General features: G+C 73.6%; 107 protein-coding genes, 2 tRNA genes and 1 pseudogene (2 of these 110 running past the window's edge). 42 read left to right on the top strand and 68 right to left on the bottom strand.

The window, feature by feature from the left end; all coding sequences use genetic code 11:
- From atpA to DT076_RS00705, 9 genes are all read right to left on the bottom strand, one after another.
- A protein-coding gene (atpA, locus tag DT076_RS00745; protein WP_114124744.1) for a F0F1 ATP synthase subunit alpha crosses the window boundary here: on the bottom strand, window positions 1-812 show its start. The gene continues 826 nt to the left of window position 1, outside the view; the window shows 812 of its 1,638 coding nt (coding positions 1-812); its start codon is at window positions 810-812; its stop codon lies off the left edge, out of view.
- Window positions 813-880: 68 nt separating this feature from the next.
- Entirely contained in the window at window positions 881-1,684 is an 804-nt protein-coding gene (locus tag DT076_RS00740; protein WP_114124743.1) for a F0F1 ATP synthase subunit delta, read from the bottom strand.
- A complete protein-coding gene (locus tag DT076_RS00735) occupies window positions 1,681-2,220 on the bottom strand; it encodes a F0F1 ATP synthase subunit B (protein ID WP_114124742.1) in 540 nt (179 codons plus the stop codon). Before DT076_RS00735 ends, DT076_RS00740 begins: the two co-directional genes overlap by 4 nt.
- 2 nt (window positions 2,221-2,222) lie before the next feature.
- Complete coding sequence (locus DT076_RS00730; protein ID WP_114124741.1) at window positions 2,223-2,447, bottom strand: ATP synthase F0 subunit C; 225 nt, start codon at window positions 2,445-2,447, stop codon at window positions 2,223-2,225.
- 55 nt (window positions 2,448-2,502) lie between these two features.
- Window positions 2,503-3,288 (bottom strand): F0F1 ATP synthase subunit A, encoded by a 786-nt coding sequence (atpB, locus tag DT076_RS00725; protein ID WP_114125175.1) that lies wholly within the window; start codon window positions 3,286-3,288, stop codon window positions 2,503-2,505.
- Between the two features lie 73 nt (window positions 3,289-3,361).
- Complete coding sequence (locus DT076_RS00720; protein WP_114124740.1) at window positions 3,362-3,610, bottom strand: hypothetical protein; 249 nt, start codon at window positions 3,608-3,610, stop codon at window positions 3,362-3,364.
- The gene (locus DT076_RS00715) at window positions 3,607-4,128 is read right to left on the bottom strand and encodes a hypothetical protein (RefSeq protein ID WP_158548004.1); all 522 of its coding nucleotides are present in this window, start codon (window positions 4,126-4,128) and stop codon (window positions 3,607-3,609) included. Before DT076_RS00715 ends, DT076_RS00720 begins: the two co-directional genes overlap by 4 nt.
- Before the next feature lie 104 nt (window positions 4,129-4,232).
- Complete coding sequence (locus DT076_RS00710; protein WP_114124738.1) at window positions 4,233-5,366, bottom strand: MraY family glycosyltransferase; 1,134 nt, start codon at window positions 5,364-5,366, stop codon at window positions 4,233-4,235.
- Between the two features lie 12 nt (window positions 5,367-5,378).
- The gene (locus tag DT076_RS00705; protein WP_233493551.1) at window positions 5,379-6,590 is read right to left on the bottom strand and encodes an L-threonylcarbamoyladenylate synthase; all 1,212 of its coding nucleotides are present in this window, start codon (window positions 6,588-6,590) and stop codon (window positions 5,379-5,381) included.
- 48 nt (window positions 6,591-6,638) lie between these two features.
- On the opposite strand from DT076_RS00705, the gene DT076_RS00700 reads away from it, so the two are divergent.
- Genes DT076_RS00700 through DT076_RS00690 form a run of 3 tightly spaced genes read left to right on the top strand, consistent with a single transcriptional unit; the run spans window position 6,639 to window position 9,038 of the window.
- Window positions 6,639-7,313, top strand: coding sequence for a pyridoxamine 5'-phosphate oxidase family protein (locus tag DT076_RS00700; protein ID WP_114124737.1), 675 nt, complete (start codon window positions 6,639-6,641; stop codon window positions 7,311-7,313).
- A gap of 41 nt (window positions 7,314-7,354) precedes the next feature.
- Window positions 7,355-7,861 carry a hypothetical protein gene (locus DT076_RS00695; RefSeq protein WP_114124736.1) on the top strand — a complete coding sequence of 169 codons (507 nt, stop codon included), beginning with the start codon at window positions 7,355-7,357 and terminating at the stop codon, window positions 7,859-7,861.
- Window positions 7,848-9,038, top strand: coding sequence for a hypothetical protein (locus DT076_RS00690; RefSeq protein ID WP_114124735.1), 1,191 nt, complete (start codon window positions 7,848-7,850; stop codon window positions 9,036-9,038). Before DT076_RS00695 ends, DT076_RS00690 begins: the two co-directional genes overlap by 14 nt.
- Window positions 9,039-9,068: 30 nt before the next feature.
- On the opposite strand, the gene prmC is transcribed toward DT076_RS00690, so the two are convergent.
- From prmC to lysA, 8 genes are all read right to left on the bottom strand, one after another.
- On the bottom strand, window positions 9,069-9,929 hold the full coding sequence (gene prmC, locus DT076_RS00685) for a peptide chain release factor N(5)-glutamine methyltransferase (RefSeq protein WP_233493550.1): 861 nt from the start codon (window positions 9,927-9,929) through the stop codon (window positions 9,069-9,071).
- Window positions 9,926-11,002, bottom strand: coding sequence for a peptide chain release factor 1 (gene prfA / locus DT076_RS00680; RefSeq protein WP_114124734.1), 1,077 nt, complete (start codon window positions 11,000-11,002; stop codon window positions 9,926-9,928). Before prfA ends, prmC begins: the two co-directional genes overlap by 4 nt.
- A gap of 105 nt (window positions 11,003-11,107) precedes the next feature.
- Complete coding sequence (gene rpmE / locus DT076_RS00675; RefSeq protein ID WP_114125172.1) at window positions 11,108-11,320, bottom strand: 50S ribosomal protein L31; 213 nt, start codon at window positions 11,318-11,320, stop codon at window positions 11,108-11,110.
- A 112-nt stretch (window positions 11,321-11,432) separates the two neighbouring features.
- The gene (gene rho / locus DT076_RS00670) at window positions 11,433-13,355 is read right to left on the bottom strand and encodes a transcription termination factor Rho (protein WP_233493549.1); all 1,923 of its coding nucleotides are present in this window, start codon (window positions 13,353-13,355) and stop codon (window positions 11,433-11,435) included.
- Window positions 13,356-13,758: 403 nt separating this feature from the next.
- Window positions 13,759-14,703, bottom strand: a complete 945-nt coding sequence (gene thrB / locus DT076_RS00665; protein WP_114124732.1) for a homoserine kinase — start codon at window positions 14,701-14,703, stop codon at window positions 13,759-13,761.
- A complete protein-coding gene (thrC, locus tag DT076_RS00660) occupies window positions 14,700-15,770 on the bottom strand; it encodes a threonine synthase (RefSeq protein ID WP_114124731.1) in 1,071 nt (356 codons plus the stop codon). Before thrC ends, thrB begins: the two co-directional genes overlap by 4 nt.
- A complete protein-coding gene (locus tag DT076_RS00655; RefSeq protein ID WP_407642697.1) occupies window positions 15,767-17,116 on the bottom strand; it encodes a homoserine dehydrogenase in 1,350 nt (449 codons plus the stop codon). Before DT076_RS00655 ends, thrC begins: the two co-directional genes overlap by 4 nt.
- Before the next feature lie 191 nt (window positions 17,117-17,307).
- Complete coding sequence (gene lysA, locus DT076_RS00650; RefSeq protein ID WP_114124729.1) at window positions 17,308-18,708, bottom strand: diaminopimelate decarboxylase; 1,401 nt, start codon at window positions 18,706-18,708, stop codon at window positions 17,308-17,310.
- 156 nt (window positions 18,709-18,864) lie between these two features.
- Between lysA and DT076_RS00645 the strand changes: the two genes are divergently transcribed.
- From DT076_RS00645 to galK, 4 genes are all read left to right on the top strand, one after another.
- Window positions 18,865-18,936 (top strand) — tRNA-Arg (locus DT076_RS00645).
- 73 nt (window positions 18,937-19,009) lie between these two features.
- Window positions 19,010-20,281 carry a glycosyltransferase family 87 protein gene (locus tag DT076_RS00640; protein WP_114124728.1) on the top strand — a complete coding sequence of 424 codons (1,272 nt, stop codon included), beginning with the start codon at window positions 19,010-19,012 and terminating at the stop codon, window positions 20,279-20,281.
- Window positions 20,282-20,442: 161 nt separating this feature from the next.
- A complete protein-coding gene (locus tag DT076_RS00635; protein WP_114124727.1) occupies window positions 20,443-24,354 on the top strand; it encodes a multifunctional oxoglutarate decarboxylase/oxoglutarate dehydrogenase thiamine pyrophosphate-binding subunit/dihydrolipoyllysine-residue succinyltransferase subunit in 3,912 nt (1,303 codons plus the stop codon).
- A gap of 11 nt (window positions 24,355-24,365) precedes the next feature.
- Entirely contained in the window at window positions 24,366-25,529 is a 1,164-nt protein-coding gene (gene galK / locus DT076_RS00630; protein WP_233493548.1) for a galactokinase, read from the top strand.
- On the opposite strand, the gene DT076_RS00625 is transcribed toward galK, so the two are convergent.
- Entirely contained in the window at window positions 25,506-25,997 is a 492-nt protein-coding gene (locus DT076_RS00625; RefSeq protein ID WP_233493547.1) for a GNAT family N-acetyltransferase, read from the bottom strand. The two genes, galK and DT076_RS00625, sit on opposite strands and share 24 nt — an antisense overlap.
- A gap of 145 nt (window positions 25,998-26,142) precedes the next feature.
- Between DT076_RS00625 and DT076_RS00620 the strand changes: the two genes are divergently transcribed.
- The 3 genes from DT076_RS00620 to DT076_RS00610 are packed head-to-tail and all read left to right on the top strand — an operon-like array spanning window position 26,143 to window position 28,900.
- On the top strand, window positions 26,143-27,042 hold the full coding sequence (locus tag DT076_RS00620; protein ID WP_114124726.1) for an ABC transporter substrate-binding protein: 900 nt from the start codon (window positions 26,143-26,145) through the stop codon (window positions 27,040-27,042).
- A gap of 14 nt (window positions 27,043-27,056) precedes the next feature.
- Entirely contained in the window at window positions 27,057-28,043 is a 987-nt protein-coding gene (locus DT076_RS00615) for an amino acid ABC transporter permease (protein ID WP_114124725.1), read from the top strand.
- On the top strand, window positions 28,040-28,900 hold the full coding sequence (locus DT076_RS00610) for an amino acid ABC transporter ATP-binding protein (RefSeq protein WP_407642693.1): 861 nt from the start codon (window positions 28,040-28,042) through the stop codon (window positions 28,898-28,900). Before DT076_RS00615 ends, DT076_RS00610 begins: the two co-directional genes overlap by 4 nt.
- 25 nt (window positions 28,901-28,925) lie before the next feature.
- On the opposite strand, the gene DT076_RS00605 is transcribed toward DT076_RS00610, so the two are convergent.
- Window positions 28,926-29,336: a hypothetical protein gene (locus DT076_RS00605; RefSeq protein ID WP_147264020.1), complete on the bottom strand. Its 411-nt coding sequence runs from the start codon at window positions 29,334-29,336 to the stop codon at window positions 28,926-28,928.
- A gap of 202 nt (window positions 29,337-29,538) precedes the next feature.
- On the opposite strand from DT076_RS00605, the gene DT076_RS00600 reads away from it, so the two are divergent.
- Window positions 29,539-29,790, top strand: a complete 252-nt coding sequence (locus DT076_RS00600) for a WhiB family transcriptional regulator (RefSeq protein ID WP_114124722.1) — start codon at window positions 29,539-29,541, stop codon at window positions 29,788-29,790.
- Window positions 29,791-29,875: 85 nt separating this feature from the next.
- On the opposite strand, the gene DT076_RS00595 is transcribed toward DT076_RS00600, so the two are convergent.
- Entirely contained in the window at window positions 29,876-31,360 is a 1,485-nt protein-coding gene (locus DT076_RS00595) for a sensor histidine kinase (protein ID WP_114124721.1), read from the bottom strand.
- Between the two features lie 168 nt (window positions 31,361-31,528).
- Between DT076_RS00595 and DT076_RS20395 the strand changes: the two genes are divergently transcribed.
- Window positions 31,529-31,603: a 50S ribosomal protein bL37 gene (locus tag DT076_RS20395; protein WP_369797015.1), complete on the top strand. Its 75-nt coding sequence runs from the start codon at window positions 31,529-31,531 to the stop codon at window positions 31,601-31,603.
- A gap of 154 nt (window positions 31,604-31,757) precedes the next feature.
- On the opposite strand, the gene rsrA is transcribed toward DT076_RS20395, so the two are convergent.
- Together rsrA and DT076_RS00585 are read right to left on the bottom strand one after the other, a co-directional pair.
- On the bottom strand, window positions 31,758-32,069 hold the full coding sequence (gene rsrA / locus DT076_RS00590) for a mycothiol system anti-sigma-R factor (RefSeq protein ID WP_114124720.1): 312 nt from the start codon (window positions 32,067-32,069) through the stop codon (window positions 31,758-31,760).
- Window positions 32,066-32,737, bottom strand: a complete 672-nt coding sequence (locus DT076_RS00585; protein ID WP_199538858.1) for a sigma-70 family RNA polymerase sigma factor — start codon at window positions 32,735-32,737, stop codon at window positions 32,066-32,068. Before DT076_RS00585 ends, rsrA begins: the two co-directional genes overlap by 4 nt.
- Window positions 32,738-32,868: 131 nt before the next feature.
- Here DT076_RS00585 and aroQ point away from each other — a divergent pair, with 131 nt between their 5' ends.
- Entirely contained in the window at window positions 32,869-33,309 is a 441-nt protein-coding gene (aroQ, locus tag DT076_RS00580) for a type II 3-dehydroquinate dehydratase (protein WP_114124718.1), read from the top strand.
- A gap of 21 nt (window positions 33,310-33,330) precedes the next feature.
- Here the strand turns inward: aroQ and DT076_RS00575 are convergent, their stop codons facing one another.
- Window positions 33,331-33,993 (bottom strand): alpha/beta hydrolase family protein, encoded by a 663-nt coding sequence (locus DT076_RS00575; RefSeq protein ID WP_114124717.1) that lies wholly within the window; start codon window positions 33,991-33,993, stop codon window positions 33,331-33,333.
- Window positions 33,990-34,814 carry an SOS response-associated peptidase gene (locus DT076_RS00570; protein WP_114124716.1) on the bottom strand — a complete coding sequence of 275 codons (825 nt, stop codon included), beginning with the start codon at window positions 34,812-34,814 and terminating at the stop codon, window positions 33,990-33,992. The genes DT076_RS00575 and DT076_RS00570 overlap by 4 nt, the downstream gene beginning before the upstream one ends.
- A gap of 76 nt (window positions 34,815-34,890) precedes the next feature.
- Between DT076_RS00570 and DT076_RS00565 the strand changes: the two genes are divergently transcribed.
- The 3 genes from DT076_RS00565 (at window position 34,891) to rsgA (ending at window position 37,908) form a co-directional block, all read left to right on the top strand.
- Window positions 34,891-35,460, top strand: a complete 570-nt coding sequence (locus DT076_RS00565; protein WP_114124715.1) for a DoxX family membrane protein — start codon at window positions 34,891-34,893, stop codon at window positions 35,458-35,460.
- A gap of 73 nt (window positions 35,461-35,533) precedes the next feature.
- On the top strand, window positions 35,534-36,877 hold the full coding sequence (gene aroA / locus DT076_RS00560; protein ID WP_114124714.1) for a 3-phosphoshikimate 1-carboxyvinyltransferase: 1,344 nt from the start codon (window positions 35,534-35,536) through the stop codon (window positions 36,875-36,877).
- On the top strand, window positions 36,874-37,908 hold the full coding sequence (gene rsgA / locus DT076_RS00555; protein WP_114124713.1) for a ribosome small subunit-dependent GTPase A: 1,035 nt from the start codon (window positions 36,874-36,876) through the stop codon (window positions 37,906-37,908). The genes aroA and rsgA overlap by 4 nt, the downstream gene beginning before the upstream one ends.
- A gap of 28 nt (window positions 37,909-37,936) precedes the next feature.
- Here the strand turns inward: rsgA and DT076_RS00550 are convergent, their stop codons facing one another.
- Complete coding sequence (locus DT076_RS00550; protein ID WP_233493546.1) at window positions 37,937-38,860, bottom strand: class I SAM-dependent methyltransferase; 924 nt, start codon at window positions 38,858-38,860, stop codon at window positions 37,937-37,939.
- A 114-nt stretch (window positions 38,861-38,974) separates the two neighbouring features.
- On the opposite strand from DT076_RS00550, the gene DT076_RS00545 reads away from it, so the two are divergent.
- Entirely contained in the window at window positions 38,975-39,838 is an 864-nt protein-coding gene (locus DT076_RS00545; RefSeq protein WP_114124712.1) for an inositol monophosphatase family protein, read from the top strand.
- 260 nt (window positions 39,839-40,098) lie between these two features.
- Here the strand turns inward: DT076_RS00545 and DT076_RS00540 are convergent, their stop codons facing one another.
- The 4 genes from DT076_RS00540 to DT076_RS20390 all read right to left on the bottom strand — a co-directional run bounded on the left by DT076_RS00540 (window position 40,099) and on the right by DT076_RS20390 (window position 44,628).
- Window positions 40,099-41,751 carry an HNH endonuclease signature motif containing protein gene (locus DT076_RS00540; protein ID WP_114124711.1) on the bottom strand — a complete coding sequence of 551 codons (1,653 nt, stop codon included), beginning with the start codon at window positions 41,749-41,751 and terminating at the stop codon, window positions 40,099-40,101.
- 399 nt (window positions 41,752-42,150) lie between these two features.
- Entirely contained in the window at window positions 42,151-43,347 is a 1,197-nt protein-coding gene (gene serA / locus DT076_RS00535) for a phosphoglycerate dehydrogenase (RefSeq protein WP_114124710.1), read from the bottom strand.
- A gap of 479 nt (window positions 43,348-43,826) precedes the next feature.
- Window positions 43,827-44,276 carry an FAD-dependent oxidoreductase gene (locus DT076_RS19525; protein ID WP_325048340.1) on the bottom strand — a complete coding sequence of 150 codons (450 nt, stop codon included), beginning with the start codon at window positions 44,274-44,276 and terminating at the stop codon, window positions 43,827-43,829.
- Window positions 44,277-44,286: 10 nt separating this feature from the next.
- The gene (locus tag DT076_RS20390) at window positions 44,287-44,628 is read right to left on the bottom strand and encodes an FAD-dependent oxidoreductase (protein WP_407642692.1); all 342 of its coding nucleotides are present in this window, start codon (window positions 44,626-44,628) and stop codon (window positions 44,287-44,289) included.
- Here DT076_RS20390 and DT076_RS00525 point away from each other — a divergent pair.
- Entirely contained in the window at window positions 44,627-45,757 is a 1,131-nt protein-coding gene (locus tag DT076_RS00525; RefSeq protein WP_114124709.1) for an FUSC family protein, read from the top strand. The genes DT076_RS20390 and DT076_RS00525 overlap by 2 nt on opposite strands.
- A 3-nt stretch (window positions 45,758-45,760) precedes the next feature.
- Here DT076_RS00525 and DT076_RS00520 read toward each other — a convergent pair whose 3' ends face one another.
- Window positions 45,761-47,791: a SpoIID/LytB domain-containing protein gene (locus tag DT076_RS00520; RefSeq protein ID WP_114124708.1), complete on the bottom strand. Its 2,031-nt coding sequence runs from the start codon at window positions 47,789-47,791 to the stop codon at window positions 45,761-45,763.
- A gap of 190 nt (window positions 47,792-47,981) precedes the next feature.
- Between DT076_RS00520 and DT076_RS00515 the strand changes: the two genes are divergently transcribed.
- Window positions 47,982-48,389: a VOC family protein gene (locus DT076_RS00515; RefSeq protein WP_199538856.1), complete on the top strand. Its 408-nt coding sequence runs from the start codon at window positions 47,982-47,984 to the stop codon at window positions 48,387-48,389.
- 34 nt (window positions 48,390-48,423) lie between these two features.
- Here the strand turns inward: DT076_RS00515 and DT076_RS00510 are convergent, their stop codons facing one another.
- Genes DT076_RS00510 through DT076_RS00495 form a run of 4 tightly spaced genes read right to left on the bottom strand, consistent with a single transcriptional unit; the run spans window position 48,424 to window position 54,294 of the window.
- Complete coding sequence (locus tag DT076_RS00510) at window positions 48,424-51,180, bottom strand: DEAD/DEAH box helicase family protein (protein WP_114124707.1); 2,757 nt, start codon at window positions 51,178-51,180, stop codon at window positions 48,424-48,426.
- 53 nt (window positions 51,181-51,233) lie between these two features.
- A complete protein-coding gene (locus DT076_RS00505) occupies window positions 51,234-52,136 on the bottom strand; it encodes a carbohydrate ABC transporter permease (protein ID WP_114124706.1) in 903 nt (300 codons plus the stop codon).
- Between the two features lie 14 nt (window positions 52,137-52,150).
- Window positions 52,151-53,092 (bottom strand): carbohydrate ABC transporter permease, encoded by a 942-nt coding sequence (locus DT076_RS00500; protein ID WP_114124705.1) that lies wholly within the window; start codon window positions 53,090-53,092, stop codon window positions 52,151-52,153.
- Window positions 53,092-54,294: an ABC transporter substrate-binding protein gene (locus DT076_RS00495; protein ID WP_158548002.1), complete on the bottom strand. Its 1,203-nt coding sequence runs from the start codon at window positions 54,292-54,294 to the stop codon at window positions 53,092-53,094. The genes DT076_RS00500 and DT076_RS00495 overlap by 1 nt, the downstream gene beginning before the upstream one ends.
- A 280-nt stretch (window positions 54,295-54,574) precedes the next feature.
- Between DT076_RS00495 and DT076_RS00490 the strand changes: the two genes are divergently transcribed.
- Complete coding sequence (locus DT076_RS00490; protein ID WP_325048339.1) at window positions 54,575-56,593, top strand: thioredoxin domain-containing protein; 2,019 nt, start codon at window positions 54,575-54,577, stop codon at window positions 56,591-56,593.
- Between the two features lie 62 nt (window positions 56,594-56,655).
- Window positions 56,656-56,729 (top strand) — tRNA-Met (locus tag DT076_RS00485).
- A 174-nt stretch (window positions 56,730-56,903) separates the two neighbouring features.
- Here DT076_RS00485 and DT076_RS19775 read toward each other — a convergent pair.
- From DT076_RS19775 to DT076_RS00465, 5 genes are read right to left on the bottom strand one after another with little or no spacing between them, the layout of a single operon-like run.
- Window positions 56,904-57,152, bottom strand: coding sequence for a hypothetical protein (locus tag DT076_RS19775; protein WP_233493545.1), 249 nt, complete (start codon window positions 57,150-57,152; stop codon window positions 56,904-56,906).
- Entirely contained in the window at window positions 57,131-57,364 is a 234-nt protein-coding gene (locus DT076_RS19770) for a DUF899 family protein (protein WP_233493544.1), read from the bottom strand. Before DT076_RS19770 ends, DT076_RS19775 begins: the two co-directional genes overlap by 22 nt.
- Window positions 57,364-57,678, bottom strand: coding sequence for an ArsR/SmtB family transcription factor (locus tag DT076_RS00475; RefSeq protein WP_114124703.1), 315 nt, complete (start codon window positions 57,676-57,678; stop codon window positions 57,364-57,366). The genes DT076_RS19770 and DT076_RS00475 overlap by 1 nt, the downstream gene beginning before the upstream one ends.
- The gene (locus tag DT076_RS00470; RefSeq protein WP_114124702.1) at window positions 57,675-58,148 is read right to left on the bottom strand and encodes an SRPBCC domain-containing protein; all 474 of its coding nucleotides are present in this window, start codon (window positions 58,146-58,148) and stop codon (window positions 57,675-57,677) included. Before DT076_RS00470 ends, DT076_RS00475 begins: the two co-directional genes overlap by 4 nt.
- A 30-nt stretch (window positions 58,149-58,178) precedes the next feature.
- Window positions 58,179-59,399, bottom strand: a complete 1,221-nt coding sequence (locus DT076_RS00465) for an MFS transporter (RefSeq protein WP_114124701.1) — start codon at window positions 59,397-59,399, stop codon at window positions 58,179-58,181.
- A gap of 90 nt (window positions 59,400-59,489) precedes the next feature.
- On the opposite strand from DT076_RS00465, the pseudogene DT076_RS20385 reads away from it, so the two are divergent.
- Window positions 59,490-59,756 (top strand): annotated as a pseudogene (locus DT076_RS20385) (nucleotidyltransferase domain-containing protein); the annotation flags it as partial.
- 604 nt (window positions 59,757-60,360) lie between these two features.
- Here the strand turns inward: DT076_RS20385 and DT076_RS00455 are convergent.
- Window positions 60,361-60,750: a DUF2200 domain-containing protein gene (locus DT076_RS00455; protein WP_114124699.1), complete on the bottom strand. Its 390-nt coding sequence runs from the start codon at window positions 60,748-60,750 to the stop codon at window positions 60,361-60,363.
- A 46-nt stretch (window positions 60,751-60,796) separates the two neighbouring features.
- Here DT076_RS00455 and DT076_RS00450 point away from each other — a divergent pair, with 46 nt between their 5' ends.
- Together DT076_RS00450 and DT076_RS00445 are read left to right on the top strand one after the other, a co-directional pair.
- On the top strand, window positions 60,797-61,231 hold the full coding sequence (locus DT076_RS00450; RefSeq protein WP_114124698.1) for a class I SAM-dependent methyltransferase: 435 nt from the start codon (window positions 60,797-60,799) through the stop codon (window positions 61,229-61,231).
- Window positions 61,232-61,265: 34 nt separating this feature from the next.
- Window positions 61,266-61,502, top strand: coding sequence for a hypothetical protein (locus tag DT076_RS00445; protein ID WP_114124697.1), 237 nt, complete (start codon window positions 61,266-61,268; stop codon window positions 61,500-61,502).
- A 10-nt stretch (window positions 61,503-61,512) separates the two neighbouring features.
- On the opposite strand, the gene DT076_RS00440 is transcribed toward DT076_RS00445, so the two are convergent.
- The 5 genes from DT076_RS00440 to DT076_RS00420 form a co-directional block, all read right to left on the bottom strand.
- Window positions 61,513-62,685, bottom strand: a complete 1,173-nt coding sequence (locus tag DT076_RS00440) for a VWA domain-containing protein (RefSeq protein WP_114124696.1) — start codon at window positions 62,683-62,685, stop codon at window positions 61,513-61,515.
- Window positions 62,682-64,976 (bottom strand): DUF5682 family protein, encoded by a 2,295-nt coding sequence (locus DT076_RS00435; RefSeq protein ID WP_114124695.1) that lies wholly within the window; start codon window positions 64,974-64,976, stop codon window positions 62,682-62,684. Before DT076_RS00435 ends, DT076_RS00440 begins: the two co-directional genes overlap by 4 nt.
- 2 nt (window positions 64,977-64,978) lie before the next feature.
- Window positions 64,979-66,058, bottom strand: coding sequence for an ATP-binding protein (locus DT076_RS00430; protein WP_199538905.1), 1,080 nt, complete (start codon window positions 66,056-66,058; stop codon window positions 64,979-64,981).
- A gap of 86 nt (window positions 66,059-66,144) precedes the next feature.
- The gene (locus DT076_RS00425) at window positions 66,145-67,614 is read right to left on the bottom strand and encodes a DUF5691 domain-containing protein (protein ID WP_114124693.1); all 1,470 of its coding nucleotides are present in this window, start codon (window positions 67,612-67,614) and stop codon (window positions 66,145-66,147) included.
- Complete coding sequence (locus tag DT076_RS00420) at window positions 67,611-68,939, bottom strand: SWIM zinc finger family protein (RefSeq protein WP_199538855.1); 1,329 nt, start codon at window positions 68,937-68,939, stop codon at window positions 67,611-67,613. Before DT076_RS00420 ends, DT076_RS00425 begins: the two co-directional genes overlap by 4 nt.
- A 121-nt stretch (window positions 68,940-69,060) precedes the next feature.
- Between DT076_RS00420 and DT076_RS00415 the strand changes: the two genes are divergently transcribed.
- The 3 genes from DT076_RS00415 to DT076_RS00405 all read left to right on the top strand — a co-directional run bounded on the left by DT076_RS00415 (window position 69,061) and on the right by DT076_RS00405 (window position 71,839).
- Complete coding sequence (locus tag DT076_RS00415) at window positions 69,061-70,209, top strand: Gfo/Idh/MocA family protein (protein ID WP_114124691.1); 1,149 nt, start codon at window positions 69,061-69,063, stop codon at window positions 70,207-70,209.
- Window positions 70,206-70,949 carry a ThuA domain-containing protein gene (locus DT076_RS00410; RefSeq protein ID WP_199538854.1) on the top strand — a complete coding sequence of 248 codons (744 nt, stop codon included), beginning with the start codon at window positions 70,206-70,208 and terminating at the stop codon, window positions 70,947-70,949. Before DT076_RS00415 ends, DT076_RS00410 begins: the two co-directional genes overlap by 4 nt.
- Window positions 70,950-71,029: 80 nt before the next feature.
- Window positions 71,030-71,839, top strand: a complete 810-nt coding sequence (locus DT076_RS00405) for an SDR family oxidoreductase (RefSeq protein WP_114124690.1) — start codon at window positions 71,030-71,032, stop codon at window positions 71,837-71,839.
- 25 nt (window positions 71,840-71,864) lie between these two features.
- Here the strand turns inward: DT076_RS00405 and DT076_RS00400 are convergent, their stop codons facing one another.
- Window positions 71,865-73,070 (bottom strand): MFS transporter, encoded by a 1,206-nt coding sequence (locus DT076_RS00400; protein ID WP_114124689.1) that lies wholly within the window; start codon window positions 73,068-73,070, stop codon window positions 71,865-71,867.
- A 192-nt stretch (window positions 73,071-73,262) separates the two neighbouring features.
- On the opposite strand from DT076_RS00400, the gene DT076_RS00395 reads away from it, so the two are divergent.
- From DT076_RS00395 to DT076_RS00380, 4 genes are read left to right on the top strand one after another with little or no spacing between them, the layout of a single operon-like run.
- Window positions 73,263-74,483, top strand: a complete 1,221-nt coding sequence (locus tag DT076_RS00395) for an MFS transporter (RefSeq protein ID WP_114124688.1) — start codon at window positions 73,263-73,265, stop codon at window positions 74,481-74,483.
- On the top strand, window positions 74,470-75,234 hold the full coding sequence (locus DT076_RS00390; RefSeq protein WP_114124687.1) for a MerR family transcriptional regulator: 765 nt from the start codon (window positions 74,470-74,472) through the stop codon (window positions 75,232-75,234). The genes DT076_RS00395 and DT076_RS00390 overlap by 14 nt, the downstream gene beginning before the upstream one ends.
- Before the next feature lie 32 nt (window positions 75,235-75,266).
- Window positions 75,267-75,857 carry a TetR/AcrR family transcriptional regulator gene (locus DT076_RS00385; protein WP_114124686.1) on the top strand — a complete coding sequence of 197 codons (591 nt, stop codon included), beginning with the start codon at window positions 75,267-75,269 and terminating at the stop codon, window positions 75,855-75,857.
- Window positions 75,854-77,026, top strand: coding sequence for an SGNH/GDSL hydrolase family protein (locus DT076_RS00380; protein WP_114124685.1), 1,173 nt, complete (start codon window positions 75,854-75,856; stop codon window positions 77,024-77,026). Before DT076_RS00385 ends, DT076_RS00380 begins: the two co-directional genes overlap by 4 nt.
- Here DT076_RS00380 and DT076_RS00375 read toward each other — a convergent pair.
- The 5 genes from DT076_RS00375 to DT076_RS00355 form a co-directional block, all read right to left on the bottom strand.
- Window positions 77,014-77,844 carry a phosphotransferase enzyme family protein gene (locus tag DT076_RS00375; RefSeq protein WP_114124684.1) on the bottom strand — a complete coding sequence of 277 codons (831 nt, stop codon included), beginning with the start codon at window positions 77,842-77,844 and terminating at the stop codon, window positions 77,014-77,016. The genes DT076_RS00380 and DT076_RS00375 overlap by 13 nt on opposite strands.
- 58 nt (window positions 77,845-77,902) lie before the next feature.
- The gene (locus tag DT076_RS00370; protein ID WP_114124683.1) at window positions 77,903-78,916 is read right to left on the bottom strand and encodes a LacI family DNA-binding transcriptional regulator; all 1,014 of its coding nucleotides are present in this window, start codon (window positions 78,914-78,916) and stop codon (window positions 77,903-77,905) included.
- A 29-nt stretch (window positions 78,917-78,945) separates the two neighbouring features.
- The gene (locus DT076_RS00365) at window positions 78,946-80,238 is read right to left on the bottom strand and encodes an ABC transporter substrate-binding protein (RefSeq protein WP_114124682.1); all 1,293 of its coding nucleotides are present in this window, start codon (window positions 80,236-80,238) and stop codon (window positions 78,946-78,948) included.
- Window positions 80,239-80,263: 25 nt separating this feature from the next.
- Entirely contained in the window at window positions 80,264-81,787 is a 1,524-nt protein-coding gene (locus DT076_RS00360) for a sulfatase-like hydrolase/transferase (RefSeq protein ID WP_233493543.1), read from the bottom strand.
- Between the two features lie 94 nt (window positions 81,788-81,881).
- Complete coding sequence (locus tag DT076_RS00355; protein WP_114124681.1) at window positions 81,882-82,619, bottom strand: hypothetical protein; 738 nt, start codon at window positions 82,617-82,619, stop codon at window positions 81,882-81,884.
- A 185-nt stretch (window positions 82,620-82,804) separates the two neighbouring features.
- Between DT076_RS00355 and DT076_RS00350 the strand changes: the two genes are divergently transcribed.
- Complete coding sequence (locus DT076_RS00350) at window positions 82,805-83,839, top strand: aldo/keto reductase (protein ID WP_114124680.1); 1,035 nt, start codon at window positions 82,805-82,807, stop codon at window positions 83,837-83,839.
- 28 nt (window positions 83,840-83,867) lie between these two features.
- Here DT076_RS00350 and DT076_RS00345 read toward each other — a convergent pair whose 3' ends face one another.
- Both DT076_RS00345 and DT076_RS00340 read right to left on the bottom strand, forming a co-directional pair.
- The gene (locus DT076_RS00345; protein WP_114124679.1) at window positions 83,868-85,151 is read right to left on the bottom strand and encodes a cysteine desulfurase-like protein; all 1,284 of its coding nucleotides are present in this window, start codon (window positions 85,149-85,151) and stop codon (window positions 83,868-83,870) included.
- A 29-nt stretch (window positions 85,152-85,180) separates the two neighbouring features.
- Window positions 85,181-86,698, bottom strand: a complete 1,518-nt coding sequence (locus DT076_RS00340; RefSeq protein ID WP_114124678.1) for an MFS transporter — start codon at window positions 86,696-86,698, stop codon at window positions 85,181-85,183.
- Between the two features lie 181 nt (window positions 86,699-86,879).
- On the opposite strand from DT076_RS00340, the gene DT076_RS00335 reads away from it, so the two are divergent.
- The 3 genes from DT076_RS00335 (at window position 86,880) to DT076_RS00325 (ending at window position 91,043) form a co-directional block, all read left to right on the top strand.
- A complete protein-coding gene (locus DT076_RS00335; RefSeq protein WP_267896787.1) occupies window positions 86,880-88,175 on the top strand; it encodes a M16 family metallopeptidase in 1,296 nt (431 codons plus the stop codon).
- Window positions 88,172-89,524 carry a M16 family metallopeptidase gene (locus tag DT076_RS00330; RefSeq protein ID WP_114124677.1) on the top strand — a complete coding sequence of 451 codons (1,353 nt, stop codon included), beginning with the start codon at window positions 88,172-88,174 and terminating at the stop codon, window positions 89,522-89,524. The genes DT076_RS00335 and DT076_RS00330 overlap by 4 nt, the downstream gene beginning before the upstream one ends.
- Before the next feature lie 142 nt (window positions 89,525-89,666).
- Window positions 89,667-91,043 carry a sulfatase family protein gene (locus DT076_RS00325; RefSeq protein ID WP_114124676.1) on the top strand — a complete coding sequence of 459 codons (1,377 nt, stop codon included), beginning with the start codon at window positions 89,667-89,669 and terminating at the stop codon, window positions 91,041-91,043.
- Between the two features lie 27 nt (window positions 91,044-91,070).
- Here the strand turns inward: DT076_RS00325 and DT076_RS19250 are convergent, their stop codons facing one another.
- The 7 genes from DT076_RS19250 to DT076_RS00290 all read right to left on the bottom strand — a co-directional run bounded on the left by DT076_RS19250 (window position 91,071) and on the right by DT076_RS00290 (window position 99,152).
- Window positions 91,071-91,622 (bottom strand): DcrB/PsbP domain-containing protein, encoded by a 552-nt coding sequence (locus DT076_RS19250; protein ID WP_158548000.1) that lies wholly within the window; start codon window positions 91,620-91,622, stop codon window positions 91,071-91,073.
- Window positions 91,619-92,776, bottom strand: a complete 1,158-nt coding sequence (locus DT076_RS00315; protein WP_114124675.1) for an ABC transporter ATP-binding protein — start codon at window positions 92,774-92,776, stop codon at window positions 91,619-91,621. Before DT076_RS00315 ends, DT076_RS19250 begins: the two co-directional genes overlap by 4 nt.
- Window positions 92,777-92,778: 2 nt before the next feature.
- Entirely contained in the window at window positions 92,779-93,912 is a 1,134-nt protein-coding gene (locus tag DT076_RS00310) for an ABC transporter ATP-binding protein (RefSeq protein WP_114124674.1), read from the bottom strand.
- Window positions 93,913-93,940: 28 nt separating this feature from the next.
- Window positions 93,941-95,080, bottom strand: coding sequence for an ABC transporter permease (locus DT076_RS00305; protein ID WP_114124673.1), 1,140 nt, complete (start codon window positions 95,078-95,080; stop codon window positions 93,941-93,943).
- Window positions 95,081-95,088: 8 nt separating this feature from the next.
- Window positions 95,089-96,075, bottom strand: coding sequence for an ABC transporter permease (locus DT076_RS00300; RefSeq protein ID WP_114124672.1), 987 nt, complete (start codon window positions 96,073-96,075; stop codon window positions 95,089-95,091).
- 81 nt (window positions 96,076-96,156) lie between these two features.
- Window positions 96,157-98,292 carry an ABC transporter substrate-binding protein gene (locus DT076_RS00295; RefSeq protein ID WP_114124671.1) on the bottom strand — a complete coding sequence of 712 codons (2,136 nt, stop codon included), beginning with the start codon at window positions 98,290-98,292 and terminating at the stop codon, window positions 96,157-96,159.
- Between the two features lie 272 nt (window positions 98,293-98,564).
- On the bottom strand, window positions 98,565-99,152 hold the full coding sequence (locus DT076_RS00290) for a TetR/AcrR family transcriptional regulator C-terminal domain-containing protein (RefSeq protein WP_114124670.1): 588 nt from the start codon (window positions 99,150-99,152) through the stop codon (window positions 98,565-98,567).
- A gap of 109 nt (window positions 99,153-99,261) precedes the next feature.
- Between DT076_RS00290 and DT076_RS00285 the strand changes: the two genes are divergently transcribed.
- Genes DT076_RS00285 through DT076_RS00275 form a run of 3 tightly spaced genes read left to right on the top strand, consistent with a single transcriptional unit; the run spans window position 99,262 to window position 101,170 of the window.
- Window positions 99,262-99,867 carry a biotin transporter BioY gene (locus tag DT076_RS00285; protein WP_114124669.1) on the top strand — a complete coding sequence of 202 codons (606 nt, stop codon included), beginning with the start codon at window positions 99,262-99,264 and terminating at the stop codon, window positions 99,865-99,867.
- Window positions 99,864-100,550 carry an energy-coupling factor ABC transporter ATP-binding protein gene (locus DT076_RS00280; protein ID WP_114124668.1) on the top strand — a complete coding sequence of 229 codons (687 nt, stop codon included), beginning with the start codon at window positions 99,864-99,866 and terminating at the stop codon, window positions 100,548-100,550. Before DT076_RS00285 ends, DT076_RS00280 begins: the two co-directional genes overlap by 4 nt.
- Window positions 100,547-101,170 (top strand): CbiQ family ECF transporter T component, encoded by a 624-nt coding sequence (locus DT076_RS00275; RefSeq protein ID WP_114124667.1) that lies wholly within the window; start codon window positions 100,547-100,549, stop codon window positions 101,168-101,170. Before DT076_RS00280 ends, DT076_RS00275 begins: the two co-directional genes overlap by 4 nt.
- Before the next feature lie 12 nt (window positions 101,171-101,182).
- Here the strand turns inward: DT076_RS00275 and DT076_RS00270 are convergent, their stop codons facing one another.
- From DT076_RS00270 to DT076_RS00255, 4 genes are read right to left on the bottom strand one after another with little or no spacing between them, the layout of a single operon-like run.
- Window positions 101,183-104,050, bottom strand: a complete 2,868-nt coding sequence (locus DT076_RS00270) for a UPF0182 family membrane protein (RefSeq protein ID WP_114124666.1) — start codon at window positions 104,048-104,050, stop codon at window positions 101,183-101,185.
- Window positions 104,047-104,739, bottom strand: coding sequence for a PPA1309 family protein (locus tag DT076_RS00265; RefSeq protein WP_407642691.1), 693 nt, complete (start codon window positions 104,737-104,739; stop codon window positions 104,047-104,049). Before DT076_RS00265 ends, DT076_RS00270 begins: the two co-directional genes overlap by 4 nt.
- Complete coding sequence (locus DT076_RS00260; RefSeq protein WP_114124665.1) at window positions 104,736-105,776, bottom strand: YlbL family protein; 1,041 nt, start codon at window positions 105,774-105,776, stop codon at window positions 104,736-104,738. The genes DT076_RS00265 and DT076_RS00260 overlap by 4 nt, the downstream gene beginning before the upstream one ends.
- Entirely contained in the window at window positions 105,773-106,207 is a 435-nt protein-coding gene (locus DT076_RS00255) for a molybdenum cofactor biosynthesis protein MoaE (RefSeq protein ID WP_114124664.1), read from the bottom strand. The genes DT076_RS00260 and DT076_RS00255 overlap by 4 nt, the downstream gene beginning before the upstream one ends.
- Window positions 106,208-106,339: 132 nt before the next feature.
- On the opposite strand from DT076_RS00255, the gene DT076_RS00250 reads away from it, so the two are divergent.
- The gene (locus DT076_RS00250) at window positions 106,340-107,779 is read left to right on the top strand and encodes a zinc-dependent metalloprotease (protein ID WP_114124663.1); all 1,440 of its coding nucleotides are present in this window, start codon (window positions 106,340-106,342) and stop codon (window positions 107,777-107,779) included.
- A gap of 2 nt (window positions 107,780-107,781) precedes the next feature.
- Here the strand turns inward: DT076_RS00250 and DT076_RS00245 are convergent, their stop codons facing one another.
- Window positions 107,782-108,384 carry a M48 metallopeptidase family protein gene (locus DT076_RS00245; protein WP_114125163.1) on the bottom strand — a complete coding sequence of 201 codons (603 nt, stop codon included), beginning with the start codon at window positions 108,382-108,384 and terminating at the stop codon, window positions 107,782-107,784.
- A gap of 293 nt (window positions 108,385-108,677) precedes the next feature.
- On the opposite strand from DT076_RS00245, the gene DT076_RS19515 reads away from it, so the two are divergent.
- The 3 genes from DT076_RS19515 (at window position 108,678) to DT076_RS00235 (ending at window position 111,296) form a co-directional block, all read left to right on the top strand.
- Window positions 108,678-108,839 carry a DUF5679 domain-containing protein gene (locus DT076_RS19515; protein WP_198671628.1) on the top strand — a complete coding sequence of 54 codons (162 nt, stop codon included), beginning with the start codon at window positions 108,678-108,680 and terminating at the stop codon, window positions 108,837-108,839.
- Between the two features lie 78 nt (window positions 108,840-108,917).
- Window positions 108,918-109,868 (top strand): hypothetical protein, encoded by a 951-nt coding sequence (locus DT076_RS00240; protein ID WP_114124662.1) that lies wholly within the window; start codon window positions 108,918-108,920, stop codon window positions 109,866-109,868.
- A gap of 63 nt (window positions 109,869-109,931) precedes the next feature.
- A complete protein-coding gene (locus DT076_RS00235) occupies window positions 109,932-111,296 on the top strand; it encodes an ABC1 kinase family protein (protein WP_114124661.1) in 1,365 nt (454 codons plus the stop codon).
- An 82-nt stretch (window positions 111,297-111,378) separates the two neighbouring features.
- Here DT076_RS00235 and DT076_RS00230 read toward each other — a convergent pair whose 3' ends face one another.
- The 3 genes from DT076_RS00230 to DT076_RS00220 form a co-directional block, all read right to left on the bottom strand.
- The gene (locus DT076_RS00230) at window positions 111,379-111,729 is read right to left on the bottom strand and encodes a WhiB family transcriptional regulator (protein WP_114124660.1); all 351 of its coding nucleotides are present in this window, start codon (window positions 111,727-111,729) and stop codon (window positions 111,379-111,381) included.
- A 114-nt stretch (window positions 111,730-111,843) separates the two neighbouring features.
- Complete coding sequence (locus tag DT076_RS00225; RefSeq protein ID WP_114124659.1) at window positions 111,844-112,158, bottom strand: hypothetical protein; 315 nt, start codon at window positions 112,156-112,158, stop codon at window positions 111,844-111,846.
- Between the two features lie 117 nt (window positions 112,159-112,275).
- Window positions 112,276-112,677, bottom strand: partial view of an ATP-dependent DNA helicase UvrD2 gene (locus DT076_RS00220; RefSeq protein WP_233493542.1) — the 3' portion only. The gene runs 1,770 nt beyond the window's last position; the window shows 402 of its 2,172 coding nt (coding positions 1,771-2,172); its start codon lies beyond the right edge, outside the window — the gene reads right to left on this strand; its stop codon occupies window positions 112,276-112,278.

Raw genomic sequence — 112,677 nt, 5'->3', positions numbered from 1 at the left:
ATCAGCACGTGCTTGCCCGCGTACATCCAGTGCTGGCCGATGGCCGAGCCGGTGTAGGGGGCGATGTACTTGAAGCCGGCGGGGTCGGAGGCCGGGGCGTGCACGATGGTGGTGTAGTCCAGCGCGCCGGCGTCCGCCAGGGTGCGACGCACCTCGGCGATGGTCGAGCCCTTCTGGCCGATGGCGACGTAGATGCAGCGGACCTGCTTCTTCGGGTCGCCCGACTCCCAGTTCGCCTTCTGGTTGATGATCGTGTCCAGGGCGATGGCGGTCTTGCCGGTCTTGCGGTCGCCGATGATGAGCTGGCGCTGGCCGCGACCGATCGGGATCATCGCGTCGATGGCCTTCAGCCCGGTCTGCAGCGGCTCGCGGACCTCCTGGCGGTCCATCACACCGGCGGCCTGCAGCTCCAGCGCGCGACGGGCCTCGAGGTTGGTGATCTCGCCCAGGCCGTCGATGGGGTTGCCCATCGCGTCGACCACGCGGCCGAGGTAGCCGTCGCCGACCTGCACCGACAGCACCTCACCGGTGCGGCGGACGGTCGAGCCCTCCTCGATGCCCTCGGAGTCACCCAGCACCACGACGCCGATCTCGCGGACGTCGAGGTTCTGCGCGATGCCGAGCACGCCGTTCTCGAACTCGAGCAGCTCGTTGGCCATGGCCGACGGCAGACCCTCGACCCGGGCGATGCCGTCGCCGGAGGTGATGACCGTGCCGACCTCCTCGCGGGAGGACGCCTCGGGGGTGTAGTCCTGGACGAACCGGTCCAGCGCGTCCCGGATCTCCTCCGGGCGAATCGTGAGTTCCGCCATTGCTCTGCGTCCCTAGCTCTCGTGTCGTACGTCTGCTTGCAAGTATGTGCGTCTGCCTGGTCCGGGGATCAGTGCAGGCGTCGCCGGGCCTCTTCGAGCCGCGCGGCCACCGTGCCCTCGATGACCTCGTCACCCAGCTCGATGCGGATCCCACCGAGCACGGCCGGGTCGACGACGACGTGCATCGCCACCGGCCGTCCGGTCTGCCGGGTCAGCGCGGCCTGCAGGCGTGCCTGCTGGTCGGCCTCCAGCGGTCGCGCCACGCGCACCGTGGCGACCGCGCGCTGGCGCACCTGGGCGGCCAGCTCGAGGTAGCCCTCGAGGGTGTGGGCGAAGCTCCGCTCGCGGGCCCGGACGGCCCGCGTCGCCAGCGTCGTGGTGGCCGGGGCCGCCCGGTCGACGAGCAGCCCGCGGACCAGCTCCTGGCGCCGCTCCACCGGCACCGCACGGTCGGCGATCGCGTTGCGGAGCCCCTGGTCGGAGGCGACCAGCCGGCCGAAGCGGAAGAGCTCGTCCTCCACCTCGTCCAGCCCCTGGCCTCCAGCCGTCGAGGCGAGCACCGCCCGTACGGCCTGGCGCTCGAGGGCGGCCACGAAGTCGCGACCGCTCGCCCACCGGTGCTCCACCGCGGCGGTGAGGACGCTCAGCGCGCCCTCCCCCACCTTGCCCTGCAGCAGCGAGGTGGCCAGCTGCTGGCGCACCGTCGCCGGCGTGCCCGGGTCGGTCAGCGCCCGACGCAGGGCCGGCTGCTGGTCGAGCAGGTCGACCACGGCGAACAGGTCACCCGACAGGGTCGCCCCCTGCTGGGCGTCGAGCACGGCGTCCAGCGCGGACAGCCGGCTCGTCTCGGCGGCACCTGCGGACGGCGTCATACCCGCTCGCTCTCCGCCGGCGAGGACTCCAGGTCGGCGATGAAGCGCTCCACCGTGCGGCGGGCACGCTCGTCGTCGTCCAGGGACTCACCGACGATCCGTCCGGCCAGGGTGGTGGCCAGGCCACCGACCTCGGCGCGGAGCTGGGCGACCACCTGGCCGCGCTCGGCCTCGATCGCGGCGTGGGCCTGGGCGCGGATCCGCTCGGACTCGGCCTGGGCCTCCTCGCGCATCTCGGCCAGGATCTGCGCACCCTGGTTCTTGGCGTCCTCGCGGATCCGGGCGGCCTCGGAGCGGGCGTCGGCGAGCTGGGCGCGGTACTGCTCCAGCGCGGCCTCGGCCTCGCGCTGCGCGGCCTCGGCCTTCTCCATCCCGCCCTCGATCGCGGCGCGGCGCTCGTCGTACATCTGCTCGAACCGCGGCACCACCAGCCGCTGCATCACCACGAAGATGACGATCATGAGCAGGATGCCCATGACGATCTCGGAGGCGTAGTGCGGCAGCAGCGGGCCGAGGTTGATCTCGAGGAGAGGCATGATCAGAGCACGAAGGAGAAGGCGAGGGCGAGGATGGCCAGCGCCTCGACCACGGCGAAGCCGATCCAGGCGGTGCCCATCATGGCGCCACGGGCCTCGGGCTGGCGGGCGGTGCCCTGGATGACCGAGGCGAAGATCAGGCCCACGCCGATGCCCGAACCGATGACGGCGAGGCCGTAACCGATGAGGTTGAGGGAGCCCTCGATGATCGGACCAGTGGTTTCCATGGGGATTCCTTTCGGATCAACTCAGTGTGAGTGGTCTTGATGAGCAGGTGGGCGGTCAGTGGTCCTCGGCCAGCGAGGAGGCCACGTACTGGGCGGTCAGGACGGTGAAGATGTAGGCCTGCAGCGACGACACCAGCAGCTCCAGCGCGAAGATCGCGAAGCTGAAGACGAGCGAGGCGCCGCCGGCCACCTTGTTGATCACCCCGTCGGCCTGGAACAGCAGGTAGGCGCCACCGGTGACGAACACGAGGACCACCAGGTGACCGGCGAGCAGGTTGCCGAAGAGTCGCAGGCCCAGGGTCAGCGGCCGGATGACGAAGTTCGACAGGAACTCGATCGGGATGATGACGAACCACAGCGGCCAGGGCACACCGGCCGGCAGCAGGCTGTTCTTGAAGTACTTCATGCCGTGCCGGGCGACACCGGCCACGTTGTAGATGACGTAGGTGAGGATCACCAGGCCCCAGGCGTAGCCGATGTTGGAGAACGTCGGGAACATCAGCAGCGGGAAGAGCCCCATCAGGTTGTTCACCCAGATGAAGGAGAACAGGCCGACCAGGTAGGGGACGTAGCGCCGGAAGTCGTGCTGGCCGAGCACCTCGAGCGCGACCCCGTTGCGGATGAAGTTGTAGAAGTACTCGTTGAGGAACTGCAGCTTGCCGGGCACGACCTTGAGCCGGCGCGAGGCCAGCAGCCAGAGCACGATGACGATGACGGCCGCCAGCACGGCCTGGATGAACGGCTTGTTCACCCAGTCGGGTCCGCCGAAGCCGCCGACGAACTCGAAGTCCTCCAGGCTCGGAGTGTGCCAACCACCCTCCTCGCCGTGGCCGGTCTCCATCGGCACCGGGAACCTCATCGGCACTCCGGGCACGGTCAGGCCGCCCACGCGAGCTCCTCTCTGCGTCGACCGTTCACCGAACGGCTCCGTAACGCTTGACGATCATGTACACCGACAGCCCGAGGCCCAGGACGAGCCCCAGCGGCAGCAGGAACTGCGTGCCGAGGAAGTGGTCGCCGACCCAGCCGAGACCGCCGTAGGCCAGGGGCCCTGCGATGACGTAGGAGAGGGCTCGGTAGCCCTCCCGTTCACCGGCGGCGTTGTCGGCCCGGGAGCGGTCCGCACCGGTGAGGACCCTATCAGCGGAGATCCGATCGGTCATGCTGGTCGACCCCCTTCCGAGGCGTTCTCCGACACGTTGTCGTAGACCCTATCCGACGGCTCGTCGTAGATGGGAATCCGCAGCCGGCGGTAGGTCAGGACGACTCCGACGAGCCAGCCGACGACCGACAGACCACCCGTCACGGCCAGCGCCATCGCGTTGACCCGGGCCACCGACTCCGCCGGGAGGTTGGACCACCCGACGACGAGGAGACCGAGGACCGAGGCGCGCAGACCGAAGGAGAGCAGCGAGGCGCGCATCAGGACCCGCGGCGCGGCACCGGCGAAGCGGATCTGGACGGCCTGGCCGATCGTGTCGAAGACCAGCACGAGGGCGAGCCCGACGAGGGCCGACAGCAGCCCGCGGGCCCCGTCCACCACGGCCCAGACGAGCACCGCGGGCAGGGCCAGCGCGTGGCAGCCGATCACGCCACCGACCAGCAGCCGGCGTGCCCGCTCGGCGAGCACGACCGCCTGACCGGCGTCTGCGGGGGACTCCCCGCGGGCGTCGATGCTCATGGTCGTCATGGTGGTCGAGATCCTCGTCTGCGGCCAGGGTGCGGCCCGGCTCGGGGCGCTTGTGAAAACTAGCACAAGGGCCCGGGTGCGGCCGAAACGCGCGGTCAGCCCCGCCGGGCGGGGACCTGCGGGTGCTCGGTGGCGCGGTCCAGCGGGCGGCTGAGGGTGAGGACGACGGCCACCACGGCCAGCACCGCCACCCCGGCCATCACCACCCAGCTGCGGGACAGCCCGATCGCGATCACGCCGAAGGAGATCAGCGCCGACCACAGGTAGAGCAGCGCGACGGCGCCGCGGTGGGAGTGCCCGCGGCGCAGCAGCTGGTGGTGCAGGTGCTGCTTGTCGGCCACGAACCACCAGCGCCCGGCGATGGTGCGCCGGGTCCAGGCGAGCACCACGTCGAGCAGCGGTAGCGCGAGGATCGCCACCGGGAGCACGAGCGGCAGGTAGGCGGGCAGCACCCCACCGCCCTCGGTGCCGGGCTGGATCTGCGGCAGCCCGAACTGCCCGGTCAGGCTGATCGCCGAGGTGGCGAGCATCAGCCCGAGCAGCATCGAGCCGGAGTCGCCCATGAACATCTGGGCGGGGAACCAGTTGTGCGGCAGGAACCCGAGGCAGGCGCCCACCAGGGCGACCGCGATGAGGGCCGAGGTGGTGGCACGGGAGAGGTCCTGCTCGCGGGTGAGCACGTAGCAGAAGGTGAAGAAGGCCATCGCGCCGATGGCGACCACGCCGGTGGCCAGGCCGTCCAGCCCGTCGACGAAGTTCACCGCGTTGGTGCAGAGCACGATGAAGAAGACGGTGATGGCGATCGAGGTGATGTCGTCGAGTGAGATGATCCGGTTCGGCAGCGGGATCCACATCATCCGCACGCCGTTGACCACGACGATCCCCGCGGCCAGCACCTGCCCGGCGAGCTTGACCAGCGCCGACATGTCGTACAGGTCGTCCAGCACCCCGACGACGCAGATCACGACCGCCGCGAGCAGCACGTAGGCGGCGTCGTGGGTGACCAGCGGCTGGCTGCCCAGGAACGGCAGCCGGGACGCCACCAGGATCGCCGCCGCGATCCCGACCAGCATCGCCACGCCGCCGAAGTACGGGATCGGCACCACGTGCACGTCGCGGTCGCGGACCCGGGCGACCGCACCCCAGCGCAGCGCCAGCCGTCGGCACAGCCCGCTGACCAGGTAGGTGCCACCGGCGGCGACCAGCATCACCAGCAGGTACTCACGCACGGCGGGACGTCCTCAGCGGCGTTCGTCCGGCGCGGGGGCCGGCGGGTCTGCCGGCTCTCCACCGGCCAGGACCTGGTCGACGACGTCACGCCGGTCCACGTCCTCGTCGCCGGGGATCGTCTCGCCCTCCTCGGCCGCCGGGTCGAGCTGGGCGGAGGCGGGGGCAGGACCCGGGTCGTCGGCGGGCACCGGGTCGGCCCCGGTGGGCTCCGCCCGGTCGTCGGCGGGCGCATCCGCCGCGCCGGCACCGTCGGGCACGTCGGCCACGACCGTCACCCCGTGCTCGGCAGCGTCCTCGTCGACGACCACGACGGAGCCGTCGTCGGTGACGCTGCTGACGGTCTCCCCCGCGTCGTCGGGGACCAGTACGTCCTCAGGGCCGGGCGTGTCCGTCGCCGTCGCACCGTCGGCCGTCGCGGTGGTGTCCGTGGCCGGTGCGTCCTCGGCGACGTCCTCGGTCGCGGTGGTGGGGGCGCCGTCCTCGAGGACGTCCGTCGCCTCTGCCTCGTCGGTGTCCTCCCCGGCGGTCTCCTCCGCCGCGGCCTCGCGGACCGCGGCGAGCTCCGGGCTCAGCGTCAGCTGCGGGACGGTGGCCTGCAGCTCCTCCAGGCTCAGCACCCCTTCGCGCACCACGACGCCGGAGTCGTTGGTGGTGAAGTCGACGATGGTGGACGGCTGCGGGCCGGGCGTCGGACCGTCGTCGAGGTAGACGCTGACCAGGTCACCCAGCTGGTCGATCGCGTCGTGCACGTCGACCGCCGGCGGCTGACCGGTCTTGTTGGCGCTGCTCACCGCCAGCGGACCGGTGCGCCGCAGCACCACCCGGGCAGCCTCGGAGTCAGGCACCCGCAGGGCGATCGTGCCCTCGGTGTCGCCGAGGTCCATCCGCAGGCTCGGCTGGGCGGTGAGGATGAGCGTCAGCGGGCCGGGCCAGTGGGTCTCCATCAGCTGCTCGGCCTGCCGGGGCACCCGGGTGGCCAGGGCGCGGCTCACCGCCGGCTCGCTGACCAGCACCGGGGGCGGCATGTCGCGCCCCCGGCCCTTGGCGTCCAGCAACCGCTGCACCGCCTCCGGTGAGAACGGGTCGGCGCCGATCCCGTAGACGGTGTCGGTGGGGATCACCACGCACTCCCCCGCCTCGACGGCGGTCTGCGCGGCTGCGGCGCCCTGGTACAGCTCGTCGTCGCTGCACATGAAGTGCTGCCAGCCCTGCTCCTCGCTCACCCGGCCATCCTGCCAGAGGCGGCGGACCGGCATGGGAGGATGAACGCCATGAGGAGCAGCGACGACCTCGTCCCCGACGCCCCCGCCGACGGCGGGCGAACCGGCGACGTCCAGACCGTGGACTCGCTCGCCGAGCTGGAGGAGGTCGTGGGCCACCCGCTGCCGCACGTGCGGGACAAGGTCCGCCCCCGGCTGGTCGAGCTGGACCGCCGCTGGCTGGCGGTCTCCCCCTTCTGCGTGCTCGCCACCGCCGACGCCGAGGGCCGCTGCGACGCCAGCCCCAAGGGCGACCCGGCCGGCTCGTTGGTGCACGTCATCGACGAGGGCCACGTCGCGGTCGCCGAGCGTCCCGGCAACCGACGGGTGGACGGCTACCGCAACGTGCTGGTCAACCCGCACGTGGGGCTGCTGTCCTTCGTGCCCGGACGCGGCGACACCCTGCGGGTCAACGGCCGGGCCCGGCTGGTCCGCGACGCCCCCTGGTTCGACGCCATGGCGGTGCGCGGGCGGCGTCCGGTGCTCGCGGTGGAGATCACCGTCGAGGAGGTCTTCCACCACTGCGCGAAAGCCTTCCTCCGCTCGGGTCTCTGGCAACCCGACACGTGGACCCCCGACGTGCTCCCCAGCGTGGCCGAGATCAGCAAGGAGCTCTACCGCCCGCAGGACGACCTGGGCGAGCTCCAGCAGTACTACGGCCCGTCCTACGCCGAGAAGCTGTACTGACCCATCCGGGTGCCGGACCCCGGTCACCGTAGGGTGACGCCGTGACCTCCCCCGACGACGGACGACCCGCGGAGCAGCCTCCGCTGGCGACCGTGCCGGCCGACGTCGTGCTGGACCGGTTGCTGGAGCTGCTCCTGGAGGTGAGGAGCATGGACGACCTCACCGCCGAGCGGATCGCTGCGACCCTGCGGCTCCGGGTCGCCCGGCAGGACGCCGACCAGACCGTCTTCGCCGCCCGGCTCGATGCGCACCACCGCTGCGGTGTCGCACTGCACGAGCAGGCGCCGTCCGGACGCCTGCTCCTGCTGCAGGTGGTCGCCGACCGTCCCGACGGCGAGGTCGCCGGCACCGAGGTCGGACGGCTGGCGACGCCGCTGCTGGCCGCCGGCTTCAGCCAGCAGCGCAGCCACGGCTCCCACGGGGCCCGGGCCGGCTACCGGTTCGTCCGCGGCCCGCTGCAGGTCCGCGTCGAGACGAGCGGTGGGACGTCGCCGGAGCTGCCCGAGCGGATCACCGAGATCAGGGTGAGCGGCGTTGCCACCGGATGAGGCCCGACCCCGCCTGTCGGACGGGTCGCGTGCGCTGTTCGAGCGGTTCGCCGCCCGACCCGGGGCCGGCGCCGACCGTGCGGCGGCCCTGCGTCGGCACGTCGAGAGCTCTCCCGCGCTCGTGCGCCAGCTCAACCAGGCGGTCGCCGCCGACGAGCTGCGCGGCTTCACCGTGCAACCGGCCGACGTCAACGCCGGAGGCACCTACGACCCGTCCACCCGCCACATCAGCGTCCCGCTCAGCCAGCTGGAGGACCGCTACGAGTGTGTCTTCGTGATGGGTCACGAGGTCCAGCACGCGCTCAACCGGGCCGCGGTCGAGGACGCCGACACCCGCTTCCCCACCGACCTGCACCAGCAGGCGAGCAGCGGCTCGCTCGACTACACGACACCGGTCGCCACCCTCATGCAGGCCCAGCGCTGGGACGAGGCCAGCGCCAACCTCGCCGGGTGGAACGCACTGGTCAGCCACCACACCAGCGCGGCCGCCGAGGCCGGTCGGCCGCAGCCCTCGCTGGCGACCGTCGCCGCCTCCAACGGGCGGACCCGCGACGTCGTCGAGGGCGACGTGCTGACCGGCTACCACGTGCGTCCGAACCTGTCCCTCGGCCCCGACCTCACCGCGGAGCTCACCCCGGCCAACATCGAGGGCATGGCGCAGAACTACGTCGACCGGCCCGCCGCCGAGACGCGGCTGGGCCACCACGGCAACTCCGACTACGCCAACTACTACGGCGCGTACGCGGTCGGCGTCACGGTGCAGTACCACCGGGCGATGTACCCGCCGCAGCCCGGCGTGGCCGAGGTCCCGTTCGCCCTCGACCTGCAGCGGCTTGGCCTGGACCGGGCCCTGATGGAGCAGAACGGCGTCCACCTCGGCGGCTCGCGCCAGCCGATGCCCTTCCTCGACACCTCCACCACGCCGCCCCGCCGTGAGCACCTGCACCACACCTTCGAGACCCACCAGCACGTGCCGACGAGCCCGGCCTCGGACGCCGCACGCCGCGACCCGTCCCGTGCCGGACGGACCGACGACCTGCGCTCGATGTCGTTCCCCCGGTCACCGGCGCACGCCGGCGCCGTGGCGGCCACCTCCACCGGGGGCACGTCACGACCGGGTGCACGCGAGATGGTGCCGCCCGTGCGCACCCCGCGCTCCAGCGACCGCGGTCGCTGACGCCCTCCCGGCGGACGGGCGCGGACGGCCTCAGCCGCGGGTCGCGGTGACGAAACGGGGACGTCCGTTGAGGTCGCGGTGGTCGCGCACCTGCTGCCACCCGTCGGCCACGAACAGCTCCACCACGCTGTGCTCCTGCACCTCGGCGTGCTCGGCGGCGAGCAGCCCGCCCGGCCGCAGCAGGCGCCGGGCCGTCGCCGAGAGCGTGCGCATCGCGTCCAGCCCGTCCAGGCCGGAGAACAGCGCCAGCTCCGGGTCGTGGTCGCGCACCTCGGCGGCCACCGACTCCCACGCCTCCAGCGGGATGTAGGGCGGGTTGCTGACCACCAGGTCGACGGTGCCGTCGAGCTCGGGCAGCGCGTCGGCGAGGTCGCCGGCGTGCAGGGCGACGCCGGTGCCGGCCAGGTTCCGCTCGGCGTAGGCCAGCGCCTCCTCGGACAGCTCCACGGCGTGCACCCGCGCCCGTGGCAGCTCGTCGGCCAGCGCCTTGGCGATCGCGCCGGAGCCGGTGCACAGGTCGACCACCAGCGGTGCCGGCGCGCCGGCCAGCTGCTGCACCGCCCAGCCCACCACCACCTCGGTCTCCGGGCGCGGCACGAACACGCCGGGGCCGACCTCCAGCCGGACGTGGCGGAACCACGCCTCGCCGGTGAGGTGCTGCACCGGCGCCCCTCCGGCGCGTCGGCGCAGCAGCTCGCGGTAGCGCTCGTGCACCTCCGGCGTCATCGCCGGGGCCAGCACCAGCTGGCCGGGGTCGAGCCCGAGCAGGTGGCAGGCCAGCACCCGGGCCTCGGCCGCGGGGGCGGGGCAGCCGGCAGCCGCCAGCTCGACCGCGGCGGCGCGCAGCTGCTGCTGCAGCCCGGCCGGTCCTGCCAGCGGGGCCGCGCTCACCGGGCGGCCAGCCGCTCGGCGACCTCGGCGGCCTGCAGCGCGGTGATGACCGGGTCGAGCCCGCCGGCCAGCACCTGGTCGAGGTCGTGGGACTTGAACCCGATCCGGTGGTCGGCGAAGCGGTTCTCGGGGAAGTTGTAGGTGCGGATCCGCTCGGCGCGGTCGACGGTGCGCACCTGCGAGCGGCGGGCGGCCGAGGCCTCGCTGGCGGCCTGCTCGGCGGCCAGCGCGGCCAGCCGGGCCCGCAGCATCCGCATCGCCTGCTCGCGGTTCTGCAGCTGGGAGCGCTCGTTCTGGCAGGAGACGACGACACCGGTGGGCAGGTGGGTGATCCGCACCGCGGAGTCGGTGGTGTTGACGCCCTGGCCGCCCGGTCCGGAGGAGCGGAACACGTCGATGCGCAGGTCGCCGTCGGCGATCTCGACCTCGGTCTCCTCCACCTCCGGCATCACCAGCACCCCGGCGGCGGAGGTGTGGATGCGTCCCTGCGACTCCGTCACCGGGACGCGTTGCACCCGGTGCACCCCGCCCTCGAACTTGAGCCGGGCGTACGGCATCCGCTCCGGTGCCCCCGCACCGCCGGCCTTCACCGCGACGGTGAGCGTGCGGTAGCCGCCGAGGTCGGTCTCCTGGGCGTCGAGCACCTCGGTCTTCCAGCCCTGGGTCTCGGCGTAGCGGGTGTACATCCGGAGCAGGTCGCCGGCGAACAGCGCCGACTCCTCCCCGCCCTCGCCGGACTTGATCTCGATCAGCGCGTCGGAGGAGTCGTTGGGGTCGCGGGGGGCGAGCAGCAGCACCAGGCGCTCGGTGAGCCGTCCGCGTCGCTGCTCCAGCTGCTCGGCCTCGGCGGCGAAGGTGGTGTCCTCCGTGGCCAGCTCGCGCGCGGCGGCGAGGTCGGCGTCCAGCACGTCCAGCTCGGTGAGCGCGGAGACGATCGGGGTCAGCTCGGCGTAGCGCCGTCCGATCCGGCGCACCCGGGCGGCGTCAGCGTGCACGTCGGGCTGGGCCAGCTGGCGCTCCAGCTCGGCGAACTCGGCGCGCAGGCCGTCGGCCGAGGCGAACTCCTCGCTCACCGGGCTCCTCCCCTCCCTGTCCGTCCGCGGAGACGACGACGGCGCCAGGCAGGGCCCGGCGCCGTCGGTCTGGCCACGCTCAGCGCACGGGCTGAGCGGGCGAGGTCACTTCTTGTTCTTGGCGTAGCGCTTCTCGAACCGGGCGACGCGGCCGCCGGTGTCGAGGATCTTCTGCTTGCCGGTGTAGAACGGGTGGCACGCCGAGCAGACCTCGGCACGGATGGTGCCGGACTCGGACGTGCTGCGGGTGGTGAACGTGTTGCCGCAGGTGCAGCTCACCTGGGTCTCCACGTAGGTCGGGTGGATGCCAGCCTTCATCGTGATCTCCTCGTCATCGGGCACCGGGTCCAGCCTGGGGTCAGGGTGGTGAACCGGCACCAGCGGGTCATCATGCCTCAGCGTCGCGCGCCAGGCAACTATTCCTGCCCGGTCACTCCTCGCCCGGTCGCGCCGGCGTCGTCTTGGAGATGACCATCAGGAACTCGGTGTTGGTCTGCGTCTTGCGCATCCGGTTGAGCAGCATCTCCAGCGCCTGCTGCCCGTCCAGCCCGGAGAGCACGCGCCGCAGCTTCCAGATGATCTGCAGCTCCTCCCGGCTCATCAGCAGCTCCTCGCGGCGGGTGCTGGAGGCGTCCACGTCCACCGCCGGGTAGATCCGCTTGTCGGCGAACTCCCGGCGCAGCCGCAGCTCCATGTTGCCGGTGCCCTTGAACTCCTCGAAGATCACCTCGTCCATCTTCGAGCCGGTCTCGATCAGCGCGGTCGCGAGGATGGTCAGCGAGCCGCCGTCCTCGATGTTGCGCGCCGCGCCGAAGAACCGCTTGGGCGGGAACAGCGCCGCGGAGTCCACACCACCGGAGAGGATGCGCCCCGAGGCGGGGGCGGCCAGGTTGTAGGCGCGACCGAGCCGGGTGATGCCGTCGAGCAGCACCACCACGTCGTGCCCCAGCTCCACCAACCGCTTCGCCCGCTCGATCGCGAGCTCGGCGACGATGGTGTGGTCACTGGCCGGACGGTCGAAGGTCGAGGCGATCACCTCGCCGTTGACGGTGCGCTGGAAGTCGGTGACCTCCTCGGGGCGCTCGTCGACCAGCACCACCATCAGGTGGATCTCAGGGTTGTTGGCGGTGATGGCGTTGGCGATGGACTGCATCACCAGCGTCTTGCCGGCCTTCGGCGGGGACACGATCAGCCCGCGCTGGCCCTTGCCGATCGGCGCCACCAGGTCGATGATCCGGTTGGTCATGTTGGTCGCGGTGGTCTCCAGGCGGAGCCGCTCCTGCGGGTACAGGGGGGTGAGCTTGGAGAACTCCGGACGGTTGCGCGCCTGCTCGGGGTCGGCGCCGTTGACGGTGTCGAGGCGGACCAGCGGGTTGTACTTCTCCTTGCGGTCCCCCTCCTTCTGCGCCTTGATCGCCCCGGTGATGACGTCGCCCTTGCGCAGACCGTGCTTGCGCACCACCGACATCGGCACGTAGGCGTCGTTGGTGCCGGGCAGGTAGCCGGTGCGACGCACGAAGCCGTAGTTGTCGAGGACGTCGAGGATGCCGCTGACGTCGACGAGGACGTCGTCCTCGGTGATCACGGGCTCGGCCTCGAAGCGCTCGCCGCCGCCGCTGGCGCCGCGCCGGCGGTTCTGCCGGTCCCGGTTGCGGCGACGCCGGCCCCGGCGGCCGCCGCCCTCCTCGTCGTCACGCCGGTCGTCACGGGTCTGGCGGTCGTCACGGGTCTGGCGGTCGTCGCGGGTCTGGCGGTCGTCGCGGGCCTGGCGGTCGTCCCGGGTCTGACGGTCGTCGCGGGTCTGGCGCTCGTCGCGCCGGTCCTCGCGGGCCTGCGGACGGTCGTCGCGCTCCTCGCGGCCGTTGCCGCCGCTGCGCTGCTCCGAGCCGTTCTGCCGCTCCTCCGAGCCGCCGGCGACGCGACCGAAGTCGCGCTCGAGCGAGGCGCCGACCTCGGCGACCAGGTCGGGGTCGCCGCTGCTGTCACGGCGGCGTCCGCGCCGCTCCCGACGCTGGCCCGGCTCGGCGTCGCCGCCGTTGCTGGCCGCCTCGACGGTCGGCTGCGCGGCCTCTTCGCTGGGCTGGGTGCGGGCGCGCCCGGCCCGACCGCCCGATCGGCCCGAGCCGTTCTTCGACGTCTGCGGCGCCTCGGGACGGGTCGTCTCCGGCGCGGTGACGGTGCTGGGGGCCTCCTCGGCCCCGGCGCGCGGGGCCCGGGTGCGGGTGCCCGACGCGGCGGCGGAACCGCCGGTCTGCTGGGCCTTGATGGCCTCGATCAGGGCGCCCTTGCGCATGCTGCCGGTCCCCTTGAGGCCGAGGGACGACGCGAGCTGCTTGAGCTCGGGCAGCAACATGCCCTCCAGACCGTTCCCGCGACGGCGACCGCTCTGTCGCTCGCTGGACGTGCTGGGGGCAGTGTCGGTGGTGTCGGTCACTGGTGTCCTTTCGACGCGGGTCTCGCGACCCACAGGAGGGGCCGTCGAGCTCCCGGTGCCCGGGTGGGCATCGAGGGGCTCGCCGCACGGCGAGCCAGTGCTGCTGATGAGCCGTCACGTCCTGCATCCGACGCACAGGCCTCGGGGAGGCATCTGAGGTGGTGATGCCGCCGACCCTGGTCGGCGTCGCACCTGACGTGGGAGGTGCTGCTCGGTGTCGACGTGTCTCGATGAGGACCGAGGGACGTCGCCCGTCCGAACACCGACCACGGTAGCACCGAGGCGAAGCAACCACCTACTCCGACGCCGCGGCGCGCCGGGTTCACCCGACGGGATCGACCTCGAGGACGGCACCGCCGCCGACGGCCAGCGGCAGCGCGGCGAACCCCCCGGTCAGCTCACGCCCCGCAGCGCCTGCCAGCCACTGCCGCAGCGGCTCGTGGTGCTGCTCGCCGGCCAGCACGAGGACGGTGGGCCCGGCCCCGGAGACGACGGCGGCGAAGCCGGCCTCGCGCAGCGCCCGTCGCAGCCGGTCGGCCTCGGGCATCAGCCCGGCCCGGGCGTCCTGGTGCAGCCAGTCGCGGGTGGCGGGCAGCAGCAGGTCCGGGTCGCATGCCAGCGCGTGCACCAGCAACGCGGCCCGTCCGGTGTTGGCGGCGGCGTCGCGGTGAGCCACCTCCGTCGGCAGCACCCGCCGGGCGTGCTCGGTCAGCACCACCGAGCGGGGCACCAGCGCGAGCGTCCGCAGACCCTCGACGAGGCGACCGCGGCACACGCTGGCCCGTCCGCCCGGGGCATCGGACCAGGTGAGCACCAGCCCCCCGCAGATGGCGGCCGCCACGTTGTCGGCGTGGCCCTCCAGCGCGTTCGAGCGCTGCAGCAGCCAGTCCCGGTCCACCGGGACGTCCGGGTGGGCGAGCCCCCAGGCGGCCAGCAGGCCAGCCACCAGCGCGGCCGAGGACGAGCCGAGCCCGCGTCCGTGCGGGATGACGTTGCGGGCGGACAGCCGCAGCCCGGGCAGCTCGACGTCCCAGCCGGTCAGGGCGTCCAGCAGCGTGGCGACCACGAGGTGCGTGCGGTCGCGCGGGACGGAGTCGGCACCCTCACCCTCGACCACGATCTCGCAGCCGTCCTGCAGCACGGTGACCTCGACCTCGTCGACCAGGTCGAGGGCGAGGCCGAGGCTGTCGAAGCCCGGCCCGAGGTTGGCACTGCTGGCGGGCACCCGGACCGCGACGCGGCGTCCGGGCTCGACCCGGCGGGTCACCCCTCCAGCCCGAGCCGGTCGGCCACCGAGACGACGTCGGCCGGCACCGTGGTGGTCTCCAGGGTGTGCCGGGAGAGGGCGGTGTCGATGTCCTTGAGCCCGTTGCCGGTCACGGTGATGACGATCCGCTGGCCGGGGGCGACCTCACCGGCGGCGTGCAGCTTGAGCAGCCCCGCCACGCCGGAGGCCGAGGCCGGTTCGACGAAGATGCCCTCGGTGGCGGCGAGCAGGGCCTGGGCGTCGAGGATCTCCTCGTCGGTGACGGCCTCGAACCGGCCACCGGACTCGTCGCGGGCGGCGGTGGCCAGCTCGGCCGAGGCGGGGTTGCCGATCCGGATGGCGGTGGCGACGGTGTCGGGCTCGGCCACCGGGTGCCCGAGGACCAGCGGGGCGGCACCAGCGGCCTGGAAGCCCCACATCCGCGGGGTGCGGCTGCTCAGCCCCTGCTCGGCGTACTGGCGGTAGCCGCGCCAGTAGGCCGACACGTTCCCGGCGTTGCCGACCGGCAGCAGGTGCAGGTCGGGGGCGTCGCCGAGGACGTCGACCACCTCGAAGGCGGCGGTCTTCTGGCCCTCGATGCGGTCGGGGTTGACCGAGTTCACCAGCGCGACCGGGTAGTGCTCGGCGAGCTTGCGGGCGACGGTGAGGCAGTCGTCGAAGTTGCCGTCGACCTGGACGATCTCGGCGCCGTAGACGACGGCCTGGGCCAGCTTGCCCTTGGCGATCCGTCCCGCCGGCAGCAGCACCACCGGACGCATCCCGGCCCGGACGGCGTAGGCCGCGGCGGAGGCTGAGGTGTTGCCGGTGGAGGCGCAGACGACGGCCTGCGCGCCCTCGGCGGCGGCCCGGCTGACCGCGACGGTCATCCCGCGGTCCTTGAACGAGCCGGTGGGGTTGGCCCCCTCCACCTTCACCCAGACCTCGCCGGAGACCCGGTCCGACAGCCGCGGCGCGTGCACCAGCGGGGTGCTGCCCTCCCCCAGCGAGACGACCGGGTCGTCGGCGCCGATCGGCAACCACTCGCGGTAGCGCTCGATCAGCCCGGCGGTGCTCGGCACGGCGCTCATGCGCGATCCCCCTCGACCCGCATCACACTGATCACCTCGTGCACCTCCGGCAGCGAACGCAACGTCTCGACGGTGGCCGACAGGTCGGCGTCCCGGGCGTCGTGGGTGACGATCACCAGGCGGGCGCTGCCCGCGTCGCCGGTCGGCCCGGTCGCGTTCGGGCCGACCCCCTCCTGCCGGACGATCTGCAGCGACACCCCGTGCTCGGCGAAGGCGTGCGCGACGCTGGCCAGCACCCCGGTGACGTCGGCCACCGACAGGCTGACGTGGTAGCGGGTGACGACGTCGCCGATCGGGGCGACCTGGCGCTGGGCGTAGCTGGACTCCCCCGGCCCGGCCGCGCCGCGGACCCGGTTGCGCGCCACCGTGACGAGGTCGCCCATCACCGCCGAGGCGGTCGGGCTGCCGCCGGCGCCGGGGCCGTAGAACATCAGCCGACCGGCCGAGCGCGACTCCACGAAGACCGCGTTGTAGGCACCGCCGACCGAGGCCAGCGGGTGGCTGCTGGGGATCATCGCCGGGTGCACGCGGATGGAGACCCGCGGCTCGGGGTCGTCGGTGAGGGTGCAGATGGCCAGCAGCTTGATCACCGAGTCCATCGCCTCGGCGGTGGCGACGTCGGCCCGGGTGACCTCGGTGATGCCCTCACGGTGGACGTCCTCGGCACGGACCCGGCTGTGGAAGGCCAGGCTGGCCAGGATCGCGGCCTTCGCGGCGGCGTCGAAGCCCTCGACATCGGCGGTCGGGTCGGCCTCGGCGTAGCCGAGCTCCTGGGCCAGCGTCAGCGTCTCGGAGAAGCCCACACCCTCGGTGTGCATCCGGTCGAGGATGAAGTTCGTGGTGCCGTTGACGATGCCCATCACCGAGGTGATCTCGTCGCCGACCAGCGACTCGCGCAGCGGCCGGATGATCGGGATGGCGCCGGCCACCGCCGCCTCGAAGTAGAGGTCGGTGCCAGCCGCCTCGGCCGCGGCGAACAGGGTCGCCCCGTCCTCGGCCAGCAGCGCCTTGTTCGCCGTCACCACCGCAGCCCCGCGCTCCAGCGCGGTGAGGATCAACGTGCGGGCCGGCTCGATCCCGCCGATCACCTCGACCACCAGGTCGATGTCGGGACGCTGCACCAGCTCGAGCGCGTCGGTGGTCAGCAGCGCGGGATCGATCCCCGGACGTTCCCGGTTGAGCCGGCGGACCGCGATGCCGGCCAGCTCGACCCGCCGCCCGATCCGCTGCTCGAGGTCGTCGGCCGAGTGCGTCAGCAGCTTGGCCACCTCGGCCCCCACGGTGCCGCACCCGAGCAGGGCGACCCGCAGGGGCCTCTCGGGTCGGTCGTCGACAGCGGTCATCAGTGGTCCTCGTTCGTGTACTCGGGCGTGGCGCGCGGCATCACGCCAGATTGTGTCGGCTGACCCGACGTCAGCCTGAGGATCTTCACCATGTGGGCACACCCGCCCCGCCGGCTTCGTGTGTGGGCCGGCTGGTTGGTACGGGAGCGTCCCAGAGCCGGTGGGTGGAAGACGGGCCGGTGGGTGGAAGACGGTCAGCCGGCGTCGAGGGCGAGGATGTCGTCGAGGGTCTCCCGGCGCACCAGCGTGCGCAGCCGGCCGTCGCGGACCGACACCACCGGCGGGCGGGGCACGTGGTTGTAGTTGCTCGCCATGGAGCGGGAGTAGGCACCCGAGGCCGGCACGGCGACCAGGTCACCGGGAGCGATGTCGGCGGGGAGGAACTCGTCGCGGACGAGGATGTCGCCGCCCTCGCAGTGCTTGCCGACCACCCGGCCCAGCCGCGGGTCGGCGTCGGAGGCCCGGTTGGCCACCGTGGCGGAGTACTCGGCGGCGTACAGGGCGGGGCGGATGTTGTCGCTCATCCCGCCGTCCACGGCGACGTAGAGCCGCTCGACGCCCTGGTCGACCACGACCGGCTTGACCGTGCCGACCTCGTAGACCGCCATCGTCGACGGGCCGCTGATGGCCCGTCCCGGCTCGATCGACAGCGCGGGCACGGTCACGCCGAGGGCCCGACACTCGTGCTCGACGATGCGCCGCAGCGAGCCGGCCAGCTCCGCGGGCGAGGAGGGGGTGTCCAGGGTGGTGTAGGCGATGCCGAAGCCGCCGCCGAGGTCCATCTCGGGCATCTCCGCCCCGGTCGTGTCCCGGACGTCGGCGTGCAGACCCAGGATCCGGCGGGCGGCCATCTCGAAGCCCTGGGTGTCGAAGATCTGCGAGCCGATGTGGGAGTGGATGCCGAGCAGCTCCAGGGTGTCGGACTCGTGGCAGCGCAGCAGCGCGGCCATCGCCTGGCCCGAGGCGATCGAGAAGCCGAACTTCTGGTCCTCGTGGGCGGTGGCGATGTACTCGTGGGTGTGGGCCTCGATGCCGGTGGTGACGCGCACCATCACCCGGGCGGTCGTGCCGCGCTCGCGGGTGAGCCGCTCGAGCCGGTCGATCTCGTGGCCGGAGTCGACGATGATCCGCCCGATGCCGGCGTCCAGGGCGGCCTCCAGCTCGGCGGTCGACTTGTTGTTGCCGTGCAGCCCGATCACCGCGGGGTCGACGCCGGCCCGCAGCGCGACCGCGAGCTCACCCCCGGTGCAGACGTCGACCCCGAGCCCCTCCTCGGCCACCCAGCGGGCGACCGCGGTGCAGAGGAAGGACTTGCCGGCGTAGTAGACGCGCCACCCGTCGAAGGCCTCGGCGAACTCCCTGGCCCGGGCCCGCAGGTCGACCTCGTCCAGCAGGTAGACCGGGGTGCCGACCTCGGCCACGGCGTCCGCGACGGCGAGCCCGCCCACCTCGAGCCGGCCGTCCTCGGCGCGGCGGGTGGTGCGGCTCCACAGCTGCGGGACGAGGGCGTTGACCTCCTGCGGCACCCGCAGCCAGTGCGGTGCCCCGGCGGCGGCGTCGGCGTGGATCGAGCCGGCCACGTGCGTGTGCGTCATGGCGACCACTGTGGCCGACTCCCGCAAGCCCGCACCCCGGGAACCGCCCGCTGGACCCGCCGGACGTCGAGTGGGCGATCCCGACGATCGGGTGCTAATGTCGTCGCCGGCGCCCGCGGGTCCGTACGACGGATCCGATGCTGATCTCAGCGCCGGGCCCCCGTAGCTCAGGGGATAGAGCGCCGCCCTCCGGAGGCGGGTGCGAAGGTTCGAATCCTTCCGGGGGCGCAGATGCCCGTCGCGCGCTACGCGCGGCGGCCTCGCGCCGTGACAGCCGACCCGTCCACCGCCGAAGGACCCGATGACCACTGCCGAGCCGACCAGGCGCGGCGACGTCACCATCCCGACCGGCGGGGTCTGGCTGAGCTGGCTGCTCACCCGTCTGCTGGTGCTCGCGGTGTGGGGGCTGTTCGAGCGGATCGCCACCGGCGACGTCCTCTACTACCACGGCAAGCTCGCCGCGCTGGGCGAGGCGGGGGTGGCCGGGACGCTGGTCGAGTACCCCACCCCGGTGGTGGCGCTGATGGCCGTGCCCTGGCTGGCTGGTGCCGGCACCCAGGCCGGGTTCCTGGTCGCCTTCGTCGCCGCGATGCTGGCGCTGGACGCCTGGTTGACCCGCAGGCTGCACCGGTCCGGCGCGCCGGCCACCGCCCTGCTGTTCTGGCTGGCCTTCGTGCCGCTGCTCGGGCCGCTGGCGCTGCTCCGCTTCGACATGGTCCCCGCGGTGCTGGCCGGGGTCGCCCTGCTGTGGTCGACACGTCGACCGGCGACCGCGGGCGGGCTGGTGGCCGCGGGCGCCGCGATCAAGCTGTGGCCGGCGCTGCTGGTGCCCGCCCTGCTCGGCGGCGACCGGCGGTGGCGGACGCTGGCCGGTTTCGCGGGCACCGGGGTGGCGCTGGCCCTGGTCAGCCTGGTCGCCGGCGGCTGGGACCGCTTGGTCTCCCCCCTGACCTGGCAGTCCGACCGCGGCCTGCAGGTCGAGTCGGTGTGGGCGACCGTGCTGATGGTGCTGCACGGCACCTCGCCCGAGACCTACACCGTCGGCTACTCCCGCTACCAGGCCTTCGAGGTGTTCGGCCCCCAGGTCGGTGCCTGGACCACCGCGGCCAACCTGTCGATGGTGGCCGGGCTGGCGGTGATGGCGGTGCTGTTCTGGCGGGTGTGGCGCAGCGGACGGGCCGACCGGCTCGCGGCCGCGACGGTGATGGCGGCGGTGGTCGCGCTGATGATCGTCACCAACAAGACGCTGAGCCCGCAGTACGTGCTGTGGCTCGGTGGGCCGGTGGCGGTGATGCTGGCCGAGGCGTCCGGCACCGGGAGCCGGCACCGGCGTCCGGTGCTGTGGTTCGCGGGCGCGACGCTGGTGCTGACCGCGTTGACCCACCTGGTCTACCCGGTGATGTACGGCGCCCTGGTCTACGACGGCCCAGGGCCCGCCCAGGCGCTCGCGCTGGTCGTGCTGGCGCTGCGCAACGTCGGTCTGCTCGGCCTCACCGTGGCCGCCGTGGTGCTGGCCTGGCGGCTCACCGGCAGGGTCACCGAGACGGAGCCGGAGCGGTCGGTGACGGCGTGAGTCCCGCCACACCGACACGGACCAGACAGCGACTGGTATGACTGAAGTTCTGCTGATGGGTACGGATACCATCGACAGGGTGCTCCCGGGCCGGAGAGGCGCGACCTCCCGGTGCGGACGACACCGTGACGCAACTCGCTCGACATCGGAAGAAGGCGATCGTGGCCACCGCGCCCGGACCCACTGAACCATCCACGACGGACCCAGCCGACGAGTTCGGAGCCAACGACTGGCTGCTGGAGATGATGCGCGAGAAGTGGAGTGAGGACCCCACCTCGGTCGACGCCAGCTGGCAGCAGTACTTCGCCGAGCACGGGTCCGACGGTGCCGCCAGCTCCAACGGCACCGGTCAGGCCGCCGCCGGCTCCGCTCGAGGCAACCAGCAGTCCCCGGGCTCGTCCCCCGAGCGCGCCTCCGCCCGGCAGGACGCCCCCGCGCAGAAGGCGCCCGCGCAGAAGCCTCCGGCGCAGGAGGCGCCGTCCGAGAAGGCCCCGGCCCAGAAGGCCCCGGTCCAGCAGGCCGCCGCCTCCTCCACCGGCAGCACCCCGCAGGGCTCGCGCGAGGCCGCGCCCGCCGAGGGCACGCGTCGCGCCACCGTGGAGCGTCCGAACCAGGTCAAGGACACCCGTCCGGCCAAGACCGGCAGCCACGGCGCCGTCCCGGCCGACCCGCCGAACCCGCTGGTGCGCCCGGAGTCCAAGCAGCGCGAGCCGAAGCGCACCGTGCTCAAGGGCGCCCCGATGCGCACCGCCAAGAACATGGACGCCTCGCTGAGCGTCCCGACCGCCACCAGCGTCCGCTCGCTGCCGATGAAGCTGGTCATCGACCAGCGCGTGGTGATCAACAACCACCTCCGCCGGGCCCGCGGCGGCAAGGTGTCGTTCACCCACATCCTCGGCTACGCCCTGGTCAAGGCGCTGGCCGACGTGCCCGCGATGAACAACGCCTACGAGGTGGTCGACGGCAAGCCGAACCTGGTCGAGCCGGAGCAGATCAACCTTGGCCTGGCCATCGACCTGCCGGGCAAGAACGGTCAGCGCCAGCTGCTGGTGCCCAGCATCAAGGGCTGCGAGGAGCTCAACTTCGCCCAGTTCTGGGCCGCCTACGAGTCGCTGGTGCAGAAGGCCCGCGCCGGCAAGCTCGAGGTGTCGGACTTCGCCGGCACCACCATCACCCTGACCAACCCCGGCACCATCGGCACCAACCACTCGGTGCCGCGGCTGATGCAGGGCCAGGGCGCCATCATCGGCGTCGGCTCGATCGCGTACCCGCCGGAGTTCGAGGGCGCCGACCCCGAGCGGCTCAACGACCTCGGCGTGTCCAAGGTGCTCACCCTCACCTCGACCTACGACCACCGGATCATCCAGGGCGCGCAGAGCGGTGAGTTCCTGGCCCGGATGCACCAGCTGCTGCTCGGCGCCGACGGCTTCTACGACGAGATCTTCGCCTCGCTGCGGATCCCCTACAGCCCGATCCGCTGGGCCACCGACATGTCGAGCCACCACGAGGACCAGGTCTCCAAGCAGGCCAAGATCTTCGAGATGATCCAGGCCTACCGGATGTCGGGGCACCTGATGGCCGACACCGACCCGCTGGAGTACCGCCAGCGCCACCACCTCGACCTGGACGTCCAGACCCACGACCTGACGCTGTGGGACCTGGACCGCGAGTTCGCCACCGGCTCCTTCGGCGGGGCGAAGCCGATGATGAAGATGCGCGAGATCCTCGGCGTGCTGCGCGACTCCTACTGCCGCACCACCGGCATCGAGTACATGCACATCTACGACCCCGCCCAGCGGGAGTGGATCCAGCAGCGGGTGGAGCGTCCGCACGTCGACCTGCCGCGCGAGGAGCACCTGCGGATCCTCGACAAGCTCAACGAGGCCGAGATCTTCGAGACCTTCCTGCAGACGAAGTTCGTGGGGCAGAAGCGGTTCAGCCTCGAGGGCGGCGAGTCCACCATCGTGGTCCTGGACGAGCTGTGCGAGCAGGCCGCGAACAGCGGTCTGGACGAGGTCTGCATCGGCATGCCGCACCGCGGCCGGCTGAACGTGCTGGCCAACATCGTCGGCAAGTCCTACGCTCAGATCTTCCGGGAGTTCGACGGCAACATCGACCCGCGCACCGTGCAGGGCTCCGGCGACGTGAAGTACCACCTGGGTGCCGAGGGCGAGTTCCGCGCGATGAACGGGGAGACGATCAAGACCTCGGTGGCGGCCAACCCGTCGCACCTGGAGGCGGTCAACCCGGTGCTGGAGGGCATCGCCCGGGCCAAGCAGGACGTCCTCGACCGCGGCAACGAGTTCCCGGTGCTGCCGGTGCTGCTGCACGGCGACGCCGCCTTCGCCGGCCAGGGCGTCGTCTTCGAGACCATGCAGATGAGCCAGCTGCGCGGCTACCGCACCGGCGGCACCGTGCACGTGGTGGTCAACAACCAGGTCGGCTTCACCACCTCCCCCACCGCGGCCCGCTCCTCGGTCTACGCCACCGACGTGGCCAAGACGGTCGGTGCCCCGGTGTTCCACGTCAACGGGGACGACCCGGAGGCGTGCGTGCGGGTGGCCCGGCTGGCCTTCGAGTTCCGCCAGGAGTTCAACAAGGACGTGGTCATCGACGTCATCTGCTACCGCCGGCGCGGGCACAACGAGGGCGACGACCCGAGCTTCACCCAGCCGCTGATGTACCAGCTGATCGAGGCCAAGCGCTCGGTGCGCAAGCTCTACACCGAGGCGCTGATCGGTCGCGGCACCATCTCGGTGGAGGACGGCGAGGCGGTCTTCAAGCGGTTCCAGCAGCGGCTGGAGAGCGTCTTCGCCGAGGTCCGCGAGGACAGGTCGGCCGACCCCGACTACCGCCGGGTGCCGGAGTACCCGCGCAAGGCCGAGGGGTCGAAGACCACCGCGGTCACCCCCGAGGTGCTCAAGCAGGTCGCCGACGCGTACACCAACGTGCCCGACGACTTCACCGTGCACCCCAAGGTGCTGCCGCAGCTGCAGCGCCGGGCCGGCGCGATCACGGCCGGCCCGATCGACTGGGCGACCGGGGAGATCATCGCCTTCGGCTCGCTGCTGCTGGAGGGGCGTCCGGTGCGGCTCAGCGGCCAGGACAGTCGACGCGGCACCTTCAGCCAGCGGTTCGCCGCGGTGGTCGACCGGGTCTCCGGCGACTCCTGGGTGCCGCTGCGCAACATGACCGACGACCAGGGCAAGTTCTTCGTCTTCGACTCCCTGCTCAGCGAGTTCGGCGCGGTCGGCTTCGAGTACGGCTACTCGGTGGCCCGTCCGGAGGCGCTGGTGCTGTGGGAGGCCCAGTTCGGCGACTTCGTCAACGGTGCCCAGGTGATCACCGACGAGTTCATCTCCTCCGGTGAGGCCAAGTGGACCCAGAAGTCGGGTGTGGTGCTGCTGCTCCCCCACGGCTACGAGGGCCAGGGCCCCGACCACTCCTCGGCGCGACTGGAGCGCTGGCTGCAGCTGGCCGCCGAGGGCGCGATCACCGTGGCCGCGCCGTCGACCCCGGCGAGCTACTTCCACCTGCTGCGCACCCAGGCGCTGAGCAAGCACCACCGCCCGCTGGTGGTGATGACGCCCAAGTCGATGCTGCGCAACAAGCACGCCACCTCCGACCCGTCCGACTTCACCGAGGGTGGCTGGCGCGGGGTGCTGGGCGACCCCACCATCACCGACCCGTCGGCGGTCCAGCAGCTGGTGCTCTGCTCGGGCAAGGTCCGCTGGGACCTCGTCCAGCAGCGGGCGAAGGCCGGCCGCGAGGGCGAGGTCGCGATCGTCGCGGTCGAGCAGCTCTACCCGCTGCCCGCCGAGTCGATCGCCGCCGAGCTACGCCGCTACGGCCACGTCACCGACGTGCGCTGGGTGCAGGAGGAGCCGGAGAACCAGGGGGCCTGGCCGTTCATGTCCTACCACCTGGCCGACGCGGTGGCCGAGCACCTCGACGGGCGCCGGATCACCCTGACCCCGTACACCCGTAAGCCGTCGGCCGCGCCCTCGGTGGGTCTGGCCAAGGTGCACGAGACCGAGCAGCGCGCGCTGGTCCAGTCCGCGTTGCAGGCCTGAGGAGGTCCCCGGTGACGCAGACCGCTGCGGCGCGCCCGCTGACACCCGCCACCGTGTCGGAGGCCTTCACCCAGCGGGTCGGCACGGCCCCCGAGGGCGTCTGGGCCGCACCCGGACGGGTCAACCTCATCGGTGAGCACACTGACTACAACGACGGCTTCGTGATGCCGTTCGCGCTGCCGCAGCGGGCCCTGCTGGCGGCGCGGCGGCGTGACGACGAGCGCTGGCGGCTGGTCTCGGTCGACCTCGACGAGGAGCACGAGCTGGGCGTGGACGACCTCGTCCAGGGCTCGCCGGGCTGGCAGTCCTACCTGGCCGGCGTGGTGTGGGTGCTGCGGGAGGCCGGCCACCGGGTGGGTGGCGCGGACCTCGTCATCAGCTCCGACGTCCCGGTCGGGGCCGGTCTGTCCTCCTCCGCGGCGCTGGAGTGCGTGACGCTGGCGGCGCTGGCCGACCTGTACGACCTCGAGATCGAGCCGCTGGAGCGGGCCCGGCTGGCGCGGCGGGCCGAGAACGAGTACGTCGGCGCCCCGACCGGTCTGCTCGACCAGGCCGCCTCCACCCTCTGCCGGGCCGGGCACGCGCTGTTCATGGACTGCCGCAGCGGCGAGGTGGAGCAGGTGCCCTTCGACCTGGCGGCTGCCGGGCTGGAGCTGCTGGTGCTGGACACCGCGGTGGCGCACTCCCACGTCGACGGCGAGTACGGCGAGCGGCGGGCCAGCTGCGAGGCGGCGGCCCGCGTGCTCGGGGTGCCCGCGCTGCGCGACGTCACCGACCTGGACGCGGCGCTGGCCGCGCTGGAGGACGAGGTGCTGCGGCGCCGGGTGCGGCACGTGGTGACCGAGGACGACCGGGTGCTGCGGGCGGTGGAGCTGCTGCGGGCCGGCGACGTGGCCGGGCTGGCCCCGCTGCTGGACGCCTCCCACGTCTCGATGCGCGACGACTACGAGATCACCGTGCCGGCCGTCGACGACGCGGTGACCTCGGCGCGGGCGCACGGTGCGCTGGGGGCCCGGATGACCGGCGGCGGCTTCGGCGGCTGCATCATCGCCCTCGTCGAGCACGGACGCGCCGAGGAGGTCGGGGCCGCGGTGGCCGCCGACCAGACCGCGGCGGGCCACCCGCAGCCGCGCTGGTTCAGCGCCCAGCCCTCAGCCGGCGCCGGCCGGGTCTGACACCGCCCCGGCGGTGAGGTCCCTCTCCCCGAAGTAGGTGGCGACCAGGTTGCCGTTGAAGTTGGCGATGTCGCGGTAGCCCTGCGCCCGGTACATCCGTGCCACGCCCGGTTGCCGGGGTCCGGCGTCGAGCCGGGCCACCCGGTAGCCGGCGGCGCGGGCGGCGTCCTCCAGCGCGTGCAGCAGCACCGCCCCCAGCCCGCGGCCCCGCGCGGCGGGCACCACGTACATCCGCTTGATCTCGCACGCGCCGTCGGGCAGCGGCTTGAACCCGCCGCAGCACACCGCCTCCTCGTCCTCGAAGCCGACGAGGAAGCCGCCGGCGGGGGGCGCGAAGTCGGCGGCGGTGGCGGTCGGCATCCCCGGCCGGGTGATGTCGCCGTAGAGCTCGGCCATCTCGGCGAGCATCGCCGCCAGCAGCCCGGAGGCGGGTGGCTGGTCGCTGGGCACGGCACGGAAGGTGGGCACCGACCGAGGCTAGCGGGGCCGGCCCCGGTCGTCGTGTGTCGGATCGGTGTCGATCCCGTGGCGTGGCCGGGCGCGAAGGGCGCCGGCGCCCGGGTTGGTGACAGGATGTCGACGCAGCAGTGAACGAACGAGCGAGGAGCCCCCCGTGAAGACCCGACGTATCGCCCTCTCCGCCCTGAGCGTCCTGGCGCTGACCCTGGCCGGGTGCGGCTCCAACTCGCTCAGCCCCGAGACCGGCGGTGCGTCCCCCGACGGCGGGTCGAGCGCGCCGGAGACGACGGTCAACGAGGAGCTGGCGGCCGCGCTGCCGCAGAGCGTCGCCGACTCCGGCGTGATCCGGGTCGGCACCGACGCCTCCTACGCCCCCAACGAGTTCCTCGACGCCGACGGCGAGACCGTGATCGGCATGGACGTCGACCTGTTCGACCAGGTGGCGGCCAAGTTCGGCGTCCGCGCGGAGTACCAGCCCTCCGCCTTCGACACCATCATCACCGGCGTCCAGGGCGGCAAGTACGACATCGGCGTCTCCAGCTTCACCATCAACGAGGAGCGCACCTCCCAGGTGACGATGGTCAGCTACTTCGAGGCCGGCACCCAGTGGGCCACCGCGGCAGGCAACCCGGAGGGCGTGGACCCGGAGAACCCGTGCGGGCTGGTGGTGGCGGTGCAGACCGGCACCGTGCAGCAGGAGGAGGACCTGCCGGCCAAGCAGGAGGCCTGCGGCGACAACCCGATGGAGATCCTCTCCTTCGACGGCCAGGACCAGGCCACCAACGCGCTGGCCGGCGGCCGGGCCGACGCCATGCTGGCCGACTCCCCCGTGGTCGCCTACGCCGTGCAGCAGACCGGCGACCAGCTGGAGACGGTCGGGGAGGTCTACGACTCCGCCCCCTACGGCTACGTGGTGCCGAACGAGGAGCGCGAGTTCGCCGAGGCGATCGCCCAGGCGCTGACCGAGCTGCAGGCCGAGGGCGGCTACACCGCCGCGCTGGAGGCCTGGAACGTCCAGGACGGCGCCGTCGACACCGTCACCGTCCAGCCCTGACCCCGGAGGCTGGGATGAGTGAGCCGGACCGGGCGCGCCCGCCGGCCGGGGACGCCGAGGAGCGTCCCGGTCTGATCGAGGCCGTCCCGGTGCGCCATCCCTGGCGCTGGGTGGCGGTCGCGGTGATCGCGGTGCTGACCGCGATGCTGCTCAACCTGCTGCTGACCAACCCCATCTACAACTGGCCCTTCGTCTTCGAGGCGATGATCCAGGAGCCGGTGATCCGGGGGCTGCTCATCGGCACCCTCGGCGCCACCGTGCTCGGCATGGTCTTCGGCGTGCTGGGCGGGGTGCTGCTCGCGGTGATGCGGCTCTCGGAGAACCCGGTGCTGCGCGGCGTCTCCTGGGTCTACACCTGGTTCTTCCGGGCGATCCCCCGCTACGTGCTCATCGTCACCATGGGCGTGCTGGGCGCGTTGTTCCCCGAGGGGATCTCCCTCGGCGTCCCCTTCGACTGGCTGATCATCGACGCGCTCGGGCTCAGCGGCGACTGGCGCTTCGTCACCCTGGACGCCTACGCCGTCTTCGGCGGCTACTTCGGCGCGGTGCTGGCCCTGGCCTCCTCCGAGGCGGCCTACATGGCCGAGATCGCCCGCTCGGGCATCCTCAGCGTGGACCGGGGCCAGGTGGAGGCCGCGCAGGCCCTCGGCATGTCCCCCGGGCTGGCGATGCGGCGGATCATCCTGCCGCAGGCGATGCGGGTCATCATCCCGCCGACGGGCAACGAGCTGATCTCGATGCTCAAGGACACCTCGCTGCTGACCGGGCTGCCGCTGACCACCGAGCTGTTCTTCCAGATGCAGTCGATCGGCTCGCGGACCTTCCAGACCTTCCCGGTGCTGGTCGGGGCGACCCTGTACTACCTGGCCCTGAGCAGCGTGCTGATGGTCGGCCAGGCCTGGGTGGAGCGGCGGTTCGGGCGCGGGGTCAGCCCCAGCGCAACCCCGCGGCAGCGGACGGTCGTCGCGCCGGCGGCCGGGGACGGATCGGGGGCGCAGTGACGTCGCAGAGCACGCCGGCCGGACCTCCGCTGGTCCGGGCGGTCAACGCGATCAAGGAGTTCGGCAGCACCCGGGTGCTGGACGGCATCGACCTCGAGGTGCACCGCGGTGAGGTGGTCTGCCTGCTCGGGCCGTCCGGTTCGGGCAAGACCACCTTCCTGCGCCTCATCAACCAGATGGAGCGGCTCACCGGTGGGCGGATCTGGGTGGACGGCGAGCTCCTCGGCGTCGAGGAGCGCGGCGGGCGGCTGCACGTGCGCAAGGACCGCGACATCGCCCGCCAGCGGGCCCGGATCGGGATGGTGTTCCAGCGGTTCAACCTGTTCCCGCACATGACGGCGCTGGAGAACGTGGTCGAGGCCCCGGTGCACGTCAAGAGGATGAATCCGGCCGAGGCGCGACGCCAGGGCCTGCGGCTGCTCGAGCTGGTGGGGCTGGCCGAACGCGCCGACTACTACCCCAGCCAGCTCTCCGGCGGCCAGCAGCAGCGGGTGGCGATCGCCCGGGCGCTGGCGATGGAGCCGGAGCTGATGCTCTTCGACGAGCCCACCTCCGCCCTCGACCCCGAGCTGGTGGGTGAGGTGCTGACGGTGATGCGCGACCTGGCCGACAGCGGGATGACGATGATCGTGGTGACCCACGAGATGTCCTTCGCCCGCGAGGTCGCCGACCGGGTGGTGTTCATGGACGCCGGCGTGGTGGTCGAGGAGGGCGACCCGGAGCAGGTGCTGCGCTCCCCCCGTGAGCCGCGCACCAGGGCCTTCCTGGACCGGGTCCGCCGCGAGGAGCAGGTGCTGGAGCAGCGAGCGGCCCGCGAGCTGGAGGACCTCGGACCGGAGCCCTCCGACCCGTCCTGAGCCGTCGGCCCGGGGCGTCCGGTGACTAGTGCTGGCCCTCGGGGCCGTTGAGGCCTCCGCCGGCTCCGAGCGCCACGGTGCTGGTGGGCAGCAGCAGGCAGACCAGCGCCAGCAGCGACAGCCCACCCAGGACGACCGTCACCCAGGTGGTGGGCCCGCCCAGGAAGCCCCACGCCACCGGCACCTGGATCAGCTGGGTCGCGACCGCCGGCCCGCGCGACCAGCGCGCGGCGCGGCGCAGCCCGTTGGCGACGGCCAGCAGGAAGACGCCGTAGCCGGCCATCAGCACGGTGGTGCCGACCGCCACCACCCAGCGGTTCGCCCGCAGGTGCACCAGCTCGACCACGGCGAAACCGAGGGCACCCACCCCGACCACCACCAGCACCGCGGCGGCGAGGAACAACGGCAGCGGCGGACGCGTTGTGGCAGTGCTCACCGGGCTGATCCTAGTGCGCTCGGCGGATCCGCCGGGTGGTCTGCAGGACACCTGAGTGTGACCCAGCCGACGTGGGTATGCCCTTGTGCAGCACCACTTCAATTGTCACAGTTGTCACGCGAACCAGTTACACGTCTGACACATCGGCGTGCCGCCCGCGTGAACACACCAGTTCGTGAACCGTTGAGATGAAGGAGTTCGCATGGATTGGCGCCACAAGGCGGCCTGTCTGGACGAGGACCCGGAGCTGTTCTTCCCGATCGGGAACACCGGCCCCGCCCTGCTGCAGATCGAGGAGGCCAAGCAGGTCTGCCGTCGCTGCGACGTCCGCGAGGAGTGCCTGCAGTGGGCGATCGAGGCCGGTCAGGACCACGGGGTCTGGGGTGGCATGAGCGAGGACGAGCGCCGCGCCCTCAAGCGACGCGCCGCCCGGTCGAGGCTGCGCACCGCCTGAGCCCGACCCGCGTCCAAGGCGCCGGTACCCGTAGGGGTCCGGCGCTTTTCGCGTCCTCCGGGCCGCGCCGCCGGGCGGCTGCGGGTCAGGACAGCGAGCTGTGGTCGGGCACCTCGTCCATCGGCAGCCAGACCCGCGCCGTCGACCCACGACCGGCCGGGTTGGGCCCGAGGGTGAACTCCCCGCCGAGGTCGGCGACCAGGGTGGAGACGATGCTCAGCCCGAGGCTCTTGCTCTGCGCCAGCGAGAACCCTTCGGGCAGTCCCTTCCCCTCGTCGCTCACCAGCAGCTCCAGCGCGTGGTCGACCCGGCGCGGTTCCACCAGCACCTGCCCGGATGCGCTCTCCAGCCCGTGCTCGACGGCGTTCTGGCACAGCTCGGTCATCACCAGCGAGAGCCCGGTGGCCATCGCCGCCGGGATCAGCCCGAACGAGCCCCGGCGGGTCGCCTGGACCTGGCCGTGCGCGGCCGAGACGTCGCCGACGATGCGCAGCACCCGGTCGGCGACGTCGTCGAAGGCCACCTCCTCGTCGTAGCTCTGGCTCAGCGTCTCGTGCACCGAGGCGATCGCCGCCACCCGTGACATCGCCTCGTTCAGGGCGTCGCGTCCCTCGGTGGACTGGATGCGGCGGGCCTGCATCCGCAGCAGCGCGGCCACCGTCTGCAGGTTGTTCTTCACCCGGTGGTGGATCTCGCGGATGGTGGCGTCCTTGCCGATCAGCCGGCGCTCCCGCTCCCGCAGCTCGGTGACGTCGCGGCAGAGCACCAGCAGCCCGTCGGGCTCCCCGTCGGCCACCAGCGGCAGGATCCGCGCGCGCAGGTCGGAGTCGCCGGTGTGCAGGTCGAACTCGGCCACCTCGGTTCCGTACAGCGCCTCGCCCACCGACGGGTTGGCCCGCGAGTCGCGGCGGGCCAGCTCATCGGTCAGCTCGAAGAAGTCCTCGTCGACCAGGTCGCCGTCGAAGCCCATCCGGCGGTACACGCTCACCGCATTCGGGCTGGCGTAGGTGATGTCGCCCTCGGCGTTGACCCGGATCAGCCCGTCACCCACCCGCGGGCTGCTGCTGGGGTCGGCAGGGTGCCCCGGCAGCGGGAACAGCCCGTGCTCGACCATCTGGCACAGCACGTCGGCGATCTCGAGGTAGGCGTCCTCCAGCGTGCTGGTGGCCCGCAGCCCGAGCCGGTTGGTCGAGCGCTCCAGCACCGCCACGGTCCGCCCGTCGACGGTGACCGGGACGGCGGTGACGTCGACCGGGACGCCGGCCTGCAGCTTGTTCTCACTCGTCCGGGTGGTGGTGCCGGAGAGGTAGGCCTCGCTGACGAGGTTCTCCGGCTGGTAGGCGATGAGGTCGCCCACCATGTCGTCGAACAGCGCGGTGGGCCCGGTGACCGGACGCACCTGGGCCGCGGCCCACAGCATGTTGGGGTCGCGGTCGGGCACCCACAGCACGAGGTCGGAGAAGGCCAGGTCGGCGATCAGGTGCCACTCCTGGGTCAACCGGCGCAGCGCCTCGGCCTCCTCCGGGGTGAGCGCGGTGTGCTCGGCGAGGATCTCCGCCATCATCGGCATGGCGCCACCCTAGTGAGCCCGCGGGCCCGCACCGCGGTGGTGTGCGCCGTTTCACAGAGCCGCGGGCCTCTGGCAGAATGACTCCTCGTGCCCCGACACCCCGGTGTCGGCGCGCGTTCGACGTCCGGTTCCCCGCAGGGGCCGGCAGCACGTACCGAGGAGGCTCAGATGGGCAAGACAGGCCGCAAGCGCCGCGCCCGCAGGAAGAAGGGCGCGAACCACGGCAAGCGCCCCAATGCTTGACGTCATGCGCAGCACGAACGCTTGACGTCATGCGCAGCACGAACGCTTGACGTCATGCGCAGCACGAACGCCTGAGGTCGGCCAGACGACGCACGAGGGCGGCTCCCCGGTCGGGGAGCCGCCCTCGTCGTGTCTCCGGGACGTCGTCGCGCGCTCAGCGGCGCAGCGGGTCCTCGCCGGTCTCGGCGACCACCTGGAGCACCCGCAGCCGCAGGGTGTCCGGCGCCTGCTCGCCGACGCAGCAGCGCCGCACCAGCCGCTTGACCGCCTCGGCGACGTCGAACTGGTCCAGGCAGGGCTCGCAGGCGGCCAGGTGCTCGCGGATCGTGTCGCTGTCGGCGTCGGCCAGCTCGTGGTCGATGAAGACGTTGACCCGCTCCAGCACCTCCGCGCAGTGCACCTCGCCGTCCTCGCCCACCAGGGCGTGGAAGTGCTGCTCGTGCTCGACGTGCTCCTCCGCACTCATCGGTGCTCACCTCCCGGCGTGCCGGTCGCGCTCATCCCCAGCTCGCGGGCGTGCTCGGCCAGCAGCCCGCGCAGCTGCTTGCGGGCCCGGTTCAGCCGGCTCATCACCGTCCCGATCGGCGTCTGCATGATCTCGGCGATCTCCTTGTAGGCGAAGCCCTCGACGTCAGCCAGGTAGACCGCCATCCGGAAGTCCGGCGAGAGCTGCTGCAGGGCGTCCTTGACCACCGAGTCCGGCAGCCGGTCCATCGCCTCGGCCTCCGCCGAGCGCAGCCCGCTGGAGGTGTGCTCGGCGGCGCGGGCCAGCTGCCAGTCCGCCACCTCCCCGCTGTCGGAGGTCTGCGGCTGGCGCTGCCGCTTGCGGTAGCTGTTGATGTAGGTGTTGGTGAGGATGCGGTACAGCCAGGCCTTGAGGTTCGTGCCCGGGGTGTACTGGTGGAAGGAGGCCCACGCCTTGGCGTAGGTCTCCTGCACCACGTCCTCGGCGTCGGCGGCGTTGCGGGCCATCCGCAGGGCCGCCCCGTACAGCTGGTCCAGGTAGGGCAGCGCGTCGGCCTCGAACCGGGCGCGACGGTCGGTCTCGGTCTCGGTGGCGAGATCGACCTCGGCGCCGGCCCGCTCCGGCCCCTGCTCGTCCGGCGTCCCCGCCGGTGTCTGTGGGAGTGTCATCACGTACGACAGTACTGGGCTCGGCGCACTCCGCTGCGAGCCCTCGGTCGCTGTCATCACCATCACGTCGGGCAGAACGCCGTCCCGGCGCGGGGGTATTCCCCGCCGGTCGCGGCTGACACACTGACCCCGTGCGTCCGACCGTCACCGTGCTCAACGGCCCCAACCTCAACCTGCTGGGCACCCGGGAGCCCGAGATCTACGGCACCGACACCCTCGAGGACGTGCGGCGGCTGTGCGTCTCGACCAGCGATGGGCTGGGCCTGGACTGCGACTTCCACCAGTCCAACGCCGAGGGGGAGCTGGTCGACCTCGTGCAGGCCGCCCGCGGACGCTCGATCGGGCTGGTGCTCAACGCCGCCGGCTACACCCACACCTCGGTGGCGCTACGGGACGCGGTGGTGGCGAGCGAGGTGCCGATGGTGGAGGTGCACCTGTCGAACGTGCACGCCCGCGAGGACTTCCGGCACCGCTCCTACCTGTCCGACGTGGCGAGCGGGGTGATCGTCGGCTGCGGGCTGCTGGGCTACCAGTTCGCCATCCAGCGGCTGGCCGCCCTCCACCGGTCCTGAGCGCACCGCGCCTGAGCCGGTTCAGCCGGCCGCGGCCGCCAGCGCCCGGCGGGCCGCGCCCAGCAGCAGCTCTCGCCAGTCGTCCGGGCTGATCCCGGCCCGCTGCGCCGGACGCAGGTCGTGCCCGGCGTCGGGCACGTCGAGCACGGTGACGTCGGCGTCGGGCCCGGCTCCGGCGAGGGCCGTCCGCAGCTCGTCGGTGCCGCCGAAGGGGTCGCGGGCGCCCTGGAGCACCACCCGGGGCACGGCCGGGGCGAGCAGCTCCTCCAGCCGGGAGGTCGTGCGTCCGGGCAGGTGCAGCGGGAAGGCCAGGCAGAGCACCGCCCCGGCCCCCACCTCGGTGGCGGTGCGGCAGGCCACCCGGGCACCGGCGCTGCGGCCGCCGGTGACCAGCGGTGCCTCCGGCCAGCGTCGGCGCAACGCCGGCACCGCCGCCAGCCACGCCTCGTCCAGCTGCGGGGGCCGGACCGCGACCTTGCGTCCGGCGACCAGCCAGGGCTGGGCGAACCGGGCCACCGCCACCCCCTCGGCCGGCAGCCGCCGGGCCAGGGTGGTGAGGTCGCGCGACTCCAGCCCGCCACCGGCCCCGTGACCCAGCACCAGCACCGCGTCCGGACGCTCCGGCGCGTCGACCAGCCACCGGCCGGGGCCCTGCGGGGTGTCGACCGGGACGTCCTCGCTCACAGCAGCCGGTCCTGCCCCGCCCCGGTGCCGTCCGAGCCGGTGCCGTCCTCGCCGGTGCCGTCAGCTGCGTCGTCGGCCGGGGCGGGCGGCTCCTCCCCCAGCGGCGTCAGCAGCTCGGGCCCGTCGTTGCGCACGTTGCTGACCAGGCCGACCACGGCGTAGGCCTCGAGCTGGGCCGCCTCGGTCACCTCGAGCAGCTCCAGCGCCCGCTGCGGGTCGGTGCTGGACGGGTCGAGCCAGGCGTCGCGGGCGGCGGCCGGCACCACCATCGGCATCCGGTCGTGGATGTGGCCGACCGCGTCGGTCGCGGTGGTCGTGATCACCGAGCAGGAGACCACCCAGGCGTCGGGTGAGTCCGGGTCGGCGGCCGGGTCCTTCCAGAACTCGTAGATCCCGGCCATCGCCAGCCGGCCGCCGTCGGCGCGGTGGATGAAGAACGGCTGCTTGCGCGGACGTCCACCACGGCCGGGCTGCGCGGTGTCGTACCACTCGTAGTAGCCGTCGGCGGGCAGCAGGCAGCGCCGGGCGGCGAAGGCGCGGCGGAAGGCCGGCTTCTCGGCCACCGTCTCGACCCGGGCGTTGATCATCCGCGCCCCACCCCTGACGTCCTTGCTCCAGCTCGGCACCAGCCCCCAGCGCAGCGGGGTGAGCCGCCGCCGGACCTCGCCGGTCTCCTTGTCGGCCCGCTCCAGCACAGCCGGGACGGCGTCGGTCGGGGCGACGTTCCAGCTCGGTCCGCCCCACTCGCCGACCACGTCGTCCACCTCGAACTCGCGGCTCAGGTCGTCCGAGCTCGCGGTGCTCGCGTATCGCCCACACATGCCCGACACGCTAGTCCCCGCCACCGACGGTGAGCCCGGTGTGGGCCGCGTCGGAGGAAGCCGGTAGAAAGGACCCATGAGCCTGCCTCGATTCGCCGCCCGCGCCATGCTGGCCAGCCTCTTCGTGTCCCGTGGTCTCAAGGCCGCGCGCCAGCCCGACGAGCTCGTGCCGGTCGTCGAGCCCCTGACCGACCGCCTGGTCCCGCTCGTGCAGAAGAACGCGCCCAGCGGCGTCGGCTCCTACATCCCCTCCGACACCGCCACCCTGGTGCGGATCGGCGGGGTGGCCCAGGTGCTCGCCGCGCTCGCGCTGGCCACCGGTCGGGCCCGTCGCCCCGGGGCGGTGCTGCTGAGCATCTCGATGGTGCCCCAGCTGCTGGCCTCCGCCCCCTTCGGCGGCAACAAGGCCGACGACGACGGCGAGCAGAAGCGCAGCTTCCTCACCAACCTGGCCGTGCTCGGCGGGGTGCTGCTGGCCTCCCTCGACACCGAGGGCAAGCCCAGCCTCGCCTGGCGGGCCCAGGCCGGCGGCGACAAGGTCGCGGCCAAGACCCGCAAGGCGCGCAACCGGCTGGCCAAGGAGGCCAAGCAGGCCCGCAAGGACGCGCGGCGGGCCGTGAAGAAGGTCGAGAAGAAGTTCGACTGAGGACCAGCACGACGTGACGGCAGAACCCCCAGCAACGAACACCCCCGCCGGCCCGGCGCGACCCCGGCGAGCCGTGGCCGGAGGTGAGTGGTTCGCCCCCCGCGCCGAGGAACGCGTGCACGCCCGCGTCCGCGTCCCCGGGTCGAAGTCGGAGACGAACCGGGCGCTGGTGCTGGCCGCCATCGCCGACGGGCCGTCCACCATCACCGGCGGCCTGGACGCCCGCGACACCCAGCTGATGCGCGACGCGCTGCGGGCGCTGGGCACGACGATCGACGACGGCACCGACGTGTGGCGGGTCACCCCGGCGGCGGACGACCACCGGATGGGCGGCACCATCGACTGCGGTCTGGCGGGCACCGTGATGCGGTTCGTGCCGCCGCTGGCCGCCACCGTGCCCGGCACCGTGACCTTCGACGGCGACGAGGCGGCCCGCAGCCGTCCGATGCTGCCGCTGCTGGACGCGCTGACCGACATCGGCGCCGACCTCGACGACTCCGATGCGCTGCCGTTCACCCTCACCGGGCGTCCCGACCTGCCGGGCGGACCGGTCAACATCGACGCCTCCACATCCAGCCAGTACGTGTCCGCGCTGCTGCTGGCGGCCCCGCGGTTCGCGCGCGGGATCGACCTGCGTCACGTCGGCCCGACGCTGCCCTCCCTCCCCCACATCGCGATGACGGTGGCGATGCTGCGCGAGCGCGGCGTCGATGTGGACCAGCCCGAGGAGCACCGCTGGGTGGTCGCTCCCGGGCCGGTGCAGGCACGCGACGTCACCATCGAGCCCGACCTCAGCAACGCCGCCCCCTTCCTCGCGGCCGCCCTGGTCACCGAGGGTCGGGTGACCGTCCACGACTGGCCGGCCGAGACCGACCAGCCCGGGGCGATGCTGGTCGACCTGTTCAGCGCGATGGGTGCCCGCGTGGAGCTGACCGAGGACGGGCTCACGCTGACCGGGACCGGGCACGTGCGGGCGCTGGAGGCCGACCTGTCCGCCGCCAGCGAGCTCACGCCGGTGCTCGCGGCGGTCTGCGCGCTGGCTCACGGCACCAGCCACCTGACCGGGATCGGTCACATCCGTGGCCACGAGACCGACCGGCTCGCCGCGCTCGAGGCCGAGCTGCACGGGCTGGGGGCGGCGGTCAGCCAGCACGAGGACGGGCTCACCATCCACCCCCGGCTGCTGCACGGCGGGACGTGGCGCACCTACGCCGACCACCGGATGGCGCAGGCGGGGGCCGTGCTCGGGCTGGTGGTCGACGACATCACCCTGGACGACATCGGCTGCACCAGCAAGACGATGCCGCAGTTCCCCGAGCTGTGGGACGACATGCTCGCCCAGAGCGACCGGTGGCTGGCCCGCGACGTCGCCGAGCACCCCGAGGACGGCGACGAGGCAGCGCAGGACGCCCCTTGAGCCGACGGGGAGGCATCCACAGCGACGAGCACGCGGGCTTCGACCGTCCCGGCCGCCGCTCCCGTCCCCGCACCAAGGACCGGCCCGACTTCTCCGACGCCGCCCTGGCGACGGTGATCACCGTGGACCGCGGCCGCTACCGGCTGCGGCTGGACGGGGCGTCCGACGAGCCTGGCCGGGGGCTGGTCTCGGCGACGAAGGCCCGCTCGCTGAGCCGGTCCCGGGTGGTCGTCGGTGACCGGGTGCGGGTGGTGGGCGACCTCAGCGGCGAGGAGGGCACGCTGGCCCGGCTGGTGGAGGTCGAGGAGCGGCGGACGGTGCTGCGCCGGACCGCCGACGACGACGACCCCTACGAGCGTCCGGTGGTGGCCAACGCCGACCAGCTGGCCATCGTCACCGCGCTCGCCGACCCGCCTCCGCGGCCGGGGATGATCGACCGGATCCTGGTGGCCGGGTTCGACGCCGGCCTGGACGCGCTCCTGGTGCTGACCAAGGCCGACCTGGCGTCGCCGGACGAGATCGTCGCCGCCTACCGCCCGCTGGACGTCCCCGTGCTGACGACCCAGCCCGGTGCCGACCTCAGCGACCTGCGGGAGCGGCTGGCCGGGCGGACGACGGTGTTCGTCGGGCACTCCGGGGTGGGCAAGTCGACGCTGGTCAACGCGCTGATCCCGGGGCTGGACCGGGCGGTGGGGGCGGTGAACGCGACGACCGGCCGGGGCCGGCACACGTCGACGTCGGCGATCGCGCTGCAGCTGCCGGCGCTGCCCGACGGTCGCGACGGCGGCTGGGTGATCGACACCCCGGGCGTGCGCTCCTTCGGGCTCAGCCACGTCACCCCGGACGGGATCGTGTCGGCCTTCGGCGACCTGGCCGCCGAGACCGGCAGCTGCCCGCGCGGGTGCCGCCACGACAGCACGGCCGTCGACTGCGGGCTGGACCAGGCGGTGGCCGAGGGCCGGCTCTCCCCGGAGCGGCTGCAGTCCTTCCGCCGCATCCTCGACGCCCGGCTGAGCGCCGAGACGTACTGAGCCCCGGTCGATCGCGCGGCTGGGTCGGTCAGCTGGCCGACGGTGCGACGTCCGGGCGCTGGAAGTGCCAGAGGATCGTGGACGGGGTCGTCCAGGCCGCAGCGCTCGCCTCCGGGGCCAGGTCGAGCAGCGACCACGGCCACAGCGACCACGGTCCGAGGTCGTCGGCGTCGGCCGCCCGGCGGGCGGGCCGCTCGGACGCGGCACCGTCGTCGACCGCCCCGACCTCCTCGCAGCGGCGGACCTGCAGCCCGGCCGCCAGCGCCGCCCGCAGGTAGGCGCCGACCGGGTGGCGGTAGGTGGGCACCAGCCCCGGTCCGCCGTCGGCGCCGAGGGAGGTCACCACCGAGCCGCGCAGCACCAGCTCGGCGTGGACGTCGGAGATCACCAGGTGGCCGCCCGGCCGGAGCACCCGGGCGAGCTCGGAGAGCGGCCCCTCGAGCCCGGGCAGGTGGGACAGCGCGAGCGCGCACACCGCGACGTCGACCGAGGCGTCGGGCAGCGGGAGTCGCTCCAGGTGGCCCTGCACGAACCGGGCGGACGGCACGCGGGTGCGGGCGCGGGCCAGCATCTCGGGTGAGGCGTCGACGCCGACCACCCGGTGCCCGGCGGCGTCCAGGCGCTCGGTCAGCCGACCGGTGCCGCTGGCCGCGTCCAACGCGGTGCCGGCGGGCAGGCTCTGCAGCACCTCGTCGACGAAGGGCTCGTCGAGGTCGAACAGGCCGTTGGGCTCGTCGTAGCTCGGGGCCCACTGCCGGTACCCGTCGGCGGCGCTGCCCCGGGCGACCCGCACCCCGGGGTGCCCGGCGAGCACCGGGTCGTCGAGCAGCCGGCGCACCTCGGCGAGCCGCTCGCGGGTGAAGCCCTCGTCGAGGTCACCCGCCCATCCGCGCAGCAGCGCGAGCCCCTCCATCCCGAGCAGGTAGGCCAACGGGTGCTGGTAGATGGTCACGCCCGTCGAGCGTAGGCACGGATCGACCGGGCGGCCACCGGATTGCCCCGGCGGGCCGGAGCGGGATGCCGTGCGGTGACGCCCGTGCCCGTGGGACCCCGATAGCCTCTCCCCATGGCCCCGTCCCCTGCGCAGAACCTCACCGACGACCTGCGGCTCGCGCACCTGATGGCCGACAACGCCGACTCCATCACCACCAGCCGGTTCCGGGCCCGCGACCTCACCGTCAGCAGCAAGCCCGACATGACCGAGGTGACCGACGCCGACCTCGCCGTCGAGGAGGCCGTCCGGCGCACCCTGTCCAAGGCACGACCGCGGGACGCGGTGCACGGCGAGGAGGGTGAGGACACCGGGTGGGGCCCGCGCCGGTGGGTGGTCGACCCCATCGACGGCACCCGCAACTTCGTCCGCGGGGTGCCGGTCTGGGCCACCCTGATCGCGCTGATGATCGACGACGAGGTGGTGGCGGGCGTGGTCAGCGCCCCGATGCTCAACCGGCGCTGGTGGGCCCACCGTGGCGGCGGCGCGTTCGCCGGGAAGTCGCTGATGTCGGCCAGCCCGATCCGGGTCTCCCAGGTGGCGACGGTGGCGGATGCTTCGCTGTCGTACAGCTCGATCGGCGGCTGGGTGACCTCGGGCCACGGCCAGCCCTTCGTCGACCTGATGCGCGACTGCTGGCGGACCCGGGCCTACGGCGACTTCTGGAGCTACATGCTGCTCGCCGAGGGTGCGGTCGACATCGCCTGCGAGCCCGAGCTGGCCCTGCACGACATGGCCGCGCTGGCGGTGGTCGTCGAGGAGGCCGGGGGCCGGTTCGGCAACGTGGCCGGTGAGCGCGGGCCGGTGGGTCCGGGCGCGCTGGCGACCAACGGCGTCCTGCACGACGAGGTGGTGCGCCGGCTCAACACCCCGGTGGAAGCCGGCGACGACGACCTGGAGCCGTCGGTGGAGATCCCGCGGGTGACCCCGGAGGTCTGAGTTCGCTGACGGAGGCGTCACGCCCGGCCTGTTCGCGCCATCGCACGGGCGGGCTGAGGATGACGTCGTGCCCGCGCTGCTCGGGTTCGACAGCACCGAGCTGGCTTCCGCGGCGTCCTGGGAACGCGGCTGGGTGCACGCCTGTCGGCCGCTGATGCCGCCGGGGCTCGACGCCCCGGGCGCGGGCATGCCGCAGTCCCTCGCTGACCGGGTCAGCCGCGGGTGCGGCAGGGCGAGGCTGGGCTCCGACCGGGCGCAGGTCAGAACGGTGGCGGGTCGTGCTCCCCGGAGGCGCGCTCCCCTGGCGCCGTAGCAACGGCCCCTCGGAGCGGGGGTGCACCGCTCCTGCCGTTCGGCGTCGGCGCCGCGGGAGGCGGGGCGCCTCCGCGGGGTCGTGCGGTCTGGCCGGTCGCCGTCCGCGGTGACGGCTCAGCGGACGGCGGTGGTGACTGCTCGGAGCGTCTGGTGCCGTCGCGCCGGCCCGTCGGTGGGCCGGTGAGCGCGGTGGTGCCGTCGCGGTCACGGAGGAAGCGGTGGCCGTGGGGGCTCGTCCACAGGTGGACGCCGGGCGCGAGCCGCCGGTAGCGCCAGCGGTGGTGGGTCTTGTCGTTGTGGTGGCGCGGGCACAGCGGCACGAGGTTGTCCGCGGAGGTGGGGCCACCCTGCTCGTAGGGGATCTGGTGGTCGAGCTGCACCGTGGGCTTGCGCGGCACCTCGTCGGCCGGCGTGGCCAGGGCACGCCCGCGCCTGCCGGCACGGAGCGTGCGCGGGTGTGCGGGTCGGTGGCAGAAGGGGAACAGGCAGGTGCGGTCGCGCAGCGTGACCCGCTCGCGGAGCCAGTCGGGGATCGCGTAGCCCTCGACCGAGGGGTTCTCGTTCAGGTCGATGACCGGCTTCACCTCGACCTGGGCGTCGGGCCGACCGCACCAGTCGCGGATCTGGCCGGCGGTGACCGGGGTGCGGGTGTTGCCCACCCACCCGACCTGCGCCCGGTCCGGCGCACCGGTGGGCGTCCGGCCGAGCGCATCGGCAGACAGGTGCAGGTACAGCAGCACCCGAGACCGCCCTGCCGCCGGCGACCCGCCGGGCCCGCGCTGGTCGGCCGTCGTGGAACCAACGGCCGGGCCGGTCGTGGCGTCGTCCTCGGCAGTCGGACCGAGGTCGAGGGCGGGCTGGCGCCGGGCGAGCTCGCCGACGGCCATCGAACGGCGGACGTCCAGCGGCTGCTCGCACCCGGCCTGCGCCAGGGCGACGGCACCGTCGCTGATCGCGGCGTCGAGGTCGAGCGCGTCCACCAGGTCGAGGGTGCCTTCGACGTAGGACAGGCCGCCGCCGTCGCCGTCGTCGGGGTGGCGCACGGTGAAGTGGCGGCGGTCGGCGGCCTCGAGACGGCGTCGCTCGGCCTCCTCCGGCATGAACTCCAGCACCGCCGCGTCGACCAGCCGGTCGAGCTGACGCGGCCCGACCCGTCCGGCGACGGCCGCGACCTGACGGTCGACGAAGGCGACCGCCTCGAGCGTGAGGGTGCTGGTGGACTGGGCGATCCCGCGTGCCCGCCAGGCCGGCACGCGCCCAGCCTGCACGAGCGCCCACACCGCGGGCAGGCGGTGGCGCAGCTCCAGGGCGTCGCCGATCAGCCGCTGACCGGACTCGGACGGCAGCCCGACCGCGGCGGCGAACTCCGAGATGCAGGCGCGGTCCACCTGCGGGGTGCCCTCCCCCGCCAGCGGGACACCGCACTCGCGGCCCTGCCAGGTGGAGACGGCCGCCTCGTCGGCGTCCACCGCCGGGTGCAGGTCGGCCCACGAGGCGGCGTGCCGGAGCAGCCCGGCGCTCGCGCTCAGCTCCTGCTCGTGCAGCTCGCGCGCGCCGGCGAGCACCGTCGTCGCGTCGATCCCCCGTGCTGCTTCCATGACCCCGACGCTACGGAAGACCTCTGACAGTTTCGAACGCGTGATCGATCTGGGATCCGTCGTCGCGGGAACGGCTCGGGCCGTGTGACGTCGACCCGTCGCGCTGCAACGGGCTCAGGGGTCGGGGCCGTTCGAGCCTCGCTCCCGCTCACTTCCGGGTGGCGGCCGGGGTCCGCGCGCATCGGCTCGTGGCGCGGCAGCCGCGCCCCGGAGATGAGGGGCTCGGTCACGCCGCGGGGACCACCTCAGGACGGCGGCAGTCGGTTGCTCGCCCTTCGACAGGCTCAGAGCGCTTGAAGCCGGGTGCGGCGCAACCGCTCAGCTCGGCCGGCGGGAATGAGCCGGCCGGCGTCCGCGCTCGCCCTTCGACGAGTTCGGAGCGTGGGGCGGCGGCGCGGGTCAGCAGCCGATGGTGGTGAGGCGGACCGTCTCGGGAAGGGCGAGGAGCTCCTCGATCATCGGGGCCGGCAGGGGGCTGGCGACGTCGGTGACGACGTAGCCGAGCTCACCGCGGGTGGAGAGCACCTGGCGGTCGATGTTGACCTGGTGGCTGCCGAGGACGGTGTTGAGCCGGGCCAGCACGCCGGGGACGTTGCGGTGCAGGTGCAGGATCCGCGCGTGCGGCACCTGGTCGTCGATCTGCACCGAGGGCAGGTTGACGCTCATCACGGTGGCGCCGGTGGCGGCGTAGTCGCGCAGCTTGCCGGCGACGAACCGGCCGATGTCGATCTGCGCCTCCTCGGTCGAGCCACCCACGTGCGGGGTGAGGATGACGTTGGGGATCCCCTGGAGGCTGGAGACGAAGGGGTCGCCGGCCGACTTCGGCTCCTCGGGGAAGACGTCCACGGCGGCACCGGCGAGGTGCCCGCTGAGCAGCCGCTCCCGCAGCGCCTCGTGGTCGACGACGATCCCCCGGCACAGGTTGAGGAACAGGCTGCGCGGACGCATCTGGTCGAACTGCTCCGCGCCGAACAGCCCCGCGTTGCCGGGACGCCCGTCCACGTGCAGCGAGACCGTCTCCACCTTGGACAGCAGCTCCTCGAGGCTGTCGCAGCGCCGGGCGTTGCCCAGCGCGAGCTTGTCGACGACGTCGTAGAAGTACACCTGCATGCCCAGCGCCTCGGCCACCACCGACAGCTGGCTGCCGATGTTGCCGTAGCCGACGATGCCCAGCGTGCGGCCCCGCACCTCGTGCGAGCCCTTCGCCGACTTGTCCCACACGCCGGCGTGCAGCGAGGCGTTCTTGTCGGTGAGGTGGCGGGCCATCGCGATGATCTCGGCGATCGCCAGCTCGACCACGCTGCGGGTGTTGGAGAACGGCGCGTTGAACACCGGGGTGCCGGCGCGGCTGGCGGCGTCGAGGTCGATCTGGTTGGTGCCGATGCAGAACGCGCCGACGGCGGTCAGCCGTGTCTCGGCGAACACCCGCGCGGTCAGCTGGGTCTTGGACCGGATGCCCAGCAGGTCGACGCCCTGCAGCGCCTCGATCAGCTCGTCCTCGTCCATCGCCCCGGAGGCGGTGCTCACCTTGATGGAGCGTTCCTCCAGCAACCGGGTCGCCTCGGGGTGGATGTTCTCCAGGAGCAGCGCGCGCACGGCCGCCAGTCTAGGAAGCACCCCGCACACCTGCGGTCGCCGTCCAGCGACTGGCCGTCGGAGCCGGGTCAGCTCAGCGGGTCCAGCGTCCGACGGGCCAGCCCGAACGACAGCGTCATCCCGATCCCGGAGGTCGCCGACCACCCGGACGCCCGGCGCGGTCTCGCGGTCCAGCAGCGGCTCCACCGGTGAGTAGGCGTAGACCCCCTGCCACCGCTCGATGACGTCGAACCGCGTTCCCAGCAGCCGGCCGGCCGCCCCCACCAGCAGCACCGAGGTCGCCTCGGACAGGAAGGGCCGCACCGTCGGGGCGTAGGCGTGGGAGTCGCCGAGCACGAAGCTGCCGTCGGCGAGCTGGGTGGTCAGGACGTTCGCCCCGACCGCGAGCAGCTCCGGTGTCGCCGCCTCCACCTCTGCGCGCAGCGCCGCGCTGGAGGGCTGGGCGGTGAAGGCGTCGTAGCGCAGCATCGAGGTGGCGCTCAGCACCGCCGGGCCGATGGTGGGCTGCCCGCCCGACCAGAGCCCGCGGGCCATCTCGAGGCTGCACCGGGTGATCTGGTGCTCCTCGGCCAGCGTCGGCAGCAGCTGGTCGACGTCGTGGCCCACGCAGACCAGGACCTGCCGCTCGCCCGCACCGGCCGGCGGGTGGTCTGCACCACCCCGGGCTCCACCGCGGTCACCGCGGTCCGCCAGCGCACCTCACCGCCCGGCTGGTCCTGCACCCAGGACGCTAGCGCGGCGACCGTGACCCGGGGGTCCACCCGCAGGTCGGCGGCGAGGAAGGCCCCACCGACCAGGTCGTCTGCGCCGCAGCCGTCCAGCCGGCGGCGGGTCTCGGTCGCCGACAGCACGGTCACCGAGCCGTCGTCGCGGGAGGCCGCCAGCTCCTCGAGCACGGCGAGCTCGGCCGGCGTGCGGGCCACCGCCACCGCCCCCACCTCACCGGCCCAGAACCCGGCCGCCGCGGCCGCCTCCAGCCAGCCCCCGCGGGAGCGCAGCCCCAGCTCGCGCAGCTCGCCGCTCTGGGCGGTGAGGCAGATGTGGCCGAAGTTCCGAGGCCCCGACGGCCTCGGCGTCCCGGTCGAGCACCGTCACCGACATCCCCCGCCGCAGGGCTGTCATCGCGTGCGCCATCCCGACCACGCCGGCGCCCACCACCACCAGGTCGCGCAGCTCCTCCGTCACGCACGCATCCTGGCGGCGACCTCCGCGGGGCGGCAAGCCCGACTCCCGTGCGCCGCGGCCGCCGACTCCGACCGGGCGGCGGCACAATGACGCCATGAGCCGTCACCCCGCCCTCCGGGTCGTCCTGCGGGCCTACGACGCGAGCGAGCGCACCGCCCGGCGCGGCACCGCCAACCTCGCCCGGCGGGCCCGGCGGCTGCGTTACCGCTCGTTCCTCATCGGCCAGTGTGCTATTACCGCGGGGCTGGCCTACCTGGTCGCGAACCGGCTGCTCGGCCACCCGCTGCCGATCTTCGCCCCGGTGGCGGCGATCGTCTGCCTCGGGTTCTCCTTCGGCCAGCGGTTCAGCCGGGCCATCGAGATGGCGGTCGGGGTGGCGCTGGGGGTGGCGGTCGGCGACCTGTTCGTCATCGTCTTCGGCACCGGACCGCTGCAGATCACCGTGGTGGCGGCGCTGGCGATGGCGGTGGCCACCCTGGTGGGCGCCCGCAACCTGATGATCACCCAGGCCGGTGTGCAGTCCTCCATCGTCGTGGTGCTGGCGGCCGGCACCGGGCCCAGCGTGGACCGCTGGCTGGACGCCGTGGTCGGCTGCGCGCTCGCCCTGGTCGTCACCACGGTGGCGCCGTCGGCCCCGCTCATCCGGCCGCGGCTGCTGGTGGCCGAGGCCCTGCAGGAGGTGGCCGGGACGCTGACCGCGGCGCGGACGGCGCTGACCAGCACCGACCTGCAGCTGGCCGAGGAGGTGCTCGACCGGGCCCGGCGCAGCGAGCAGCGGTTGTCGGCGATCGAGGAGGCCAACCGGGAGGGGATGGCGGTGGTCCGCTACTCCCCCTTCTTCGGCCGGCGTCGCAACGAGGTGCAGAACATCGCCGCGCTCTACCAGCCGCTGGACCGGCTGATGCGCAACCTGCGGGTGCTCACCCGGCGCACCGCGGTCGCGGTCTTCCACGGCCAGCGACCGCCCGAGGCCTACCTCCAGCTGCTCGACGAGCTGGTCGAGGTGGTGGAGTGGATGGCCGGTGAGCTGTACGAGCGCCGGCTGCCGACCGCCGCCCAGAAGCGGCTCGTCCGCCTCGGCCAGCACACCGGCGACGCCGGGCTGAACACCAGCCTGTCCAACATCGTCGTGCTGGCCCAGATCCGCTCGATGACGGTCGACCTGCTGGAGCTGACCGGGCTGTCCTACGCCGACGCCCGCGACCTCATCCCCGAACCGGCGTGAGACTCAGCGGTAGCGCACCGTCGCCTTGCCCGACTTCCAGGTGATGGTGCCACCCTCGAACCGGCTCACCCGCGAACCGCCGGGTCCGGCCTCCTCGGTGCCCAGCGGTAGCCCCAGCCGCGACTTCTCCGCGCCGAGCTGGCGGTAGCGCTCGTCGATCTTGCCGTAGGTCTCGCGCACCCGGTGGTCGACCCAGAACCAGGTGCCGGTGGTGAAGCGCTGCACCGGGACGCCCTTGGCGGCGCTGCGGGTCTCCGGGCCGGTGGGCACCCCGCGGTGACGCTGCTCGGAGTCCGACAGCCGGTTCCAGTGCCCGCCGAAGCCGCCGATCAGCGGCACCGCCCGGCCGCCCTGCCAGAACGCCCAGCCCTTGCTGAACCGCTGCACCGGCGTCCGCAGCGTCGTGTGGGCGACCTCCTCCCCGGCCGGGACGCCGAGGGCGTCGCGCAGCCGGGCGTCGTCGCGGTAGGAACGCCAGAACCCGTCGCGCACGACCCGGGCGCCGGTCGGGCCCGTGAAGATGATGGCGCCGTTCTCGAACCGGCTGATCCGCGAGCCGTGCGGGCCGGCCTCCTCGTCGCTGATCGGGAACCGCAGCCGTGACCCAGCCGTGCCGAGGGCCCGGTAGCGGTCGCGGATCCGGCCCACGGTCCAGTAGGCGTCGGTGCGCGGGGAGGAGAACAGGGTGTGGCGGGAGAACTCGCGCATCCGGCCGTCGGCGACGTCGCGCTCGGGCCCGGTGGGGCGTCCGAGCGGACCGTCCGCGCCGCCGGTCTGCTGCCAGCGCCGGTCGATCGCGGTGGCGGTCGGCACGACCCGCAGCAGGTCCGAGCGCAGGCCGAACCGGCCGCGGAAGGTGGCGCCGGAGACGGTGACGCTGCTCTTGCTGCCGACCACCTTGATGGTGCGGACCCGGCCGCCCCAGCTGCCGGCGCCGTCGCGGGCGGTGACCTGCAGCTCGCGCACCGTGCCGACCTGCGGCCAGGCGGCGGCGAGCTGGCGGGCGGTCAGCGTGACCTTCCAGGCCTGGGACTGCACCACACCGTCGTAGGGGTCCTTGCGGGCCGTGAGGTAGGGGTGGTCGCCGCGGGCGGTGTGCCCGCCGTTGGAGGCCGAGAACTGGGTCAGTGCCACCTCGCCGCGGTAGCTGACGACGTAGCGGGCGGTGCCCTGGACGGCCGCGGTGCCGCCGCTGGTCTCGTGGCTGGTCCGCCGGCCCGAGACGGTGGTGGCGACGCCCTTGTACACCTGGCAGGCGGTGGTGTCGCAGACGTCGTAGCCGCTGGTGCTGCTGTGCTCGCGCAGCCGGACCGCATAGCTCCGGGCGGCGACGGCCTGCGCCCGGACGGCCTCGCCGTGCCAGGAGGTCGGCATCTCCGCCGGGACGACGCCGCGCAGGTACAGCTCGAGGTCGACGGTGTTGACGGTGCGGGCGCCGCTGCCGGCGGCGATCAGGCCGACCCGGCCGCGGTACTCGGTGGTGCGTCCGCCGGGCAGCACCACCGAGACCACGTCGTCGGAGGTGTCGAACTGCCAGGGCCGGGACGCCGACAGCCCCGGGTCGTGCTTCTTCCAGGCACCGCCCTTCGCCCGCCGCTCCAGCACGAACGACGACCCGCTGCGCCGCACCCGCCACTCGGCGTAGGACGATCCGGTGGGCAGCGTGGCGTACTTCCTCGCCTTCGGCTCGTAGAGCCGAATCCCCTTCTCGGCCAGCACCTGCAGGCTCGCGTCGGTGTCGGCGGTCAGCCAGACCCGGATGCTGGAGGCGTCCAGCCGGGTGATCGTGGTGCCCGGGTAGTAGAAGCCGAGGATGTCCCGCCAGTGCAGACCCTGGCGGGCCGCGCCGTAGGCGCCCCACTGCGACATGCCCCAGCCGTGGCCGTAGCCGCTGCCCTCGATCTGGAAGCTGCCGTCGTGGACGGCGACGGCGTCGTCGGCGCGGGCGGGTGACCACCCGGTCAGCAGCAGCGCGAGGCCGACGGCGGTGGTGGTCAGGGCGCGTACCCACGCGGCCGGACGTCTGGCGGTCATCGTCTTCTCCCGGGCTCGTCCCCCGAACCGGGAGAAGCGTCCACCGGCCCGGTCGTCGGCGCAAGAGCCGGCGACGAACCCTCAGGGACAGGTCGAGACCAGCCTCCGCCAGCCCCGCTCGCGAGCCGACCGGGACGCCAGCGAGGATGGGAGGTCCACGGCCCTGACGGATCCGTCCCGAGGAGGAACGATGCCCCCATCCGGTGAGGTCGGCGACCTGCACGTCGCCACCGTCGTCATCAACGTCTCCGACATGGCCCGGGCCCTCGCCTTCTGGCGTGCGGCGCTGGGCTACGTCCCGCGCGAATCCGAGCTCGACCCCGAGTTCATGATGCTGGTCGACCCGGACTCGCGCCGGATCCCGGTGTCGCTGCAGCGCACCGACGACCGACCCACCCAGCCGGTACGGGTGCACATCGACCTCTACACGTCGGAGCAGCAGCGCCACGTGGAGCGGCTGCTGGCCCTGGGCGCGACCCGGGTGGAGGACTGGCCCTACCCGCCGGAGGCCGACTTCGTCGTCCTGCGCGACCCCGACGGGAACGAGTTCTGCCTGATCGACCAGCCCGAGCTCAGCGTGGTCACCCCGCACGAGTGACGTCGGGAGGTCGCCCGCGCGAACGGCTCGACCGTCACTCCCAGCCCACCCGGACCAGCGAGGTGACGTCGAAGGGGTCGCTGCCGTGCTGGGCGGCCAGCACCCCCGCACCCTCCGGCGAGCCGGTCCACAACGTCCGGCCCGGGCCGACCCAGCGGTCCCAGGCCCGGGCGTAGCCCTCGACCAGCGTGGCGTTGCGCCCGAGCGCCGTCGGCACCGCGTGCCAGGCCTCCGCGGTCGGCACCGTGCCACCGGCTCCGACCCGCAGCAACGCCCGCCGGCCGCTGACGGCGGCGGGCACGCGGCGGCTGATCAGATAGCGCGGGTCCAGCACCGGACCCAGCGCCTCCTCCAGCGCGGCGGCGAACTGCGCGGAGACCGCCACCTCGACGCCGGTGAGCCGGCAGCGGTACTCCCCCGCCGAGTCGACCTCCACCACGACCGCGTCGGCGCCTCGGGGGCTCAGCCCGCCGGCGTGCAGACCGTCGGCGACCGCGGCCGCCACCTGGTGCACCGTGGTCGGCTGGCGCGCCGCCTCCAGGGCCAGCCGGCCCCGTCGGAGCAGCCGGGCCGCCTGAACCCCACCGGCCAGGGCCAGCGCCAGCGGGACGAGCAGCGCCAGCGGACCGGGGTCGAGCAGCGTCAGCACCAACCCGGCGGCCGCCGCCAGCACGCCGACCACGGCCGCCGGGTGCACCGGCCCGGGCACCGCCAGCGCCCGGGCCCGCAGCCGTCCGGCCCCGTCGGGGACCACCGCGACCGCCGCCGTGCCGGTGCCCAGCGGCCGCCGGCCCGGCACCAGCCGCAGGGTGTGGGCGAGCTCGTCGCGGTAGGGCTCCCCCACCCGCCACTGCTCGGTCAGCCGGTGGCGCTGCTCGGCGCGCCGCAGCATCCGGGCGTTGACCGCCTCGATCTCGGCGACGTCGGGCGGGTGGTAGGGCGAGAACGCCGGGTCGACGTGGCCGACGCCGTCGACCACCTCGCCGTCGGCGTCCACACCCCAGAAGCCGGTGTGCTTGCGGACGAGGCGCTGCCAGTCGTTGGCGCCGCGCGGGTGCTCCGGGGCCAGGGCCACCACCGACCAGGTGACGGCCGTCTTGTCCGGCCAGTCGGGGTCGGTGCGCAGCGCCCGCCCGCGGGTCTGCACCACCGCGGTCGTGGTGGTGGCCGCGGTGAGGTCGACCAGGCCGCTCACCCGGCGGGCGTCCCAGCCCTCGCCGAGCAGACCGCGGGTGCCGACCAGCACCTGGCTGTGGCCGTCCTCGAAGAAGTCGGTGACGGAGGCCACCCAGCGTCGGCTGTCCCACCCGCCGGTGAGCACCGGCAGTCCCTCGTCCTCACCCACTCCGAGGCCCAGGCCCGGTTCACGCCGCTCGACGTACGCGGCGAGCTGCCGCAGGGTCTCCTCGGCGCCGGCGACGGTCCGGCCGGTGACCAGCAGCGGGCCGAGCGACGCGGTGCCCGGGTCGTCGAGCAGCGTGCGCAGCACCGCCCGGGCGGAACCGGCCTCGGGGGCGAGGACGTCGTCGAGGACGCCGGGCAGGGTGGCGCTGGCGCTCTCGTGGTCGCAGAGCACCAGCGCCCGCAGCCGCGACCCGAGCTGGGCGGCCTCGGCGGTGAGCAGCTGCACGGCCGCCGCGGCCTTGGCCTCGGTCCGCGCCAGCACCCGGTCGACCGGGGAACGTCCGGGCACGATCCGGTTGCGGGTCCAGCGGTAGCCGATCGAGGGCAGCACCGTCCGCACCCGCTCGAGCACGGCCCGGTCGGCGGGGTCGTCGGCGTCCAGCCCGCGACGCAGCCAGTCGTCGGCGAGCAGCATCCAGTCGTCGGCGTCGGGCGGGCGGCGGTGGGTCTCGTGGAGCCGGGCGCCGGTGGGCAGGGCCAGCAGCCCGGCGGTGTGCATCCGCAGCGCGGCGTCGCACAGCTCCGGCTCGGCGGAGGCCAGCGCGGCCCACGTCGTGGTGGTGCCGACCGGCGCGCAGAACCGGCGGTCGAGCCACTGCAGGAAACCGGTGCTGCCGTGAGCGGGATCGGTGAGGTAGCTGCACAGCTCGGCGAACCGCACCCCGCCGTCGGCCAGCCAGTCCAGCTCGGTCGGGGTGGGCCGGACCAGCCAGGCCAGCTCGGCGAACGGGGCCAGGTCGCCCTCGCGGACCAGCGCCGGGATCGAGGCCTGGTAGACGACGTCGCCGAACAGGTCGTCGACCAGCTCGGCCTCGGCGGCGGTGAGCGCTCCCGGCGGGGTGGCGGTCAGCCCGAGCACCCGGACCTGCGGGAGCAGCTCCAGCAGCTCGGCCAGCAACCGCCCCCAGACCTCCAGCAGGTGGTGGCACTCGTCGAGCACCAGCAGCAGCGGCCCGGCCGACCGCAGCCGCTCGACCAGGGCCTGCCCGTTCGGGTGCAACCGGGCCAGCAGCGGCTGCTCCACTCCGTCCTCGTCGACCTCGGCGTCGGGGTCGAAGACCGCCAGCGACTGGTAGGTCAGCGCGGTGAGCCCGGCCTGCAGCGAGCGGTCGTCGCCGACGGTGGCCGGCAGCACCCCCTCAGCCGCCAGCGTGGCGGCCTCCTCCAGCCACTGGCCCTGGATGGCGGTGTTGGGCCCGAGCACGACCACCCGGGCCACCCGGTCGTCGGTGAGCAGCTCGGCGGCCGACCACAACCCGACCAGCGTCTTGCCCGCCCCCGGGGGCAGCACCACCCAGGCGCGGGTGCCGCCGCGGCGCCAGAGGTCGCCGAGCGCGGTCAGCGCCTCGCGCTGGTGGCGGCGCGGGACGCGCGGACGGGCTGGCACGGGGTCACTGTGCCAGCCCGTCCGTCACGTCGGGAGGAGCCTCGGGTGGGGGATCAGCCCTTCGAGCCCTGCAGCGCGATGCCCTCGACGATGTGGCGCTGGGCGATGATGAAGACGATGAGCAGCGGGGCCGCGGCCAGCGTCGCGGCCGCCATCAGGCTGGTCCAGTCCGAGGAGTACTGGCCCTTGAACTGGTTCACCAGCAGCGGGAGCGTGAAGTACTCCTGCGTGTTGAGGAAGATCAGCGGGTGGAAGAAGTTGTTCCACTGCGCCAGGAAGATGAAGATCCCCAGCGCCGCCATCGGGGTGCGCAGCAGCGGCAGGATGATCGTCACGAAGATGCGGGCGCGGCTGGCACCGTCGATCGCCGCCGCCTCCTCGAGCTCGACCGGGATGCCGCGGACGTACTGGCGCAGCAGGAACACCCCGAAGGCGTTGAAGAGGATCGGCGGCACCAGCAGGGAGAGGTGGGTGTCCACCCAGCCGAGCTGGCCCATGATGATGTAGAGCGGGATGATGGTCATCTGCGCCGGGATCATCATGGTGGCCAGGAACACCAGGAACAGCGGCTCCCGGCCGCGGAAGCGGATCCGGGCGAAGGCGTAGGCCGCCATCGCGCAGGTGAGCAGCGACAGGATCGTCACCAGCGCCGCGATGTAGAAGCTGTTCCAGAGCCCGGCGGCGAACGGGACGCCGGTGACCGCGTCGACGAAGTTGCCCGGCTGCCACTCACTCGGCAGCAGCCGCGGCGGCTGGAGGAAGATCTCGCTCAGCGGCTTGAACGCCGAGAAGATCATCCACAGGAACGGCAGGGCCATCAGCACGGAGCCGACGGTGAGGACGACGTGCAGGACGATCCGGGCGACGCTGATCGGACGGCGCCGTCCGCCCCGTCGGGTGTGGCCCTCGTCGACCGGGGTGACGAGGGGCGTGTTGCTCGCGGTGGTCACAGCCATTGGGGATGCCTCACTCACTCCGTGTAGTGGACCCAGCGCCGCTGGGCGGCGAGCTGGAGACCGGTCAGGACCAGCAGGGACACGAACAGGCAGACCGCCACGGCGGAGGCGACACCGAAGTTGAACTCGGTGAAGGCGATCTGGACGATCTCGTACACGATGGTCCGCCCGGCCTGCGGGGCGTTGGTGTCGAGGAAGACGTAGATGTAGTCGAAGATCTGGAACGAGCTGATGATCGAGGTGATCGAGAGGAAGAGGATCGTCGGGGAGATCATCGGCAGCGTGATGCGGAACATCTTCTGCACCTCGCTGGCCCCGTCGATGTCGGCCGCCTCGTACATGGTCGGCGAGATCGACTGCAGACCGGCCATGAACATGACGATCTGGTAGCCCAGGCCCTGCCAGATGGAGACGATGGCGAAGGCCGGGATGATGTAGGACGGGTCCTGCAGCCAGTCCGGAGCGGTGATCCCGACGCTGTTGAGCACCGAGTTCAGCGGGCTGATGTCGGGGTTGAACAGCCACAGCCAGATCGCCGCGACCGCGACGCTGGAGGTGACCACCGGGGCGAAGTAGAACGTGCGGTAGAAGCTCTTGAGCTTCCCCGCGTTCTGCATCATCAGCGCGATGAGGAACGCCGAGATCATCATCGGCGGCACCTGCAGCACGGTGAACCAGATGGTGTTGATGGCCGACTGGCGGATGTCGGGATCGGTCAGCACGTAGGCGAAGTTGTCGAAGCCGGCCCACGACCGGTTCCCGAAGCCGGACCAGTTGGACAGGCTCAGCACGATCGCGAAGACCAGCGGGCCGACCATGAAGACGACCAGGCCGATCAGCTGCGGGGCGAGGAAGCCCAGGGCCTGCAGGTTGTCGTGGCCCTTGCGGCGTCGCGGCGCGGGCGGGGCGGGATCGGTTGTGACGGGCGGTGGCGTGGTCGAGACGGTGGCGGTCATCAGCTCAACCTCTCCGGGTCGGCGATCATGTCGGACAGCTGCACCAGCAGCGTCTGGGCGTCGGTCGGCCCCGCCTTCATCACCTCGTCCATCGAGGGTGAGAAGCGGGAGGCCAGCCGCGGGTCGCGCAGCAGCTCGCGCGGCATCGCGTAGCCCTTCTCGGCGCACTCCAGGAACAGCGCGCCGTGGGCCGGCACGCCACCCTCGGTGACGACCTCCTCCAGCCCGTGCACCGAGGGCACCGCGTTGCCGCCGCCGGAGAGGCGGAAGCGCTGGCCCTCGGTGTTGACGAAGGCGCCCAGGAAGTCGAGGGCCGCCTCGGGGTTGACCGAGCGTTTGTTCACCGACATCGCCGCGCAGGCGACGCTGGCCGGCATCACGACGCCGCCGTCCTTGGTGGGGAACGGCACCATGTCGTAGGTGAAGTCGAGCTCGCGCAGGTTGGGCAGCACCCACCGGCCGGCGACCACGCAGGCCAGCTGCTGGGCCTGGAACAGCTGCTCCCCGCCCTGGCCCTCCGGCAGCGAGCCGCCGTAGAACATCGTCTCGGCCCGGAACTGCTCGAGGATCCAGCCGATCGTCTCGATCGCCACCGGGTCGTCCTGGAAGACCGGGCGGCCGTCCTCGAACAGCGTCCCGCCGAAGGTGGTGATCCAGCTGAACAGGTGGCCGTAGCCGGACTCGAAGGTCAGCCCCCGCTTGCCCGTGGGCTTGACGGCCTCGAGCACGTCGGTCAGCGCGTCGAGCGTCCAGCCGCCGTTGTCGAAGGTGTCGGCCGGCAGGTCGACGCCCGCCTCGGCCATGATGTCGGAGTTGAACCAGATGACCAGCGGGTTGCAGTCCACGGGGAGCCCGTACAGCTCGCCCTCGGAGTTGCGGCACCAGTCGACCAGGCCCGGGAAGTAGTCCTCCTCGGCGGTGGCCGCGTCCGGCGAGGCCAGGTAGTCGGTCAGCGGGATGACCTGCTCCTCCAGGATCAGCGTCGGCATCATCGCATCGTTGACGTAGAAGGCGTCCGGTGCGGCCCGTCCGGCCAGCTGGGTGAGCACCTTGGCGGTGTAGTCGCCGACGACCGTCTGGTAGACGGCGTTCACCCCGGTCTGGGCCGTGTACTGGTCGTTGAACTCGAAGAAGCGCTTGGCCTCGCCGGGGTTCGCCCAGGATCCCCAGGTGACCGTGTTGTCCTCCGGTCCCCGCATCATCCGGCCCACCCCGCAGCCGGACAGTGTGAGACCGGCGCCGACGGCACCGCCCAACCCGAGCAGATGACGACGCGAGAGCGTCGGGGGCGACGAGCCCTGTGCCATGGGTTCCTCCTCGAACCGCTGGACCTGCACCGCCCGAGCCGCGGGAGCCCGGGCTGTCAACAAAGGTGACGCGAGTCTGTGCCCGGCACATCGGCGTGTCAAGCACCACCGGATAACGGTGGGACGTGTCCCAACCCGCGTCGGCGGACCACGCGTGGGTACCGTGACCGGGGTGGTGAACCGACTCTCAGACGCGACCTCGCCCTACCTGCTGCAGCACGCCGACAACCCGGTGCACTGGTGGCCGTGGGGCCCCGAGGCCTTCGCCGAGGCCCGGCGCCGCGACGTCCCGGTGTTCCTCTCGATCGGCTACGCGGCCTGCCACTGGTGCCACGTGATGGCGCACGAGTCCTTCGAGGACGAGGCGACCGCGGCGGTGCTCAACGAGGGGTTCGTGGCGGTCAAGGTCGACCGCGAGGAGCGCCCGGACGTCGACGCCGTCTACATGAGCGCCACCACCGCGCTGACCGGTCAGGGCGGCTGGCCGATGAGTGTCTTCCTCACCCCGGACGGACTGCCGTTCCACGCCGGCACCTACTTCCCGCCGCGGCCGGTGCACGGGATGCCGTCGTTCACCCAGCTCCTCGACGCGGTGACCGAGGCCTGGCGGGACCGGCGGGAGGAGGTCGTCCAGAGCGCGGGCAGCATCAGCTCCCAGCTGGCCCAGATCGCCTCGCCGCGGCTGCCCGGGGCGGTCGGCGAGCCCGAGCTGGAGCAGGCGCTGCAGCGGCTGGCCGGAGAGTTCGACGCCGAGCGCGGCGGCTTCGGCCCGGCGCCGAAGTTCCCGCCGTCGATGGTGCTGGAGGCGCTGCTGCGGGCCGGGGACGAGCGGTCGCTGGCGATGGTGGCCGACACCTGCCGGGCGATGGCGCTGGGCGGGATGTACGACCAGCTCGGCGGCGGCTTCGCCCGCTACAGCGTCGACGCCGACTGGGTCGTGCCGCACTTCGAGAAGATGCTCTACGACAACGCGCTGCTGCTCGGCGCCTACACGCACTGGTGGTGCCGCTCCGGCGATCCGTTGGCCGCCCGGGTGGTGGCCGAGACCGTCGCCTGGCTGGAGCGGGAGCTGCGGACCCCGCAGGGTGCGTTCGCCTCCAGCCTGGACGCCGACAGCCCCGACGACGGGGTGCTGGGCACCCCGGGCCGCTCCCGCGAGGGCGCCTACTACGTCTGGACGCCGGAGCGGCTGCGCCAGGTGCTGGGTGAGGAGGACGCCGACTGGGTCGCCGAGCTGACCTCGGTGACCCGCGCGGGCACCTTCGAGGACGGCACCTCCACCCTGCAGCTGCGCGGGGACGTGGCGCTGGAGCGGTGGACGCCGCTGCGCGAGCGGCTGCGGGAGGCGCGCGACGGGCGTCCGCGGCCGGGGCGCGACGACAAGGTGGTGGCGGCATGGAACGGCTGGCTGGTGGCCTCGCTGGTGGACGCGGCCGGGGTGTTCGACCGTCCGGAGTGGCTCGACCTGGCGCGGGAGGCGCTCACCCACGTCTGGCAGGTGCACCACGTCGACGGACGGCTGCGCCGCACCTCGCGCGACGGCCGGGTCGGCGACTCCGACGCGGTGCTCGAGGACGTCGCCGCGCTGGTGCTGGCCGCCGTCCGGCTGGCCGCCGCCGACGCCGACGGGCGCTGGCTGGAGCGGGCGACCGTGCTGGCCGAGCACCTCGTCGGGGCGTTCGGGGACGGCGAGGGCGGGTTCTTCGACACCGCCGACGACGGCGAGCAGCTCTACCTGCGTCCGCGGGACAGCACCGACAACGCGACGCCGTCGGGGCTGAGCACCACCGTGCACGCGCTGGCCGAGCTGTCGGCGCTCAGCGGTGACCCGCGCTGGGACGAGGTCGCGGAGCGGGCGGCGGCCGGTGCCGGTGGGCTGGTACCGCGGGCGCCCCGGTTCGCCGGCTGGCTGCTGGCCGACGCGGTGACCCGGCTGCGGCGTCCCCGGGTGGAGGTGGCGGTGGTCGGCGAGCCCGGCGACCCGCGGGTGGCGCAGCTGGCCCGCACCGCCCGCGTGCAGGCCCCGGCCGGATCGGTGGTGGTGGCCGGACGTCCGGACGCGCCCGGGATGCCGCTGCTGGCCGACCGGCCGCTGGTCGATGGACGTCCCGCCGCCTACGTGTGCCGGGGCTTCGTCTGCCGGCTCCCGGTGACCGACGTGGAGGCGCTGTCTGCTGAGCTTGCGGCGGTGTGACCTGGATGACACCGTCTCGATTTGGCCTCCCCGACACCAGCCGGTAATGTTCTGGGAGTCGCCGCGGGGTGGAGCAGCTCGGTAGCTCGCTGGGCTCATAACCCAGAGGTCACAGGTTCAAATCCTGTCCCCGCTACGATGCGCGGAAGCGCAGGTCAGAGGCGGTCTCCGGAGTGGTCCGGAGGCCGCCTCTGGTGCTTCTCCGGCACCGGCCCCGCCCTGATGCGGACCGGGACACCCCCGTCGACTGCTACCCGTGGGTCGCGGGTGGTGCCGCGTAGCCGGAGGCGCTCGAGCGCGGCCGCGAGGCTCAGTGGCAGTGCCGAGGTCCGGACGACGGGCCCGCTCCCCCGCTCCCGAGGTGGTCGTCGTGCCCGGCGTCGAGACGGTGCCACTGGACCAGCGGACGGCCCGTCCCGTCGGCGGCGGGCGCCCACCCCGGTGCCCCGGAGCCGGTGCGTACCTCGGTGCACTCCTGCGGCCAGCCGGCCGGGGAGTCCTCCCGGGACTCCTGACGTCCCCACACGGTCAGGTCCATCAACGCGTAGCTGTGGTCCATCGCCTGCACGCCGCGCCGGCTCGCCCGAGGAGCTCGGCGCGGCCGTCCACCTCCACCATCGGCAGCCGACGACGCGCCGCGGCGATCGCGTCCGCCTCCCGGGTGTGCGCCTTCTCCCGCCGGCGCAGCCGCTCGACCTGCGCCTCGTAGGAGGCACGGTCGGTGACCGGCGGCAGACCGGCGTTCTCGAGGGCGTCGGCTCGCGTGCCCATCACAGGTCCTCCGCGATCGCCTTGATGTCGGCGAGACGCCGCTCCCACGCCACGCCGATGGCCTCCAGACGGCGGGCCGTCGCGCTCAGCTCAGAGCCGAGCACCTGGTAGCGCACCTCCCGGCCGACCCGCACCGGTTCGACCAGCCCCACCCGTTGGAGGACCTCGAGGTGCTTGGCGATCGCCTGGCGGCTGACGGGTAGCCGGGTGGCGAGCGCCGACGCGGAGGCCGGTGCCTCGCCGAGAGCGGTGAGGATGCTCCAGCGGGTCTCATCGCCCAGCGCGGCACACACGGCGACCACCACCTCGTTCATCGGGTGGCCTCGAGGAGGGCGACCAACCGGTCCAGCTGCGCGTCCCAGCCGAGGCGGTGGCTCTCGAGGTTGCCGGTGGGATCGGTGGTGGTCTCGAACCCGGTCTCGGTCACGGTGAGCTGCGTGCCGCCGTCGGCGGGCTCGAGGACGAAGGTGAAGACCGTGGAGTGCCGGAGGTCGAGCTCGTCCTGGACGGGTCCGGCGCCTCCGTCGTTCCACCAGCGGTAGGAGATGCTCCGGGGCCGGTCGGCCTCCTCGACGCGAATCGGGATGGCGGGCTCGTCCGGCCAGGTGACGGTGCCACGCGCCCCGGCGCCCTCTCCGACGAGCACGGTGCGCCCGAACCAGCGGGAGATGTGCTCGGGATCGGTGACGGCCCGCCACACCTTCTCCACCGGCGCGGCGATGTAGATGCTGCGATGCACGGTGGACGTCTCGTGGTCGACCACGGACAACGGGTTGTCGGTCATGTCGGTGTGCCTTCCTTCTCGGGTCGGTGCCTAGGCGGCGATGGGGTCGACGGTCCGCGAGGTGTCCTCGACGGCGGAGGCAGGCGGGCGCAGCCGACTGGTGGCGATCGCGACGGCCACGGCGATCGCCGCGACCGCGGCCCCGGCGAGGACCGCGCCGGGGAGACCAGCCTGCCCGATGGCGCCACCCCCGAGCAGCGCACCGACGGCGTCCCCGGCGTTGGCGGCCGACGCCGGGAGCGACGCCGCGAGGGCCCCGCCCGGTCCGGCGAGGCTCATCACCCGGCTCTGCACGGTCGGCGCCATCGCCATGGCGAACAGCCCCATGCCGAAGACGGCGAGGACAACCAGGCCCACCTGCCCACCGAAGAGGTACAGGGCGGCCAGCGACACCGTCAGGCCGACGGCCCCGACCACCAGGGCACGTGGGGCGTGCGCGTCGGCGAAGCGGGAACCGGCCGCGGAGCCGACCGTGGTCGCCACCCCGAAGACGCACAGCACCACCGCCACCGCCGAGCCGGAGATCCGGGTGACGTCCCCGAGGTACGGCACGATGTAGGTGAGGGCCGACTGGAGGCCCAGGAAGACCAGGCTGCAGAGCGCGAGCAGGGCCAGCACCCGGGGAGCGAACGCGTGGCGCAGCTGGGTGCCCGCGGTGTGGCCCGCCCGCGCCGTCGGCAGGGCGGGCAGGACCAGGCTCGCCGCCAGCAGGACCCCGACCACGACGACGGCGAGGCCGGCGAACGACGCACGCCAGCCCAGCAGCTGTCCTGCCAGGGTCCCGAGCGGCATGCCGAGCACGCCCGAGGTGGCGAAGCCGGTGATGACGACACCCATCGCCTGGCCGACGCGCTCCTTCGGCACCAGGCCTTCGACCGCGGTGAGCGCGGCCGCGAGGAACAGGCCCTCGGCCGCTCCGCACCCGGCCCGGGCGATGAGGAAGAGGGTGTGGTCGGCCACCAGCACCGGCACCAGGGTGAGCGTCGCGAACGCCGCCACGGCGCCGATCAGCACACTTCGACGGTCCAGGCGCGCCGTCAGCAGCGCGAGCACCGGGCCGCCGACGGCCATGCCCAGCGCGAAGGCGGTCACCAGGGCGCCAACCGCCGGGATCGAGACGGCCAGACCGGCCGAGATCAGGTCGAGCATGCCCACGACGAGCATGTCCGCGCTGCCCATGGCGAACGCGCCGAGGAACAGCACGGCCAGCACCATCCGGGTGCCACCGCGGGGCTTGACGATCGCGTCCATCACATCCTCCTGTCGTCCGAGTTCTCGTTGCAACTCGATGGTTGCACCTCGTGACTCAGATCGCAACCCTGTGGTTGCAGTTCGAGGCCTGTGCTCCCGGCGGCGCTGTCGAAACCGGTCGCAGGCGCAGCGACGTCACGGCTAGCGTCGGCCGCAGGCCGGCACGACGGGGCGACAGGAGGCGATGTGCGACTCGACCTGCCCAGTCACCTGACCGCACGCCAGCGGGCCCTGCTCGAGGGTGCCGGGCGGACGCTGGCGGCAGAGCTCGGACCCGCGCTGCTGGGGCTGGTGCTGTCCGGGTCGGCCGGCCGCGGACTGGCGACCGAGCACTCCGACCTCGACCTGCTCGTCGTCATGACGCCCGAAGCCGCCCAGGGCCCCGCCGCCCCCTGGTTGCACACCGCCGAGCTCGAGCAGATCCCCCTGGCGCTGGACCACCTCGAGCAGGTCGCGCCCTACGGCAGCCCTGGGTTCGCCTACCGCTGGTCCTACGCCTGGGCTCCGGTGCTGGCCGACGCCACCGGCGGCCGGATCGCGGCCGCGCTGGACCGGCAGACGCACCTCAGCACCGCAGAGACGCTCGACGAGCTCATCGGCCACGGACGCATCGGGGCCTGGCTCAACCTCACCTTCCGGGCGCTGAAGTCCGTCCGGGCGGGCCGACCGCTGGAAGCGCGGCTCGACGCCGTGGAGTCGTTGCCCTTCTTCCTCGACGTCGTCTTCGCCCTCGACGGGCTGGTGCGTCCGTACAACTCCTCGCTGCCGTGGGCGCTGGCCACGCACCCGCCGCCCTCCTGGTCGACGGCTGAGCTGCTCGGCCTCGTCGAGGGGATGCTGACGGCCGTCCGGACGCGCTGCGTTCAGGTGTCCGCCGAGTGGCGGCGCACGCGTCGACGTTCGCCGACGAGCAGGGCGAGCAGGCGGTCCGCGAGGCGTTCGACGAGTGGCGTCCCGACGACTACGGCGTCGTGCTGGGGCTGGCGCCGTCGGGCTGACCGACCCGGGTCGAGCCGCGCAGGATCTTCTCCATCGGCCGGGTCCTGGTCAGCTCCTCGACCAGCTTGTCGAGGTAGCGGATCTTCCGCATCAGCGGGTCCTCGATCTCCTGCACCTTCACCCCGCAGACGCTGCCGGTGATGAGCGAGGCGTTGGGGTGCAGCTCGGCCGCGGCGAAGAAGTCCTCGAAGGTGGTCTCCTCGTCGAGGTGCCGGCGCAGCGTGGCCTCGTCGAAGCCGGTGAGCCAGCAGATGATCTCGTCCACCTCGGCCCGGGTGCGGCCCCGGCGCTCGGCCTTCGCGACGTAGTGCGGGTACACCGACGCGACGCTGGTGCTGAAGATGCGGTGCATGCGTGGACCGTACCGCCATCGTGCGCCCGCCACCTAGGATCCACCCATGGCGGCCGGGCGGGGCTATGACGAGGTGACGCCGGCCGATGCCGCCTGGGTGGACGAGACCCCGGACGAGATCCTGCTCCAGCTCGTGGGGACCTGCCGGGACCAGGAGGTGCTCTCGTTGGCCTGCGGCCAGGGCCGCGACGCCCGGATGCTCGTGCACGCCCGGCCGCGCGTCACCGGTGTCGACGCCTCGGCGGAGATGATCGACCTCGCCCGGAGCCGGACGCGCCCAGGGCCGCGCGCCGAGTACCTGGTCGACGACGCCCAGCACCTCGCGCGGGTCGACGACGCCTCTGTCGACGGGGTCGTGTGCCACATGGCCCTCATGACATCCCCGACCTCCCCGCCACCCTCGCGGCCGTGCGCAGGGTGCTGCGAGCGGGCGGCTGGTTCGTCCTGTCGATCACCCACCCGTGCTTCAAGCCGCCGGTGACCGGTGAGCTGCTGGACCACCGCGACGGGTCGGGGTGCACCGGCTCGTCGGGCACTACTTCACCGAGGGCGAGATCCCCGCTCCGCGGCGCGACCACGACGCTCTGCCGCCGACGACCCACCACCGGACGCTGAGCACCTACCTCAACGCGCTGCACCGGGCCGGTCTGCAGGTGGTCGCCGCCGCCGAACCCGCAGGGGTCGGCGGGAGGCCCGTGTGGGACTCCGTCGCCTGCCTGCTCTACCTCCGGTGCGAGGCCGTCCCCGGCTGAGCACCGCGAGCTAGTCCTCGGGCTCGGGCTGGCCGGCGGTGACGATGTCGTGCTCGGCGGCCCACTCCCCCAGGTCGCGGCGCTGGATGGCGGCGGCCATCAGGTCGGGGAAGACGTCGGGGGTGCAGGCGAAGGCGGGGACGCCCAGCTCGGCCAGTGCGCGGGCGTGGTCGGCGTCGTAGTACGGCGCGCCGTCGTCGCTGAGCGCGAGCAGCGCCACCATCACCGCGCCGGAGTCGTGCACCTGGCGGGCCCGGCGCAGCATCTCCTCGGCGATCCCGCCCTCGAGCAGGTCGCTGAGCAGCACCAGCACCGTCTCCTCCGGCTCCTCGACGAGCTCCTGGCAATAGGCCAGCGCCCGGTTGATGTCGGTGCCCCCACCCAGCTGGACGCCGAACAGCACGTCGACCGGGTCGTCCAGCTCCTCGGTCAGGTCGACCACCTCGGTGTCGAAGACCACCAGCGACGTGCGGACCGACCGCAGGGAGGCGAGCACCGAGCCGAACACCGCCGACCAGACGATCGAGCTGGCCATCGAGCCGGACTGGTCGATGCACAGGATGAGGTGGCGCTCCACCTGCCCGCGGCGCCGGGCGTGGCCGACCAGCCGCTCGGGCACCACGGTGCCGTGCTCGGGCTGGTAGTGGCGCAGGTTGGCCGCGATGGTCCGCGGCCAGTCGATGTCGGCGGCCCGCGGCCGGGTGGTCCGCCGCGACCGGTCCAGCGCACCGCTCACCGCCTGCACCAGGGCCTGCGCGAGGCGCGCTTCGAGCTCGTCGGTGACGGCGCGCACCACCTGCCGGGCGGCCTCCTTCGACGACTCCGGGATCGCCCCGCGCAGCCCCATCAGGGTGGTGACCAGCCCGATGTCGGGCTGCACCGCGGCCAGCATCTCCGGCTCGGCCAGCAGCCCCTTGAGACCCAGGCGGTCCATCGCGTCGGCCTGCATCACCTGCACCACCCGGCTGGGGAAGTGGCTGCGGATGTCGCCCAGCCAGCGGGCCACCGAGGGCGCCGAGGCCCCGAGCCCGCCCCGGCGCGGGCGCTGCTCGGCGTCGTAGAGGTCGCCGAGCGCCCGGTCGCGCACCAGGTCGTCGCCCTCCAGCCGGGCCCCGGTGCCGTCGGCGGCCTCCCCGCCCAGCACCAGCCGCCACCGCCGCAGCCGGTCCTCGTCCTCGCTCACGGGACCTCCTCGGTCGCAGGGTCGGTCAGGCCGAGCAGCCGGGCGAACGCCGCCACCGCGGGCCGGGCCCGGTCGAGGTCGATCTCGGCGGTCTGGCTGCGTGGGGTGCCGCCGGAGCGCAGGGTCTCCCCGATCGAGCGGCGCTCGGCGGCGGAGAAGGCGGCGAAGGTGCGGCGCAGCAGCGGCAGCAGGGCGTCGAAGGACTCGCCGCCGACCGAGCGCAGCCAGCCGTCGAGCAGCCGCAGCAGGGTCGGCTCGTGCAGCAGCAGCAGCGCGTCCCCGGTGAGCAGGCCGTCGACGAACCCGGCCGCGGCCAGCGGGTCGGTGCCACCCGACAGCCAGCGCGACACCCGCCGCGCCACCTCCTCGGCGTCGAGGACGCCGACGTCGAGCAGCATCCGGTTGGCGCGCCCGACCACCGTGCCGTGCACCCGGTCATCGGCGGCCACCGCGGCCAGCGCCTGCTGCCAGGGCCCGAGCAGCTCCTCGGTGCCCAGCAGCCCGATGCCGGCGTCGGTCGCCTCCATCGCCGCCACCATCCGCGCGGCCGCCTCGTCGTCGAGCGCGCTGCAGGCCGCCCGCAGCCCGACGCTGGCCCGGCGCACCACGGTGAGCAGCACGTCGGCCACCCGCGCGACGTCGAGGGCGCGGACGTCGCCGTAGCGGCAGGTGCGGGCCATCGGCTCCACCGAGCGGAGCAGCCCGACCACGTCGGTGTGGTGCGCGGCCTGCTCGTCCAGCCGGGTCAGCACCGTGGGCAGCGCCTCGTCGAGCTCGGCCAGCAGGCACCGCTCGACCAGCCCGGCCAGGGCGTCCAGCCCGTCGGCGTCCCGGGCCCGCTCGGCCAGCCGGCCGGCGGCGGCCTCGCGGACCGTGGTGCCGTACAACCCGGCCTCGACCAGCGTCACCGCCAGCTCTGGGCGCCAGGTCAGCGACCACGTCTCCTTGAAGGTGCCGAGCCCGGCCTCGTCACGCACCCGGGTGGCCCAGTCGACGTCGAGCACCCCGAGCCGGTGGAAGAGCACCGAGCGGCCCCGGGCGGCCTCCCGGCGCAGATCGAGCTCGACCACCTTCTCCTCCGCCGACACCCGCAACCGCAGCGTCTTCTGCTGCCGGGCCAGGTCGGCCGCGACCGGGGCCATCGGGGTGTCCTCGGGCACCTCGCCGAGCCGGTGCCCGACCACCAGCCGCTCCCCCACCAGCCGCAGCGGCACCGCCGACCCGCCGCAGAGCACGGTCTGGGTGGCGTCCAGCACCTCCTCCAGACCCACCGACGGCCGGCCCCGGACGACGGCCAGGGTGCGGGCCAGCCGGACGGCCTCCACCACCGAGGCAGGCGCGGCGTCGAGGCCCTCGGCCCGCAGCGCCTGGGCGGTGCGCACCAGCCAGCTGGTGCTCGCGGCGTCCTCGCCCACCGCGTCCCCGTCCTGCCAGCTGTCGAAGAGGTGCTGGTACCAGCCCGGTGAGGTGATCCCGGCGCCGTAGCCGCTGGAGCGGGCCAGCCGGCCGGTGGTCCACGGCACCCAGGTGGCGGCCACCTTCACCCGGGGCAGCTTCGTCAGCAGCCGCGTGTCGGGGGCGGCGGGACGTCCGGTGGGGTCGACCGCCGGCGCGTGGTAGGCCCCGCAGACGAAGGCGACGCGGGGACGTCCGGCCTTCCACTCCGCGCGGACGGCCTGCCGCATCGCGGCCTCCCGGCGGGCGTTCTGCACCGTCCACCCCGAGGCCTCGTCGTCGAGCGCGGCCGCCACCGGGTCGTGGCCCTCGCGGACGGCCGCCATCGCCTCGGTGATGCTGGCGAAGCGGGCCAGGGAGGAGGTGGAGCGGTGCTCGACGGCGTCCTCCCACCAGCGTTCGGGGTCGTCGTAGCCGGCGGCCGCGGCGAGGGTGCCGATGGCGTCGGGTCGGGCCCGCAACGCGTCCGGCTCCTCCGCGCCCGTGTCCTCCAGGGCGAGGACGTGGGTGGCGGCCAGGTCGGCCATCCGCGCCGGGACGGCGTTGGCCAGCGCCCAGCGCAGCGCCACCCACTCCGGGGAGAAGGAGGCCATCGGGTAGAACAGCGCCCGGCCGCGCTGCTCGACCCCGTGCACCAGCCCGGCGACCGGCGGCCGCATCCCGTCGGCGGCCAGCAGCGGCAGCACCGGATCCAGCTCGGGGACGCCCTCGACCAGCACGCTGTCGGGCTGCAGCTCGGTCAGCGCGAGCAGCACCGAACGCGCCGAGCCGGGCCCGTGGTGGCGGACGCCGAGGACGGCCACCTCCGGCGTCGGCGCCCCTGCGTCGCCCGGCACGCTCAGCCCAGCTCCCGGCAGGCCCGGTAGAGGTCGGCCCACTCGCGGCGGTCCTTGACCACGGTCTCCAGGTACTCCTGCCACACCACCCGGTCCTGCACCGGGTCCTTGACCACCGCCCCCACCAGCGCCGCGGCGACGTCGTCGGCGCGGACCCGGCCGTCGCCGAAGTGGGCGGCCAGCGCCACCCCGTTGGTCATCACCGAGATCGCCTCGGCCGTCGACAGCGTCGCCGACGGCGACTTCACCGTGGTGCGCCCGTCCAGGGTGAGGCCGCCGCGCAGCTCGCGGAACACCGTCACCACCCGTTCGATCTCCGCCGAGGCCTGCAGGTCGGCCGGCAGCTCCAGCGAGCGCCCGACCTGGCCCACCCGCTGCTCCACGATCCGCACCTCGTCGGCCAGGGTCTCGGGCAGCGGCAGCACCACGGTGTTGAACCGGCGCCGCAGCGCGGAGGACAGCTCGTTGACGCCCTTGTCGCGGTTGTTGGCCGTGGCGACGACGTTGAACCCGCGGACGGCCTGCACCTCGGTGTCGAGCTCGGGCACCGGCAGCGTCTTCTCCGACAGCAGCGAGATCAGCGCGTCCTGGACCTCCGCCGGGATCCGGGTCAGCTCCTCGACCCGGACCAGCGAGCCGTTCTCCATCGCCCGCATCACCGGGCTGGGCACCAGCGCGGCCCGGCTCGGGCCCTCGGCGAGCAGCCGGGCGTAGTTCCAGCCGTAGCGCAGCGACTCCTCCGGCGTGCCGGCGGTGCCCTGGACCACCAGCCCGGAGTTGCCGGAGATGGCGGCGGCGAGGTGCTCCGACACCCAGCTCTTGGCCGTCCCGGGCACGCCGAGCAGCAGCAGCGCCCGGTCGGTGGCGAGCGAGGCGACGGCGATCTCGACGAGCCGGCGCGAGCCGACGTACTTGGCGCTGATCTCGGTGCCGTCGGGCAGCCGGCCGCCGAGCAGGTAGGTGGTGACCGCCCACGGCGAGAGCCGCCACCGCGGCGGGCGGGGCCGGTCGTCGGCGGCGGCGAGGGCGGCGAGCTCGTCGGCGTAGGCCTGCTCGGCGTGCGGGCGGAGTGTCTCGGTCAGGGGTGTCTCGGTCGGGGGTGTCTCGGTCGGGGGTGTCTCGGTCGGGGGTGTCTCGGTCGGGGGCGTCCCGGTCGGTGGGGTCTGGGTCATCGGAAGGCCTCTCGGACGGACGTGCGGACGGACAGGTGCTGGCGCAGCTGGGCGACGGCGGTCAGCCGGGGTTTGGCGGCCCCCAGGTCGGCGAGTGCGTCGTCGACGCCGGGGTGCAGGCGGTCGGCCAGCAGGCCCAGCGGCAGGTCGAAGGAGTCCGGACGCGCGCGGCCCAGCGCGCGCAGCAGGGCGCGGCTGAAGCGCTCGTCCCAGGGCCCGGGGACGGCCGCGAGCACCGGTCCGGCGCCGACGGTGTAGCCGGTGCGCTGCCCGGCCACCCAGGCCAGCACGTACTGCTGGCGCAGCTCCACCGGCGCCAGCGGCAGCCACGCCCGCGGCACCTCACCCACCAGCGGCCACAGCGCGGTGGCCCAGCGCCCGTCGCGCTGGGCGGTGACCGCGGCCACGATCCCGGCGCGGACGGCGTCCTCCTCGACCGCCTGCCAGACGACGGCCGGGTCGTCGTCGACCGCGTCCCAGACGGCGAGCGGGCTGGCGGCGACGAGCGTGCGCAGCCAGGCGTCGGTGCGCGACCCGGTCGGCGGGTCCTCCACGCCGTCACGGCGGGCGGCGGCGTCGGGCTCGTCGGGCCGCTCGACCCGGACACGCACCGCACCGCCGAGCAGTCGTCCCATCCCGCGGGGCCGTTCCACCCGGAGCAGGGCGGCGAGCCGGGCTGCCATCCGGGCCGCCCGCGGGGAGCCGGGCAGCCGGTCGAGCATCGCCCGGGCCTGCCGGCGGACCCCGACCGAGGCGTCGTCCAGGGCCCGCTCGAGCAGGTCGGTGGCGGCGGGGTGCAGGTCGCGGTCCAGCGCCTCCAGCACCGCCAGCCGGTCGCGGGCGGGGTCGGTGTCCCAGGTGCTGCCCACCAGCGCGACCGCGCCCGCCGGGTCGAGGGGGCACCGGCGCCGCAGCACCGCCTCCCGCTCCTCGCGGCCGAGCGTGGCCCACTCCTCGGCCGTCGTGGTGTCGGACCTGCCACCGGTCGGCGGGCTCAGCACCCAGCCCGGGCGGTGCCCGGCCAGCCACCGCAGCCGGGAGGAGCCGACGGCGGCCAGCGCGGTGCGGACCGGTGGGTCGCGGCGGGCAAGGTCGAGCAGTGCCGGCAGCCGGGGCGGGGCGGGGACGCGTCCCGCGGCCGCGCAGAGGTGCAGCCAGTCGACCAGCAGCCGCACCGCCAGCTCCCGGCGGACCGGTGGCTGGTGCAGCAGCAGACCCAGCAGCTCATCGGCGGCCGGCGGTGCCGGGGGCAGCGTCTCGGCCGGAGCCGGCGCGACGGGCTCGGCCGGCTGCGGCCGCTGCCCGACCCGGCGGGCGAGCTGCCACAGCGCGGCGGTGTCGAGCAGCCGTTCCTCCGCCCGTCCCGACGGCTGCGCCGGCCAGCCCGCCGGGACGTCCGGGGCGGGCCGGCGCTGGGTGCCGACCAGGGCTGCTGAGAGCAGCCCCTGCTGCCAGTCCCCGCTCACGCGACCACCACCGCCCCGGGGGCGAGGCCGGCGGCCGGGTCGGCGCGGGTCACCGTGAGCGGCCGCACGCGCGCCCCCTGCAGCTCGACCACGACGTCGGCGGGGTGCCCGCCGGTGAGCGCGGCCAGCGCCCACACGTCGGCGTCCTCGGCCAGTGGCAGCCCGCGGCCGTCGGCGTCCACCAGCAGCGGGGCCGGCGCCAGCGCGAGCCGCACCGACCGGAGGTGGGCGGGCACCACCCGCAGCCAGGGCTGGTCGACCAGCAGCGCGTCGCGGCGCTCGACCGCCTCGGTGGTCGTGACGGCTGCCGGCCACGGCGCGGCCACCTCGGCCGGGCGCGGCTCGTCGACGAACAGCGCCCGCCGCGGTGGGTGCCCCGGGTAGCGGGCCAACCCGGCGGTGAGCGAGGTGCCGCTCACCTGCGGCAGCGGCAGCGCGGACGTCCCGGCGGCGAAGTCGAGCAGCTGCACGGTCTCGCCGGTGCGGCGTCCGTGCAGCCAGGTGCGCTGCTGCTGCAGCCGGCCGTCGTCGCTGCGGTGGGCGCCGAGCACCAGCCAGTCGTCGAGGAGGATCTCCCGCTGACGGACCTCCTCGCGGGAGAACGACCAGCCCACCACCGCCCGCAGGTCGCCGAGCTGGTCGGCGTCCAGCTGCTCGCGACGGCGCCAGGCCCGCACCACCGCCCACAGCCGGCCGACCGCCGCCAGCAGGTGCTCGGTCCAGTCCGGCCGGGCGCTGACCTCCGAACCGAGGTCGCGCAGCCGCTGGCCGAGCCCCGGCAGCTGGGCGTCGACCATCCGGGCGCCGATCTGGTCCCACCAACCGGTCGGGCGGGAGCGCGCCGCGCCGAGACCGGTGCGGACCAGGTCGGTCAGCCACAGCGCCAGCTCCTCGATCCCGGCGTCCATCAGCGCCAGCCGCTTCTCCAACCGGGCCGCCTGGGCGGCCGGGTCGGGCGGGGCGGAGACCGGCTGCGCGGCCCGGGCGGCCCGGCGCGCCGACCACTCCGCGGCCTCGGCCGGGGCGTCCCCCGTCTCCAGCGCCCCACCGGGCTCCAGCGCACCGTCGGACCACAGCAGCAGCAGCGCCAGCGCGTGCTTGCACGGGGAGCGCCGGCTGGGGCACGAGCATCGCCAGGCGGGCGTGGTGAGGTCGATGCTCACCTGGTAGGGGGTGGCACCCGAACCCTGGCAGTGTCCCCAGAGCAGGGTGTCGTTGGCGCCGCAGCCGCTCCACGGTCCGGGACGGGCCAGCCTCCAGGCGGCGGCCAGCGACCCGGCGTCGGTCGCCGCGGCCTCGACCTGCGACCTGCTCCACCGCGCCACGTCTGCAGCGTAGTGACGCGCTCCGACGTGGCCGACGCGCCGGTGGGGCGACTTGCCGTGCTGAATCGATTGAGTAGCGTAGCCCCGGACGTACCCCATACAGAGCCAGAGAGGTCCCTGCATGTCCGCACGCACGTTGCCCGGCCACACCGCCGCCGAGACGGGGGCGACCGACGAGCTCCGCGTCGGTGTCATCGGCCTCGGCTTCGCCGGCACCACCCACCTCGACGCCTTCACCGCCCTGCCCGGCGCGCGCGTCGTCGCGCTGGCCGGTCAGGAGCCGGCCCGGCTGGCCGAGCTCGCCGACACCCGCGGTGTGGAGCACCGCTACGAGGACTGGCGCGAGCTGGTCGCCCGCGACGACCTCGACGTCATCTCCATCGGCGTCCCCAACGACCTGCACCACCCGATCGCGATGGCCGCGCTGCAAGGCGGCCGGCACGTCTTCTGCGAGAAGCCGCTGGCCGTCACCGGCGCCCTGGCCGAGGAGATGGTGCAGGCCGCACGCGAGGCCGACCGGGTGCTGGAGGTGGCCTACAACCATCGCCGCCGCACCGACGTGCAGTGGTTGCGCCGCCACCTCGACAGCCGCCCCTTCGGCGACATCTACCACGCCCGCGCCAGCTGGCTGCGCCGCACCGGCATCCCCGGCCTGGGCTCCTGGTTCACCTCCAAGGCGACCGCCGGCGGTGGCCCGCTGATCGACCTGGGCTCCCACGTCCTCGACATCGCGCTGTTCCTGCTGGACGAGCCGAAGGTCACCAGCGTCTCCGCGGTGGCCTACAACCACCTCGGCGCGGCCGGGCGCGGCGGTGGGAACAAGGTCGCCTCCCAGCGGCTCGACTTCGACTTCGAGGTCGAGGACTTCGCCAGCGCGCTGTGCCGCCTCGACAACGGCGCCAGCCTGCAGCTGGAGGCGTCCTGGGCCTCCTACTCCAAGGCCCACGAGGACATCGAGGTGGACCTGCTCGGCGCGGTCGGCGGAGCCCGGCTGCACGTCGACAACTACTCCACCACCGACACCCTCACCGTCTACTCCGACGTCGCCGGCGCGCCCACGATCTCCAAGCCGCAGCTGCGCGACCCCGGCAAGCACCACCAGAGCGTGATCGCGGAGTTCCTCACCGCCATCGACGCCGGTGCCGAGACCCCGGAGGGTCAGCCCCGCTACGTGGGCCACTACGGTGAGTTCGCCCTGCACCGCAGCCGCGTCGTCGACGCGGTCTACCAGTCCGCCGCCGAGCGCCGAGAGGTCGAGGTCCCCCAGTGAACAAGCCCATCCGTGTCACCGTCTGGAACGAGTTCTTCCACGAGACCCGCGGGGACGAGACCGTCCTGCGCCACTACCCCGACGGCATCCACGCCGTCATCGCCGACGGCCTGCGCGAGCTCCTCGGCGACGACGTCGAGGTGCGCACCGCCACACTGGCCGAGCCCGAGCACGGGCTGACCCCCGACGTCCTGGACAGCACCGACGTGCTGCTGTGGTGGGGCCACGCCAGGCACGGCGACGTCGAGGACGCGGTGGTCGAGCGGGTGCTCGCCGCCGTGCACGCCGGGATGGGCATCGGGGTGCTGCACTCGGGCCACTACTCCAAGATCTTCAAGCGCCTGATGGGCACCACCTGCTCGCTGAAGTGGCGCAACGAGCGCGACCGCGAGCTGGTCTGGACGATCGCCCCCGACCACCCGCTGGCCGAGGGGGTCCCGAACCCGATCCAGATCCCCGAGCAGGAGATGTACGGCGAGCTGTTCGACATCCCGACCCCGGACGAGCTGGTCTTCATCTCCTCCTTCTCCGGCGGCGAGGTGTTCCGCTCCGGGGCGACCTGGCGGCGCGGGCTGGGCCGGGTGTTCTACTTCTCCCCCGGCGACCAGGACTACCCCGTCTACCACCACCCCGACGTCCGCCGGGTGCTGGCCAACGGGGTGCGCTGGGCCCGCCCGCAGGCCCCGCGCCGCGAGCTCACGGCCGACCACCACCCGCGCGACTGGTTCGTGCAGGGCTGAGCCGGCGGGTCGGGCACGCCCTGGGTGGAGGGGCGCCGGTCCGGGTAGAGGACCGGCGTCCCCACACCGAAGGAGCTGTCGTGCCCGACCCGTCCGAGTTCTCCCCCACCCGCGCCGTCGTCACCGCCGGCGACTCCGGCATCGGCCGTGCCACCGCCGTCGCCCTGGCCCTGGCCGGCATGGACGTCGGGCTGACCTGGCACACCGACCAGGAGGGTGCCGAGCAGACCGCGGAGGAGATCCGCGGGCACGGCCGGCAGGCGCACGTCGCCCGGCTCGACACCAGCGAGATCGAGACCTGCAGGGACGTCGTCGACGACCTCGCCGACCGCCTCGGCGGCATCGACGTGTTCGTCAACAACGCCGGCACCGGCGACTCCACCCCGTTCCTCGACGTCACCCTCGAGGCCTGGCGCCACGTGGTGGCCACCGACCTCGACGGCGCCTTCGTCTGCCTGCAGCGCGCGGCCCGGCACATGGTGCAGGCCGGTCGCGGCGGCCGGCTGGTCGCGGTGACCAGCGTCCACGAGCACCAGCCGCGGGTCGGCTCCAGCGCCTACGACGCCGCCAAGCACGGCCTCGGCGGGCTGGTGAAGACGATGGCCATCGAGCTGGGCCGCCACGGCATCACGGTCAACTCGGTCGCCCCCGGCGAGATCGCCACCCCGATGACCGGGCAGACCGACACCGACCCCCGCGAGGAGGACCGTCCCGGGGTGCCGCTGGGACGTCCCGGCCACGCCTGGGAGATCGCCGACACCATCGCCTTCCTCGCCACCCGCGGGGCCGGCTACATCACCGGCGCGTCGTTGGTCGTCGACGGCGGGATGCTGCAGATGGGTCCGCAGGGCGGCTCGCACATCACCTCCCACGACTGGCGCGAGGTCTGAGGGCCGCGACGTCTGGAGGCGGGGCTCAGGCGGCGCGGGCGAGCTCTCGGCGCCGACGTCGCGAGGGGACGTCCGGGTCGACCGGGGCGCGCCCGCTGACGTCGAGGCGGGTGGCCCAGGCGAGCACACCGAGCCCGGCGACGCTCAGCGCGGCAGCCACCAGTGCCGGTGAGGCGAACCCGAACCCGGCGTCGATGGCCAGCCCGCCGAGCACCGCGCCGACCGCGTTGGCGCTGTTGAACGCCGCCTGCATCGAGGCCGAGGCCATGCTGGCCCCGCCGCCGGCGGAGTGGATGGCACGGCTGACGATGGAGGCGCTCATCACGAAGCCGAAGAAGGAGAACCCGAGGATGCCGAGGACGGCCGCCACCGGGTGCTCGGCCAGGGTGAAGAGCAGCACGAAGAGGACGCCCTGCCCGGCCAGCCCGAGAGCCAGCGTCCGCGGCACCGACCAGTCGGCCAGGCGTCCGCCCAGCACGTTGCCGGCGGTCGCGCCGACGCCGAAGACGACCATCACCCACGGCACCGCGCCCGTGGCCAGCCCGGTCACCTCGGTGAGCATCGGGGCGATGTAGCTGAGCACGGTGAAGGTGCCGGCGAAGCCGACCAGGGTGATGAGCAGGGTCATCCAGAGCTGACCCCGCCCGAACGCGGCGAACTGCGCGCGCAACCCGCCCTCGCTCTGCTCGACCCGCGGCACCGCCAGCGCCACCGCGACGACGGTGACGACGCCGATCAGCCCGATCAGGGCGAAGCTGAGCCGCCAGCCGAGCTGCTGGCCGAGGAAGGTGCCGGTGGGGACGCCGACGATGTTGGCGACCGTGAGCCCGGTGAATACCAGCGCGGTGGCCCGTCCCTGGAAGCCGGGGGCGGCCAGGGTGCGGGCGACGACGGCGGCCGCGCCGAAGAAGGTGCCGTGGGCCAGCCCGTTGACCAGTCGCGCCGCCACCAGCGTCTCGAAGGTGGGGGCGGCGGCGGTGGCCACGTGGGCCAGCGTGAACAGCACCATCAGCGCGATGAGGACCCGCTTGCGCGACCAGCGGTGCGCCAGCGCGGTCAGGGTCGGTGCGCCGATGACGACGCCGAGGGCGTAGGCGGTGATCAGCCAGCCGGCGGTGGGGATGTCGACACCGAAGGTGGCGGCCATCTCGGGCAGCAGACCCATCGAGAGGAACTCGGTGGTGCCGAACCCGAAGGCGCCGACGGCGAGGATCCAGACAGCGAGAGGCATGGGCGGGTCTTCCGGAGCAGGTGCAGGACGTCCGGACGCGCCGTCGCGTCTCGAGCCCCCAGTCTGCACCCGGGTACTGGATCGATCCAGATGCCATCCGCCCCCATCGGTGGTGACGCTGGTCACAGGCTGACCCGACGGCAGCGCGTCCGCGCTTGACCCCGACGCGACGTCACGGTCTGTGCTGGACCCGTGCCCCGAATCGTCCTCGCCTACCTCGGCTCCCACGTCCTCAGCCTGCTCGGCAACGGCGTGCTGGCCGTCGCCCTGCCCCTGATCGTGCTGCAGACCACCGGCAGCCCGCTCCACGTCGGCATCATCGCCACCGCCACGGCCGTCCCGGCGGTGCTGGTCGGCCTGTTCGCCGGGGTGGTTCTGGACCGGGTGAACCGGCGCACCTGCTCGGTGCTGGCCGACCTCATCTCGGCGGCGTCGGTGGCCGCCATCCCGCTGGCCGACCTGCTGTTCGGGCTCAACCTGTGGTGGCTGGTCGGGCTGGCCGTCGTCGGCGCCTTCGGCGACGTCCCGGGCATGACGGCCCGCGAGGTGCTCGTCCCCGCGGTCGCCCGCCACACCGGGGTGCCGTTGGAGCGGCTGGTGGGGCTGCGGCAGTCGCTGACCGCGATGGCCCTCGTCCTCGGCCCGGCCGCCGCGGGCACCCTGCTGGTGCTGCTCGAGGGCACCACGGTGCTGCTGGTGACCGCTGCCACCTCGGCGCTCGCAGCGCTGCTGACCCTCGTCCTGCCGCACCGCTTCGGCCGCGTGGAGGGGGCCGGCGCCCCGCGCGGCTCGGTGTGGCAGCAGCTCACCGCGGGCGCCCGGGTGCTGCGCGGCAGCCGCTTCCTCACCGGGCTGGTCGGGCTGACCGTCGGTCTGGCGGTCGTGCTGGGCGGGGTGCAGGGGCTGGTGCTGCCGCTGTACTTCACCAGGGTCGGCCAGGAGGACCTGCTCGGCTTCGTGCTCACCGCGCTGGCGGTCGGGATGCTGGCCGGCACCGCCGTCTTCGCGGTCGTCGGCGCCCGGCTGCCGCGCCGGACCTGGATGACGCTCGCCCTCGTCGGCACCACCACCGGGTTCCTCCTCATCACCACGCTGCTCTCCCCGGTGGTCGTCTTCGTCGGCGCCGTGCTGGTCGGCGTGGCCAACGCGCTGCTCGGCGCGACGGTGGGCGTGCTGCAGGCCGAGCGGGTGCCCGACGAGGTGCGCGGCCGGGTGCTCAGCCTGCAGAACGCCGTCCTGCTGGTCGCCGCACCCGCCGGGATCGCGCTGGCCGGGGTGGTCGCCGAGTACGGTTCCCCCCTGACCGCCGGGCTCGCGGTGAACGCGGTGTGGCTGGTGGTGCTCGGTGTCGTCCTGCTCTCCCGGGCCCTGGTCGACCTGGAGCCGAAGGAGCGGACCGATGCGCAGCAGTGAGCTGGCGGCCCTGGCCGGGGTCACCGTGCGCACCCTGCGCCACTACCACCAGATCGGGCTGCTGGAGGAGCCGCAGCGCTCGGTCAACGGCTACCGCAGCTACGACGTCGGCCACCTGGTGCGGATCCTGCGGATCTCCCGCCTGACCGCGCTCGGCGTCCCGCTCGCGGTGCTGCCCGACGTGCTGGACGACCCCGAGGCGGCCGAGGCCCTGCTCGACGAGCTCGACCAGCAGGCCGCGGCCGAGATCGAGCGGCTGACCAGCCGCCGGGCGGTGATCGCCACCCTGCGCGAGCACCGCGGGATGCCCGACCTGCCGCCGGTGCTGGCCGAGCTGGGGGTCGACCTGCGGGCCTCGTCCGAGGCCGTCCCGGAGCTGGCGCGCTACGAGCGCGAACAGCTGGTGCTGCTGGCCCACGTCCTCGGCGAGACCGACTTCGCGACCGTCGCCCGGTCGCTGGCCCCGCTGATGGTCGGCGACCCGGCGGCGACGGAGCTGGTCCGGCGCCTGGCCCGGGTCGACCAGGACACCCCCGAGGCCGAGGTCGAGCGGCTGGCCACCGACCTGGCCGACCACTACCGCCCGCTGATCGCCGGGCTCGGCGACCTGCCCGCGGTCGTCGACCCGGCAGAGCTGCTGTGGGCCCACCTGCAGCAGAGCTACAACGAGCGGCAGCAGCAGGTCAACGAACGCTTCGTCGAGCTGCTGCAGCCGCCCGACCGTGCCGATGAGGATCTTCCTAACGACTAGAGGTTTCTGCCTACAAGGTGTAGGTTGTTCGGGTGCCACGCCGATCCCTCTCTCCCGCCACCGTCATCGCCGAGGCGGCCGTCCTCGCCGACGCCGAGGGGCTGGAGGCGGTCACCGTCTCCGCGGTGGCCCGCCGTCTCGGGGTCCAGCCGGCGAGCCTGTACTCCCACCTGCCCGGTCGCGACGCCCTGCTGGACGGCCTGACCGAGCTGGCGCTCGGCGAGCTGGCCGAGCGGGTGGCCGAGGCGGTCGCCGGACGGGCCGGGCACCCCGCGCTGGTTGCCCTGGCCGACGCCCACCGCGGCTACGCCTCGGAGCACCCGGGCCGGTGGGGCGCGCTGCAGCGCCGGTCCGGCCCCGGCCCGGTCGCCTCGTCGGCGGCGGCCCGGCTGGTCGCGCTGACCCGGGCCGTGCTGCGCAGCTACCCCGTCCCCGAGGACGACCACGTGCACGCGGTCCGGCTGCTGGGCAGCACCGTCAACGGCTACCTCACCCTCACCGGTGCGGGCGGCTTCGACCACCGCACCCCCTCCCCCGACGCGTCCTGGCCCCGGGTGCTGGCCGCTCTGGACGTCGCCCTCCGCCACTGGCCGACCGGCCCCGACCCCGAGGAGACCCGATGACCACGACCCCTGTCCCCGCCGCGATGGTGCGCGGCGCGGCCGAGCTGGAGAGCACCGAGCGCGGGCTGCGCCCGCACCGGCTGCCCGGCTGGGCCCGCGAGCAGTACCCCGACCCGCGGCTGCTCACCATGGAGGCCCAGCCCTCGGGTGTCCGGCTGGCACTGGCCGGACGCGCCACCACCGTCGAGGTGCTCTGCCACCCCACCCGGCTCGCCTACCGCGGGGCCGAGCGGCCCCGCGGCCGGCTGGACCTGCTGGTGGACGGCGAGCTGCTCGCCAGCGATCCGCTCACCGGCGGCGACCGCTGGGAGACCGATCTGCAGACCGGGGCGACCGAGCACCACCCCGGACCGCCGCACCGCACGGTCTTCCGTGGGCTGCCCGACCACGACAAGACCATGGAGATCTGGCTGCCGCACTCCGAATCGGTGGAGCTGCTCGAGCTGCGCAGCGACGCCCCGGTCCGCCCGGCGCCGCCGGCGCGACGTCGCTGGCTGCACCACGGCAGCTCGATCAGCCACGGCTCGAGCGCGGAGAGCCCGAGCGCGACCTGGCCGGCCGTCGCCGCCCGGCTCGCCGGGGTGGAGCTGCAGAACCTCGGGCTCGGCGGCAACGCCCTGCTCGACCCGTTCCTCGCCCGGGTGCTGCGCGACACCCCCGCCGACGTCATCAGCGTCAAGCTGGGGATCAACGTCGTCAACGTCGACCTGATGCGGCTGCGCGCCTTCGTGCCCGCCGTGCACGGCTTCCTCGACACCATCCGCGACGGCCACCCCGACACCCCGCTGCTGGTGGTCTCGCCGATCCTCTGCCCGATCCACGAGGACACCCCCGGCCCGGGCGCGGTCGACCCCGCCACGCTCGGCACCGACCAGGTCCGCTTCCTCGCCACCGGCCGGCCCGAGGAGGTGGCCGAGGGCAAGCTGACGCTGCGGGTGATCCGTGAGGAGCTGCGCGCGCTGGTCGAGCGGCGCGCCGACCCGCACCTGCACCACCTCGACGGCACCGAGCTCTACGGCGAGGCCGACGCCGCCGAGCTGCCGCTGCCCGACGCCCTGCACCCCGACACCGCCACCCACCGGCTGATCGGCGAGCGGTTCGCGGCGCACGCCTTCGGCCCCGGCAGGCCCCTCGCGGCACCGGAGCACGCGGGCGCTCAGCCGGCCTGACGGGCGGTGAGCAGCCGCAGCTGGAGCAGCCACTCCGTGCCCAGCCGCCGGCCGTCGGGGAGCTGGTCGCCGGCGTCCCAGCGCCAGGTGGTGATCATCGCCAGCACCAGCGTCCGGCAGTCCCGCAGCAGGTCGTGGTCGAGACCCGGGTAGTGCCCGGCGACCTCGTCCGGAGCGTGCGCCAGGTCGAACTCGACCGGTCCGCGGCAGCAGGTCTCCAGATCGATGAAGACCGGCCCGTCCGCGGTGCCGAGCACGTTGCCCGGGTGCGGCTCGCCGTGCAGCAGCTGCTCCCCCGGCGCACCGGCCACCCGCCGGCGCAACCGGCGCAGGGTCTGCTCCAGCAGCGTCCGGCCCGGCGGGTCCAGGGCGGGGGTGCGCTCGGGCTGGGTCACCAGCGCCAGCGCCTCGTCCACCCGGTCGGTGGCGTGCGGGGCGCGGACGTCCACCTGGCGCAGGCCGGTGTGCAGCCGCTCGAGCGCCTCGGCGTACGCCTCGGGGCTGATCGCGGCGGTCGGGGCGTGGTGGGTCCAGAAGGTGAGGGCGAACCCGTCCCGCGGGTGCACCCGCGGTTCCACCCGCGGGTCGGGCCCGGCCACCGGGGCGCCGGCGGCGACGAGCTGACGTCCCAGCTCGAGCTGGGTGGCCGCGGACGGGTCGGCGGCGGGTGCGACCCGGGCCACCACGTCGCACGGCAGCAGCCGCAGCGTCACCGCGTTGGAGCGCTGCAGCACGAGGACCTCCTCGACGACCAGCCCGAGCGAGGACGCGACGGCCCTCGCGGCGGCAGAGGCGTCCCGGGGCGTCGGCGGTGTCACGGGTTTCACGCTAGAGCGCTCCTGCGCGGCAGCGCACCGGCTTTCCGCGGCGGGCGTCTCACCTGCGGGTCGTCGGTACCGGGCCGGTCGCGGCGGTGCTCTCCCGGGGCACCAGCCGGTGGCCGACCACGGTGTGCTGGACCTCCGGTGCCGTCGCCCCCTCCTGACGGCGCAGGGAGGCCACCGCCAGCCGGGCGATCTCCTCCCGGTCCGGGGCGATGGTGGACAGCGTCGGCAGCGCGGCCAGGTCGTAGGGGATGTCGTCGAAACCCATCACCGCGACGTCGTCGGGCACCGCGAAGCCGTGCAGCCGCAGCGCGCGGATCACCCCCATCGCCAGCCAGTCGGTGACGCAGAACACCGCCTCGGGCATCGGGTGGCCCGAGCCCAGGAAGGCCTTCATCGCCTCCTCGCCGTGCCGGCCGGTCACCCCGCGGACGGGCAGGTGCAGCGCGGCGGGCAGGTCGAGACCGTGCGCCCGCAGCGTGGCCCGCGCCCCGACCACCCGCCGGTCGGTGCGCCCCGGCCCGCCGACGACCGCGATCCGCCGCCGTCCGGTCTCGAGCAGGTGCTGCACCGCCGAGGCGGCCGCAGCCGCGTTGTCGATGCCGACGTGGTCCACCGCGGCGAAACGGCGCTCGCCCAGCATCACCAGCGGCAGCCCGGAGCGCTCGGCCAGGTCGGACTCGCGCAGCCGCAGCGGGCTGAGCACCATGCCGTCGATCCGGCTCTGCCGGGTCTCGGCCAGCAGCTCCAGCTCGGCGGCCCGCTCCCCCCGGGTCTGGCGGATCTGCACCCACCAGGACGCCGCCTCCGCCGCGGTGATGAGCTGCATCGCCAGTGAGGCGAAGTACGGCATGTCGAGGCGGGGCACGCCGAGCACGATCACCCCGGTGCGTCCCTTGGCGAGGTTCCGGGCGCTGAGGTTGGGCCGGTAGCCCAGCTCCTCGATCGCCGCCGTCACCTTCTCCCGGGTCTGCGTGGAGATGTGGGGGAAGTCGTTGATGACGTTGGAGACGGTCTTGATCGACACCCCTGCGCGGGCGGCGACGTCGGCCAGCCGGGGCCTCACCGACGCCGCCTGGTTGCCATGGCTGGAGACTAGTGCCCCAGTGCCACCCCGGCCGCATCGACGAACTGCTGCGCGGCGGCGCCCGGGTCGGAGCGGCCGAACGCGATGTCCTCGTTGAGCCGCCCGAAGGTCGACAGCAGCTCCCCGTAGCCCGCCGGCCAGGGCTCGGGCGACTCCCCCACCTCCGGCTCGATCCGGTCGACGTAGTCGATGGCGCGCTGGGCCGCGGCGTCGGCGGTGGCGGCCACCACCTCCCGCGAGCTGGCCGAGGGCGGGACACCGAGGGTCAGCCCGATGCTCTGCACCGCGGCGGCGTCGTTGAGCAGGAAGTCGACCAGCCGCTCGGCGTCCTCGGTGCGGCGGGAGCGGGCCGAGACGCACCACAGGTCGAGGGCCTTGAGGAACTGCCCGGACAGGTCGCCCGGGGAGCCGTCGGCCGAGGGCAGCGGCACCAGCTCGACGTCGGCGTCCGGGACCAGCGGCTGGTAGAAGGTGACCTGCTGGACGAACCCGGCCAGCAGCGGTGCGCTGCCCCGCACCAGCAGCGACTCCTCGAACGAGGTGCTCTCCGCCGACACGTCACCGGGCGGGGCGGCGCCGTCGGCGCGGAGCTGCGCCCACATCGCGTACCACTCCTCGACCGTCTCCCGGCTGACCGCCAGGCCCGCACCGCCGGGGGCGAAGACCCCGGTGCCGGCCTGGCGGGCGAAGACCTCGAAGGTCTGGAAGGCGCCACCGAGGTCGGCACACCCCCAGCTGCCCGGTCCGGCCTCCTCGGCGTAGCCGCGCACGAAGTCCTGGAACGTCGACCAGGTCCAGTCCGTGGGGACGCCCACGCCCACCTGCTCGAGCAGCCCGGAGTGGACGAACACCGCGTGGGAGATCGAGCTCTGGCCGATGCCGAACAAGCCGTCCTCCAGCTGGCCGCTGGTCGCCACGTCGGGGTCGAGGGCGTCGGTGCGGATGGTGCTCCCGACGGCCTCGCCGAGGTCGGCCAGGGCCCCGCGCCCGGCGTACTCGGAGAAGTAGCTCATCGACATCCGGAGCACGTCGGGGGTGTCGTTGCCGGCGGTCTGGGTGGCCAGCTTGTCCCAGTAGCTGTCGAACGGCGCCTTCTCCACGGCGTAGGGGACGTCGGGGTGGGCCTGCCCCCAGGCCTGCAGCGCCCCCTCGACCCCCTCGTGCACCGGCGTCCCGCCGTACCAGGAGACCCGCAGCGGGTCACCACCTCCGCCGCCGGCACCACCGCCGCAGGCGGGCAGCAGCAGGGCACCGCCGGCGGCGGCACCGGCGGTCAGGAATCCTCGTCGAGAAAGCGTCATCGATCTCTCCTCTGTGGGGGACGGCTCAGCGGGACGTGCGGGAGGTGGGGGTGGATAGGGGCGGGGTGGGCCCGGTCCAGCGCCAGTTGTGCGGCAACCGCTTGGGCCGGTAGGCGCCGGTGGGCAGCTCGTCACCGACCCGGATCATCCAGGCGGCCAGCAGCCGGGTGAGGGCGAGCAGCTCACCGGTGTGGGCGGGGTCGTCGGACAGGTCGACCAGCTCGGCCGGGTCGTCGGCGAGGGAGTAGAGCTCGGTGCAGCCCTCGCTGTCCATCACCAGCTTCCAGTCCCCGGCCCGCACCATCCGCCGGCCACCGCTCATCGTCACCGAGTTCAGCTCGTCGTAGGTGGTGCCGGTGTAGTCGAAGTGCAGCGGCGGGTGCTCGTCGGGGCCGTAGGGTGCCCCGCCGAAGCCGACCTCGGCGTAGATGCTGCCGAACTCGCCGGCCGGCACCGGCTCGCCGGCGAGCAGCGGCGCCAGGCTGCGGCCCTGCACGCCGGCCGGCAGCTCGAGCCCGAGCAGCTCGCAGAGGGTGGGCAGCACGTCGACCAGGGAGACCATCTCGGTGCGGGTCTGGGCCGCGATGCCGGGCCCGGTGACGACCATCGGGATCCGCGCCAGGAACTCCGACAGGCCCGCGCCCTTGCGCTGCAGGCCGTACTCGCCGACGTAGTCGCCGTGGTCGCTCAGCACCACCACGACGGTGTCGCGGCCGCGGGACGCGACGGCGGCGAGCAGCCGCTCCAGCTGGTCGTCGACCAGCCGCAGCATGCCGAGGTAGTTGGCCGCGTAACGGCGCCACAGGTCGTCGTAGCCGGGCCGCTTGGACTCCACCAGCCGACGCAGCCACAGGTGGTCCCCGCCCTTGGCCTCGGCGGCCTCCGGCCCGCTCAGCCGCTCCGGGACGTCGGACTCGGCGAACATCGAGAAGTACGGCTCGGGCACCTGGTAGGGGTTGTGCGGCTCGGGGAAGGAGACCCAGCTGAACAGCGGCTGGTCGGTCGGCGCCTCGCCCAGGGCGCCCACCGCGTCGTCGACGATCCGGTACGGCAGCTGCACCTCCAGCGGGAACGGCGTGGCCTGCGTGCTCGGACCGTGGTCCAGACCGCGCAGCCACGCGTCGAAGGCGGCCTGCTGCTCGGTGTGCTGCGGCCCCTCGGTGTGGAAGTACGGACCGGCCCAGGAGTCGAAGTCGGCCGGCCCGCGGTGGATGTGCGGTTTGCCGGCGAAGTGCAGCCGGTAGCCGGCGCCGCGCAGGACGTCGAGCAGGTCGGCCTCGTAGCAGGCGTGCTGGGCGGTGCTGTTCTGCCGCACCCCGTGCGCGGAGGGGAAGCGGCCGGTGAGCATGCTGGTGCGCGCCGGCACGCAGGTGGGGTGGGGGGTGTAGGCGTTGACCAGGTCGGTGCCGCCGGCGGCCAGCCGGTCCAGGCACGGCATCGTGTCCAGCGGGTAGCCGCTGCGCCGGGTCAGCCCGGCCCGGTGCTGGTCGGTCATCACCAGCAGGACGTCCGGATGTCCGGCCAGCGGGTCTGCTGCGTTCGGTGCCACGCTGCTCCTCAGGTCGAGTGCGACCAGTGTGGAGCAGATTTCTAGCGCTGTAAACCCTGCGCGCGAGAAGGCGATGAGTCGGGGGTGGACGCTGTCAGGCCGGTGGCTGGTCGGCGCTACGACGTGGCGCGGCCTGCTGGTCGGGTGCCGCCGCTCCGGGGGCGGCGGGGCCCGGACGGCCACGCTGCGGCTCGGCGCTCTCGGGGACGGCGGGCGGTCGCTGCCCGGGTCGGGCCCCCTCCCCGGCGTCGCCGTCGGCGGACCCCGCCGGACGCGCAGCACCCGCGTCCTGCCCGTGGCGACGGGAGCCGTCGTCCGCGTCGGCCTCCGGGCCGCGGTGGGCGTCGGCTCCGCGGTCGACGTCGGCTCCCCTGTCCCGGTGGGGGGCGGCCTCCCGGCCGCGGCCGCTGTCGGCGTCCGGGCCACGGTCGGCGTCCCGGTCGTGGTCCTCGTCGCCTCCACGGCCGTGGTCGGGGTCGAGCTCGTCGGCCCGCCGTCGCAGCGCCTCCTGCTCGTCGCGGCGCCGGCTGGCCGCGCGCTCCTTGGCCACGGCCTCCGCCTCGACGCGTTCCGCGGCCGCGGCGCGCTGCTCGGCCTCGGCGGCCTGCTGCTCGGCCTCGGCGCGGACGCGGCGGGACTCCGCCTTGGCCTCGCGGGCCTCGGCGTCGCTCCGCCGCACGTCCAGCCCCTGCTGCTCCGAACGCTGCCGCAGCTCGGCCGCCTGCTCGCGGTGCCGCTCCCGGCGCCGGCGTGATGCGACCAGCGCGACCAGCACCGCCGCCAGCAGCACGACGACGATGACGACGACCCAGACGATGGTGGTGGTGCTCATCTCCGCTCCCGTCTCCGATTGTGCCCCGATCGTGCCCGGCAGCGACCGGACCAAACCGGACGCGCCCCGCGCCCCCTGCGGCGGGCCCCGGGGGAGGAGCGGCCGGGGCTGGGTACGGTCGGCGTGACCGACCCTCCTCGTCCCCCGCGGCGACGAGGAGCCACCTCTCTCGACGAGGAGAACCCATGGAGTACCGCACCCTCGGACGCAGCGGCACGTCCGTCTCGACCTACGCCCTCGGCACGATGACCTTCGGCGCGGAGAGCGACGAGCAGACCGCGTACGCCCAGCTGGACGCCTACCTCGACGCGGGCGGCAACCTGGTCGACACCGCCGACGTCTACGCCGGGACCGAGTCGGAGTCGATCATCGGCCGCTGGCTGTCCAGCCGGGGCACCGACATCCGCGACCGGGTGGTGCTGGCCACCAAGGGCCGCTTCCCCACCGCCGACCACCCCAACGGGCTCGGGCTCTCCCGCACCCACCTGTCGCAGGCGCTGGACGCCTCGCTGCGCCGGCTGCAGACCGACCGGATCGACCTCTACCAGGTGCACGCCTGGGACGCCCTGACCCCGCTGGAGGAGACGGTCCGCTTCTTCGACGACGCGGTCGCCGCCGGCAAGGTGCGCTACTGGGGGCTGTCGAACTTCACCGGCTGGCAGCTGACCAAGACCGTCGACCTGGCCACCTTCCGCGGCTGGCCGGTGCCGGTCACGCTGCAGCCGCAGTACAACCTGCTGGCCCGTGGCATCGAGGCCGAGATCGTGCCCGCCGTCCAGGACGCCGGGATGGGCCTGCTGCCCTGGTCCCCGCTGGCCGGCGGCTGGCTGACCGGCAAGTACCAGCGCGACCAGGCCCCCACCGGTGCCACCCGGCTGGGTGAGAACCCGGAGCGCGGGATGGAGGCCTACGCCGGCCGCAACGCCGCCGAGCGCACCTGGCAGGTGATCGACGCCGTCACCGCGGTGGCCGACGAGCTCGGGGCCTCCCCCGCCCAGGTGTCGCTGTCCTGGCTGGCGGCGCGTCCGGCGGTGACCTCGGTGATCCTCGGTGCCCGCACGCTGGAGCAGCTGCAGCAGTGCCTGGGGGCCGCCGAGGTCGCGCTCTCCCCCGAGCAGCAGGATCGGCTGACCGAGGTCAGCGCCCCGGTCTGGGACGACTACCCCTACGGCGAGCCGGGGGTGGCCCAGCGCCACCGCAAGATCACCGGCGGCCGCTGAGCACCTCCGACGTCGCCCGGCCGGACGGTCAGCGCAGGAAGGCGCGCAGCCCGTCCAGCAGCCGGGCGACGTCCTCGGCGTCGGTGTAGGGCGCCAGCCCGACCCGCAGCGGCGGGTCGTCGAGGAGCCCGAGCACCCGCGCCGGCTCGGTGGCGTAGAAGGTGCCCGCCGGGGCGAGGACGTCCCGCTCGGCGAGGAAGCGGGCGGCCTCGGCCGCGCTGCGCCCGGGCAGCGAGACCAGCACGGTCGGCGTCCGCTCGGCGGCCCGCGAGTGGCGCACCACCCGACCGCCCAGGGCGTCCAGACCCTCCTCCAGCTGCACCCGCAGCGCGGTCTCGTGAGCGTGCACCGCCCGCATCGAGCGGCGCAGCCGCTCCCGCCGGGAGGCGGTGGGCCGGCCCGGCACCAGCTCGGCGAGCAGGTCGACCGCGGCCGTCACCCCGGCCAGCACCTCGTACGGCAGGGTGCCGAGCTCGAACCGCTCGGGGACGTCGTCGCTGGAGGGGCGCAGCTTGTCCGGGGCCAGCCGCTCCAGCAGCCGTGGCGTGGCCGCCAGCAGAGCGCAGTGCGGGCCGAGGAACTTGTAGGCCGAGCAGACCAGCGCGTCGACCCCGAGGGCCGGCAGGTCGACCGGCTCGTGCGGCACCAGGTGCACCCCGTCCACCCAGACCAGCGCGCCCACCGCGTGCACGGCGGCGGCGATCCGCCGCAGCGGCGGCCGGGTGCCGAGCAGGTTGGACGCCCCGGTGACCGCCAGCAGCCGGGTCCGGCCGGTGAGCACCTGCTCCAGCGCGGACAGGTCCAGCTCGGCGGTGGCCGGGTCGAGCTCGAGCCAGCGCACCCGCGCCCCGACCCGCTCGGCGGCCAGCAGCCACGGCTGGAGGTTGGCGTCGTGCTCCAGCCGGGTGAGGACGACCTCGTCGCCCGGCTCCCAGTCCCGCGCCAGGGTGCGAGACAGGTCGAAGGTGAGCTGGGTGGCGCTGCGCCCGTGCACCACGCTGGTCGGCGGCACGCCCAGCAGGTCCGCGCCGGCCTCCCGGAAGGCGGCGACGACGTCCTCGGCGTTGCGCTGCGCCCGGTGCAGCCGGCCCCGGTTGGACAGCGGCGCGGTCAGCACGGCCGCCATCGCCTCGGCCACCGCGCGCGGTGTCTGGGTGCCGCCCGGGCCGTCGAAGTACGCCGTCCCCGACGCCAGCGCCGGGACCCGGGCCCGCAGCGCGGCGACGTCGTACCCGCCCGGTCCCCCGTCCGGACGCGGAGGGTCGGGACGGGCGGGGCGGGCGGGACGGGCGGGACGGGCGGTCTCGGGCACGGGCTCAGCCTGCCACCCGGGCGACCCGCTCAGTCGACGGCGGCGCCCGGCCGGGGCGCCGTCTGGCCGGTGACCGAGCCCTGCGGCGGGATGGTGGCGGCTCCGTCGACGGCCTCCGCCTCCCCGGGTGCGGGCGCGCTCTCCTGGTAGGCCCGTGAGAGCCGGCGGTAGTAGGGGCTGGCCAGCGCGGCGAGGGTGGCGACCACGCCCAGCGCGCCGGAGACCACGAACACCAGCGCGATGCCACGGTCGGGGCCGGTGCCGAACCAGCCGCCGATCAGCTGCGCGCCGCGGCCGTCGGTCATCCACGGGATGACGGCGAGCTGGGTGATCGGACCGATGAGGAAGGCCGTCAGCGGGGAGGCCGCCTGCTCGATGCTCTGGGCGAACCCGAACACCCGGCCCTGGCGCTCGTAGGGCACCACCCGCTGCAGGATGGTCTGCTCCCCCGCCTCGGCGAACGGCATCGCCAGCATGTAGACGAACATGGCGATCGAGAGGATGACGATCGAGGACCGCAGCGGGAAGAGCATGGTGATCGTCCAGGCCAGCAGGTTGACCAGCAGCAGCAGCCGCAGCGGGTTGCGGCCCAGCCCGACCCGGGCCACCAGCAGCCCGCCGATGATCACCGCCGTGCTCAGACCACCCCAGAGGAAGCCCCACACCTCCACCGGCACCAGGTAGAGGCCGTAGGCGTCCATCAGCGCCATGAACGCCCCACCGAGGAAGTTGTTGAAGCAGCTGAAGGCGATCAGCGCCGGCAGCCCGGGCACCGAGCCGACCAGGCGCAGCGTCCCGCGCAGGTCGACCCGTCCGGTGGCCTCGTCCACCACGCCCGTCGCCGCCGCGCCGCTGGTGCCGTCCTCGCCGGGTGAGACCACCTCCCGCTCGGGCAGGGTGATCGTCTGCAGGTGCACCAGCCCGGCCACCATCATCACCGCGCCGAGCAGCAGCACGTAGAGCATGCCGCCGGCGGCGACCAGCACCCCGCTGATCACCGAGGTGACGAGGAAGGAGATGCCGGTGGTGGTGCCGACCAGCCCGTTGGCCCGGTCCCGCGTCTCCGGCGGGATCAGCAGGGTGACCAGGGTGGGCATCGCGATGGTGCGCAGGTTGCCGACCATCACCCCCGCCATCACGACCACCACGAACACCCACAGCAGCGGGCTGGCGACATCGGAGAAGGTGCCCTCGGGCACCAGCAGGTACAGCGCCAGCGCCGCCGCGTAGAAGACCAGCGAGAGCAGCGAGGACACCTGCATCACCCGGATCTTGTGGTGGTGGTCCACGACGCTGCCGAACCAGATGCCGGTGCTGGCGGTGGCGAGCACGAAGATGCCCGCGATCATGCCGGTCGCCAGCACCGACTCGGTCTCGAGGAAGATCCAGAAGGTGATACCGAACCAGACCGTCATGTTGATGACGGCGGCCACGGCGGTGTTGGCCAGCAGGTGGGCGAAGGTGCGGCCCCGGCTGCTGCGCAGGTCGAGCCGCGGTGCGGTGGGAGTGTCGGCGGACCCGCTCGCGGGCCCCTGGCTGCTGCTCATGTGTCCTCCAGCGGGCGTGTGCTCGGGGAGTTGACCGGCCTCGTCGCGCGGACTCATCGGCCGGCCCGTCCGGGCACGGCAGCAGCCTAGGACCGGGCACCGACGACCGTCAGGACGATTTCCGTCCCCGCCGGGCGGCCCCGGCTGGGCCGGTGCGGACGTCCGTGCTGTGATGTGCCCCGTGCCTCCTCCACCCGCCGCCCCGACGACCCTGGACTACCCGGTCGCCCAGCACACCCTGGCCAACGGTCTGCGGGTGGTGGTGAGTCCGGACTCCGCGGCCCCGGCGGTGACGGTCAACCTCTGGTACGACGTCGGCTCCCGGCACGAGGCGCCGGGACGCAGCGGGTTCGCCCATCTCTTCGAGCACGTGATGTTCCAAGGCTCGGCGAACGTGGCCCGCAGCGAGCACATCGCCCTCGTGCAGGGCTGCGGCGGCACCGCCAACGCCACCACCTGGTTCGACCGCACCAACTACTTCCAGACCGTGCCGGTCGGTGCCTTCGAGCTGGCGGTCTGGCTGGAGGCCGACCGGCTCGGCACGCTGCTCGACGCGCTCACCCAGGAGAGCCTGGACAACCAGCGCGAGGTGGTGAAGGAGGAGAAGCGCCAGCGCTACGACAACGTGCCCTACGGCGACGTGCTGGAGCGGATGGTGGCGCTGACCTTCCCCGCCGACCACCCCTACGGCCACACCACGATCGGATCGATGGCCGACCTCGACGCGGCCTCGCTGGACGACGTCCGCGACTTCTTCCGCACCCACTACCTGCCCAGCAACGCCGTGCTCACCGTGGTCGGCGACGTCACGGTCGAGCGGGCGCTGGCGGTGGTCGAGCGCGAGCTGGGCGGGCTGAGCGACGCCGTCCGCCCACCCCACCCGCGCCCGGCGCCGCTGCCGCCGATCAGCGGCGAGCCCCACCAGGAGGTGCGGGCCGACCTGCCGGCCGACGCCGTCCACCTCAGCTGGCGGCTGCCGGCCCTCGACACCGACGTCTTCGACGCCCTCGACCTCGCCCTCGGCGTGCTCGGCGACGGCCAGACCGCCCGGCTGCACCAGCGGCTGGTCCGCCGCGAGCAGCTGGCCGAGTCGGCCACCGCCGCCTCCCTCGGCCTCATCGGCGGCACCTCCTTCGGCTACCTGGCCGCCCGCGCCCGGGACGGGGTGGGGATCGACCGGGTCACCGACACCCTGCTCGCCGAGCTGGAGCGGCTGCGCGCCGACGGTCCCACCCCCGAGGAGCTGGACCGGGTCAAGGCGCAGCACGAGCGGGCCTGGCTGCAGGCGCTGAGCCGGATCGACGCCCGCGCCGACCACCTGGGCCGCGCCGCCACCCTGCTCGGCGACCCGACCGAGGTGAACCGACGGGTCGCACGGGTCCGGGCGATCACCCCCGACCAGGTGCACCAGGCCGCCGCCGCCTGGCTCGACCCCGCCTCCCGCGCCACCCTCGTCCACCTCCGGGAGAACCGATGACCAGCACCGCGAGCAGCCACGCCCCCATCCCGCCCGCGGTGCTGCCGCCGCCGCGGTGGCGCTTCCCCGAGCCCACCTCCGACGTCACCCTCGACAACGGGCTGCGGGTGCTCTGGTACCGCGTCCCCGGCCAGTACGTGCTGGCCGCCACCCTCGTGCTGCCGCTGCCGCTCAGCGCGGAGCCGCCGGCGCTGGAGGGCGTGGCCACCATCACCACCCGCACCCTGGACGAGGGCACCACCGCCCACCCGGGTGAGGAGTTCGCCGAACGGCTGGAGGCCTCCGGCGCTGCGTTCGGCGCCACCCTCTCGCTCAGCGGCCAGCAGCTGATGCTGGACGCCCCGACCACCCGGGTGGCTGAGGCGCTGCCGCTGCTGGCCGAGGCGCTGCGCTCACCGGAGCTGCGCGCCACCGACGTCGAACGCCACGTCGCGCTCCGGCTGGCCGAGATCGAGCAGCTGGAGGCCAACTCGGCCCGGACCGCCGACCGCTGGCTGCGCCGCCGGCTGTGGCAGCCCGGCTCCCGGGCGCACCGGCTCAACGGCGGGGAGCCCGAGACGGTCGCTGCGATCACCCCCGACGACGTCGCCGCCTTCCACACCGCCATGGGACCGGCCGGCGCCACCCTGGTGCTGGCCGGCGACCTGCCCGAGCCGCCGGTCGACCTGGTCACCACAAACCTCGGCGGCTGGGACGGCGGCCGGCCCGACGTCCCGCAGGCACCGCGCCCGGCCGCGCCGTCGGTGCTGCTGGTCGACCGTCCCGGCTCGGTGCAGGCCGACCTGCGGCTGGGCGGTCCCGCGGTCGACCGGCGCGACCCGCGCTGGGCCGACCTGCGGGTGGCTGCCACCGCGGTCGGCGGCTCGTTCCTGAGCCGGCTGAACCGGGTGCTGCGCGAGGAGCGCGGTTTCACCTACGGGGTGCACCTGGGCCTCAGCCCGCACCACTCCGGCGGGAGCTGGACGGTGGCCGGGTCGTTCCGCACCGAGGTGGTCGGGGCCACGCTGACCGAGCTGCGCACCCTGCTCGACCTCGACGCCGCCCCCCTGGACGCCGAGGAGACCGGGGCCGCCGTGCGCCAGCTGGCCGGGCAGGGCCCGATGCGCTGCGCCACCGCCGAGGGCGTCGTCGACCAGGTCGCCTCCTCGCTGCTGGCGGGGCTGCCCGCCGACCACCTGGACGCCGAGCTCGCCCGCCTGCCGGAGGTCACCCCGGAGTCGGCCACCGCCGCCTACACCGAGGTGGTGGACCCCACGGCGGCCAGCCTGGTCGTCGTCGGCGACGCCGCTGCCCTCGCCCCCGCCCTCACCGCCGCCGGCTACCCCGACGTGGAGGTCGTCAGCAGCTGACGCCCGTCCCGCGCCCCCACGAGCTCGGCGCGCTGTGGTGGCGGACGCGGCCACCCCACCCGAACGTCCCCGGACCTGTCGAAGGGCCAGCCTCCGCGCGCCGGATCCCCCATCTCCGACGTGTGGGCGGAGAATCACTCTCGTGACCAGTGACCCCGCCCGTCCGCACGTCCTGCTCCTGCACTGCCACGACCTCGGTCGGCACCTGCACAGCCTGGGGGCACGCACCGTCACCTCGCCACACCTCGACCGGCTCGCCGCCGACGGGGTCGTGGTGGCCGAGATGTTCGCCACCGCGCCGCAGTGCAGCCCGTCGCGGTCCTCGCTGTTCACGGGCCGCTGGCCGCACGCCAACGGCGTCCTCGGGCTGACCCACGCCGAGTTCGGGTGGGACCTGCACGCCGACGAGCGCCACCTCGCGCAGCGGCTCGGGTCGGCGGGGTACCGGACCGAGCTGATCGGCATGCACCACGAGTCGCGGACGCAGGCCGACGACCGGGTCGCCGAGCGGCTCGGCTTCGACCGCGTCCGCACCGGTGGGCACGCCGAGGTGGTCGCCGACCGGGCGGAGCAGGCGATCGTGGCGATGGCCGCCTCCGACCAGCCGACCTACCTCCAGGTCGGGTTCGTCGAGCCGCACCGGATGCCCGGCGCGCGGGACGCCGACGGGGTGATGGGATTCCTCGGCGACCACGTCGAACCGGACACCGAGCGGGGGGTCGACGTGCCCGGCTACCTGCGCGACGACGAGTCCGCCCGCACCGAGGTCGCCGAGCTGCAGGGCGCGATCCGGCACATGGACGCCGCAGCCGGCCGTGTCCTCGACGCGCTCGACCGCGCCGGCCTGCGGGAGTCGACGCTGGTCGTCTTCACCACCGACCACGGGCTCGCGCTCCCCCGGGCGAAGTGCACGCTGTACGACCCCGGCCTGGAGGTCGCCTGCCTGGTCCGCTGGCCGGCGCGGGGTTGGGCGGGCGGGCGCCGGCTGGAGGGCCTGCACTCCAACCTCGACCTGACCCCGACGGTCCTCGACGCGGTGGGGGTCGCGGTGACGGGTGGCCCTCCCCTGCACGGACGGTCGTTCGCCTCCGCGCTGGACGGTCGGCCCGACCCGAACGGCGGGCGCCAGGAGGTCTTCGGCGAGCTGACGCACCACGACTACTACGACCCGCGTCGCTGCATCCGCACCCGCGAGCACAAGCTGATCGCCAACTTCTCCTCGGCGCCGGGCTTCATGGACGCCAGCCAGTCGTGGACCCACCGCACCTCGGTCCACCCCGACGCGGACCACCCGCACACCGGCAGCCATCCGGCGGTGGAGCTCTACGACCTGGGCACGGATCCGCTGGAGCTGCACGACCTGGCCGACCACCCCGAGCACGCCGCCACCCGGGACGACCTGCTGCGCCGGCTGCACCGGTGGATGCGCGAGACCGGGGACCCGCTGCTGACCGGCGCGGTGACCCCGCCGCTGCACACGCGCACCCTGGCCCTGCTGTCGGGTGCGGCCGGCGGCTGACCGGCCGTCCGCCCGCGGGCGCTGCTGCTACTCCCCCGCGCCCGGACCCACCCCGACCGTCGGGTCGGTGGCGAACCACAGCGCGTGCGGCAGCTGGAACGCGGTGAAGCAGTAGTTGCCCATCGGCAGCCAGTAGTGGAACTCCTCCACGGTCGAGCCCTGGAACGCGACGAGGAACTGCCAGTGGTCGGCGTACAGGGCCCAGACCCGTCGCTTGCGGGTCGTGCCGTCCTCGGAGAAGGTGAAGGTCCGTTCCAGCCGGACGATGTGGTTGTAGGTGGCCTCCGAGCCGGACTCCACCTCCGCGTCGGGCAGCTGGGTGATCCCGTCGTCGAAGCCCGAGCGCAGGGTCTCCAGGTCGTCGGCGACCACGGCGACCTCGAGATCGGTCACCGCCACCGCGAAGTACGTGGCCTCGTCGTCGGCCTCGGGCCGGACGATGACGCCGTCCAGGCCCGGCTCGAGGGCCGACCGCACCCAGCCGGACGGGTGCCGGAACTCGTAGCGGCCCCGCTCGTCGGTGAACGTGGTGACGCCCGTGAACCGGGGGCGACCCACCCGCGCCTCCGGTGCACTCACGACGCCACCCCGTCGGTGCGGGCCGCGGACCCCGGTCGGGGGCCGACCGGTGCGAACGGCTCGTCCGTGCCTCCGCCCACGACCGGCGAGGGCACCACCGCACCCTTGAGGTCGAGCTCCTCGGCGAAGTGGCAGGCCGCCTGCCGCACCGTGCCGGTCGACGACCCGTCCTCGGCAGGCAGTGTCCGCAGCGGCGGGGTCTCCTCGGAGCAGACCGGCTGCGCGTAGGGGCAGCGGGTGTGGAAGTAGCACCCCGACGGCGGGTTGGCCGGGCTCGGCACGTCACCGGTCAGCGGCACGACCTCCGTCCGGTTGCGCGGGTCGGGCTGCGGGAGCGCCGACAGCAGCGCCTCGGTGTAGGGGTGCTTCGGGCGGTAGAACAGCTCCTTGGTGGTGCCGATCTCGACCACACGCCCCACGTACATCACCGCCACCCGGTCGGCGATGTGCTCCACCACCGACAGGTCGTGGGAGATGAACACGTACGTCAGCCCGAGCCGTTCCTGCAGGTCCTCCAGCAGGTTGATCACCTGGGCCTGCACCGACACGTCAAGCGCCGAGACCGGCTCGTCGCAGATGATGAGGTCCGGGTCGAGCGCGATCGCCCGTGCGATCCCGATCCGCTGCCGCTGACCACCCGAGAAGGCGTGCGGGTAACGGCTCGCGTGCTCGGGCCGCAGGCCCACCATGGTCAGCAGCTCGGCCACCCGGTCCCGCAGGGGCTGACCCTTGAGGACGCCGTTGATGACCAGCGGCTCGGCGATCAGCCGGCCCACGGTCATCCGCGAGTCGAGCGAGGCGAAGGGGTCCTGGAAGATGATCTGCATCCGCGGCCGCACCTGGCGCATCGTCCGTCGGTCCGCGGTCGCCAGGTCCACCGGTCCGAGCTCGGGGTGCCGGAACACCACCGTCCCGCCGGTCGGCTCCTCGAGCCGGAGGATGGTGCGCCCCGTCGTGCTCTTGCCGCAGCCGGACTCGCCCACCACGGCGAGCGTCTCCCCCTTGGCCACGGTGAGCGAGACCCCGTCCACCGCCTTGACGTGCCCCGTCGTGCGCCGCAGCATCCCGCCCTTGATCGGGAACCACTTCCGCAGGTCCCTCACCTCGAGCAAGGGCTCGGCCTGCGCGGGCTCTGCGGTCACGGTCTCGGTCATCGTCATCCCCTCGTGGCGGCGGGCGCCGCCAGCGCGGCCCGCCCTTCGTCGGTGTACAGGTGGCACTTCGCCCCGTGCCGGGTGGGGCCGGCGAGCAGCGCCTCGGCCGGGATGACGTCGCGGCAGACGTCGCCGAGGTAGTCCGGGCAGCGCGGGTGGAAGCTGCACCCCGTGACCCGGGTGTACGGGTCCGGGATGGAGCCCTTGATCACCTCGAGCGGGGCGTGCTCGGTCATGCCGATCCGCGGGATCGACCGCAGCAGCGAGCGGGTGTAGGGGTGCTTGGGGTTGTAGAAGATCTCATCGACCGAGGCCCGCTCGACCACCTGACCCAGGTACATGACGATGACCTCGTCGCAGAGCTGGGCCACGACGCCCATGCTGTGCGTGATGAACATGATCGACATGCCGATCTCGGCCTTGAGCTTGCGCATCAGCGACAGGATCTGCGCCTCGGTGGTGACGTCCAGGGCCGTGGTCGGTTCGTCGGCGATGAGCAGCGCCGGGTGGCAGGACATCGCCATCGCGATCATGGCCCGCTGGCGCATGCCTCCGGAGAGCTCGTGCGGGTAGGACCGGGCGATCCGCTCGGGGTTCGGCATGCCGACCTGGCGCAGCATGTCGACGGCCTGCTGGCGGGCCTTCTCCTTGTCCGGCGTCTGGTGCAGCAGGATCGCCTCCTCGATCTGCGACCCGACGGTGTACACCGGGTTGAGCGAGGTCATCGGCTCCTGGAAGATCATCGCGATCTCCGCACCGCGGATCGCCCGCATGGCCGCGCTGCGCGGGTCGAGCCGGGTGATGTCGATCCCGCCCGACGCCGTCAGCGCGTCGGCCGGGGCGGACTCGTCGTCGGTCAGCAGCTGCGAGGTCGCGACGTCACCGCCCTGCCGGTGGAACTCGATCGACCCGTTCGTGATCCTCCCCGGGTGCTCGATGATCTGCATGATCGCGCGGGCGGTCACGCTCTTGCCGCAGCCGCTCTCCCCGACGATCCCGACCACCTTGCCGCGGGGGATGTCGAAGCTCACGCCGTTGAGCGCGCGGACGACACCGAGGGTGGTCCGGAACTCCACCTGGAGGTCGCGGACGGAGACGATGGTGTCGTCGTCGCGGGCGCTGGAGTGGGTGGTCACGAGGTGGTCCTCCTTGACTGGTCGGGGCTCAGCTGTACGGGTCGACGGCGTCACGCACACCGTCCCCGAGCAGCTGGAAGCAGGTGATGGCGAGGACCACGGCGACGCCCGGGATGAGCACCCACAGGTACTGCTGCAGCACGTCGACCCGGGACGCGTCCTGCAGCAGCACGCCCCAGCTGATGGCCGGGTCGAGCATGCCGATGCCCAGGAAGGACAGCGCGGTCTCGGCCAGGATCGTGGCCGGGATCGCCAGCATCGACACGGCGACGATGTGGCTGGCCGCGTTGGGCAGCAGGTGGGTGGTGACGATCCGGAAGCCGGACGCGTTGGCCGACCGCGCCGCGGCGACGTAGTCGGCCGAGGCGTAGCCCATCACCTTGCCGCGCACCTGCCGGGCCAGACCGGTCCAGGCGACCAGCGACAGGATCATCGTCATCACGAAGTAGCGCTGGGTGACCGACAGGTCCTGCGGCATGACGGCGGCCATGGTGGCCCACAGCGGGATCGTCGGCACCGACATGATGATCTCGATGACGCGCTGGATCACGGTGTCGGCCGCCCCGCCGGCGTAGCCGGAGATGGTCCCGATGATCGAGCCGAGGACGGTCGCCACGACCACCCCGAGCAGGCCGATGGTCAGCGAGACCTGGGCGCCGTGGATGGTGCGGCTGAAGAGGTCGCGGCCGTTGCCGTCGGCCCCGAAGACCAGGACGCGTCCCTCGGGGACCGTGAAGAGGTGGCGGTCGGTCGGGATGAGGCCGAAGAGCTCGTACTCGTAACCGCGGCTGAAGAACTGCAGGGGGATCGGCTGGTCGCAGTTGGTGACGTAGGTGGTGGAGATGTTGATGGGGTCGATCTCCTGGGTGACCCGGCAGATCGCCGGCCCGCCGGACCACGTCCACGCGCTGGGTGCGGCGTACTTGTACTCCTGGTTGACCGCCGCCGGGTCGTTGGGCGACAGGAACCCGGCGAAGATGGCCGCCAGGTACATCAGCAGCAGGATGACCAGGCTCACCACCGCGAGCTTGCTCCGCCGGAAGCGGCGCAGCATGAGGCTGCGCTGCGAGACCTCACCGATCTTGCTGTCCGGCGCCACCGGTCCACCGGTCCCGGAGGACGTGCCCTCGTCCAGCCCCGCACCGGAGATCTGAGCCGTTGCCGTCATCTCTGCTCCTAACCCGCCGTCCGGGCTCGTGGATCGATCCAGGCCAGCGCGAGGTCGGAGATCACGTTCCCGATGACCAGCAGGATCGACAGGAAGACCAGCAGGGTCGCCGCCACGTAGGTGTCCTTGACGATGAGGCTCTGCAGCAGCGCCTGCCCGGTCGTGGGCAGCGCGAACACGATCGAGACGATCGCCTCACCCGAGATCAGCGCCGACAGGGTGGTGCCGAAGGTCATCACCAGCGGGTGCAGCGCGTTGCGCACGGCGTGCTTCCAGATCACCCGAGACTCGGCGACCCCCTTGGCGCGGGCGGTCTGGATGTACTGCTGGCCCAGCACGTCGAACAGGTTCGCGCGCATCACCCGGGTCAGCCAGGCGGTGCTCCCCACCGTGATCACCACCAGGGGCATCCACAGGTGGCCGAGCATGTCGCCGAACTTCGCCGCGCTCCACTCCGCGTTGCGGTACTCGTTGGAGAACAACCCGCCGACTTCTATCCCGCCCCAGCGCACCGCGGCCGTCATCACCGCCAGCGCCAGCAGGAACTCGGGGATGGCCACCCCGATGAACTGGATCACGGTGATGACGTTGTCGGGGAGGCTGTACCGGTGGGTCGCCGAGTACACCCCGATGGGGATCGCGACGGCCCAGGCGACGATGATCGCGCCGATGGACAGCGCGATCGACAACCCGAGCCGGCTCCAGATGAGGTCGGCGACCGGCTCGCGGAAGGCGAAGGACTGGCCGAAGTCGCCCGTGACGAGACCGCCGGCCCACTTGCCGTACTTCACGATCCAGGGGTCGTTGATCCCGTACTGCTCCTCCAGGGCCTGCACCTGCTGGTCGGAGACCACGTTGCCCTGGGCGCGGAGCCGGGAGATCTCGGCCGTGATCGCCGACCCGGGCGCCAGCTCGATGATGAAGAACGCCACGAGCGAGACCGCGAACACGGTCAGCACGGCGTAGGCGAGCCGGCGGACGACGAAGACCAGCATCGGACAACCCCCCTCGATCAGGACGACAGGACACGGGACGGGCGGCGCCGCGGCGGCAGGTGCCGCCGCGGACGCCACGCGTCAGCTGGTGTGCTGGTCGGGGTTGTCCCAGAAGTAGCACTCGGGGTCGTAGACGGCCGGGCTCGGGTGGATCCACGGGTTGACCATCCCGCCGAGCGCGAGGTTCTCCTTGCGCGGCACGTTCTTGAGGTCGGTCTTCGCCACGACGACCTGCGGGTAGTTGGCCACCGACCCGATGAAGAACGGGCCGTCGGAGATGTGGATCTTGATCATGTCCCAGACCAGCTGGTGCCGCTTCATCTCGTCCGGCTCGACCTTGCTGGCGTTGTACAGGTCCCACAGCTTCTGGATGGGGCCGTCGGGCTCCGGCTCCATCCGCGGCGGCGTCCGCTCCCACGGATCGACGTCGAGCTCGGTGCCCTCGGTCTTGGTGCCGAGCTGCTGGTACCACTGACCCTGCAGCGGGGCCCAGCGGGTGTACTCCAGCGGCACCAGCCACTGGGGGTACACCAGGTGGTTCGGGCCGTCCCCGACCTCCCAGTTGCTGTGGCCCATCAGCTGGCCGGTCTTCCACTCGTCGTCGTAGGTCTGCGGCGCGATGGGGTTGATCCGCATCTCGATGCCGACGGCCTTGAGGTCGGCGACCAGCTGGTTGTCCTTGGACTTGTGCTCCTGCGAGGAGTCGGCGGTCGTGTCGAGGCGCAGCGTCAGCTTCTCCCCGCTCGGCAGCTCGCGCAGGCCGTCGCCGTCGGAGTCGGTCACCCCGATCTCCTCCAGCAGCTGCTTGGCCTTCTCCGGGTCGTAGGCCACGTAGGCGTCACGCCAGGAGGTGTAGGCCTGCCGGCCGGTGTCGTTGATCTGGTACTCGATCGCCTTGGGGCTGAGCGTCCCCGTGGTCGGCTCGCCGGTGTTGAAGTACACCGACCTGCGGACCGCCTCGCGGTTGAACGCGTGCGAGATCGCCTGGCGGAACTTCGGTTCCCGGATGACGGCGCGCAGCTCCTCGTCGGGGTAGTCGTAGTTGAGGAAGAAGATCGAGCCGGTGCCCGACCCGCTGTCCCACAGGACGACCTCGGTCCCGGCCTGCGCCGCGCTGTCCCGGATCCCCTGGACGTCGTTCAGCGTGATCTGGTTGAACGGCCCGTGGGTGTAGTCCACGCTGCCCTGCTGCACCTGGAGCTTGCCGGCCTCGGCGTCGGAGACGACGCTGATCTGGATCTCGTCGATGTAGGGCAGCTGGTCACCGTTGGGCATCACGGCCCAGTAGTACGGGTTGCGCTCGAGCACGACACCCCGGGTGTTGTCGAACGACTTGCACTTGTAGCCGATCATGGTCGGGCAGTCCGGGTTGCGGTGCCAGTCGGCCTTGGTCTCCATCAGACCGCCCACGGTGTCCCAGTCGTCCGGCACGTCATCGCCGTAGCTGGGGTGGAACTGCTTCAGGTAGTGGCTGGGCATCAGCCAGATCGGGCCGTTCTTGCCGATGTTGCCGTTGACCCACATCGCCATGCGGTCGGCGGTCAGCGGTGCCGGCGCGTCGAAGGTCATCCGCAGCGTGGTGTCGTCCACCGCGGTGAACTCGGCCAGGGTGCCCGTGCCGGAGCGGGCCTCGTCGGGCGGCGTGACGGCCATCTTCTGCTCGATGACGAACTCGTTCCACCAGAACAGGATGTTCTCGGTGGTGAACGGCTCGCCGTCGGACCACTTGAGGCCCTTGCGGAAGTAGAAGGTCCACTCCGAGGCGTCGTCGTTGGACTCCCACGACTCGACCAGGCCGGGCCCGATGTCCTTGCCGTCGTTGAGGTAGCGCAGCGGGGAGTGCCCGTAGAAGAAGTTGCGGTCGGAGTCGGCCTTCGCCGCGCCGGTGGTGGAGAAGGTGTTGAGGTTCAGCTTGCCGCCGTACTTGCCGGGGGTCACCCAGTGGTGCGGGATGACGTAGGGGTTCTCGGGCAGCCGCTCCTCGACCGGCGGCAGGCTCGGGTCGATGCTGGGCGCCTGCTGGTAGGTGCCCGGTGCCGGCAGCGGCTCGGTGGCTGAGCCGACCGCGGTCGAGGCCCCGCCACCCGTCGGCCCGTTCCCCGACTGGTCCTGACCTGGGCTGCTGCTGGTGCCGGTACAGGCGGCCAGGGCCGCTGTACCGGCGACGACGGCCGAGCCGTAGAGCAGGCTCCGGCGGGTGACGAGGGGAAGCTCCATTGGTCCTCCAAGTTGCCTGACGACAGTGTCAGTGCGTCGGGCGAGCCTCTCCGAGGAGGAGCCGACCGATCGCGGTGCCCGCATCCTGTGTGCGGTACTGGCCTCATTCTTCACGCTTGCGACGCCAGTTGGTGGGAACTGTAGCGACGAGTCTCGCCGGTGGGAAGGGACTGGCGCATCCGTATGCCGGAGGTGGCCCGCGGCGTCGACCTCAGGAAGGGCGACGGAGGTCGCGGGACGCCGCACGACGCCGCTGCTCGGACCCCTCGCGCTCAGGCGGGCGACACCCCGGCGGGTGCCGCGACGGGGTCGGGGAGGCGGGTGGCGATGCCGTCGACGACGAGGTCGACGCCCAGCGCGAAGGTCGACGTCTGACGGGGGTCGGCGTCGATGGCGCCGGCGCTGCCGGCCTGCAGGTGCAGCTGCTCCTCCCCGACGTGGCCGAGGACGTAGTGCACGCAGGTCGCCGCCCCGACCCGGGCCAGCTCCTCCGGCGCACCCGCGGCGCGCAGCACCTCCTCCAGCTCGGCCACCGGCCCGGTTGCGCCGAGGCCGAACGCCTGGGCGGCGGCCACCACCTCCGCGCCGTCACGGTAGGCCAGCAGGGCGTCGCGGAGGTCGGCGCAGACGGTGCGGAGCCGGTCGTGCCAGCCGCCGGTGCGGGGACGCCGGGGCCCGCGCCGCAGCAGCTCCTCGGCCACCAGCGCCAGCAGCTCCTGCTTGCTCCGCACGTGGTGGTAGAGGGCACTGGGCTGCACGCCGAGCTCGCGGGCCAGCCGGCGCACCGTCAGGTCGGCCAGCCCGTACCCGTCCAGCACCAGCAGGGCCCGGTCGACGACGTCCTGGCGGCGGTGGCGCACGGCGCTCCTCGGGTCGCGGGGTGGTGGTTGACGGCGGTCGGGGCCCACCCTAACCTGAACGCCGTTCACCTGAACACCGTTCAGTCCCGCGTCCGAGAGGTCGTCCCGCATGCCCGCACCCCGCCGCCTCTCCGGCGCCGACCTCGCCCTGGTCGCCGGCTTCGCCGCCCTGGTCGCGGTCTGCGCCCTGCTGCCCGCGATCCGGTTCGGCCCCTCCCCCGTCCCGATCACCCTGCAGACCTTCGCCGTCGTGCTCGCCGGCGCCGTGCTCGGCCCCCGCCGCGGGTTCCTGGCCGTGCTGCTCTACCTCGTCGTCGGCGCGGTCGGGCTGCCGGTGTTCTCCGGTGGCGCGGCCGGGGTGGGCGTCTTCGCCGGACCCACCGCGGGCTACCTCGTCTCCTTCCCGGCGGCCGCCCTGGTCACCGGCCTGGTCGTCCGTCGCCTCCCGCTGCGCCGGCTGAGCACGAGCGTCCCGCTGGTGCTCCTCGCCGCGCTGGCCGGCAGCCTGGTCACCCACGTCCTGGGCATCGCGGGGCTCGCGCTGCGCGCCGACCTCGGCCTGGCCCAGGCGTTCGCCGTCGACGTCGTCTTCTGGCCCGGCGACCTGCTCAAGTGCCTCGCCGTCGCGCTGGTCGCCACCGCCGTGCACCGGGCCTTCCCCGACCTGCTGGCCCGTCCGCGGTCCACGCGGGACGCCGACGCCGTCCCGGCGTGATCGAGCTCGACGACGTCGAGGTCCGCCGCCCGACCCCCGAGGGCAGCGAGGTGGTGGTGCTGCACCGGACGTCGCTGGTCCTCACCGAGGCCCGGACCGCCCTGGTCGGGGCGAACGGGTCGGGCAAGTCCACCCTCGCCCGGCTGGTCAACGGTCTGGTCGAGCCGAGCCGCGGCCGGGTCCGCGTCCACGGCACCGACGTCGCCCGCCACGGCGCGCGGGTGCGCCGCCGGGTCGGCTTCGTCTTCACCGACCCGTCCGCCCAGCTGGTGATGCCCACGGTCGCGGAGGACGTGGCGCTCTCGCTGCGCCGCCGCCACCCCGACGCCGCCGACCGCGCCGCGGCCACCACCACCGTGCTCGAGGCCTACGGGCTGGCCGCGCTGGCCTCCCGCAGCGTGCACACCCTGTCTGGCGGCCAGCGCCAGCTGCTCGCCCTGGCCGGGGTGCTGGCCACCGACCCGGACGTGCTGGTGGCCGACGAGCCGACCACCCTGCTCGACCTCGGCAACAGCCGGCGGATCGGCCACCTGCTGATGGGGCTGCCGCAGCAGCTGGTGCTCAGCACCCACGACCTCGAGCTGGCCGCCCGCTGCGACCGGGCGCTGCTGCTGGATGGCGGCCGGGTGGTCGCCGACGGCCCTGCCGCCGACGTGGTCGCGCACTACCGGTCGGTGGCATGAGCCCGCGGCCGCTGCCCACGGGGCTGGTCGGCGTCCACCGCCCCGGGAGCACCCTCCTGCACCGCGCCCCGGCCGGGGCCAAGCTGCTCGGGCTGCTCGTCCTCGCCACCACCGTGACCCTGGTCCGCGGGCCGGCGCCGTCGCTGGCCCTGCTCGGGCTGGCGCTGGCGCTCGCGCTGCTCGGACGGGTCGGGCTCGGCGCCCTGCTGCGCTCGCTCCGCGGGCTGCTGGTGGTGGTCGTCCTGCTCGGTGCCTGGCAGACGTGGCAGACCGGGTGGGCCCGGGCGACCGAGACGGTGGCCGAGCTGGTCGGGCTGCTGCTGCTGGCCACCGTGCTCACCGCCACCACCCGCGTCGACGACCTGGTCGCCACCCTGGTGCGGGTGCTCGGCCCGCTCCGCCGGCTCGGGGTGGACGTCGAGCAGGTCGGGCTGGCCGTCGGACTGGTGCTGCGCGCCGTCCCCACCGTGCTCGAGATCGCCGAGGAGACCCGTCAGGCCGCGCTGGCCCGCGGGCTGGAGCGCAACCCGCGGGCCCGGCTGGTCCCCCTGGTGGTGCGGGTGGTGGCCTCCGCCCGCGCCACCGGAGAGGCGCTGCACGCCCGCGGCATCGGCGACTGACCGCCGGCGAGGCTAGCGGCCCAGCGCGGTGAGGGCCTCCTCGATGGCGGCCCGGGCCTCGTCGTTCTTGGCCTGGTAGGTGGCCAGGTCGCCGTCGCGCAGCGCCTGGTCGGCGTCGGCGAAGGCCTGCTCGGCCCGGTCCAGCGCGGCGGCAGCGGCCGGGTTGTCGACCTCGCCGGTCGGCTCCTCGGGGTCGCTCGGCGTCCCACCGCCGGGCTGGCCCGGGACGTCCTCGCCCGTGTCCGCGCCGGCGTCACCGCCGAAGACCTGGTCCAGCGCCTCCTGCAGGGTGGTGCCGATGGCCACCGTCTCGCCGAACCGCGCCACCACGAAGCTCAGCGCCGGGTAGGAGCCGTCGCTGCCGGCCCGCTGGGTGTAGATCGGCTCGACGTAGAGCAGGCCGCCACCGATGGGCAGGGTGAGCAGGTTGCCGTAGGAGGCCTGCGCCGCGCCCTGGTTGTTGAACGGCCGTAGCCGCTCGGCCACCGTGACGTTGGTGTTGATCTCGTTGAACGTCTGCCCCGGCCCGGCGATCTGCTGGGTGTCCGACATCCGCAGGATCCGCAGCCGGCCGTAGTCGGGGCTGGAGGCGTCGGCGTTGACGGCCATGTAGGCCGCGAGGTTCTGCCGCTCGTTGGGCACGTAGACGGCCGTCTGGCTGAACACCGGCGACTCGTCACCCGGCCACTGGATCGACAGGTAGTACGGGGTCTCCTTGGCGTTGCCGCCGCGGACCGGGTCCACCGGGATCCGCCACAGGTCGTTGCCCTGGTACCAGGCGGCCGGGTCGGTGACGTGGTAGCGGGCCAGGATCTCCCGCTGCACCTTGAACAGGTCCTCGGGGAAGCGCAGGTGGGAGAGCAGGTCGGCCGAGATCTCCGAACGGTCCTGGACGGTGTCGGGGAAGGCGTTCCGCCAGGTCTGCAGGACGGGGTCCTCCTCGTCCCAGGCGTAGAGGTCGACGGTGCCGTCGTAGGCGTCCACCACGGCCTTGACCGAGTTCCGCATGTAGTTGACGTCCTGCGAGAGCTGGGCGCCCACCGGCAGCAGCTGCGACTCCGAGTCCGAGGTCGCGTCCTGCAGGCTCAGCCGCTGGCTGTTCGGGTAGCTGTTGGAGGTGGTGTAGCCGTCGACGATCCAGACCAGCCGGCCCTCGACGATCGCGGGGTAGATGTTGGAGTCGATGGTCAGCCACGGCGCCGCGGCCTGCACCCGCTCGCGCGGGGTGCGGTCGTAGAGGATCTTCGAGGCCTCGTTGACCCGCTCCGACAGCAGGATGTTGACGTCGGTGAAGCGCATCGCATACAGCACCCGGTCGAACAGCGAGCCGATCGGCACACCGCCCTCACCGGTGTAGGTGGTCAGCTGCGGCCCACCGTCCGGTCCGCCGCCGGGGGTGTCGAACTCGATCGGCGGGGCGCCCGCCGGAGCGCCGACGATGGCGTACTGGTCCATCTGCTCGCCGTAGTAGATCCGCGGCTCGTACTCGCTCAGCTCGCCCACCGGCGGGATGTCGCGGACGATCCAGTCCGGTTCACCACCGACGGCCCGGTTGCCGTAGGCGGCCACCAGGCCGTAGCCGTGGGTGTAGACGGTGCGGGTGTTGTTCCACGACCGGTTCTCCAGACCCCGGAAGTTGAGCTCGCGGGCCGCCACCACGGCGTCGGTCTCCACACCGTCGATGGTGTAGCGGTCGACGTCGAGGACCTGCGGGAAGGAGTAGTAGCCACGGACCTGCTGCAGCTGCTCGTAGGTCGGGCTGACGATGGCCGGGTCGATCAGCCGGATACCGGGCAGCGCCTCGGCGTCGGCACGCAGCTGACCGGCCTCGGCGACGGTGGTCGCGTCGTAGGTCTCGATCTCGACGTCCTCCACCCCGTAGGCGGTGCGGGTGGCCGCGATGTGCTGCTCGATGTAGGGCCGTTCCAGGTCCGGCTCGTTGGGCTGGACGGTGATGGCCTGCAGACCGACCGGGTAGATCACCGACAGGATCAGCCCCGAGAGCACCATGAGCGCCACCGCCAGCACCGGGAAGATCCAGCGGCGCAGCCACGCGTTGGCGAAGAACACCAGTGCGCAGATGAGGGCGATCACGGCCAGGATGAGCCGGCCGGTCACCCGGGCGTTCTCGTCGGCGTAGCCGATCGCGGTCATCTCGGCGTTGGACAGCGCGTTGGTGGTGAGCGGGAACCCGTAGCGGTCGAGGAACTGCTGGACGGCGAAGACCAGCAGCACCACCCCGAGCAGCACCGACAGGTGCACCATCGCGGCGCGGCTGGTGACCCGCTGGCCGGGGGTGTAGCGCAGCGCGCCGAGCAGGTAGTGCACGATCGCCGCCCCGGCCGAGCCCATCAGCAGCGCGACCAGCAGGAACGAGGCGACCAGCTGGTACCAGGGGTAGTCGAAGACGAAGAAGGACAGGTCGAGGCCGAAGGTGGGGTCGACCTCGCCGAAAGGCGTGCTGTTGCGCCAGGCCAGGTAGGTCTCGGCGTTGCCGGCCGCGCTGCCACCGCCGAACAGCCCGATCACCACGCCGAGGATCACCAGGATCCGCACCAGCCGGGACTCCAGCACGTCGCGGGAGCGCTCGAGCAGCTCGGAGTTCGGCGAGGGGGCGCGCAGCCGGGGTCGCAGCCGGTAGGCCAGGGCCACGTTGCCGACCACCACCAGCGCCATCAGCAGGCCGAACACGAGGAAGAGCCCGAGCCGGGTCAGCAGCAGGGTGGAGAACACCCCCTCATAACCCAGCGACTGGTACCACAGCCGGTCGGTCCAGATCCCGCTGAACAGGGTGAACCCGACCACCAGCGTGGCGAGGACGGCCACGGTGGGCAGGAGCGCCCCCCGGGGACGGCGGCGGACGGCGGCGGTACTGCTCACTCGCGAGGTTCCTCTGCTGCTGGGTGGGGACGGTGGTCCGGGCCGTGGGGGCCCTCGTCGGGGTGAAGCGTATACGCGAGCACCTCGGCCAGCCCGGGGACGAGGTCGCTGCCCCCGAGCAGGTCCTCGGGGTGGCTGACCAGCCGGGCCACGCCGTGGCGGTGCCCGGTGCGCAGCACACCGACCACGACGCGGACGTCCTGGCGGTCGGGGTGCTCGGCCACGAAGGCGGTCGCCTCGTCGGGGTCGTCGGGCACCTCGGCGGCCTGGTCGCCGGCGGGCAGGAAGCTGCGCTCGCAGGCCAACGCGCAGCCGTCCACGCTGGGTGGCCACTCGATCCGCGACAGCGCCCCGACCAGGTCGGCGCCGGGGGTGAACTCCTGCTCCACCGGGGTCAGCGCCTCGGGGAAGCCGCCCTCGGCGGTGCTGCGCAGCCCCAGGTGCTCGGCGAGCGCGGGCTCGGCGGCCACCAGGTCGTCGGTGCGCACCAGGGCGAACAGCCGCGGCCCCTGGTCGAAGCCCTGCTCCCCCACGTGGCGCTCCAGCTCGACCAGCGCGGCGAGCAGGGCGGTGCGGACGGGATCGGCGTCGGCGGCGCCGGCTCCGGTCGGGTCGGCGTCGACCGGGACGGGGTCGGGCGCGACGGGGTCGGCCGAGCCGGGGTGGGCCGCGTCGGAGGGCTCGCTCACGGGCACGTCGGCAGCTCCTCCGGGGTGCCGGCGTCCAGCGCCTGCATCGCCTCGATGGCCTGCGGCAGGGTCTCGACCGGGACGAGGGTCAGGTCGGTCCGCACGCCGGCGACGTCGGCGCAGTTGCCCTCCGGGTAGAGGAACACGCTGGCGCCGGCCTCCTCCGAACCGGCGATCTTCTGCTGGACGCCGCCGATCGGCTCCACCACGCCGTCGGCGGTGATCTGGCCGGTGCCGGCGACGGTGCCGTGCACGAGGGCGCCCGGGGTGATCCGGTCGTAGATCGCCAGCGAGAACAGCAGCCCCGCGCTCGGTCCGCCGATCGCGGGGTCGATGCCGAACTCCACCGTCGGCTCGTACTCGTAGCCGGGGCCGAACTGGGCGCCGACCACCGCCAGCCCGGCCTCGGTGTTGGAGCTGCCGGTGGGCACCCGGAGCTCGCGCTCCTCGCCGTCGCGCAGCACCCGGAAGGAGATCTCCTCCCCCACCGCGACCGCCCGGACCTCCTCGGTCACCTGCTCCGGCGTGGTCGGCTCCAGGCCGTTCACGGTGAGCACCAGGTCGCCCGGGCTGAGGATCCCCTCGCTGGGCCCGCTCACCGTCACCGACACGACGGCCGGACGCTCCACCACCTCGACGTCGGCGGCCCGCAGCGCGGCGACCACCGCATCCACCTGGGAGGTGTCCATGCTCTGCCGCTCCTCGATCTCCACCTGCTCAGCCGTCTTCCCCGGCGGGTAGATCGACTCCCGCGGCAGGGTGTCGCGCTCGGGCAGCAGGTAGGACAGCACCGCCTCCGGCAGCGTCAGCCGGGCGTCGGCCGCGGTCTGGGAGACGGTGGTGATCCGCAGCGACCCCTCCGTCGGGTAGGTCGTCGTCCCCGACACCTCGATCGGCTGGTCCTCCCCCGCACCCAGCACCTCGTAGGTGCCGCCGGGGGTCCAGCTGACGAAGGGCACCGGGGTGAGCGCCAGCACCAGCGCCATCAGCACGAAGACGGTCGCCGAGACGAAGGCCACCCAGGTCTGACGGGTCACAGCCCCACCCACTCCGCGGCACCGGAGCCCAGGTGCTGCTCCTTCCAGATCGGGACGTCCCGCTTGAGCTCGTCGATGAGCTCCCGGCAGGCGCTCAGCGCCTCCGCCCGGTGCGCCGAGGCCGTCGCGACCACCACCGCCAGGTCGCCGACCTCCAGGTGGCCGACCCGGTGCTCGACCCAGGCCCGGACGCCGTGCCGCGCGGCCACCGCGGCGGCGACCCGGCCGAGCACCTCCTCGGCCTGCGGGTGCGCGGTGTAGTCGAGGGTGCTGACCGCGCGTCCCCCGTCGTGGTCGCGCACCACGCCGACGAACAGGGCGACCCCGCCGCAGGCGGGGTGCCCGACGCCGGCGAGGGCGGCGTCCAGGCTCAGCGGCTCGCTGCGCAGCGCGACCTGCCACCACGCGGAGACGGGCGCCGATCCAGACATGGCGCCGACCCTACCCAACCGGGCCACCGGCGGCCGTGTTCGCTCTGAGCCGCAATCCGGCCCGCCGCGCCCCCGGAGTTGGCCGGAACGGGTTGAATGGAGACCCGCCGACGCACAGGAGAGTGACTGACGATGGCTGACGACCGGTCTCCCGGCGATCCGGACGAGCCTCGCGACCGCGACGAGCAGGGCGACGAGGGCGGTCGGGAGCAGGGCGGCACCCCGCAGAACCCGTTCGAGGCGCTCTTCGGCTCCTTCGGGGCCGGCGGGCAGGACATGCAGCAGATGATGGGCCAGCTGCAGCAGATGATCGCCCAGCTGGGCATGGGCCCCGGTGCCGCCGCCGACTCCGGGGTGGACTGGGAGCAGGCCAAGGACGTCGCCCGCAAGGTGGCCGCCGGGCTGGGCCCCGACCGCACCCCCGACCCGACCGACCGCCGTCGCGTCACCGACGCCGCCTCCCTGGCCCAGACCTGGCTCGACCCCGCCACCGCGTTCTCCGCCGAGCAGACCGTGCTGCCGGCGGTGTGGAGCCGGGCGGAGTGGATCGAGCACACGATGCCGGTGTGGCGTCGGCTGGTCGAGCCGGTGGCCGACAGCATGGCCGAGGCGAGCGCACAGGCCCTGATGGGGACCGGCGGCGAGGACCCGGCCGTCAACCCCCTGGCCGGGATGGCCGAGATGCTGCGCCCGATGCTGCGCCGCAGCGGGAACGCGATGTTCGCCGTGCAGCTCGGCCAGGCGCTGGGCCAGCTGGCCGGTGAGGTGGTCGGCGTGACCGACATCGGCGTCCCGCTGACCAGCTCCAGCCAGGTGGTGCTGCTGCCGACCAACGTCGCCGCCTTCGGCGAGGGGCTGCAGGAGCGTCCCGACGACGTGCTGCTCTACCTCACCATCCGCGAGGCCGCCCGCCAGCGGCTGTTCGCCGAGTGCGTCTGGCTGCGCCCGCAGCTGCTGGCCCTGGTCGAGGAGTACGCCCGCCACATCCGCATCGACATGTCCGCGATCGAGCGGGCGGTCGGCGAGATCGACCTGCAGGGCCTGGACCCGCAGTCGCTGCAGCGGATCGGCGAGGAGGTCCGCGAGGGGCTGTTCGAGCCGCAGCACACCCCCGAGCAGCAGGCGGTGCTGGGTCGGATGGAGACCCTGCTCGCGCTGGTCGAGGGCTGGGTGGACGAGGTGGTGGGCCAGGCCTGCGCGCCGTGGATGCCGGCCGCACAGGCCCTCGGCGAGACGGTGCGTCGCAACCGGGCGGCCGGTGGCCCGGCCGAGCAGACCTTCGCCAATCTGGTCGGGCTCGAGCTGCGCCCGCGCCGGCTGCGCGACGCGGCCAACCTGTGGGCCGCGCTGCGCGAGGCCCGTGGCGTGGAGGGCCGCGACGCGGTCTGGAAGCACCCCGACCTGGTGCCCGACGCCGCCGCGCTGGACGACCCGATCGGCTTCGTCCGCGGTGACCGGTCCGCCGAGGACTCCGCGGCCGGTGACGACCTGGACGCCGAGCTGGCAGCGCTGCTCGACCGCGCCGACGAGACCGGTGAGGACGGGCCCGAGGAGGGCCCGCGGGAGCGCTGACCCTAGCCGGTGCCGTCCGGCTCGTCGAGGTCGGACTCCTCCGGCTCGGACCAGCGTGCGCCCCGGGCGCGCGCCTGCGCGTCGGACCAGCCCTGCAGGTAGCCCTTCGCCTCCTGCGCCCGCGGGTAGCGCTCGACCAGCGCCCAGAACGCCGGGCCGTGGCCGGCGTGCACCAGGTGGCAGAGCTCGTGGACCAGCACGTAGTCCACGACCCACCCGGGCAGCCCCTGCAAGCGGTCGGACAACCGGATGGTGCCGTCGGCCGGTGAGCAGGACCCCCACCGGCGCTGCTGGTTGCCGACCCAGCGCACCGAGGTGGGCCGCGGCACCGGGGCCGCGCCGTCGAGGTGGGTCCGGCAGAGCTCCTCGGCCCGGGCGGCCAGCGCCGGGTCCGAGGCCGGCGCGGAGGTGCGGGCCTCTCGACGCAGCAGCCGCCGCACCATCTCCGCGCGCCAGTGCTCCTCCTGCTGGCGCGACATGTCGGCCGGGATGACGACCACGATCCGGCCGTCCTCGCGGAAGGCGGTGACCGAGCGGCGTCGACGCCGGCTGCGTCGCACCTCCACCCGGGCGTCGTCGGCGGGTGCGGCAGGAGTGACCGGCATGGCACCGACGGTAGCCGAGCCCGCCGACGACCGCGGCTTCGGCGCGTCGCCGTGCACAGGGTTGTGCACACTGTGCACAGGCCCGTCCACAGGGTTGCCCACGACCTCGTGCACAGCGGTCCCCGGTGGTGGACGGTGTGGGCCCAGGCACTTGACGCACGGCGCCGGGGGGCCTAGCGTCGAGACAACGAAGACCCCCAGATGGTCGGGCCGCTCGCAGGGGAAGGCGAACGGATCCGGAGTTCCTGGGGGTCTTCTCTTTGTCACCGCAGGTGCCGACCGGAGGAGGAGCTGTGGCCGACGAGTCCTACAGCGGCGAGTTCTACTGCGTGAAGTGCCGCGCCAAGCGGGAGACCACCGGCACCGTGGTGGTCAACGAGAAGGGCACGCGGATGGCACGCGCCACCTGCCCGGAGTGCGGCACCAACCTCAACCGCATCCTCGGCCGCGCCTGAGCCCACCGTCCGGGCCCGCCCCGGAGGAGGCTGTGGACAACCCGGTCCGGACGTCCGCGGGCGGGCCAGGGTGGGAGGGTGAGCGCTGGACGTCCCGACCTCGACCTCCCCCGGCTGCGGGCCGGGCTGGCGCTGACCGTCCGCGACGACGGCGAGCTGCAGGTCGGCGCGGGCGCCGCCGCCCGGCGGCTGCACGGCGTCGGCGCCGACCTGCTGCCGCTGCTGCACCGGATGGACGGCAGCTCCCGGCTGGACACCCTGCGCGGGCTGGACCCGCGGGCCCCGGAGCTGGTCGACGCGCTGGCCGCTGCCGACCTGCTCGAGCCGCCGCGGAGGCCGGGCACCGGCGGCACCGTGCTGGTGGTCGGCGCCGGGGCCCTGGGTCGGGCGATCGCCACCCGGCTGGCCGCCGCCGGGGTGCAGCTGCTGCTCTGCGACCCCGAGCCACCCGCTCCCGGTCTCTACGACGGACCACCGCGACCCGTCGCCGCGGAGGCGCTGCGCGCCGAGCTGGTGGCGGCCCGTCCGGCGAGCAGGGCCCGCCCGCCCCGCGTGCTGGCCCACTGGTCGCAGCTGCTCGAGCTCGGCCCGGGCACGCCGCCACCCGACGTCGTGGTGGTGGCGCCGGACCGCGCCGAGTGCGACCGGGCGGTCACCGACACGCTGCTGCGCCGCGACCTGCCGCACCTGCTGGTCCGGCCTCTCGACGGCGGGGCCCAGGTGGGCCCGTTCGTGCTACCCGGCACCGGGTGCTGCACCCGGTGCACCGACCTGTACCGCGCCGGCCGGGACCCGCGCTGGCCAGCGGTGCTGGTCCAGCTGATCCGCCAGCGCAGCCGTCCCGACGCCGTGGCGGTGGACTGGGCGGCGGCTACGGCGGTGGTGCAGGTGCTGGCCGCCCTGCACGGCCACCGTCCCGACCTGTGCGGGCACACCCTCGAGCTCGACCCCCGCGACTGGAGCACCCGGCTGCGCCGGTGGCCCGCGCACCCCGGCTGCGGGTGCGACCTGTCGCTGCTGGAGCACTGAGCCGCGCTGCCCCGGGCCACCGCTGGGCCGGGTGTGCTGCGGACCGGCTGGCAGAATGAGGTCATGAGCGACGCCGACTCCTCCGACGACCGGCGCGCCCGCCCCTCCTCCCCCGACCGCTCCCGGCGCAACGGTCTGGCGCGGTCCGCGCTGGGCCGCGGCGCCCGGCTGATGAGCATCCCGCTCGGGGTGGCGGGGCGGACCACCGCCGGGCTGGGACGCCGTCTGGGCGGGGCCAGCCGGCGCGAGCTGGACGAGGAGATGCGTCGCCGCACCGCCCAGCAGCTGTTCACCGTGCTGGGTGAGCTCAAGGGCGGGGCGATGAAGCTCGGTCAGGCGCTCAGCATGTTCGAGGCGGTGCTGCCCGAGGACGTCGCCGAGCCCTACCGCGTCCACCTCCGCCGGTTGCAGGACTCCGCACCGCCGATGCCGGCCTCCCGGGTGCACGCGGTGCTGCGGCGCGAGCTCGGGCCGCAGTGGCGGGCCCGCTTCCGCAGCTTCGACAACCGGCCGGCGGCCTCGGCCTCGATCGGCCAGGTGCACCGGGCGGTGTGGGAGGACGGCCGCGAGGTGGCGGTGAAGGTGCAGTACCCGGGTGCGGACGAGGCGCTGCGCTCCGACCTGCGCCAGCTCGGCAGGGTCGCCGCGCTGGTGGCGCCGCTGCTGCCGGGGATGGACGTCCGGGCGCTCGCCGCCGAGCTGGAGGCGCGGGTCTCGGAGGAGGTCGACTACGAGCTCGAGGCCGAGCACCAGCAGCAGGCGGCCGAGGGGTTCGCCGGCGACCCGGAGTTCCTGGTGCCGGCCGTGCTGGCCCACACCGCCACGGTGATGGTGAGCGAGTGGGTGGACGGGCCGCCGCTGTCGGCCGTGGCGGACTGGCCGGAGGCCGAGCGCAACGAGGCGGCACTGCGCTACGTCCGCTTCCTCTTCGCCGGCCCCAGCCGGGTCGGGCTGCTGCACGCCGACCCGCACCCGGGCAACTTCAAGGTGCTCGACGACGGCCGGCTCGGGGTGATCGACTTCGGGCTGGTCGCCCGGCTGCCGCACGGGCTGCCGACCGACATGGGCCGGTTGCTGCGGCTGTGCGCCGACTCCGACGCCGACGCGGTGGCCGCCGGTCTGCGCGAGCTCGGCTTCGTCCGCGGGGAGGTGGACCCCGGCGAGCTCTACGACTACCTGGCCCCGTTCGTCGAGCCGGCCCGGGTGGAGGAGTTCCACTTCACCCGGGACTGGATGCGGGCGCAGTTCGCGCGGGTCAGCTCGGCGCAGACCAGCGAGGTGGCCCGCCGGCTCAACCTGCCGGCCTCCTACCTGCTGATCCACCGGGTCTGGATGGGCGGTATCGCGGTGCTCTCGCAGCTGGACGCCTCCGAGCGCTTCGGCGACGTGCTCGAGGAGTTCCTGCCGGGCTGGTCCGCCGGGGCCTGAGCCCGGGCGCGCCAGGAGCCGGTCCCCCTCGTGGGGGACCGGCTCCGGCCCCAGGTAGCGAGCCTCGGGGCGCGGACCGCCATCAGGCGGCCCGCTGGTCCTTCTTGGCCGGGGCGGGCGCGGTGGTGGCGGCCACCTCGTCCGGGCGCGGGTGCTTGCGCGGACGGCCTCGCGGGCGCTTGCGGGGCACGACCACCCCGGCGATCACCAGCTGACCGCCCCACACCCCCCACGGCTCCTTGCGGTCCAGCGCCCCGGCCAGGCACTCGGCCTGCAGGGGGCACCCGACGCACAGCGCCTTGGCGTGCTCGACCTCGGCCGGCGACTCGGCGAAGAAGGTGTCCGGCTCCACCTCGTGGCAGGGCAGGCGCTGGCCGGTGGCCGGCAGCGACGCCCCGAGCAACCCGGGTATCTCGTACAGCGTGGCGGTCATGGTCTCTCCTGATGGTGTCGTCGGGATGCTGGAGGAGCTGGTCCCGGGAAACACGAGGGCCGTGAGTTCCCGGTGGTTCGGGGACTCACGGCCCGGAGAGGCGATGCAGGAGACCTACATCGGAGTCCTCAGGCGGGAGTCCACGAGGGAGGTGGCGGCGAAGCCGGTGGTCGTGGCGGTCAGCGGGGCGTGCATCCGGTCACGGACGAGCCCGGCGGGCTCACCGGTGCGGGCCCCATCGGTGGAGGGGCGCACGTCGGCCACGACGGCGGACCAGCCGCCACCGACGTACTGCACACCCAGACCGCGGCCGGCGGGAGAGCCGGCGGCGACGACAGCGCGCCCGCGGAAGGCGGGCCGACGACCATCGGAGATCGGGGAGCAGGGCGCGGTGGACGGCACGGCCGCGTTCACGATGGTGAGGTCCATGTCGGTCACTCCTTCCCCTGCTCGGCGGACCGGATCGACATCCGGGCCGCGGTGTGGACACCGCTGCGGTGTTCCGACGAACACACTAGAGAGCCGTCTCGACGGCCCGCAACAGATTTAACCGATGACTTTCGACTTCTTCTGCACACCGTCCTGCGAGCCCTCCGGGGCGAGCAGGCGGAGCACCTCCGCGCCGTACCGCTCGGCCTTCACCCGGCCGAGGCCCTGGATGGCCACCAGCTCGGCATCGGTGCGGGGACGACGCTCCGCGATCGCCACCAGGGTGGCGTCGGTGAAGACGCAGTAGGCGGGCACCTTCTGCTCGGCGGCCTGCTCCTGACGCCACTCCCGCAGCCGCTCCAGGGTGGATTCGTCGTAGCTGGAGGGGCAGTCGCGGTGCCGCCCCAGCTTGCGCTCGGCCGCGTCGTGCAGACGTCCGGAGCAGGTGCGGCAGGTGGCGGTGAGGCTGCTCCGGCCGCTCACCCGCGGACGCCGGGACGCCGCCGGCGCGCTGGTCGG

Origin of the sequence: Desertihabitans brevis (genome assembly GCF_003327535.1) — a bacterium.
Taxonomy (GTDB): Bacteria; Actinomycetota; Actinomycetes; order Propionibacteriales; family Propionibacteriaceae; genus Desertihabitans; species Desertihabitans brevis.
The sequence above is the reverse complement of the archived record's forward strand: the minus strand, read 5'-3'. Positions and strand labels throughout refer to the sequence as shown.

Coding starts and splice junctions, on each gene's coding strand:
- DT076_RS00740 (WP_114124743.1), bottom strand. CDS start 1,684: ATGACGCCGTCCGCAGGTGCCGCCGAGACGAGCCGGCTGTCCGCGCTG.
- DT076_RS00735 (WP_114124742.1), bottom strand. CDS start 2,220: ATGCCTCTCCTCGAGATCAACCTCGGCCCGCTGCTGCCGCACTACGCC.
- DT076_RS00730 (WP_114124741.1), bottom strand. CDS start 2,447: ATGGAAACCACTGGTCCGATCATCGAGGGCTCCCTCAACCTCATCGGT.
- atpB (WP_114125175.1), bottom strand. CDS start 3,288: ATGGAGACCGGCCACGGCGAGGAGGGTGGTTGGCACACTCCGAGCCTG.
- DT076_RS00720 (WP_114124740.1), bottom strand. CDS start 3,610: ATGACCGATCGGATCTCCGCTGATAGGGTCCTCACCGGTGCGGACCGC.
- DT076_RS00715 (WP_158548004.1), bottom strand. CDS start 4,128: ATGAGCATCGACGCCCGCGGGGAGTCCCCCGCAGACGCCGGTCAGGCG.
- DT076_RS00700 (WP_114124737.1), top strand. CDS start 6,639: ATGAGGAGCAGCGACGACCTCGTCCCCGACGCCCCCGCCGACGGCGGG.
- rpmE (WP_114125172.1), bottom strand. CDS start 11,320: ATGAAGGCTGGCATCCACCCGACCTACGTGGAGACCCAGGTGAGCTGC.
- rho (WP_233493549.1), bottom strand. CDS start 13,355: ATGTTGCTGCCCGAGCTCAAGCAGCTCGCGTCGTCCCTCGGCCTCAAG.
- thrC (WP_114124731.1), bottom strand. CDS start 15,770: ATGAGCGCCGTGCCGAGCACCGCCGGGCTGATCGAGCGCTACCGCGAG.
- lysA (WP_114124729.1), bottom strand. CDS start 18,708: ATGACGCACACGCACGTGGCCGGCTCGATCCACGCCGACGCCGCCGCC.
- DT076_RS00640 (WP_114124728.1), top strand. CDS start 19,010: ATGACCACTGCCGAGCCGACCAGGCGCGGCGACGTCACCATCCCGACC.
- DT076_RS00615 (WP_114124725.1), top strand. CDS start 27,057: ATGAGTGAGCCGGACCGGGCGCGCCCGCCGGCCGGGGACGCCGAGGAG.
- DT076_RS00600 (WP_114124722.1), top strand. CDS start 29,539: ATGGATTGGCGCCACAAGGCGGCCTGTCTGGACGAGGACCCGGAGCTG.
- DT076_RS00595 (WP_114124721.1), bottom strand. CDS start 31,360: ATGCCGATGATGGCGGAGATCCTCGCCGAGCACACCGCGCTCACCCCG.
- rsrA (WP_114124720.1), bottom strand. CDS start 32,069: ATGAGTGCGGAGGAGCACGTCGAGCACGAGCAGCACTTCCACGCCCTG.
- DT076_RS00585 (WP_199538858.1), bottom strand. CDS start 32,737: ATGACACTCCCACAGACACCGGCGGGGACGCCGGACGAGCAGGGGCCG.
- DT076_RS00570 (WP_114124716.1), bottom strand. CDS start 34,814: ATGTGTGGGCGATACGCGAGCACCGCGAGCTCGGACGACCTGAGCCGC.
- DT076_RS00565 (WP_114124715.1), top strand. CDS start 34,891: ATGAGCCTGCCTCGATTCGCCGCCCGCGCCATGCTGGCCAGCCTCTTC.
- DT076_RS00545 (WP_114124712.1), top strand. CDS start 38,975: ATGGCCCCGTCCCCTGCGCAGAACCTCACCGACGACCTGCGGCTCGCG.
- DT076_RS00540 (WP_114124711.1), bottom strand. CDS start 41,751: ATGGAAGCAGCACGGGGGATCGACGCGACGACGGTGCTCGCCGGCGCG.
- DT076_RS00525 (WP_114124709.1), top strand. CDS start 44,627: ATGAGCCGTCACCCCGCCCTCCGGGTCGTCCTGCGGGCCTACGACGCG.
- DT076_RS20390 (WP_407642692.1), bottom strand. CDS start 44,628: ATGGCGTCATTGTGCCGCCGCCCGGTCGGAGTCGGCGGCCGCGGCGCA.
- DT076_RS00520 (WP_114124708.1), bottom strand. CDS start 47,791: ATGACCGCCAGACGTCCGGCCGCGTGGGTACGCGCCCTGACCACCACC.
- DT076_RS00515 (WP_199538856.1), top strand. CDS start 47,982: ATGCCCCCATCCGGTGAGGTCGGCGACCTGCACGTCGCCACCGTCGTC.
- DT076_RS00505 (WP_114124706.1), bottom strand. CDS start 52,136: ATGGCTGTGACCACCGCGAGCAACACGCCCCTCGTCACCCCGGTCGAC.
- DT076_RS00500 (WP_114124705.1), bottom strand. CDS start 53,092: ATGACCGCCACCGTCTCGACCACGCCACCGCCCGTCACAACCGATCCC.
- DT076_RS00495 (WP_158548002.1), bottom strand. CDS start 54,294: ATGATGCGGGGACCGGAGGACAACACGGTCACCTGGGGATCCTGGGCG.
- DT076_RS19775 (WP_233493545.1), bottom strand. CDS start 57,152: ATGGACCACAGCTACGCGTTGATGGACCTGACCGTGTGGGGACGTCAG.
- DT076_RS19770 (WP_233493544.1), bottom strand. CDS start 57,364: ATGGGCACGCGAGCCGACGCCCTCGAGAACGCCGGTCTGCCGCCGGTC.
- DT076_RS00475 (WP_114124703.1), bottom strand. CDS start 57,678: ATGAACGAGGTGGTGGTCGCCGTGTGTGCCGCGCTGGGCGATGAGACC.
- DT076_RS00470 (WP_114124702.1), bottom strand. CDS start 58,148: ATGACCGACAACCCGTTGTCCGTGGTCGACCACGAGACGTCCACCGTG.
- DT076_RS00465 (WP_114124701.1), bottom strand. CDS start 59,399: ATGGACGCGATCGTCAAGCCCCGCGGTGGCACCCGGATGGTGCTGGCC.
- DT076_RS00455 (WP_114124699.1), bottom strand. CDS start 60,750: ATGCACCGCATCTTCAGCACCAGCGTCGCGTCGGTGTACCCGCACTAC.
- DT076_RS00450 (WP_114124698.1), top strand. CDS start 60,797: ATGGCGGCCGGGCGGGGCTATGACGAGGTGACGCCGGCCGATGCCGCC.
- DT076_RS00415 (WP_114124691.1), top strand. CDS start 69,061: ATGTCCGCACGCACGTTGCCCGGCCACACCGCCGCCGAGACGGGGGCG.
- DT076_RS00400 (WP_114124689.1), bottom strand. CDS start 73,070: ATGCCTCTCGCTGTCTGGATCCTCGCCGTCGGCGCCTTCGGGTTCGGC.
- DT076_RS00390 (WP_114124687.1), top strand. CDS start 74,470: ATGCGCAGCAGTGAGCTGGCGGCCCTGGCCGGGGTCACCGTGCGCACC.
- DT076_RS00380 (WP_114124685.1), top strand. CDS start 75,854: ATGACCACGACCCCTGTCCCCGCCGCGATGGTGCGCGGCGCGGCCGAG.
- DT076_RS00365 (WP_114124682.1), bottom strand. CDS start 80,238: ATGACGCTTTCTCGACGAGGATTCCTGACCGCCGGTGCCGCCGCCGGC.
- DT076_RS00355 (WP_114124681.1), bottom strand. CDS start 82,619: ATGAGCACCACCACCATCGTCTGGGTCGTCGTCATCGTCGTCGTGCTG.
- DT076_RS00350 (WP_114124680.1), top strand. CDS start 82,805: ATGGAGTACCGCACCCTCGGACGCAGCGGCACGTCCGTCTCGACCTAC.
- DT076_RS00340 (WP_114124678.1), bottom strand. CDS start 86,698: ATGAGCAGCAGCCAGGGGCCCGCGAGCGGGTCCGCCGACACTCCCACC.
- DT076_RS00330 (WP_114124677.1), top strand. CDS start 88,172: ATGACCAGCACCGCGAGCAGCCACGCCCCCATCCCGCCCGCGGTGCTG.
- DT076_RS00315 (WP_114124675.1), bottom strand. CDS start 92,776: ATGACCGAGACCGTGACCGCAGAGCCCGCGCAGGCCGAGCCCTTGCTC.
- DT076_RS00305 (WP_114124673.1), bottom strand. CDS start 95,080: ATGACGGCAACGGCTCAGATCTCCGGTGCGGGGCTGGACGAGGGCACG.
- DT076_RS00300 (WP_114124672.1), bottom strand. CDS start 96,075: ATGCTGGTCTTCGTCGTCCGCCGGCTCGCCTACGCCGTGCTGACCGTG.
- DT076_RS00295 (WP_114124671.1), bottom strand. CDS start 98,292: ATGGAGCTTCCCCTCGTCACCCGCCGGAGCCTGCTCTACGGCTCGGCC.
- DT076_RS00285 (WP_114124669.1), top strand. CDS start 99,262: ATGCCCGCACCCCGCCGCCTCTCCGGCGCCGACCTCGCCCTGGTCGCC.
- DT076_RS00275 (WP_114124667.1), top strand. CDS start 100,547: ATGAGCCCGCGGCCGCTGCCCACGGGGCTGGTCGGCGTCCACCGCCCC.
- DT076_RS00255 (WP_114124664.1), bottom strand. CDS start 106,207: ATGTCTGGATCGGCGCCCGTCTCCGCGTGGTGGCAGGTCGCGCTGCGC.
- DT076_RS00250 (WP_114124663.1), top strand. CDS start 106,340: ATGGCTGACGACCGGTCTCCCGGCGATCCGGACGAGCCTCGCGACCGC.
- DT076_RS00245 (WP_114125163.1), bottom strand. CDS start 108,384: ATGCCGGTCACTCCTGCCGCACCCGCCGACGACGCCCGGGTGGAGGTG.
- DT076_RS00235 (WP_114124661.1), top strand. CDS start 109,932: ATGAGCGACGCCGACTCCTCCGACGACCGGCGCGCCCGCCCCTCCTCC.
- DT076_RS00230 (WP_114124660.1), bottom strand. CDS start 111,729: ATGACCGCCACGCTGTACGAGATACCCGGGTTGCTCGGGGCGTCGCTG.
- DT076_RS00225 (WP_114124659.1), bottom strand. CDS start 112,158: ATGGACCTCACCATCGTGAACGCGGCCGTGCCGTCCACCGCGCCCTGC.